The organism is Mycobacterium sp., from assembly GCF_049647605.1.
GTDB lineage: Bacteria > Actinomycetota > Actinomycetes > Mycobacteriales > Mycobacteriaceae > Mycobacterium.
The window spans coordinates 1-115343 of sequence record NZ_JBARXZ010000099.1 but is presented as its reverse complement, the minus strand read 5'-3'; the positions used below and the strand labels follow the sequence as shown (position 1 = coordinate 115343).

The 115343-nt window shown below is 65.6% G+C and carries 108 protein-coding genes and 1 riboswitch (1 of these 109 running past the window's edge); of the genes, 49 read left to right on the top strand and 59 right to left on the bottom strand.

The annotated features are described in order from the left end of the window. The 3 genes in view from cofD to WBB07_RS12800 are tightly spaced (each overlapping or abutting the next) and all read left to right on the top strand, a layout consistent with a single transcriptional unit that may run on beyond the window. Positions 1-352 carry the final stretch of a 2-phospho-L-lactate transferase gene (gene cofD, locus WBB07_RS12810; protein WP_526308208.1) on the top strand. 665 nt of this gene lie to the left of the window's left edge, so the window shows 352 of its 1017 coding nt (coding positions 666-1017); the start codon falls outside the window, past its left edge; the stop codon is at positions 350-352. Beyond that, on the top strand, positions 349-1692 hold the full coding sequence (locus tag WBB07_RS12805; protein WP_526308206.1) for a coenzyme F420-0:L-glutamate ligase: 1344 nt from the start codon (positions 349-351) through the stop codon (positions 1690-1692). Before cofD ends, WBB07_RS12805 begins: the two co-directional genes overlap by 4 nt. Further along, positions 1689-2231: an NUDIX hydrolase gene (locus tag WBB07_RS12800; protein WP_526308204.1), complete on the top strand. Its 543-nt coding sequence runs from the start codon at positions 1689-1691 to the stop codon at positions 2229-2231. Before WBB07_RS12805 ends, WBB07_RS12800 begins: the two co-directional genes overlap by 4 nt. A gap of 32 nt (positions 2232-2263) precedes the next feature. Here the strand turns inward: WBB07_RS12800 and manB are convergent, their stop codons facing one another. Genes manB through rfbD form a run of 3 tightly spaced genes read right to left on the bottom strand, consistent with a single transcriptional unit; the run spans position 2264 to position 5177 of the window. Beyond that, positions 2264-3361 carry a mannose-1-phosphate guanylyltransferase ManB gene (gene manB, locus WBB07_RS12795; RefSeq protein WP_526308202.1) on the bottom strand — a complete coding sequence of 366 codons (1098 nt, stop codon included), beginning with the start codon at positions 3359-3361 and terminating at the stop codon, positions 2264-2266. A 22-nt stretch (positions 3362-3383) separates the two neighbouring features. Next, on the bottom strand, positions 3384-4253 hold the full coding sequence (locus WBB07_RS12790; protein WP_526308200.1) for a glycosyltransferase family 2 protein: 870 nt from the start codon (positions 4251-4253) through the stop codon (positions 3384-3386). Positions 4254-4277: 24 nt separating this feature from the next. Further along, positions 4278-5177 carry a dTDP-4-dehydrorhamnose reductase gene (rfbD, locus tag WBB07_RS12785; protein ID WP_526308198.1) on the bottom strand — a complete coding sequence of 300 codons (900 nt, stop codon included), beginning with the start codon at positions 5175-5177 and terminating at the stop codon, positions 4278-4280. A 67-nt stretch (positions 5178-5244) separates the two neighbouring features. Between rfbD and WBB07_RS12780 the strand changes: the two genes are divergently transcribed. From WBB07_RS12780 to WBB07_RS12765, 4 genes are all read left to right on the top strand, one after another. Then, entirely contained in the window at positions 5245-6723 is a 1479-nt protein-coding gene (locus WBB07_RS12780) for an LCP family protein (RefSeq protein ID WP_526308196.1), read from the top strand. Position 6724: 1 nt separating this feature from the next. After that, positions 6725-7438, top strand: a complete 714-nt coding sequence (locus tag WBB07_RS12775) for a TIGR03089 family protein (RefSeq protein ID WP_526308194.1) — start codon at positions 6725-6727, stop codon at positions 7436-7438. 104 nt (positions 7439-7542) lie between these two features. Beyond that, positions 7543-7875, top strand: a complete 333-nt coding sequence (locus WBB07_RS12770; protein WP_526308192.1) for a hypothetical protein — start codon at positions 7543-7545, stop codon at positions 7873-7875. A gap of 21 nt (positions 7876-7896) precedes the next feature. Continuing rightward, a complete protein-coding gene (locus tag WBB07_RS12765) occupies positions 7897-8706 on the top strand; it encodes a biotin--[acetyl-CoA-carboxylase] ligase (protein WP_526308190.1) in 810 nt (269 codons plus the stop codon). Positions 8707-8718: 12 nt separating this feature from the next. Here WBB07_RS12765 and WBB07_RS12760 read toward each other — a convergent pair whose 3' ends face one another. The 3 genes from WBB07_RS12760 to WBB07_RS12750 are packed head-to-tail and all read right to left on the bottom strand — an operon-like array spanning position 8719 to position 11667. Beyond that, positions 8719-9885: an acyl-CoA dehydrogenase gene (locus tag WBB07_RS12760; RefSeq protein WP_526308188.1), complete on the bottom strand. Its 1167-nt coding sequence runs from the start codon at positions 9883-9885 to the stop codon at positions 8719-8721. Between the two features lie 29 nt (positions 9886-9914). Continuing rightward, positions 9915-10427, bottom strand: coding sequence for a 5-(carboxyamino)imidazole ribonucleotide mutase (gene purE / locus WBB07_RS12755; protein WP_526308186.1), 513 nt, complete (start codon positions 10425-10427; stop codon positions 9915-9917). Positions 10428-10458: 31 nt separating this feature from the next. Beyond that, positions 10459-11667 carry a 5-(carboxyamino)imidazole ribonucleotide synthase gene (locus WBB07_RS12750; RefSeq protein WP_526308184.1) on the bottom strand — a complete coding sequence of 403 codons (1209 nt, stop codon included), beginning with the start codon at positions 11665-11667 and terminating at the stop codon, positions 10459-10461. Between the two features lie 97 nt (positions 11668-11764). Between WBB07_RS12750 and WBB07_RS12745 the strand changes: the two genes are divergently transcribed. Next, positions 11765-12436: a GtrA family protein gene (locus WBB07_RS12745; RefSeq protein ID WP_526308182.1), complete on the top strand. Its 672-nt coding sequence runs from the start codon at positions 11765-11767 to the stop codon at positions 12434-12436. On the opposite strand, the gene WBB07_RS12740 is transcribed toward WBB07_RS12745, so the two are convergent. Next, entirely contained in the window at positions 12391-12909 is a 519-nt protein-coding gene (locus tag WBB07_RS12740) for a PH domain-containing protein (RefSeq protein WP_526308180.1), read from the bottom strand. The two genes, WBB07_RS12745 and WBB07_RS12740, sit on opposite strands and share 46 nt — an antisense overlap. 122 nt (positions 12910-13031) lie before the next feature. Here WBB07_RS12740 and WBB07_RS12735 point away from each other — a divergent pair, with 122 nt between their 5' ends. The 4 genes from WBB07_RS12735 (at position 13032) to WBB07_RS12720 (ending at position 17213) form a co-directional block, all read left to right on the top strand. Then, the gene (locus tag WBB07_RS12735; protein ID WP_526308178.1) at positions 13032-14681 is read left to right on the top strand and encodes an acyl-CoA carboxylase subunit beta; all 1650 of its coding nucleotides are present in this window, start codon (positions 13032-13034) and stop codon (positions 14679-14681) included. A 48-nt stretch (positions 14682-14729) separates the two neighbouring features. Further along, entirely contained in the window at positions 14730-15008 is a 279-nt protein-coding gene (locus WBB07_RS12730) for an acyl-CoA carboxylase epsilon subunit (RefSeq protein WP_526308176.1), read from the top strand. Beyond that, entirely contained in the window at positions 15005-15652 is a 648-nt protein-coding gene (locus tag WBB07_RS12725) for a Maf family protein (RefSeq protein ID WP_526308174.1), read from the top strand. The genes WBB07_RS12730 and WBB07_RS12725 overlap by 4 nt, the downstream gene beginning before the upstream one ends. Before the next feature lie 229 nt (positions 15653-15881). Further along, positions 15882-17213, top strand: coding sequence for an alpha/beta fold hydrolase (locus WBB07_RS12720; protein WP_526308172.1), 1332 nt, complete (start codon positions 15882-15884; stop codon positions 17211-17213). Here the strand turns inward: WBB07_RS12720 and WBB07_RS12715 are convergent. From WBB07_RS12715 to WBB07_RS12635, 17 genes are all read right to left on the bottom strand, one after another. After that, complete coding sequence (locus tag WBB07_RS12715; RefSeq protein WP_526308170.1) at positions 17198-17740, bottom strand: GNAT family N-acetyltransferase; 543 nt, start codon at positions 17738-17740, stop codon at positions 17198-17200. The two genes, WBB07_RS12720 and WBB07_RS12715, sit on opposite strands and share 16 nt — an antisense overlap. A 140-nt stretch (positions 17741-17880) precedes the next feature. Next, on the bottom strand, positions 17881-18156 hold the full coding sequence (locus WBB07_RS12710) for an acyl carrier protein (RefSeq protein ID WP_526308168.1): 276 nt from the start codon (positions 18154-18156) through the stop codon (positions 17881-17883). A gap of 30 nt (positions 18157-18186) precedes the next feature. Then, on the bottom strand, positions 18187-19413 hold the full coding sequence (locus tag WBB07_RS12705; RefSeq protein ID WP_526308166.1) for a pyridoxal-dependent decarboxylase, exosortase A system-associated: 1227 nt from the start codon (positions 19411-19413) through the stop codon (positions 18187-18189). Next, entirely contained in the window at positions 19410-20978 is a 1569-nt protein-coding gene (locus WBB07_RS12700) for an acyl-CoA ligase (AMP-forming), exosortase A system-associated (protein ID WP_526308164.1), read from the bottom strand. Before WBB07_RS12700 ends, WBB07_RS12705 begins: the two co-directional genes overlap by 4 nt. A gap of 31 nt (positions 20979-21009) precedes the next feature. Further along, the gene (locus WBB07_RS12695) at positions 21010-21840 is read right to left on the bottom strand and encodes a hypothetical protein (protein WP_526308162.1); all 831 of its coding nucleotides are present in this window, start codon (positions 21838-21840) and stop codon (positions 21010-21012) included. A 32-nt stretch (positions 21841-21872) separates the two neighbouring features. Continuing rightward, on the bottom strand, positions 21873-22952 hold the full coding sequence (locus tag WBB07_RS12690) for a glycoside hydrolase family 113 (RefSeq protein WP_526308160.1): 1080 nt from the start codon (positions 22950-22952) through the stop codon (positions 21873-21875). After that, positions 22936-24192, bottom strand: a complete 1257-nt coding sequence (locus WBB07_RS12685) for a nucleotide sugar dehydrogenase (protein ID WP_526308158.1) — start codon at positions 24190-24192, stop codon at positions 22936-22938. Before WBB07_RS12685 ends, WBB07_RS12690 begins: the two co-directional genes overlap by 17 nt. Next, positions 24192-24968 (bottom strand): polysaccharide deacetylase family protein, encoded by a 777-nt coding sequence (locus WBB07_RS12680; protein ID WP_526308156.1) that lies wholly within the window; start codon positions 24966-24968, stop codon positions 24192-24194. The genes WBB07_RS12685 and WBB07_RS12680 overlap by 1 nt, the downstream gene beginning before the upstream one ends. 2 nt (positions 24969-24970) lie before the next feature. Then, positions 24971-26293 carry a glycosyltransferase family 4 protein gene (locus WBB07_RS12675; protein ID WP_526308154.1) on the bottom strand — a complete coding sequence of 441 codons (1323 nt, stop codon included), beginning with the start codon at positions 26291-26293 and terminating at the stop codon, positions 24971-24973. Beyond that, entirely contained in the window at positions 26290-27597 is a 1308-nt protein-coding gene (locus WBB07_RS12670; protein WP_526308152.1) for an MATE family efflux transporter, read from the bottom strand. Before WBB07_RS12670 ends, WBB07_RS12675 begins: the two co-directional genes overlap by 4 nt. After that, complete coding sequence (locus WBB07_RS12665; RefSeq protein ID WP_526308150.1) at positions 27594-28880, bottom strand: hypothetical protein; 1287 nt, start codon at positions 28878-28880, stop codon at positions 27594-27596. Before WBB07_RS12665 ends, WBB07_RS12670 begins: the two co-directional genes overlap by 4 nt. Beyond that, on the bottom strand, positions 28868-30811 hold the full coding sequence (locus WBB07_RS12660) for a hypothetical protein (RefSeq protein ID WP_526308148.1): 1944 nt from the start codon (positions 30809-30811) through the stop codon (positions 28868-28870). Before WBB07_RS12660 ends, WBB07_RS12665 begins: the two co-directional genes overlap by 13 nt. 56 nt (positions 30812-30867) lie before the next feature. Continuing rightward, complete coding sequence (locus WBB07_RS12655; protein WP_526308146.1) at positions 30868-32007, bottom strand: glycosyltransferase family 4 protein; 1140 nt, start codon at positions 32005-32007, stop codon at positions 30868-30870. Continuing rightward, positions 32004-33269, bottom strand: coding sequence for a glycosyltransferase family 4 protein (locus WBB07_RS12650; protein WP_526308144.1), 1266 nt, complete (start codon positions 33267-33269; stop codon positions 32004-32006). Before WBB07_RS12650 ends, WBB07_RS12655 begins: the two co-directional genes overlap by 4 nt. Before the next feature lie 18 nt (positions 33270-33287). After that, positions 33288-34046, bottom strand: coding sequence for a glycosyltransferase family 2 protein (locus tag WBB07_RS12645; protein ID WP_526308226.1), 759 nt, complete (start codon positions 34044-34046; stop codon positions 33288-33290). A gap of 786 nt (positions 34047-34832) precedes the next feature. Further along, complete coding sequence (locus WBB07_RS12640) at positions 34833-35834, bottom strand: endonuclease/exonuclease/phosphatase family protein (protein ID WP_526308142.1); 1002 nt, start codon at positions 35832-35834, stop codon at positions 34833-34835. Positions 35835-35951: 117 nt separating this feature from the next. Beyond that, positions 35952-37766, bottom strand: coding sequence for a right-handed parallel beta-helix repeat-containing protein (locus tag WBB07_RS12635; protein ID WP_526308140.1), 1815 nt, complete (start codon positions 37764-37766; stop codon positions 35952-35954). 256 nt (positions 37767-38022) lie between these two features. Here WBB07_RS12635 and WBB07_RS12630 point away from each other — a divergent pair, with 256 nt between their 5' ends. The 6 genes from WBB07_RS12630 to WBB07_RS12605 all read left to right on the top strand — a co-directional run bounded on the left by WBB07_RS12630 (position 38023) and on the right by WBB07_RS12605 (position 44405). Further along, a complete protein-coding gene (locus WBB07_RS12630; protein WP_526308138.1) occupies positions 38023-38919 on the top strand; it encodes a sulfurtransferase in 897 nt (298 codons plus the stop codon). Between the two features lie 14 nt (positions 38920-38933). After that, the gene (locus WBB07_RS12625) at positions 38934-39350 is read left to right on the top strand and encodes a SufE family protein (protein ID WP_526308136.1); all 417 of its coding nucleotides are present in this window, start codon (positions 38934-38936) and stop codon (positions 39348-39350) included. Positions 39351-39580: 230 nt separating this feature from the next. After that, a complete protein-coding gene (locus WBB07_RS12620; RefSeq protein ID WP_526308134.1) occupies positions 39581-41380 on the top strand; it encodes an acetyl/propionyl/methylcrotonyl-CoA carboxylase subunit alpha in 1800 nt (599 codons plus the stop codon). A 194-nt stretch (positions 41381-41574) separates the two neighbouring features. After that, on the top strand, positions 41575-42987 hold the full coding sequence (locus WBB07_RS12615) for a PE-PPE domain-containing protein (protein ID WP_526308132.1): 1413 nt from the start codon (positions 41575-41577) through the stop codon (positions 42985-42987). Between the two features lie 5 nt (positions 42988-42992). Beyond that, complete coding sequence (locus WBB07_RS12610; RefSeq protein WP_526308130.1) at positions 42993-43319, top strand: hypothetical protein; 327 nt, start codon at positions 42993-42995, stop codon at positions 43317-43319. A gap of 96 nt (positions 43320-43415) precedes the next feature. Beyond that, positions 43416-44405, top strand: a complete 990-nt coding sequence (locus WBB07_RS12605) for a malate dehydrogenase (protein WP_526308128.1) — start codon at positions 43416-43418, stop codon at positions 44403-44405. 28 nt (positions 44406-44433) lie between these two features. Here WBB07_RS12605 and WBB07_RS12600 read toward each other — a convergent pair whose 3' ends face one another. Then, on the bottom strand, positions 44434-44973 hold the full coding sequence (locus tag WBB07_RS12600) for a nucleotidyltransferase family protein (RefSeq protein WP_526308126.1): 540 nt from the start codon (positions 44971-44973) through the stop codon (positions 44434-44436). 105 nt (positions 44974-45078) lie between these two features. On the opposite strand from WBB07_RS12600, the gene uraD reads away from it, so the two are divergent. From uraD to WBB07_RS12580, 4 genes are all read left to right on the top strand, one after another. After that, positions 45079-45603 (top strand): 2-oxo-4-hydroxy-4-carboxy-5-ureidoimidazoline decarboxylase, encoded by a 525-nt coding sequence (gene uraD, locus WBB07_RS12595; RefSeq protein WP_526308224.1) that lies wholly within the window; start codon positions 45079-45081, stop codon positions 45601-45603. Then, the gene (gene uraH, locus WBB07_RS12590) at positions 45600-45923 is read left to right on the top strand and encodes a hydroxyisourate hydrolase (protein ID WP_526308124.1); all 324 of its coding nucleotides are present in this window, start codon (positions 45600-45602) and stop codon (positions 45921-45923) included. Before uraD ends, uraH begins: the two co-directional genes overlap by 4 nt. A gap of 1 nt (position 45924) precedes the next feature. Then, positions 45925-47109 carry an FAD-dependent urate hydroxylase HpxO gene (gene hpxO, locus WBB07_RS12585; protein WP_526308122.1) on the top strand — a complete coding sequence of 395 codons (1185 nt, stop codon included), beginning with the start codon at positions 45925-45927 and terminating at the stop codon, positions 47107-47109. 197 nt (positions 47110-47306) lie between these two features. Then, positions 47307-47744, top strand: coding sequence for an STAS domain-containing protein (locus WBB07_RS12580; protein ID WP_526308120.1), 438 nt, complete (start codon positions 47307-47309; stop codon positions 47742-47744). Here the strand turns inward: WBB07_RS12580 and WBB07_RS12575 are convergent. Next, entirely contained in the window at positions 47715-48437 is a 723-nt protein-coding gene (locus WBB07_RS12575; protein ID WP_526308222.1) for an RNA polymerase sigma factor SigF, read from the bottom strand. The genes WBB07_RS12580 and WBB07_RS12575 overlap by 30 nt on opposite strands. A 77-nt stretch (positions 48438-48514) precedes the next feature. Beyond that, positions 48515-48952, bottom strand: a complete 438-nt coding sequence (locus tag WBB07_RS12570) for an ATP-binding protein (RefSeq protein ID WP_526308118.1) — start codon at positions 48950-48952, stop codon at positions 48515-48517. A 310-nt stretch (positions 48953-49262) separates the two neighbouring features. Here WBB07_RS12570 and WBB07_RS12565 point away from each other — a divergent pair, with 310 nt between their 5' ends. Both WBB07_RS12565 and mbp1 read left to right on the top strand, forming a co-directional pair. Further along, a complete protein-coding gene (locus WBB07_RS12565; RefSeq protein WP_526308117.1) occupies positions 49263-49520 on the top strand; it encodes a Rho termination factor N-terminal domain-containing protein in 258 nt (85 codons plus the stop codon). A gap of 12 nt (positions 49521-49532) precedes the next feature. Then, positions 49533-49772 (top strand): microaggregate-binding protein 1, encoded by a 240-nt coding sequence (gene mbp1, locus WBB07_RS12560; protein WP_526308115.1) that lies wholly within the window; start codon positions 49533-49535, stop codon positions 49770-49772. Positions 49773-49965: 193 nt separating this feature from the next. Here mbp1 and WBB07_RS12555 read toward each other — a convergent pair whose 3' ends face one another. Next, positions 49966-50220, bottom strand: a complete 255-nt coding sequence (locus WBB07_RS12555; protein ID WP_526308113.1) for a hypothetical protein — start codon at positions 50218-50220, stop codon at positions 49966-49968. 331 nt (positions 50221-50551) lie between these two features. Between WBB07_RS12555 and WBB07_RS12550 the strand changes: the two genes are divergently transcribed. Then, a complete protein-coding gene (locus WBB07_RS12550) occupies positions 50552-51385 on the top strand; it encodes an FAD binding domain-containing protein (protein WP_526308111.1) in 834 nt (277 codons plus the stop codon). Further along, positions 51382-54102 (top strand): molybdopterin-dependent oxidoreductase, encoded by a 2721-nt coding sequence (locus tag WBB07_RS12545; RefSeq protein ID WP_526308109.1) that lies wholly within the window; start codon positions 51382-51384, stop codon positions 54100-54102. The genes WBB07_RS12550 and WBB07_RS12545 overlap by 4 nt, the downstream gene beginning before the upstream one ends. A 32-nt stretch (positions 54103-54134) precedes the next feature. Here WBB07_RS12545 and WBB07_RS12540 read toward each other — a convergent pair whose 3' ends face one another. After that, complete coding sequence (locus WBB07_RS12540) at positions 54135-54758, bottom strand: TIGR03085 family metal-binding protein (protein ID WP_526308107.1); 624 nt, start codon at positions 54756-54758, stop codon at positions 54135-54137. A gap of 78 nt (positions 54759-54836) precedes the next feature. Here WBB07_RS12540 and WBB07_RS12535 point away from each other — a divergent pair, with 78 nt between their 5' ends. Next, on the top strand, positions 54837-55373 hold the full coding sequence (locus tag WBB07_RS12535; protein WP_526308220.1) for a restriction endonuclease: 537 nt from the start codon (positions 54837-54839) through the stop codon (positions 55371-55373). Here the strand turns inward: WBB07_RS12535 and lat are convergent. Together lat and WBB07_RS12525 are read right to left on the bottom strand one after the other, a co-directional pair. Then, positions 55366-56694: an L-lysine 6-transaminase gene (lat, locus tag WBB07_RS12530; RefSeq protein ID WP_526308105.1), complete on the bottom strand. Its 1329-nt coding sequence runs from the start codon at positions 56692-56694 to the stop codon at positions 55366-55368. The genes WBB07_RS12535 and lat overlap by 8 nt on opposite strands. A gap of 199 nt (positions 56695-56893) precedes the next feature. Beyond that, positions 56894-57352, bottom strand: coding sequence for an Lrp/AsnC family transcriptional regulator (locus WBB07_RS12525; protein ID WP_526308103.1), 459 nt, complete (start codon positions 57350-57352; stop codon positions 56894-56896). 95 nt (positions 57353-57447) lie between these two features. Between WBB07_RS12525 and amaB the strand changes: the two genes are divergently transcribed. Next, entirely contained in the window at positions 57448-59013 is a 1566-nt protein-coding gene (gene amaB / locus WBB07_RS12520; protein WP_526308101.1) for an L-piperidine-6-carboxylate dehydrogenase, read from the top strand. Positions 59014-59026: 13 nt separating this feature from the next. Here the strand turns inward: amaB and WBB07_RS12515 are convergent, their stop codons facing one another. The 3 genes from WBB07_RS12515 to WBB07_RS12505 form a co-directional block, all read right to left on the bottom strand. Continuing rightward, complete coding sequence (locus WBB07_RS12515; RefSeq protein ID WP_526308099.1) at positions 59027-60277, bottom strand: acyl-CoA dehydrogenase family protein; 1251 nt, start codon at positions 60275-60277, stop codon at positions 59027-59029. 85 nt (positions 60278-60362) lie between these two features. Further along, complete coding sequence (locus WBB07_RS12510; RefSeq protein WP_526308097.1) at positions 60363-61421, bottom strand: phosphotransferase family protein; 1059 nt, start codon at positions 61419-61421, stop codon at positions 60363-60365. Beyond that, a complete protein-coding gene (locus tag WBB07_RS12505; RefSeq protein WP_526308218.1) occupies positions 61418-61996 on the bottom strand; it encodes a TetR/AcrR family transcriptional regulator in 579 nt (192 codons plus the stop codon). The genes WBB07_RS12510 and WBB07_RS12505 overlap by 4 nt, the downstream gene beginning before the upstream one ends. A gap of 323 nt (positions 61997-62319) precedes the next feature. On the opposite strand from WBB07_RS12505, the gene WBB07_RS12500 reads away from it, so the two are divergent. Then, complete coding sequence (locus tag WBB07_RS12500) at positions 62320-63117, top strand: SDR family oxidoreductase (RefSeq protein WP_526308095.1); 798 nt, start codon at positions 62320-62322, stop codon at positions 63115-63117. 4 nt (positions 63118-63121) lie between these two features. Here WBB07_RS12500 and WBB07_RS12495 read toward each other — a convergent pair whose 3' ends face one another. The 5 genes from WBB07_RS12495 to WBB07_RS12475 form a co-directional block, all read right to left on the bottom strand. Beyond that, positions 63122-64375 (bottom strand): alpha-hydroxy acid oxidase, encoded by a 1254-nt coding sequence (locus WBB07_RS12495; protein ID WP_526308093.1) that lies wholly within the window; start codon positions 64373-64375, stop codon positions 63122-63124. 153 nt (positions 64376-64528) lie between these two features. Beyond that, complete coding sequence (locus tag WBB07_RS12490; RefSeq protein WP_526308091.1) at positions 64529-64852, bottom strand: AzlD domain-containing protein; 324 nt, start codon at positions 64850-64852, stop codon at positions 64529-64531. Next, the gene (locus WBB07_RS12485) at positions 64849-65577 is read right to left on the bottom strand and encodes an AzlC family ABC transporter permease (protein ID WP_526308089.1); all 729 of its coding nucleotides are present in this window, start codon (positions 65575-65577) and stop codon (positions 64849-64851) included. Before WBB07_RS12485 ends, WBB07_RS12490 begins: the two co-directional genes overlap by 4 nt. Positions 65578-65642: 65 nt before the next feature. Then, positions 65643-66359 (bottom strand): GntR family transcriptional regulator, encoded by a 717-nt coding sequence (locus WBB07_RS12480; protein ID WP_526308087.1) that lies wholly within the window; start codon positions 66357-66359, stop codon positions 65643-65645. 58 nt (positions 66360-66417) lie between these two features. Continuing rightward, positions 66418-68139 (bottom strand): 2-hydroxyacyl-CoA lyase, encoded by a 1722-nt coding sequence (locus WBB07_RS12475; protein ID WP_526308085.1) that lies wholly within the window; start codon positions 68137-68139, stop codon positions 66418-66420. Between the two features lie 132 nt (positions 68140-68271). On the opposite strand from WBB07_RS12475, the gene WBB07_RS12470 reads away from it, so the two are divergent. Next, positions 68272-70008 (top strand): AMP-binding protein, encoded by a 1737-nt coding sequence (locus tag WBB07_RS12470; protein ID WP_526308083.1) that lies wholly within the window; start codon positions 68272-68274, stop codon positions 70006-70008. A gap of 307 nt (positions 70009-70315) precedes the next feature. Here WBB07_RS12470 and WBB07_RS12465 read toward each other — a convergent pair whose 3' ends face one another. From WBB07_RS12465 to WBB07_RS12450, 4 genes are all read right to left on the bottom strand, one after another. Next, positions 70316-70657, bottom strand: coding sequence for a hypothetical protein (locus WBB07_RS12465; RefSeq protein ID WP_526308081.1), 342 nt, complete (start codon positions 70655-70657; stop codon positions 70316-70318). Between the two features lie 232 nt (positions 70658-70889). Continuing rightward, positions 70890-72554 carry a GMC family oxidoreductase gene (locus tag WBB07_RS12460; protein ID WP_526308079.1) on the bottom strand — a complete coding sequence of 555 codons (1665 nt, stop codon included), beginning with the start codon at positions 72552-72554 and terminating at the stop codon, positions 70890-70892. After that, positions 72551-73216, bottom strand: coding sequence for a gluconate 2-dehydrogenase subunit 3 family protein (locus WBB07_RS12455; RefSeq protein WP_526308077.1), 666 nt, complete (start codon positions 73214-73216; stop codon positions 72551-72553). Before WBB07_RS12455 ends, WBB07_RS12460 begins: the two co-directional genes overlap by 4 nt. 76 nt (positions 73217-73292) lie before the next feature. Then, positions 73293-74807, bottom strand: coding sequence for an aldehyde dehydrogenase family protein (locus WBB07_RS12450; RefSeq protein ID WP_526308075.1), 1515 nt, complete (start codon positions 74805-74807; stop codon positions 73293-73295). Positions 74808-75018: 211 nt separating this feature from the next. Here WBB07_RS12450 and WBB07_RS12445 point away from each other — a divergent pair, with 211 nt between their 5' ends. Further along, complete coding sequence (locus tag WBB07_RS12445; RefSeq protein ID WP_526308073.1) at positions 75019-76335, top strand: GAF domain-containing protein; 1317 nt, start codon at positions 75019-75021, stop codon at positions 76333-76335. A gap of 70 nt (positions 76336-76405) precedes the next feature. Here the strand turns inward: WBB07_RS12445 and WBB07_RS12440 are convergent, their stop codons facing one another. Next, positions 76406-77776, bottom strand: coding sequence for an MFS transporter (locus WBB07_RS12440; protein ID WP_526308071.1), 1371 nt, complete (start codon positions 77774-77776; stop codon positions 76406-76408). 321 nt (positions 77777-78097) lie between these two features. On the opposite strand from WBB07_RS12440, the gene WBB07_RS12435 reads away from it, so the two are divergent. The 7 genes from WBB07_RS12435 (at position 78098) to WBB07_RS12405 (ending at position 89532) form a co-directional block, all read left to right on the top strand. Continuing rightward, positions 78098-83545, top strand: a complete 5448-nt coding sequence (locus tag WBB07_RS12435) for an ATP-binding protein (protein WP_526308069.1) — start codon at positions 78098-78100, stop codon at positions 83543-83545. After that, the gene (locus WBB07_RS12430) at positions 83538-84773 is read left to right on the top strand and encodes a beta-ketoacyl-[acyl-carrier-protein] synthase family protein (protein ID WP_526308067.1); all 1236 of its coding nucleotides are present in this window, start codon (positions 83538-83540) and stop codon (positions 84771-84773) included. Before WBB07_RS12435 ends, WBB07_RS12430 begins: the two co-directional genes overlap by 8 nt. 43 nt (positions 84774-84816) lie before the next feature. Further along, the gene (locus WBB07_RS12425; protein WP_526308065.1) at positions 84817-85554 is read left to right on the top strand and encodes an SDR family NAD(P)-dependent oxidoreductase; all 738 of its coding nucleotides are present in this window, start codon (positions 84817-84819) and stop codon (positions 85552-85554) included. Further along, positions 85551-86012: a MaoC family dehydratase gene (locus WBB07_RS12420; RefSeq protein WP_526308063.1), complete on the top strand. Its 462-nt coding sequence runs from the start codon at positions 85551-85553 to the stop codon at positions 86010-86012. Before WBB07_RS12425 ends, WBB07_RS12420 begins: the two co-directional genes overlap by 4 nt. Next, a complete protein-coding gene (locus tag WBB07_RS12415) occupies positions 86009-86980 on the top strand; it encodes an NADPH:quinone oxidoreductase family protein (protein WP_526308061.1) in 972 nt (323 codons plus the stop codon). Before WBB07_RS12420 ends, WBB07_RS12415 begins: the two co-directional genes overlap by 4 nt. Beyond that, positions 86977-88020 carry a phosphotransferase family protein gene (locus WBB07_RS12410; protein ID WP_526308059.1) on the top strand — a complete coding sequence of 348 codons (1044 nt, stop codon included), beginning with the start codon at positions 86977-86979 and terminating at the stop codon, positions 88018-88020. The genes WBB07_RS12415 and WBB07_RS12410 overlap by 4 nt, the downstream gene beginning before the upstream one ends. 84 nt (positions 88021-88104) lie before the next feature. Further along, complete coding sequence (locus tag WBB07_RS12405; RefSeq protein ID WP_526308057.1) at positions 88105-89532, top strand: short-chain fatty acyl-CoA regulator family protein; 1428 nt, start codon at positions 88105-88107, stop codon at positions 89530-89532. Positions 89533-89548: 16 nt separating this feature from the next. On the opposite strand, the gene WBB07_RS12400 is transcribed toward WBB07_RS12405, so the two are convergent. Next, positions 89549-90322 (bottom strand): FadR/GntR family transcriptional regulator, encoded by a 774-nt coding sequence (locus tag WBB07_RS12400; RefSeq protein ID WP_526308055.1) that lies wholly within the window; start codon positions 90320-90322, stop codon positions 89549-89551. Between the two features lie 36 nt (positions 90323-90358). Here WBB07_RS12400 and WBB07_RS12395 point away from each other — a divergent pair, with 36 nt between their 5' ends. The 5 genes from WBB07_RS12395 to bluB are packed head-to-tail and all read left to right on the top strand — an operon-like array spanning position 90359 to position 94195. Beyond that, positions 90359-90556, top strand: a complete 198-nt coding sequence (locus WBB07_RS12395) for a hypothetical protein (RefSeq protein ID WP_526308053.1) — start codon at positions 90359-90361, stop codon at positions 90554-90556. A 9-nt stretch (positions 90557-90565) separates the two neighbouring features. Continuing rightward, positions 90566-91231 (top strand): precorrin-8X methylmutase, encoded by a 666-nt coding sequence (locus tag WBB07_RS12390; protein ID WP_526308051.1) that lies wholly within the window; start codon positions 90566-90568, stop codon positions 91229-91231. Continuing rightward, positions 91228-92757, top strand: coding sequence for a precorrin-2 C(20)-methyltransferase (locus WBB07_RS12385; protein ID WP_526308049.1), 1530 nt, complete (start codon positions 91228-91230; stop codon positions 92755-92757). The genes WBB07_RS12390 and WBB07_RS12385 overlap by 4 nt, the downstream gene beginning before the upstream one ends. Further along, the gene (gene cobM, locus WBB07_RS12380) at positions 92679-93548 is read left to right on the top strand and encodes a precorrin-4 C(11)-methyltransferase (protein ID WP_526308047.1); all 870 of its coding nucleotides are present in this window, start codon (positions 92679-92681) and stop codon (positions 93546-93548) included. The genes WBB07_RS12385 and cobM overlap by 79 nt, the downstream gene beginning before the upstream one ends. Continuing rightward, entirely contained in the window at positions 93545-94195 is a 651-nt protein-coding gene (gene bluB / locus WBB07_RS12375) for a 5,6-dimethylbenzimidazole synthase (RefSeq protein ID WP_526308045.1), read from the top strand. The genes cobM and bluB overlap by 4 nt, the downstream gene beginning before the upstream one ends. Positions 94196-94218: 23 nt before the next feature. Here the strand turns inward: bluB and WBB07_RS12370 are convergent, their stop codons facing one another. The 8 genes from WBB07_RS12370 to WBB07_RS12335 all read right to left on the bottom strand — a co-directional run bounded on the left by WBB07_RS12370 (position 94219) and on the right by WBB07_RS12335 (position 103197). Next, positions 94219-96090, bottom strand: a complete 1872-nt coding sequence (locus WBB07_RS12370; protein ID WP_526308043.1) for a propionyl-CoA synthetase — start codon at positions 96088-96090, stop codon at positions 94219-94221. A gap of 140 nt (positions 96091-96230) precedes the next feature. Continuing rightward, positions 96231-97529 carry a GAF domain-containing protein gene (locus WBB07_RS12365; RefSeq protein ID WP_526308041.1) on the bottom strand — a complete coding sequence of 433 codons (1299 nt, stop codon included), beginning with the start codon at positions 97527-97529 and terminating at the stop codon, positions 96231-96233. Positions 97530-97693: 164 nt separating this feature from the next. Continuing rightward, entirely contained in the window at positions 97694-98155 is a 462-nt protein-coding gene (locus WBB07_RS12360) for a hypothetical protein (RefSeq protein ID WP_526308039.1), read from the bottom strand. Continuing rightward, complete coding sequence (locus tag WBB07_RS12355) at positions 98152-98514, bottom strand: glycerol dehydratase reactivase beta/small subunit family protein (RefSeq protein WP_526308037.1); 363 nt, start codon at positions 98512-98514, stop codon at positions 98152-98154. Before WBB07_RS12355 ends, WBB07_RS12360 begins: the two co-directional genes overlap by 4 nt. Continuing rightward, positions 98507-100417 carry a diol dehydratase reactivase subunit alpha gene (locus tag WBB07_RS12350; protein ID WP_526308216.1) on the bottom strand — a complete coding sequence of 637 codons (1911 nt, stop codon included), beginning with the start codon at positions 100415-100417 and terminating at the stop codon, positions 98507-98509. Before WBB07_RS12350 ends, WBB07_RS12355 begins: the two co-directional genes overlap by 8 nt. 25 nt (positions 100418-100442) lie before the next feature. Further along, positions 100443-101033, bottom strand: coding sequence for a propanediol/glycerol family dehydratase medium subunit (locus WBB07_RS12345; RefSeq protein ID WP_526308035.1), 591 nt, complete (start codon positions 101031-101033; stop codon positions 100443-100445). 1 nt (position 101034) lies between these two features. Further along, complete coding sequence (locus WBB07_RS12340; RefSeq protein ID WP_526308033.1) at positions 101035-102759, bottom strand: propanediol/glycerol family dehydratase large subunit; 1725 nt, start codon at positions 102757-102759, stop codon at positions 101035-101037. A 9-nt stretch (positions 102760-102768) separates the two neighbouring features. Next, positions 102769-103197 carry a diol dehydratase small subunit gene (locus WBB07_RS12335; protein ID WP_526308032.1) on the bottom strand — a complete coding sequence of 143 codons (429 nt, stop codon included), beginning with the start codon at positions 103195-103197 and terminating at the stop codon, positions 102769-102771. Positions 103198-103539: 342 nt separating this feature from the next. Here WBB07_RS12335 and WBB07_RS12330 point away from each other — a divergent pair, with 342 nt between their 5' ends. The 4 genes from WBB07_RS12330 to WBB07_RS12315 all read left to right on the top strand — a co-directional run bounded on the left by WBB07_RS12330 (position 103540) and on the right by WBB07_RS12315 (position 107002). Further along, positions 103540-104283, top strand: coding sequence for a (2Fe-2S)-binding protein (locus tag WBB07_RS12330; protein WP_526308030.1), 744 nt, complete (start codon positions 103540-103542; stop codon positions 104281-104283). A gap of 239 nt (positions 104284-104522) precedes the next feature. Beyond that, the gene (locus WBB07_RS12325; RefSeq protein WP_526308028.1) at positions 104523-105167 is read left to right on the top strand and encodes a response regulator transcription factor; all 645 of its coding nucleotides are present in this window, start codon (positions 104523-104525) and stop codon (positions 105165-105167) included. Positions 105168-105284: 117 nt separating this feature from the next. Further along, positions 105285-106448: a uroporphyrinogen-III C-methyltransferase gene (gene cobA, locus WBB07_RS12320; RefSeq protein WP_526308026.1), complete on the top strand. Its 1164-nt coding sequence runs from the start codon at positions 105285-105287 to the stop codon at positions 106446-106448. Then, entirely contained in the window at positions 106445-107002 is a 558-nt protein-coding gene (locus tag WBB07_RS12315) for a histidine phosphatase family protein (protein WP_526308024.1), read from the top strand. The genes cobA and WBB07_RS12315 overlap by 4 nt, the downstream gene beginning before the upstream one ends. A 3-nt stretch (positions 107003-107005) precedes the next feature. On the opposite strand, the gene WBB07_RS12310 is transcribed toward WBB07_RS12315, so the two are convergent. The 3 genes from WBB07_RS12310 to WBB07_RS12300 form a co-directional block, all read right to left on the bottom strand. Further along, positions 107006-107440, bottom strand: coding sequence for an OsmC family peroxiredoxin (locus WBB07_RS12310; protein WP_526308022.1), 435 nt, complete (start codon positions 107438-107440; stop codon positions 107006-107008). An 11-nt stretch (positions 107441-107451) separates the two neighbouring features. Further along, entirely contained in the window at positions 107452-108036 is a 585-nt protein-coding gene (locus WBB07_RS12305) for a cob(I)yrinic acid a,c-diamide adenosyltransferase (RefSeq protein WP_526308020.1), read from the bottom strand. A gap of 86 nt (positions 108037-108122) precedes the next feature. Further along, positions 108123-108842: an MIP/aquaporin family protein gene (locus tag WBB07_RS12300; RefSeq protein ID WP_526308018.1), complete on the bottom strand. Its 720-nt coding sequence runs from the start codon at positions 108840-108842 to the stop codon at positions 108123-108125. 309 nt (positions 108843-109151) lie between these two features. Between WBB07_RS12300 and WBB07_RS12295 the strand changes: the two genes are divergently transcribed. Beyond that, positions 109152-109550, top strand: coding sequence for a heme-binding protein (locus tag WBB07_RS12295; protein WP_526308017.1), 399 nt, complete (start codon positions 109152-109154; stop codon positions 109548-109550). Between the two features lie 69 nt (positions 109551-109619). Here the strand turns inward: WBB07_RS12295 and WBB07_RS12290 are convergent, their stop codons facing one another. The 3 genes from WBB07_RS12290 to cbiE form a co-directional block, all read right to left on the bottom strand. Further along, on the bottom strand, positions 109620-110375 hold the full coding sequence (locus tag WBB07_RS12290; protein WP_526308015.1) for a 5'-methylthioadenosine/adenosylhomocysteine nucleosidase: 756 nt from the start codon (positions 110373-110375) through the stop codon (positions 109620-109622). Between the two features lie 35 nt (positions 110376-110410). Next, positions 110411-111928 (bottom strand): glycerol kinase GlpK, encoded by a 1518-nt coding sequence (gene glpK / locus WBB07_RS12285; RefSeq protein ID WP_526308013.1) that lies wholly within the window; start codon positions 111926-111928, stop codon positions 110411-110413. A 282-nt stretch (positions 111929-112210) separates the two neighbouring features. Further along, positions 112211-113419, bottom strand: a complete 1209-nt coding sequence (gene cbiE, locus WBB07_RS12280; RefSeq protein WP_526308011.1) for a precorrin-6y C5,15-methyltransferase (decarboxylating) subunit CbiE — start codon at positions 113417-113419, stop codon at positions 112211-112213. 37 nt (positions 113420-113456) lie between these two features. Beyond that, positions 113457-113613, top strand: a riboswitch (cobalamin riboswitch). Between the two features lie 27 nt (positions 113614-113640). Here cbiE and WBB07_RS12275 point away from each other — a divergent pair. Continuing rightward, positions 113641-115343: VWA domain-containing protein (locus WBB07_RS12275; RefSeq protein WP_526308009.1), on the top strand; the 1703-nt coding region annotated here is incomplete at its 3' end.

The following is a 115343-nucleotide window of genomic DNA, read 5'->3' as shown; positions in this document are numbered from 1 at the left end:
ATCCATCCTCGCCATCCCCGGGATCCGGGGAGCGCTGCGCTCGAGCGCCGCCCCGGTGATCGGCTACTCACCGATCATCGGCGGGAAGCCGTTACGCGGCATGGCCGATGACTGCCTGTCGGTGATCGGCGTCGAGTCCAGCTCCGAAGCGGTGGGCCACTACCTCGGCGCCCGGTCCGCCACCGGAATCCTGGACGGCTGGCTGATCTCAGAGCAGGACCGCGCCGAAATACCCGGCGTCACCGTCCGGTCCATTCCGCTGTTGATGTCCGAACCGACGGTGACGGCCGAGATGGTTCGCGCGGGAATGGATCTCGGCGGGATCTCGACCTCGGAATTGGGTGCCCGATGAGCAACCCCGAGCACGGCAGCGCTGCGGCCATCGAGATCCTGCCGGTGACGGGACTTCCGGAGTTCCGGCCCGGTGATGATCTGGTGGCCGCGCTCGCGGCGGCAGCCCCGTGGTTGCGCACCGGAGACGTGCTGGTGGTCACCAGCAAGGTGCTGTCCAAGTGCGAGGGTCGCATCGTCGCAGCACCGTCTGATCCCGAGGAACGAGACACCCTGCGTCGCAAACTGATCGATGCCGAGGCGGTGCGGGTGCTGGCACGTAAGGGACGCACCCTCATCACCGAGAACAAGCTCGGCCTCATCCAGGCGGCCGCCGGCGTGGACGGCTCCAACATCGGCACCACCGAGTTGGCCTTGCTTCCCGAGGATCCCGACGGCAGCGCCGCAAACCTGCGGGCCGGACTGGCCGAGCGACTCGGCGTCGACGTTGCCGTCGTGATCACCGACACCATGGGTCGGGCGTGGCGCACCGGCCAGATCGACGCGGCCATCGGCGCGGCCGGCCTCCCCGTTCTCCACGGGTACGCCGGTGCGGTGGACCGCCACGGAAACGAGCTGCTGGTCACCGAAGTGGCCGTCGCCGACGAAATCGCCGCCGCGGCAGATCTGGTGAAGGGCAAGCTGACCGGGATCCCGGTGGCCGTGGTGCGCGGCCTGCAATTCGACGACGACGGATCGACCGGCCGGGATCTGCTACGGCCGGGTGAGGACGATCTGTTCTGGCTGGGGACGGCCGAATCGATCGAAATGGGCCGCAGACAGGCACAGTTGCTGCGCCGCTCGGTGCGCGAATTCGCCGCCGAGCCCGTACCCGCTCACCTCATCGAGGAGGCGGCAGCCGAGGCGCTCACCGCGCCGGCGCCCCACCACACGAGGCCGGTCCGGTTCGTGTGGCTGACCGCACAGCGGCGAATCCCGCTGCTGGATGCCATGAAAGAACGCTGGCGTGCCGACCTCGACGCAGACGGCCTGCCCGCCGACGCGATCGATCGCCGGGTACAGCGCGGGCAGATCCTCTACGACGCCCCCGAGGTGCTGATTCCGGTCATGGTGCCCGACGGTGCGCACACCTATCCAGATTCCACGCGCACCTCCGCGGAGCGCACCATGTTCACCGTCGCTGCCGGCGCCGCGGTCCAAGGGTTGCTGGTGGCGTTGGCCGTGCGCGGGGTGGGCAGTTGCTGGATCGGGTCGACGATCTTTGCCGGCGATCTGGTGCGCGATCAGCTCGAGCTGCCCGCCGACTGGTTCCCGATGGGTGCCGTCGCCATCGGGTACCCGCTGCACGAGTCCGGGCCACGCGACCCTGCCGACACCACCGGACTGTTGGTCCGACGGTGACGCTGCATGCCTCGGTGACCACCCTGCTGGCCGACTGGAGCGCACCGGATTCCGCCCAGGATGCGTTGCGGCATGCGGTGTCGGCGTTTGTCCTCGGCCGTGAGGACGCCTGCCGACGATCCTGCGAACCCGGGCACATCACCGCCTCGGTGGCGGTACTGGATCAGACGGGCCGTCAGGTGTTGCTGACGTTGCACCCCCGGCTGGGGCGCTGGGTGCAGCTGGGCGGGCACTGCGAAGACCACGACGCCGATATCGACGCCGCGGCCCTGCGCGAAGCGACCGAAGAGTCCGGTATCACCGGATTGCAGCTGGGTCCACTGGCCGCCATCCACGTCCATCCGCTGACATGTTCGCTCGGGGTACCCACCCGGCACCTCGACCTGCAGTTCGTCGCGACCGCGCCGGCTGATGCCACCATCGCCATCAGTGATGAATCCCTGGACCTGCGGTGGTGGCCCGTCGATGCGTTGCCGCCGGATTCCGACGACAGCGTCACCTCGCTGGTGGCTGCCGCCTTGGCACTGTCGCGCGGCTGACGCCGTAGGCGGTCAGTCCGTGGCCAGTGCCACTAGAGGTCGCTGGAGTAGCGAATCCCAAAGTCCGGCAACGTGACTCCCGGCCAGACCCGGGCCCCACGCAGCAGCTCACAGCGGGCACCGATGTCGGCACCGTCGCCGATCACCCCGTCACGCACCAACGATCGTGGGCCGATCCGCGTCCCGGACCCGATGATCGACCGTTCGATGACGGTGCCGGCCTCCACCTTGACACCGTCGAAGATGACCGCCCCGTCGAGCCGGCAGCCGGGGCCGATCTCGGCTCCGCGGCCGACCACCGTGCCTCCGATCAGCACTGCGCCCGGCGCCACCGACGCACCGTCGTGCACCAGCGATTCCCCACGGCGTCCCCCCAGCGCAGGCGATGGCGCCAGGCCACGCACCAGGTCGGCGGAACCACGAACAAAATCCTCCGGCGTGCCCATGTCCCGCCAATAGGTGGCGTCGACGTACCCACAGACCTTCACGCCCTCCGACAGCAGCTGAGGGAACACCTCGCGCTCGACGGACACCTCACGACCGGTCGGGATGCGGTCGATGATCTCGCGATTGAACACATAGCAACCGGCGTTGATCTGATCGGTGGGCGGATCCTGGGTCTTCTCCAGGAACGCCTCCACCCGATGGTTGTCGTCGGTGGGGACGCAGCCGAATGCCCGCGGGTCACCCACCCGCACCAGGTGCAGCGTCACGTCAGCGCAGTGTTGTTTGTGGTGGTTGAGCAGTGCTCCCAGGTCCGAACCGGAGAGCACATCGCCGTTGAACACCATCGCGGTGTCATGGCGCAACTTCGACGCCACGTTGGCGATACCGCCGCCGGTGCCCAGCGGCTCTTCCTCGAACACATAGTCGATCTGCAGTCCGAGTTTGGATCCGTCGCCGAACTCGGCTTCGAACACTGCCGCTTTGTAGGACGTGCCGAGAATCACGTGCTCGATCCCGGCAGCGGCGATCCGCGACAGCAGATGCGTCAGGAACGGCAGGCCGGCCGTGGGCAGCATCGGCTTGGGCGCCGACAGCGTCAGCGGCCGCAATCGGGTTCCTTTGCCGCCCACCAGGACAACAGCGTCGACGTTTGCGGGATCGATAACTTCGGATGTACCGCTCATGTTCAATCCTCTTCCCCGGCCGTCAGCCACGTCGCTGTCCCGCACCACGCACTACCAGCTGAGATCGTACGGCCAAAGCGGCTCGCATGGCCCACCTCAGTGGGGCCCGCCGCCAGCCGGAGTGCCGGTCCGCGAGATATGTATAGGTGCTGCGGTGGTGGGCTGCAAGGTTGCGGGCGGGATCACGTCCGGTGGAATGGCCTTTTGCATGCAAAATCTCCGCGTCGGGTACGTAGACGTTGAGCCAGCCGGCGCGTCCCAGCCTGTCACCGAGGTCGACGTCCTCCATGTACATGAAGTAGCGCTCGTCGAAGCCGCCGATCGTCTCGAAGGCGGCGCGACGGACCAGAAGGCACGACCCGGACAGCCACCCGACGACGCGCTCGGTGGGTTCCTGCCGATCCTGCCGGTAGGCCGCGGTCCACGGGTTGTTCTTCCACACCGGGCCGACGACGGCGTGCATCCCACCACGAATGATGCTGGGCAGATGTCGCGCGGACGGATACACCGATCCGTCCGGGTCCCGGATGAGCGGGCCGACGGCACCGGCGGTGGGCCAGCGCTTCATCGCCTCGAGCAGCGCGTCGATGCTGCCGGGACCCCACACCACGTCCGGGTTGGCGATCACCAGGAACTCCGACTGCGACACCTCGGAGAGCGCGTCGACGCCACGGTTGACCGCCGAGCCGTAACCCAGGTTCGCGCCGGTGTTGAGCAATCGGGTGTTCGGATACCGCTCGACCGCGGCTTCCGGGGTGCCGTCGGTGGACCCGTTGTCGGCCAGCACCACGGTCACCGGCCGGTCCGTGGCCAGACTCAACGAGGACAGGAATCGTTCCAGATGTGACCCCGGTGAGTAGGTCACTGTCACCACCGGCAGTTCGTCACTCACGGCGTAGAGGGTAGCGGTCTCGAGTCACTGTGCCCGACTCAGCGCCTCGGACAACGCGTCCTGCCACGGCCGCAGCGGGGTGAGACCGGCCCGGACGGACAGCTGCGCCCCCAAAGCCGAGTAGGGCGGGCGCGGCGCCGGTCGCGGGTGCAAATCGGTTCCGACCGGCCGGACCCGCTCCGGATCGGCGCCGACGGCCGCGAACACGGCCCTGGCCTGATCGAACCGGCTGGCGGGACCATGGTTGGCGACGTGCAGAACCGGTTCGCGGATCTGACCGCCGGCCAGCTCGAGCAGCGCCGCGCACAGGTCCCCGACATAGGTCGGTGAGCCGATCTGGTCGGCGACAACTTCGACAATCTCGTCGCCGGCGGCTTTGGCCCGCATCCCGGCGATGAAGTCCGAGCCGCTGCCGGTGAAGACCCACGCGGTGCGAACCACGGTGGCCTCGGGCAAGGCAGCCAGCACCGCCAGTTCACCGGCGAGTTTGGTCCGGCCGTACACCGACAGCGGGCCGGTGGGGTCACCCGGCTCGTATGGGCGGGGCGCGGCGCCGGGAAAGCTGTCCGGCGCCCCACTGAACACATAATCGGTCGAGATGTGGATCAGTCGGGCGCCCATCCGGGCGCAGGCCTGGGCGACGTTCTCGGCGCCCGTCACGTTGACCGCATGCGCGCGGCTGTGGTCCTTTTCGGCGGCGTCGACGGCGGTCACCGCGGCACAGTTGACCACGACCACATCACCGTCTCCGGACATCGCCAGTGCTTGCTCACCAGCCTGCGGGTCAGTGATGTCCCACTGCTGCGAAGTGACCGCAAAAACGCGGTGACCTCGCTGTTCGGCGTATCTCGACAGGAAGCGGCCGACCTGTCCGCCGGCGCCGGTGATCACGATGTTCGGCTTTGTCGAAGAGGTGCCCGCCACAGGTGAGAGTCTGGCACGCCGGTGCCGGCTCCCCGGTTCCCGGCGGGTTCACCAGTAGCCTGTCCTGGTGCCAGCCCGAGTGATACGTCTCGTTTCGACCCTGATCGCCATTGCGATCGTGGCCGGCACCGGCGTGGCCTGGACCACCATCCGCGCTTTCGAAGGCGGCATCAACCACATCAGCGCCGAGGCGCTGGGCGGCGGCGGCGAGGACGGCGCCATCGACATCCTGCTGGTGGGTGTGGACAGCCGGACCGACGCACACGGCAATCCACTCTCCCCCGAGGAGTTGGCCATGCTGCGCGCCGGCGATGACGTGGCCACCAATACCGACACCATCATCCTGGTGCGCATCCCGAACAACGGAAAGTCCGCGACGGCCATCTCCATTCCGCGTGACTCCTACGTCGAAGCGCCGGGACTGGGCAAGATGAAGATCAACGGTGTGTTCGGTCAGGTCAAGCTCGAGACCATGAAGGAACTCATCGAAGTCCAGGGCATGGACCCGGTCGAAGGTGAGAAGCGCGGTATCGAAGCCGGCCGCGAACGCCTCATCGAGACGGTGGCCGACCTGACCGGCGTGACCGTCGACCACTACGCCGAAGTCGGGCTGCTCGGTTTCTCGCTGATCACCGACGCTATCGGCGGTGTCGACGTCTGCCTGAAAGGCCCTGTCTACGAACCACTTTCCGGTGCCGATTTCCCGGCCGGCTGGCAGCGACTCAACGGCCCCCAAGCGCTGAGCTTTGTCCGGCAACGTCATGAGCTGCCCCGCGGCGACCTCGACCGCGTGGTGCGCCAGCAGGTGGTCATGGCATCTCTTGCCCACCAGGTGATCTCGGGCAAGACCCTGTCCAGCCCGACAACGCTGAATCAGTTGCAGCAGGCCATCCAGCGCTCGGTGGTGCTCTCCGACGGCTGGGACCTCATGAGTTTCATCACGCAGCTGCAGGAACTGGCTGCCGGCAGTGTCGCGTTCGCCACCATCCCGGTGCTCGATGAGGCCGGTTGGAGTGACGACGGCATGCAGAGTGTGGTGCGGGTGGATGCCAATCAGGTCAAGGACTGGGTCACCGGACTTCTCGAGGATCAGGACGAAGGCAGAACCGAGGAATTGGCCTACTCCCCCGCCAAGACCACCGTCGAGGTCATCAACGACACCGAGATCAACGGATTGGCCGCCGCGGTGTCGAGTGTGTTGACCAACAAGGGGTTCACGAAGGGTGACGTGGGCAACAACGACGGCACCCGGCCGGAAGCCACCCAGGTACTGGCCGCCGACCCCCAGGACTTCGGCGCCCAGGCGGTTGCCAAAGACCTCGGCGGGCTGCCCGTCGTCGCCGATGAATCCCTGCCTCCGGGCACGGTGCGGGTGGTGCTCGCCGATGATTACACCGGGCCCGGCTCGGGTCTGGAATCGGATCCGGCCCTCTCCGGCGACGTCATCAGCCAGGCCGCCGGCAGCATCGACGGTCAGGCCACCCCACCGCCGCCTCCGTCACCGATCCTGACCGCCGGTTCCGACAATCCCGAGTGCATCAACTGACATGGCCACTCTCACCGTCTCAGGTGCGCTGCTGGATCCGATGCTGCGCAACGATCCCGTCGGGCCGCGCATCACCTATTACGACGACTCCACCGGCGAACGGATCGAACTCTCGGCGGTGACGTTGGCCAACTGGGCCGCCAAAACCGCCAATCTGCTGCGCGACGAGCTGGGTGCCGGACCGCAGAGCCGGGTAGCGGTGCTGTTGCCGGCCCACTGGCAGACGGCGGCCGCCCTGTTCGGGGTGTGGTGGATCGGAGCCGAGGTGGTGCTCGACGGTGACGCCGACATCTGCCTGTGCACGGCATCACGACTCGACGAGGCCGACGCCGCGGTCGGAATGGGTGAGATCGCGGTGTTGTCACTCGATCCTTTTGGCAAGCCGGTGCCCGATTTGCCGGTCGGTCTCACCGACTACGCCACGGCAGTGCGGGTGCACGGTGATCAGATCGTGCCCGAGCGCAGTCCCGGCACTGCCCTGGCGGGCCGGTCGGTCGACGAGGTGCTGGCCGCCGCCCGCGACCGCACCTCCCAGATCGGCCTGACAGCCGCCGACCGGGTGTGGTCGGACGGCAGCTGGGACACCGCGGACCGGCTGATCGACAATCTGTTGACGGTGTTCGCCGCCGGCGGCTCGCTGGTGCAGGTGGCCAACCCCGATCCCGGACTGCAGGACCGGCGGCGGACGGTGGAGAAGGTCACCCGAACCCTCTGACGGTTGCCGCCGCTGGAGTCATAGAGAAATCTCATTGTCCCGCGTCCTTCGCGTGATGTTCGCCCGATAATCTCCTGGCAAACCCGTGGAGCTGAGGTGAGCTGATGGTCTCGATCGTCGTGGTGATCACGCTGCTCGTGGCAGTGACGGGATGGCATCTGCGCACCCGCCGGCATTCGGCGTGGCGTGCCAGCGCCGATGCCCGGTTCTACATCGTGCTCGGCTATCCACTGCTTGCCGTGGCGACCTATTGGCTGGCCGACTCCGAGTCCCGGGTGGGCTGGGTCCTCGGCGCCGCCTGGGCGTTGGGGGCGGCGGTGTCGTTTGTGGTCGGTTTCTCCGCGCTGGATGACGTCAGACGCCGCCAGATTGCTACCTCCCGCTCGATGGAATCGCTGCCCCCACAGACAACCGAGGCGGGGACCGGCGCGGTCTAGTGCCGACTAGGCTCGACTGCTGTGAGTGACGAGCTTCGACCCGCCCTTGATGTTGCCGCGTTGACTGCACACGTCGGTGCGCTGTGGCACCGCATCGACGTGGTCGACGAAACCGGATCGACAAATGCCGACCTCCTGGCCAGGGCCGCTGCCGGCGAGAACATCGGCGGCAGCGTTCTGGTGTCGGAGTTCCAGAGCTCCGGGCGTGGCCGGCACGGTCGCAGCTGGTCGGCGCCGCCGCGCTCACAGATCTCCATGTCCGTCGCCATCGGCACCGAGGGCGTTCCCCCGGAGGCTTGGGGATGGCTGCCACTGCTGACCGGGGTCGCGGTGGTCGACGCACTCGCCGGTGTGTGCCCGGTTGCGGCGGGTCTCAAATGGCCCAATGACGTCATGGTCGGACCGGGGAAGCTGGCCGGCATCCTCGCCGAGGTCGCTGCGCCGTCGCCGACAATCGTGGTCGGCTTGGGGCTCAACGTCTCGCTGTCGGCCGAGGAGGCTCCCGATCCACGTGCCACCTCACTGACCCAGCTCGGCGCCCCCGATGTCGACCGCACCGCACTGGCTTTGGGAATCCTCGACGCGCTGGCCGACCGGACCCGTCGGTGGCGGACCGCCGGCGGAGCCGACGAGACCCTGGTGGCCGACTATCGCCGGCACAGCCTGACCCTGGGGACCGAGGTGCGGGCCACGCTGCCGGGTGATCGCGCGGCGGTGGGCATCGCCAGGGATATCGACAGCTTCGGCCGGCTGATCATCGACGACGGCACCAGCCTGGTCACTGTTGCCGCGGGCGACATCACCCATCTGCGGCCGGCCGGCGACTCATGACCTGACCGCGGGTCAGCGCAGCAGGGCGCGGCTCATCACGACGCGTTGGATCTGGTTGGTGCCCTCGTAGATCTGGGTGATCTTGGCATCCCGCATGAAACGTTCCACCGGGAAATCAGTGGTGTAGCCCGCGCCCCCGAACAACTGCACCGCATCGGTGGTCACCTCCATCGCCACATCGGAGGCGAAACACTTCGACGCCGCGGAGATGAACCCGAGGTTGCCCTCGCCGCGCTCGGCACGGGCAGCGGCGGTGTACACCATCAGGCGGGCCGCTTCTACTTTCATCGCCATATCGGCGAGCATGAACTGCACACCCTGGAAATCGCTGATCGACGACCCGAATTGCTTGCGGCCCTTGGTGTATTCGATCGCCGCATCGACGGCTCCCTGGGCGATCCCCACCGCCTGGGCACCGATCGTCGGACGGGTGTGGTCCAACGTCGCCAGTGCCGTCTTGAAGCCGGTCCCCGGCTCACCGATGATCCGGTCACCCGGGATCCGGCAGTTCTCGAAGTACAGCTCCGTGGTCGGCGAGCCCTTGATCCCGAGCTTGCGTTCCTTGGGGCCGACGGTGAAACCGTCGTCGTCGATGTGCACCACAAAAGCCGAGATCCCGTTGGCACCCTTGTCCGGATCGGTCACCGCCATCACGGTGTACCACGACGACTTGCCCCCATTGGTGATCCACGCTTTGGCGCCGTTGAGGATCCAGTCGTCACCATCGGCCTTGGCGCGGGTTTTCATCCCCGCCGCATCACTGCCGGCTTCGCGTTCGGAAAGCGCGTACGACGCCATCGCCCCGTCGACCAGATCTGGCAGCACCTGCTGCTTCAGCTCATCGGAACCACGCAGGATCAACCCCATGGTGCCCAGCTTGTTGACCGCCGGGATCAGCGACGCCGAGGCATCGACCCGGGCCACCTCTTCGATGACGATGCACGCCGCCACCGAATCGGCGCCCTGCCCGCCATAGGATTCGGGCACGTGCACCGCGTTGAAGCCCGACGCGTTCAACGCGTCCAGAGCCTCTTGTGGGAACCGGGAGTTCTCGTCGACGTCGGCGGCATGCGGAGCGATCTCCTTCTCCGCCAGACCTCGGATCGCCGCCCGCAGCTCATTGTGCTCATCGGGGAGCTTGAACAGATCGAACGAAGGACTACCGGCCCAACCAGCCATCAGCGCCTCCTAGCTACTCACGAGTAACTTTACTCGGTCGGCGTGGCTCCGAGAAGGCGATCGCGCAGTGCAGCGTCCTTTTTCAGCACCATGGCCTCGAGGTCCGCCTGGAACGCCACCATGCGCCGACGAAGTTCGGGATCGGCAGTCCCGAGGATGCGGGCCGCCAGCAGACCGGCGTTACGCGCACCGCCGATCGACACCGTGGCCACCGGCACGCCCGCCGGCATCTGCACGATGGACAGCAGTGAATCCAAGCCGTCGAGTCGGGCCAGCGGAACCGGCACCCCGATCACCGGCAGCGGGGTCGCCGCGGCCACCATGCCCGGCAGGTGCGCGGCACCCCCGGCGCCGGCGATGATCACCTCGATCCCGCGGTCGGCAGCACGCTGGGCGTAGTCGAGCATCCGGCCGGGGGTGCGGTGTGCCGACACCACTCCCACTTCGAACGGAATCTCGAACTCGGCCAATGCTTCCGCAGCCTCCGACATCACGGTCCAGTCGCTGTCGCTGCCCATGATCAGGCCAACAAGAGTCTTCATCGGTGATCCGCCCTCACTACCGGCTCAGTCATCAGTGCCCATCCCATCCGTCGGTCCATTCCGCGTGCGACAACCAGTGCGCCGCCCTGTTGGCACGCTCTCTGATCGTCGCGAGGTCCTCACCCCGCGACGCAACGATGTTGACATGGCCCAGCTTTCGGCCGGCGCGCTCCCCCTTGCCGTAGAGGTGCACCTTGGCCTCCGGAATCCGGCCGAACAGGTGATGCATCCGCTCATCCAGGCTCATCGCCGGAATCTGTTGAGCACCAAGAATATTGGCCATGACCGTCAGCGGCGCACCGGCGGCGGTATCTCCCAGAGGGTAGTCGAGCACCGCCCGCAGATGCTGCTCGAACTGGCTGGTGACGGCACCGTCCATGGTCCAGTGCCCGGAGTTGTGCGGCCGCATGGCCAACTCGTTGACCAACAGCGCGCCGTCGAGCGTCTCGAACAATTCGACCGCCATCACACCGACAACACCCAGTTCGTCGGCCAGCCGCAGCCCCAGCTCTTGGGCCTGCACGCCGACGCCGGCGGGCAGGTCGGGCGCCGGCGCGATGACCTCGACGCAAACCCCGTTGCGCTGCACCGTCTCGACCACCGGCCAGGCGGCTCCTTGGCCGAACGGCGACCGCGCCACCAGCGCCGACAGTTCGCGGCGCATCGCCACTTTCTCTTCGATCATCACCGGCACCCCGTCGGCGAGATAGCGCGCCGCGATCTCCCGGGCCGACTCAACATCGTCGGCCATCAGCACGCCGCGGCCGTCGTACCCGCCCCGGATGGTCTTGAGCACCGCGGCGCCGCCCACCTGCTCGGTGAACTCGGCTGCGTCGTCGGCCACCTCGATGGCGCGAAACCGCGGCACCGGCGCACCCAGCTCGCGCAACCGGCGGCGCATCAGGAGCTTGTCCTGTGCATGGACCAGCGCCTGGGGCGGCGGCGCCACGTTGACGCCCTCGGCGACCAGCTTTTCGAGCAGTTCGGTGGGCACGTGTTCGTGATCGAAGGTCAGCACGGTGGCTCCGGTGGCCGCCCGGCGCAGCGCGTCGAAGTCGGTGTGGGACCCGATCACCACGTCGGGGCTGACCTGAGCTGCGGGGTCGCCCGCGTCGGCGGCAAGTACCCGCAGCGTCTGGCCGAGCGCAATCGCGGCCTGATGGGTCATGCGGGCCAACTGGCCCCCACCGACCATCGCGACCACCGGGGCATTCTTGGAAGATCTAGGCACGGACAACATGGTGTCATGGCCTGCGCAAGGCGAGTTACCAGCGGTGAGCAGCAGCGATGATCGACGATTACGTGGCTCGCAGGCCCGATCCGTACACTGCCTATCTATGTCCTTTGCCGATGCCACGATCGCGCGGTTACCCCGTTCGATCCAACCGTTCGCAGAGCGGCATCACGAGCTGATCAAGTTTGCCATCGTCGGGGCGACAACGTTCATCATCGACTCTGCCATCTTCTTCACCTTGAAGTTGACGATCCTCGACACCAAGCCGGTGACGGCGAAGATCATTGCCGGAATCGTTGCTGTGATCGCCTCCTACATCCTGAACAGGGAGTGGAGTTTCCGTAATCGGGGCGGCCGGGAACGTCACCACGAGGCGCTGTTGTTCTTCGGGGTGAGCGGTGTCGGCGTGGTTTTGTCGATGGTTCCGCTGTGGATCTCCAGCTATGTGTTGATGCTGCGGATGCCGATGGTGTCACTGGCGATGGAGAACGTCGCCGATTTCATCTCCGCGTACATCATCGGGAATCTCCTGCAGATGGCGTTCCGCTTCTGGGCGTTCCGGCGGTTTGTGTTCCCGGACGAATTCGCCCGCAACCCCGACAAAGCGCTGGAATCCGCTCTCACCGGCGGTGGTATCGCCGAAGCGCTCGAGGACGAGTACGAAATGCGCCACGTCACACCGGCCGACACCGTCACCCCGCTGCGGCGCAGGCGCCGCGGCAAGCCGGGTCAGCTGGGCGACTCTTCAGACCCCAGGGTGTCGAAGACCTCGTGATACAGCAGTGAGTGGACCCGCTCCACTCGCGGAATGTCGTAGAACTCCAGCGGGTCCTGCGACGCGGATTCGATGATCAACGTGCCGGTGCGCAGGATGCGATCCAGCAGTCCGTGCCGGAACTCCACGCTGTTGACCCGGGCCAACGGGATGTCGATACCACTGCGGGCGATCAGGCCGTGCCGGAACATCACCCGCCGGTCGGTGATCACGAAGTGTGTCGACCACCAGTTCAGAAACGGCCACACCGTCAGCCAGCCGACCAGGATCAGCCAGACCGCGCCGATGACCAGCGACACCACCGTCGTGGCCGTCTGATCCCAGTCGGTGTTGGTCACCACGGCGGCGCCGAAAGCGGCCAGCGCGGTGGTGATGAGCAAGATCAGGATCGGCCCGACAAGACGCTTCCAATGCGGGTGCCGATGCAGCACCACCTGCTCGCCATTGGCCAGGACGTTATCCGGGTAGCCCACGGTGGAACTGTAGCGATCCCGGTCCGTTTCCGGAGTCCGGCCGCCGATTGCGAAGCGACACCGGAAACCAGATGGCCATCCCTAATGGAACTCTAAGAACGCAGCCGATAGCATCGGATTCCATGACGAGTGTTACCGAGCCTGACACCGGGGTCCCCGCCGAGAACAAGGTCGATATCCACACCACCGCGGGCAAGCTGTCCGACCTTCGCAGACGCACCCAGGAAGCTCAGCACCCGGTGGGTGAGGCAGCAGTCGAAAAGGTGCACGCCAAGGGCAAGCTGACCGCCCGCGAACGGATCTTCGCGCTGCTGGACGAGGGGTCCTTCGTCGAGCTCGACGCACTGGCCCGGCATCGCAGCACCAACTTCGGCCTGGACAAGAACCGCCCGGTCGGCGACGGCGTGGTGACCGGCTACGGCACCATCGACGGCCGGGAAGTCTGCATCTTCAGCCAGGACGCCACCGTGTTCGGCGGCAGCCTCGGTGAGGTCTACGGCGAGAAGATCGTCAAGGTCCAGGAGCTGGCCGTCAAGACCGGGCGCCCGCTGATCGGTATCAACGACGGCGCCGGCGCCCGGATCCAGGAGGGTGTCGTCTCCCTCGGGCTCTACAGCAAGATCTTCCGCAACAACATCCTGGCTTCCGGCGTCATCCCGCAGATCTCGCTGATCATGGGCGCCGCCGCCGGCGGGCACGTGTACTCGCCGGCGCTGACCGACTTCGTCATCATGGTCGACCAGACCAGCCAGATGTTCATCACCGGACCCGACGTCATCAAGACCGTCACCGGCGAGGACGTCACCATGGAGGAGCTCGGTGGCGCCCACACGCACATGGCGAAGTCGGGTACCGCCCACTACGTCGCCTCCGGTGAACAGGACGCGTTCGACTACGTGCGCGATCTGTTGTCGTTCCTTCCCCCGAACAACTACGCCGAGCCGCCGCGCTACCCGGCGCCGCCGCATCTGGGCGCGGTCGAGGACAACCTCACCGATGAGGATGTCGAACTCGACACGCTGATCCCGGATTCGCCGAACCAGCCCTATGACATGCACGAGGTCATCACCCGGATCCTCGACGACGAAGAGTTCCTCGAGGTGCAGGCCGGTTACGCCGGCAACATCCTGGTGGGCTTCGGCCGGATCGACGGGCGCCCGGTCGGCATCGTGGCCAACCAGCCCACCCAGTTCGCCGGCTGCCTGGACATCAACGCTTCGGAGAAGGCCGCCCGCTTCATCCGGACCTGCGACTGCTTCAACATCCCGATCGTGCTGTTGGTCGACGTTCCCGGTTTCCTGCCAGGCACCGACCAGGAGTTCAACGGCATCATCCGGCGTGGCGCCAAGCTGCTGTACGCCTACGGTGAGGCCACCGTGGCCAAGGTGACCGTCATCACCCGCAAGTCCTACGGTGGCGCGTACTGCGTCATGGGTTCCAAAGACATGGGAGCCGACGTGGTGGTCGCCTGGCCGACCGCCCAGATCGCCGTGATGGGTGCTTCCGGCGCCGTCGGGTTCGTCTACCGTCAGCAGCTCAAGCAGGCGGCCGCTGACGGTCAGTCGACGCAAGAGGTGGACGCGCTGCGACTGGAGCTGCAGCAGGACTACGAGGACACCCTGGTGAACCCGTACGTCGCGGCCGAACGCGGTTACGTCGACGCGGTGATCCCACCGTCACACACCCGCGGTTACATCGGCACCGCGCTGCGGCTGCTCGAGCGCAAGATCTCGCAGGTGCCGCCGAAGAAGCACGGCAACATCCCTCTCTAGGTCCAACTGGTCCCCCAGCCCCCGAGCCGACGAGAACGGAAGCCTGTTATGTCTCAGCACGTCGACATCACCGAGGTCAGCGACCCACGGGATATGACGATCGACGCACCTGCGGCCCCGCCCACCGAGATCCGGATCCTCAAGGGCGAACCCACCGACGAGGAGATCGCCGCGCTGGTTGCGGTGTTGTCGGCCGCCGGCGGTGGGTCCGGTGAACCGGGCCCGCAGGAACTCAACCCGTGGGGCCATCCGGTCGACAAACTGCGCTACGGCCACACCAGCTGGCAGCGCGTGACCCTCCTGGAACGCACTCACTTGCGGCGATGACGCGCCTGGTGCTGGCATCGGCCTCGTCGGGGCGGTTGAACGTTCTCCGACAGGCCGGTGTCGAACCGCTTGTGAAGGTCTCCGGTGTCGACGAGGACGCCGTCATCGCCGGATTGCCCGGGGCACCGCCGGCTGAGGTGGTCGCCGCGTTGGCCACGGCGAAGGCCGTCGAGGTCGCCGGCACTCTGCCCGGCGAGATTGCCGACGACTGTGTGGTTCTCGGCTGCGATTCGATGCTGCTGCTCGACGGGCAGTTGCGCGGCAAGCCGGGCACGGCCGCCGCCGCCCACGCCCAGTGGCAGTCGCAGGCCGGGCGGTCCGGCGAGCTGCTCACCGGGCACTGCGCGATCCGGTTGTCTGCCGGAGAAATCAGGGGCCGTTGCGTGGAGACCGGCTCCACCACAATTCATTTCGGCGAACCCACGCCGGCAGATCTGTCCGCCTACATCGCCAGCGGGGAACCGCTGGGAGTCGCGGGCGGCTTCACGCTGGACGGGCTGGGCGGCTGGTTCGTCGAGCGCATCGACGGCGATCCATCGAATGTGATCGGGCTGAGCCTGCCGCTGATCCGGCGCCTTCTGACCCGGACAGGCTTGTCGGTCGCCGACATCTGGCTCGGGCACCCGGCGCCGTCACCCAACTGACAGTCCAGACACCACACCCTTCCTCGGCCCTGTTCTCCTGAACGATTGCTGAAATGCATTCAAGCAACTCTGCAGTTGCGAGATCGTCCAGCACAGCCCCTATTTGGCCGCCTCCAGCACCTCAAGTCTTCTTCGCCAGGATATGATCGCCCGAGCTGCCGAGTTCACCACCCGCGCCTGGTCTTCGGCTCCACGAATCCGAAAGAAGTTGCGATGAGGCTGCGCCCCCTTGACGGCCGACAGTTCCGGCGTCCACTCGTCATGGTCGGGGCCTGACGTGCGCATTCGGCTGGCGCAGCTGAGTCGCCGACTCACTTTCGCGGCAGTGGCGATGATCATCTTGTCGGGTGTGGCCGGTTGCGCACCGACGGTGCGACCGGGCGCGATCTCCGATCCGATCGTGGTGCCGCTGCCTCAGATCACGGCAGACGTCTGGGCAGGCCGAGGTCAGGTGATCCGCCAAGAGCCCTATGCGGATCCACCTTTCGATGACCCGGAATCGAATGTCGGTGAGGCCTGGCGCGCGTCGTACGGATCGGTATCCGGCATGGACGGCCGGGCGACGGAGGTCTCGGGAGTGTTCTTCCTGCCCCGAGGCAACCCCCCGGCCGGTGGCTGGCCGGTGGTCTCGCTGGCCCATGGCACCACCGGTATCGGACACGACTGCGGCCCCTCTCTGCAGCCGAACCTCATGGGTTACGCGTCGTCAATCGAGTCCTTGCTGGCGGCAGGGTACGCGGTGGCGGCCACCGACTACGAGGGTCTCGGCGAGACCGGAAGCCACCCGTATCTCGAAGCCCGGACCGCGGCATTCAACACCATCGACGCGGTACGAGCGATACGAAACCTGTCGCCGGCGACAGCAGCGCGGTGGGTGGGAGTCGGCTATTCGCAAGGCGGCCAGGCGGTGTGGGCCGCCAACGAGTTGAATGCCTTCTACGGGATCGACCTGCAGTTCAAGGGAAGTGTCGCCTTGGCACCCGCCGCCAACGTCACGGCCGTGGCCGACCTGGCACGGTCCGGGGCGATGACCGATGAGCAGCGCGCCCTCTACCCCCTGCTCATTCTCGGGGTGACCCGCTACAACCACGATCTGGACGCTCGTTCTTTTCTCCATGGGTCGCTCGAGGCCAGCGAACGACGGCTCAGTCGATGCGAACCCGCCGCGACCGAAACAGCCGAGACCTCCACGGTGCCGGCTCCGTGGAGCGAAGCCGTGGACCGTATCCGCGAGTCGAACGCGTTGAAGCCCGACACCGCTCGAGACGTCACCGCACTGGCGGACGCGCTGCGAGAAACGGCTCTGCCCCAGCGGAGGCTCAACAAGCCGATGCTCGTGATCGCCGGGGGACGCGATGCGCTGGTGCTGCCCCAATGGGTGCAATACGCGGTGACGCAGAGCTGTTCACTCGGGGGCCACATCGAATACCTGGAGATGCCGGACGTCACGCATCGCGAGATGATGTGGAAGGCCGCCCCCGCTGTGGAAAGCTGGATCGCGGATCGATTCTCCGGTGCTGTTGCGCCGTCGAACTGCCCAGTCGATCATTCGGTGCCGTGAGCATCGACGACTGGAGAGAACCGCACTCGCCGGCGAAACAGTACCCAGCCCTCTTCACGCGTGAGGAACGGGATCCATCCGGCCTTCTCGCCTGCTCTCAGAGATGGCGAATTGCCTGAGCCGATGAAGCCGAGACCGTACCGCGCACCAGTTGCGAGCGCGCCCTCGGCGATGCGCGTAGCGGCGTCCGCCATGATGCCAAGTCCTCGATGGCTTTCGGCGGTGTAGATCCCTTCGATCAACACCTCATCCGGTTTGATCTTTGGAAGCCAGTCCCCCCACAGTTCTCGGATCAGCGCATTGTCCTGCGATGTGAGCATCCAGGTCATGAAGCAGATCTTTCCGGCCGGGTCGACGGCGACCCAGCAGGTCGGCAGATTGGAGCTCAGGAGCCAGCGTTGATCGGCCCGCAGTTGGGCATCCTTGGCCGACAGCTCCGGCTCGTCGTCGAGGAACGAGAGGTCATCCTCAGCTTCGAGCCGTCGGATGTGCAAAGCGATCTTTGCCGGCGGCGGTGTGAACGGCACGGCCAGATCTCTTCGGAGACAGACCGACTCGCGACGCGAGTACAGACGCTGGCGCGCAGTGCGCCGCAACCATCGACGCCCCCGGGGGGTGCGAATCTGGTCAAGGCTTTCCAGGAGTTGCATGGTGTCATCCCATCTTCTCAATGTGCGGCTGATTGCACCTTGCTCTGCTCGACGAATTCGGCAAGACTGCCGACTGTTTCGAAAGTGTCTCCGGTGAAATCCTCGTCGTCGATCTCGAAACCGAACTCTCTTTCCAGGTTGACAGCCAGGGCGACCACCGCCAACGAGTCCAGCTCGGGCAAGCTTCCGAACAACTCGGTCGAAGCATCCAGGGTGTGAACACGATCTTGGATACCAAGTGTTTTTGCGATCACGGCGGCCACTCGCTGGATCGTGTCCTGGCTTGAGTTCATCGAACTGTCCTCTTTCTCGGGTGGTATCACTCAGACGATCACTTCAACGGGCGGTTGATGCCCCAGGAAGGCGGTCGGACTGGCGGTCAATCCGTAGGCACCGGCGTGAAACACCACGATCAGATCTCCGATTCCGGCATCCGCAAGTCGAACCTCGTCGCCCAGCAGATCCAGCGGGGTGCACAGACAGCCGACGACGGTGGCCGTCAGTTCACCAGGCTCGGTGATCCGGTTGCCGACCGCGATCGGGTAGTTGCGCCGGATCACTTGACCGAAGTTCCCGGATGCCGCCAGCTGGTGGTGCATCCCGCCGTCCACCACCAGGTACGTCCGCCCCCTCGACACCTTTCGATCGACCACCCGGGTGACGTATATGCCGCACTCGCCCACGATGTAGCGGCCGAGCTCGATCACGACACGCGCTTCGGGCAGGTTCGTCATCACCTTGCCCTCGATCAGATCTGCCAGGTTCGCTCCGATCACATCGAGGTCGAGCGGAGCATCCTTGTCGAAATACGGGATACCGAAACCACCACCGAGATTGACGTAACGCACGGGCGCGGGCGCTTTTTCAGCAAGCGCCAGGATCAGCTCGACGGTCTTGCGCTGCGCCTCGCAGAGAATCTCTGCGTTCAGGTTCTGCGAACCCGCGAAGACGTGGAAGCCGACAAACTCCAAACCGGTTGCCGCGATCATGGTCAGGAAGTCGGGTACCTCCTCGGCATCCACACCGAACTGCTGAGGTCCACCGCCCATCCGCATGCCCGACCCCTTCACCTGGAAGTCGGGATTGACCCTGACCGCCACACGCGGGCGGACACCGAGCCTCTCGCCGGCATCGATCACCCGGCGCGCTTCGGTGACCGACTCCATTTCGATCGTGACCCCTGCCCCGACGGCCTGCCGGATCTCGGCTGCGGTTTTGCCCGGTCCGGCGAAGCTGATCTTCTCGGCGGGCATCGGTGTGTCCAGGGCGGTCCGCATCTCCAGCGTGGAGGCAACATCGAGCGCATCGACAAGGCCGGCCAGGTGTTGCACCACGGCCGGCATGGGGTTGGCCTTCACCGCGTAGCCGAGTTGCACCGCCGGTGGCAACGCCGCCCTGAGCACGTCGACGCGAGCCGTCAGCAAGCTCCGATCGTAGGCAAAGTACGGCGTCGAACCGACGCGTGCAGTGAGACGGTCCAGCGGCATTCCGCCCACCGCCAGCTGACCGTCCATGGTGCCGAATGCCGCGATCACCGGACGTGGGCTCATGACGCCAGCTCCTCACGCAGCCGGGCCCGATCGAACTTCCCGTTGGGCGACCGGGGAATCTCATCACGAACCACGATCGAGTGAGGAACCATGTACAACGGCAGCCGGTTACGCATGCCGGTGAGCAGCACGGAGAGGTCGAAGTCGGCCGTTGCCGGGGCCACCACCAGAAGCACCCGTTGCCCCAGCCTGGCATCCTCGATTCCCAACGCCACCGCGTCACGCACCAGGGTGGTGGAATAGGCCGCCTCTTCGATCTCCGTGGGGCTGACCCGATAGCCCGACGTCTTGATCATGTCGTCCTCACGACCGACGAAGTAGAGGAAGCCGTCACTGTCGGCCACCACTGTGTCACCTGACCACACCGCCACTTCGCCGGTACGCCAAGGCTGCTCGCGGCCAGGAACCGGGCGGAAGCGCTCAGCAGTGCGTTCGGGGTCATTCCAGTAGCCCAGCGCGACGTGAGGACCGCGGTGGACGAGTTGGCCCTCTTCGCCCGGATCGCAGATCGAGCCGTCGGGTCGGACGACGAGGATCTCCGCGCCCGGAATCGCCTTGCCGATCGAACCGGGGCGACGATCGATTTCGCCGGGGTCGAGGTAGGTCGACCGGAATGCCTCGGTGAGTCCGTACATGAGAACCGGTTTCGCGGACGGAAACACCTCGCGCAAGGTGTCCAAGGTGGGCTTGGGCATCCGGCCACCGGTGTTCGCGAAGTATCGCAGTGAAGTTCTGGCAGCCTCCGGCCAATTCTGGTCGGCGATCTGGATCCACAACGGTGGCACGCAGGTGATTCCGGTGACCCGGTGTCGCGCACACAGTTTCGGGATGTCTTGAGGTAGCAGATAGTTGGTCAGAATGACATGCGCACCGACGGCGAAGGCGGTTGTCAGCTGACTGAAGCCGGCGTCGAAACTCAGCGGCAGCGCGGCGAGCAGCACGTCATCAGCAGTGTTGCCGAGATAGGCGGTGACGCTCTCAGCGCCTGCCAACAGATTGCGGTGACTGAGCACCACACCCTTGGGCCGGCCCGTACTTCCTGAGGTGTACAGAATGGCGGCGATGTCGAGGTCGATGACGCCGGAAGCAGGAGCATTCCGAACTGGTCCGGACAACGTGTCCCACAGATGGATCCGGTGATGTCCGCGGTGTTGCGACTCGACCTCTGGGGTACCGACGAGTATCACGTCGGTGATGTCAGGGCATGATGCGAGTTCGTCACGCAACAGCGCCAGGCGCTCCGCTGACGTGATGAGGACCCGAACTCCGCAGTCGCGCAGAATGTGTCCGACTTGCGCGGGCCGCAGAAGAGGATTCAGGGGAACAAACACGGCACCGGCGGCAGAGGCTCCGAATACCGCCACCACCGTCTCGGGTCGTTTGTCCAGGTACACCGCCACCCGCTGTTCACGCATGACGCCGAGACCATCAAGGCCGGTGGCAGCAGCGAGGATCCGGTTCCAGAGCTCGCCATAGCCGAGCGTCTCTCGCTTGAAGGTCAGGGCCGGCGTCTCGGGATGTGACCGAGCGCGGTCCTCGATGAGGTGATGAAGGTTTGTCCTCATGGTTCTGGATCAATTCCGTCCGTGCGTCGAGTTACCATGCGCGACAGGTGAGTTCACTGTAGAGGTAGTCCACCTGGCCTGGAGCGAGGTCTTCACTGAGATACATCTTGGGGCAGCCCGCCGTCATGACCGACCTTGCGGGGCGATATCCGAGAACTCGGAGCTCGACCAGCGTGGCCGCCATTCCGTGTCGTAGCAACAGATATCGGTAGAGATGCGGTGCGCATTCCCGAAACAGCTCAGGATCACTGACGTACAGGATCGAGGCGAACACGCGAAGATGCCGCCGCGTTTCCCGACGGAACACGAGGTAGCAGTGCCGGTCGCCCTTGACGAGCACCACATGGTTGACCACCGTTTCCCGGTGGTCGCGATAGATCTGTTGTTCCTGCCCGCAGAGGAGCTCGTCCATCTCCTTCGGACCGTCGATCACCCGCACGCCCTGGGATCGCCATGGCCACGGCAGGTTGGGGATCACCGCCGTCTGCGTGTCGAGCATCGCGAAGCCGAGCCTGGTGTTCAGCGCCGGAACGTTGCCGCTCGGCGACAGATCGGTGAAGGTATAGCCGGGTTGTCGGAGCAGAGCTCGCAGCATTCGCAAGCCGGCAGCGCGGTGTTTGTCCTCGACGCACCACGCACCCAGATTGCAGATCTGGTGCCGTCGACCGTCGATCACACGTTCCGAGTAGAAGGCGTGATAGGCGCCCACCACACGAGTGTTGTCGCGCAACAGATAGCCATGGTTGGGTTGTTCGACAGCCCACGGAACGTCCATCACCCGGCACCAGGCCTCCGGTGCGGCGCCCGAGCTGAGCTCGCGGTGGAAAAGCTGTGCCACCGCCGGTATGTCGGCCCGCGTCATCGGGGCGAGTGTGACCGCACGAACGTCGTGGATCATGGCACCCACCATCGACGCACCACCCCCTCGGCGAGCTTGCCGCGGGGCGAATAGTCGAGCGGTTCAGCCTCGGTGCCCGGTGGGGTGATCCACACCCACCAATGGACACCCTCCCACCACGGTTCGTCACTGAAGGTCGCCAACAGCGCTTGGTAGGCGGCGGCTTGTTCGGCCTGATCCGGTGTTGCGCTGATCCTCCAATTGGAGGGGTCGGTGATGGTTCCCCGCTGGCTGGTGTAGCCGGCCTCGGTGAACAGGATCTTGCGGCCGTATCTCGCGGACAGGGCCGCCATCTGATCCACTGCCGGTTGCCATGCCGCGCGCAGCACCTCGACGTCGGCGGTGGGTGCGACACCGAGTGCCAAGAAGGCGTCGAGGCCGATGAGATCCACCGCATCCCAGAACGAAACCGTGGCCCAGTCTCGTCCTCCCGCATAGGTGAGCACTCCGCCGTACTGCGCACGCACCGCATCGATCACCCGTAACCAGGCCTCTCGGTCATCACTGATCGACGACAGTTCAGTGCCCATCGCGAACTGTTCCACGCCCAGTCGTTGCGCCATCGCGGCGTAGTGGGTGATGAAGGCGGTGTACCCGGCGAACCAGGCGCCACGGTCGTCGGGCAGGATGTTGTTGCGGCTGTCCTGACCAGGAACCGGTAAGTCGATGTGCGGCTTGAGGAATACCTTCAGTCCCCGCTGATGGGCCAGTGCGATCGCCCGCTCCAGGCCGGTATCGCTGACTGTGGCCGGCGTCCGGACCATGGCATTCGAATGCCGGGTCGTCTGATACCACGTGGGATTGAACTGAACCCACGTCGCACCCAACGCCTGTATCTCGCCGAGCGACTGTTCTACATCGGCACCGTCGTATCCGCGCTCCTGCCAGGACGGTAGGGCAAATCCACGCTGCTGCGTTCCGGGCTCCGCAATTCCCACCGGGGTTCGGACGTCGAGGCCGTATCCAGCCATGCCGGCGAGCACCACGGCGAATGCGACGACGATGATCCACTTCCGGCGGGATCGGCGCGCTCCCGCGTTCTCCTGACCGTCCCCGGAATCACAGGTATCGGACATTGGACCCCCGGACCCGGTGTCGGCAATCGAGGACCAGCTTTGCGTGAGTGGTGATCTCGTCGAAATCGAACCCGTCGTGGTCGGTCAGCAAGACGACGGCATCAGCCGACGCCAGTTCCTCGGGCGTCGGATCGACACGACGCAGCAGTCCGTCGAGGTGCCCGGCCTCCACGATGTGGGGATCGGCGCCCAGCACCTGGGCCCCCATCGCGGCGAGGAGCTGGGCCACACGCACCGACGGGGACTCTCGCGCGTCACCGGTGTTCTTCTTGTACGACAACCCGAGAAGGAGGATGCGGGAACCATTGACTGCCTGTCGTGCGGAGTTGAGCTCCATCGTGATTCGCCGCACCACATGATCGGGCATGTGCTCGTTGACGTCGTTGGCGAGCTCGACGAATCGGAAGTTGTGGCCAAGGGTGCGCTCCACACACCACGACAGATAGGACGGGTCGATCGGCAGGCAGTGCCCACCGACACCCGGTCCGGGCGTGAAACGCATGAATCCGAACGGCTTTGTCGAGGCGGCATCGATCGCGTCCCATACGTCGATGCCGAGTTCATGTGCAAATATCGCGATCTCGTTCACCAGGGCGATGTTGACGTGCCGGAAGGTGTTCTCCACCAGCTTGGCCAGTTCGGCTTCGCGCGGCGACACCACGGGAATCGTCGTCTCGACGATGGTGTCGTAGAACGCCCGCACGGACGCCAACGACGCGTCGTCGACGCCGGACACGATTTTTGGTGTATTCACCAGAGTCCAGGTGGCGTTGCCCGGATCGATGCGTTCGGGGCTGTACCCGAGGTGGAAATCGAGGCCGGCAACCAGGCCTGAGCCTTCCTCGAGGATCGGTGCGACCAGTTCCTGGGTGGTACCCGGGTAGGTGGTGGACTCGACGATGACGGTCGCACCCGGCCGTAGGTAGCGCGCGAGAGTGTGCGCCGACTCCTCGATGTAGCGCAGGTCCGGCACGCCTTCACGCAGCGGGGTCGGGACCGCGATGATGGCGACGTCGAAGGCCGCGCAGGCGCGCGCTTCCGACGAGGGGTGAAACGTGTCCGCCTCCAGGATCGCGATCAGGTCCTCGTCGGAGACGTCTTCGATATAGGACTCACCGGCATGCAGCCGTTTCATCCGAGATTCGTCGATGTCGTACGCCACGACGTGATGTCCCACCTGTGCGGCGCGGACCGACAACGGCAGGCCTACATATCCTTGTCCGACTACGGCGACGCGCATCATTGATCTCCCCGGTAGCGCCGAACACCGAGGCGATTGCCCACGGTGAGTGTTGAGACGATCCGCTTGGCATCCAGCCGCCACGACGTGTCGCCCTCGTGCACCAACGTCCGCGGAATGGCGTGGCGTCCGATAGAACTCGACGGTGTGACCGCACACGCGTAGTCGTATCCGGCCGCCTTCGATGCCTCCACCACGCGGGCATCCAGATAGCCGTACGGATAGCAGAAGCCTGCTATCTCCTTGTCGAGCAGCTGCTGCAGGATCAGCCGACTGCGTGCCGCTTCGGCGGTCAGCGCTGCGTCGTCGGCCTTCACCAAGGAGATGTGCTCGAGTCCGTGTGAGCCGATCTCCATTCCGGCCCCGTCGATCTCGCGCAGCTGGCTTGCCGTCAGGAGCGCCTTGTCCGGCCCGGGCCTACTCCATTCGTTACGCCCACCGAGCCGGCCGGCAAGCACAAACAGTGTTGCTGTGTAGCCGTATCGCTGGAGCACCGGCAGCGCGTTGGTGATGAAGTCCTGATAGCCGTCATCGAAGGTGAGACCCACCATCCGACGAGCCCGCCCTTGCGCCTTCTCCCGGAGCAGTTCGGCCATCGAGACGCCCTGCAGTCCCCGGCGTTGCAACCAACGCATCTGGCTCTCGAAGCGCTGCGGGGTCATCGTCACCTCGAAGGGATCCTCATCGTAGGGCGCGATCGAGTGGTACATCCATACCAACGGGATGGTGGACAACCCCGGGCTCACATCGGAATCTGTTGTGCTGGAGAATGTCACGATCACACCACCTCTGCTCGAGCGGATTGGTCCAAGACCTCCAGATACAACTCGTCGACCAGCGGCGTCACGTGGGACAACGTGAAACCGGCCGCCTTGGCGGGTCCGGCCGCCGCCAGCCGAGATCGCAAGGTCTTGTCGTCGAGCAGACGCCGTATCGCATCCGAGAGCTCCACTGCGTCCCCCGGTGCCACGTGCAGCCCATCCACACCGTCGGTGACGATGTCGAGCAAACCGCCGAGCGCCGAGACCACACACGGGGTGCCGGCCGCCAGGCACTCCACAGCGACGCGGCCGAACCCCTCGGGCACCACACTCGGCACCACACCGACGATGGCGTGCCGCCATCCCGCGACCACCGCAGGCGCAGGGACGTTGGTGGCGACGATGACACCGGGTCTGCTGTCGATCGGGAAATCGTCACGGGGCAGGCCGGCCAGGACCAAGGGCACGTCGCACCCTTGTGTTCGGAGCCGGGTATGGGCCTCGAGAAGCACGTCGACGCCCTTGTGCGCGCCGAGGGCACCCGCATAGAACAGATAGGGCCCCGTGGCCGGGACGAAGTCAGGGCGACGCTCGGTCCGTTTGTCGGAAGCCAAGGCCAGCAGGTCGTCGTCGATGAACGTCGGGATCACCGTCATCGCATCACTGTCAGCGGGCCGAGGAGCCGAACCGCGGGCCGCGAGCGCCGACGACGTCGCCGTCCACAGTGCGACGTCCCGATGCCGACGCGACCCCAGCTGGTGCAGCCCGGCCGCCAGCGGAATCCCCTTGAGCCCGTATTGCGAATGCGCGCAGCTGATGCACTTGCCCAAGCCGGGTTCCGAACAGACACTGCGACCGTGGTGGAGCATGATCTTGGTGGCGCACACCTGGCTGTGATCGTGTGCGCTCGCGATGACCGGTACGCCGGCGCGACGGGCCGGCCCGAGCACGCTGTAGAGAATCCACCCCCGTACGTGGATGACATCTGGGCGGAATCTCTTGATCAGGGCGGCGAATGCGCGGGCGAAGAGCGGATCGGGAACCGGCGGGAAAAACAGGTGGGTGCGCGACGCGTAGGCACCAGGCACATGAGCCATCGCCATGGGCAGCCGGTGCACTTCGACACCATCGAGGTCCTCGCGGTCGGCAGCGTCGGGATGTTGTGCGGTGGCGACCGCCACGACGCGGCCCAGCCGCACTTGCGCCCTGGCCAGTGACCCGATCGAGAGCTCGAGGCCGCCGACATTCGGCAGAAAACTGTCGATGGCGTGCAGGACCCGCAGTCCGCGCAGTCGCGAGCCGCTGTCCAGAGATTGGTCGACGTGTCCAGAAGAGGTCATGGCCGCCCGATCCGCAGCGCCCCGGCAATGCGCTGGCCGGCCATGGCCGGCGGTTCCTGTGATGACGCGCTTCGCCGAAAGCCGAACACCATCAAGGTGATCGCGACGATCACCTGTGAGGTCAGGATCGACCATCCGGCCCCGATGATCCCCAGGCTCGGCATCAGAAGCCAGGACCCACCGATGGTGATGGCCGCACCCACCACGGTGACAGCGGCCACCAGCACCAATCTGCGCCGTACCCGCAGAACGGTGATACCGACGTTGATCAACGCGTCCGGAAAGGTGGACAACAACAGCAGGATGAGCAGGCTGCTGTATGCGGCATAGTCCGGGCCGAACAGACTGAGCACCTTCGATGCCAGCACACAGGTGACCGCCACCGGCACCACGAGGAGCGCGGCGATCAGCTGCATGGCTCTGCGGGCTTGTGCCCGAAGTCGTTGTGGCTCATCGGCGCAGTCGGCCAGCAATGCACCTGACACCGCCGCGGCGACCGCGAAGAAGGCGCCGCTGATCATCGCCGTCATCGCCATGTATCCCACTTGGGCGGCGGGGAACATCGCAGCGGCCAGAATCGGTATCACAAATGTGGGCGACCGGACGGCGAGGGTCGCGATGTGATCCCATGCCACCGGTGCACCGTGGCGCGACAACCAAGTCCTGCTGGGCCGGAATCGAAACCCCGGCGCAGCGCGGATGAGTAAACGCATCGACAGGCCCAAAGACACCAACAGCGATGCCACCCAGAGCATCAGTATCGCGTGGGCGGCGCTCACGTCGGCGCCCACCGCGACCACGCCCACCGCGATCAACACGAACACCGTGACGAGCCGCAACACGCTTCCCGTGACGGTGCCGAACAACGTGAGTTCAGCACGCCGGATTCCCAGCAATGCCGCGTTGACCACCAACAGCAGCGCGGTTCCCACCGCACCGACTCCCACCAGGCCCATCAACCAGCCGGCACCGACCTCGTCGAGCAGATGATCCGGCAGTAGGAGCGCCCCGATGACTCCGGCAACCCCGGAAACGGTGGTGGTGACGACAAAAGCGGTGCTGCAGATCCCACTGAGTTCGTCCGGGCTGGCGCCCGGCAATGTCCGGGTGAGTGATGGGACAAAACCAGCGACGGTCAACATGGCGACCAATGTCATCGCCGCGATCACCGTGTTGGCCTGACCGATGGTGCTGGCGGGAAAACTGCGCGCACATACCATCCAGAACACATAGCCGAGCAGCGCAGTGAGATTTGTCGTCGCGAGCAGGGCAAAACTGTTGCCCCAGAGACCACGGGCAGTCATTCGGAGCACCACTCGCGGTAGACGACGCCCTGCACCCGCATACCCGATGTCAGGTCACGCAGGGTGAGCTTCACCGGCGGTCGCATCAGCGGATTGAGGATGGCCCGCCCGGGTTCGAGGAGGCTGCCGACCCCGTGGGGTTCGCACAGCACCTGTTGGCTGCTTCGTTCGAGTGTGACGAGCAGGGTTGCCCGGTCCGTCGTGTCGTCGGCCGGCACCAACCGGGCTTCGATCGAAACCTGGCGACCGATGGTGTCGTACGCCGCGAATCGAGCCTGCTCGATGCGCGCAGGTCCATCGGGGCCGATGCCGGTCAAGGCGAAGGCCATGTCGGATCCAGGTGGGGCGGTGGTTTGCTCGGCACTGAACGCGGACGGCATCTGTTGGCTCGGTGACCATCTGGGTTCGGTTGTCTCCAGAACTCCGAGAGTGGTCGCGACGACGGCAAGAGTCACCACCGTCGCGCACAACACCTGCGGTGACCACATCGACGGCAGCTTCGGACGGCTCAGTGTTCCGACTGTGGCAAGCAGTGCGCACACCGATACGATCAGCCAGTCCAGCCGCCGGATCTCCGAATAGTTCATGTCGTAGGTCCACGTCCGCATGGACAACCAGATGACACCCTGGGCAACCGCACCGCCCAGAACTGCGGCAATGACACCACGAAGCCAAACCCGCCCGGGCCATCGGGAAAAGCCCAGCGTCACACCGAAACACACGGCAGCGGTGGCCGCTGATGTGGCCACCAGAAGACCGACCGTGGTGATCAGAGCCCCACGGCCGAAGTCGTGGATGACCGGGCCGAGCAGCACGTACCACGCCAGAGCAACCCCCACTCGGGTCCCCAGCCACGCCGCCAGACCGGCGCCGGTTCTCATCACCAGAGCGGACAACCACAACCCAGGTACCAGCCAGATCCCGATGAACCCGCACACCACCGCAATCCAGCCGAGTAGATCGGTGGGCCCGCTGAAGAGCCCGGTCCCTTCCGGTCTCATTCGATGGGCCATGAGCAGGCATCCGATGCCCACTGCAGACCACCACAGCAGCCGCCCCCGGGCAATCCGGTCCAACGGAAGCTGGCGTGCGGCTCGGAATGGTGACAGAGAGCGCCGGTGCCGTCCGGCAGCGGCGTCGGGGATGCCCAGGACGACGGGCATCCCCGCGGCAGCGAAGCGGCCAGGCGCCGGTTCAGGGCGGCGGCCGGGGTCTGCCTCGGGCGATCTGGTACGCCCGCCCCGGGGGATGCTCTCGAGATCGTTGACCACTACGTCACCCACCCTTGGCAACTTCCGGCCATGGTCCGTTGCAGGACAACTCGGTTGACTTGATAGACAGTCAGTGGGCCGGCGCCATAGACACCTTGTAACCACGGCAGGCAGTCGAATCGATCGATGGCCGACTGCGGGAACACGAGGTTCCCGTCGGCACCCGGTTCATCTTTGGTGAACCAGTAACCCAAACGCGGTCGCGTGGTGGCCATGCGTGCGTCGACGACAAAATAGCGGATCTTGGCCCCCAGGATCTGTTTCAGCACTTCTGGAGTCACCGGTTCGGCGCGCATGTAGAGATCCCAGATGGGAAACGTCGCACTGGGACGCAACGAAGCCATCCGGCCCACGGAACCGACTTGATGCGACACATAGCGATCCGCCAGAACCGGCGTGTCGATGGGCGTGTTCGCCGCCAGCCAGGCGGCTACGGCGCCGCCCTCCTTGGATACCGATCGGGTGTCGTCACCCACGTTCGCGCTGCCCGGGAAGCGGCCGGACACCGGGGTTCCCAGGACCACTCCGCCGATGGCCAGGAAGGTGAACACCAAAGCCGCGGCACCGACTCTCACGCGGCGGTGATCGAAGGCGTTCGCCAGCCAACGCGGTCGGGTCCCCCGCGCTGCGATGACGTCACGCAGTCCCGGGCTGAAGGACCAAGCCACACCGCACAGCACCGCGATACCGATGAAGCTGAACGCCCATGAGCGATGTGCCCCTTCGGCGCCGCCCTTGGTCAGCACCATCGGCATGCTCAGGAAGTACAACGACGCCAGCACCGCAAACGCCCAGATCGCCGGGCCGATCTGGCGTCGACGGTGCCACAGGACCGCAAGTGACAGCAGGAACAGCACCAACGTGATCACCGGGTAGAGATAGCCGGAGACGATTTCGTAGGCTGGATTCGGTGCTCCGCTGAACAGACCCCTGCGGCCCCCCGAAGACAGGACCGCGCCATCGAGAATCGCTTTGATCTGCGCGAAGCCCCGGGTCCATGCGGGGCTCAGATAGGACATCAGCCAACCGAAATTGCCCGACCACCAATACATCACCGACATCGCGAGGCAGTACGCCACGAGCAGCATCGGCCATATCCGCCCACGCTGTTCGCCGGTTCGGCCGGCGATGAGCAGCCACAACCTCTGCGTCACCAAAGCGGTGATGAGCAATATCAGGATCAACGCCAAGAACAGCGTGGTCAGGTGATGGATGACCGGAAGTGCCACGACACACAGCACCGCCGCAGCCAGCGACCGCACGGCGGGCTTGTCGGTGGCGCGGCACGCTGCGATGGTTGCCGCCAAGCACCACAGAAGGATGGGAAGAGCCAGGCTTTCGTAGGAGAACGTGGCATTGAACAGAAGCCAGGACGGATTGAGCGTGTAGATCACGGCCCCGGCACCCGCGCCTCGAGCCGGGACACCGACCGCGCGGATGAGCTGATAGACCGCAAGAACCGACAGGACATGTGCCGCGATCACCACTGCCAGGCCCGAGTGCCACAGGGACAGGCCCGTCAGCCGGGCGATCGCGCTGGCCACCTGATGCAGGCCGGGGAATTCCTTGGTGATCGGCAACAGATACGAGACGTGTCCGACTTCGCCGGCGAAGAACGCTTCTATGGACTGCCGCAGATGCGTGAACTCATCGGACCCGGCGGGGCTGGTACGCAGAAGGCGCGGGATCGTCCCGAAGAGACCGATGCCGACCAGCGCCGCAGCGCGCGTCGCACCGTTGATACCACCCGTGCATGCCAGCGCCGCAAGCGGCAGCATCCCCAGCAGGAAACCTGCCCAGAACAACGCAAACTGCGCGGATCCCGGCTCGGCGAGCCCCGCAGCCACGTGGTAGGCCAGCAAGATCAGAACCGCGCCGATGGGCGGCAGTACCACAGCCGACGCGATCAACCCATGATGAATTCGAGATGATCTGTCTTTCAACAGGCCTCCCGCCCCAGCGCCCGGCCCGGCGGGCGAAGCGGAGGTCACTGCGGCGGTCACAACGCCGCCATGTTCAGTGTCTGCAGGAGTTGGTCGTCCAGCTCCTGCGCGGTGGGGAAACCACAACAAGCGGCACGTTGCTTGCGCGAGTCGGCCGCTGAGAGAAATCCGGCCATCGCAGCTGCGTACCGCGAAACCGTGTCGTCCTCGGGGCCGTCGTCGTCACACAACTGCGCGAGTGCTTCGGATCCCGCGTTGCCGATCACCTCACGATGGGCGGGGATTTCGCTGGCCACAACCGGAAGTCCCGCCGTCAGCGCCTGCGCGAGCCCGATGCCGAACGCTTCCTTCTCACTCGCGGTCACGTAGAGCGAGGCCGAGGCCCACCAGCGTCGCAACTCTTCGTCATCGACCGCGCCGGTGAAGGTCACCGCATCGTCGACAACACCCAACCGCGCGGCGAGCTCTCGGTAGGCGACCAGGCCGGAGCCGTGCCCGACAACAACAAGCCGACCCGCCACGCCGCGGCGGTGCAGCTGCGCGATTGCGCGGATCAAGATGTCGGTGCGCTTGTACGGTTCCTGACGCGCCACGGTCAGCACCACGGGTGACAAGGTGGGGTACGGCGGTCGTCCACCGATCGGATCGACCACCGCAGGCGGAATCACACTGATGGACTCCCGATGGATGTGACGGGGAAAGTCGCGCAGCACCAGCTCGGCCTCGGCGGCGGTGTCCACCACGATGCGACGACTCGCCGCCATCAGCCTCCGCCCGGCCGGCCGGTAGACCCGATGCAGAACCCGCCGCAATGCGGTGTGGCCGTCGCCGTGGTAGTGCGGAGTGAACACCACCGGCACGTGCGCCCGTTCGGCGGCCAGCCAGGCCAGCGGAGTGTGATAGCCGTGTACCCACAAGACTTCGAACCGGCCGCGCCTCGAAGCCGCACGCACCGCCGAAGGCGACGGCAGGTCGAAGACGTCGTCGACCGGCAGGCGGTAGCGCTCGACGGTGTAGCCGTCGCATTCTGCGGCGCGCGGCAACCGCGCATCGCGCGCGACCTGCGTGATGACAGTCACTGCAACACCTTTGGCCGCCAATGCGCCGGCGGCGTTGGCTGTGTACGTCTCCACGCCCCCGCGGTACGGGGCGAAGCGCGGGACGACGAGCCCGACCCGCATCGGGGCTGCCGTCACGCCACTCCCCCAGGTATGGCAAGTTCCACCGATTCCGCAGCACGAGCAGAGCCCGCACCGATGTGCTCCAAGAGCGCGGCATACCGCTGCGCCGTTCGAGTCCAGGAATGTGGATCCGCATGAGTTCTACCCAGCAGCGGCAATGCTTCTCGGATCCCTTCGGCCAAGCTCACGGGATCCTCGGGTCTGACCAGAACGGCACCTGTGTAGTCGGCGGCGGCTTCGGCCAGCCCACCCACCGCAGTTGTGACGACCGGCAGTCCGCAACTCATCGCTATGTGCAACGGTCCTGATGCCGACGAACGACGGTAGGGCAAGACGACCATGTCGGCTGCGGCGAAGAAAGCCGGTACATCAGCATCGTCGACGTAACGGTCGACGACGGTCAACCGGTCAGCCGGAAGGATTTTCGCGAGCTCATCCAGCGGCCGTCGATAACCCTGCCACACCTCACCGACCACGCTGACATGGAGATCGAGTCCGGACCTCGTGAGCGACCGCACCGCCTCGGCCAACTCGGCATGCCCCTTGTACGGACGCACAACTCCGAAGGTCAGCAGCCGCACCGGACCCTCGGATCGTGGCGAGGAACGCGGGGCACCGCTGACTTTTGCTCCTCGGCCGCAGCTGTCCGTAAACCCAGCGTGGTTTCGGTACGGGCCGTGGGGAATGACCTCGATGGGCACACCTGCGACGTAAGGATAGATGCCACAGATCTCGCGCCGGTCGTATTCCGAATGCACGACAACAGCATCGGCGCGGTGCAGGACGTAACCCATTCCGGCACGGGTCAACCGACGTACCAACGACCACCGGGCCTCCCCGACATCCTGCACTTCGTGGAACTCGATCACCAGTCGGGCGTCGGACCATTTTGCCAGCACGGCCAGGGCCAGGTAGCTGTGCAGCACCGTCCCCGTCCACCACTGCAAGATCAACACCTTCGGTCCGGTGCGTCGCCAGAACCGGTAGGCAGCCAAAGCCGATGGACCCCAGTACCAATCGAGTCCGTTGAAGGTCGGAACCTGCAGCAACGGCAACATGCCATCGGTGCATCCCACCCGGGCCCGGCCCGGGTAGATGAAGCGCGGGCACAGCTTACGTAGTTGCAGTAGCGCGACGGGGCGTTGTTGCGCAAGGGCCGTCGTCAGCAGCGCCGTGTAATAGCTGATCCCGGATAAGAATCGATCTCCAGGACCGACAATCAGCGCAATTGACTCCGATGATGTGCACTCGTCCCCCGTCGTGTGCACGTCACTCACCTGCCGCCCCCTGGTCGCTCATGCGATCAGCTCGACACGTTCACCGGCATGTACGTACTTGCGCACCGACTGCACAACCCGCCCGCTGACACCAGTGCGGTGATCCCGCAGAACCGCACGCAACACTCGGACACCGTCGCTGACCGAATGCAGATTTGACTTGCCTGCACGTCGCGGCAACTCCAGACTCGGCACTTCCACGATTCTGAGCCCGGCCCGCGTTGCGCGGCAGACCATTTCGGCTTCAATCTCGAACCCGGTTGCCGAAAGCGCCAAGAGTTCCAGATACCGACGGTGAAACGCGCAGAAGCCGTAGCAGAGGTCGGTGACATCGGAGCCGTACAACCGATTGAAAACACGCAGCAGGAACCGGTTTCCGAGACGCCTGAACGGGGTGATGTCCAGCGATCCGCCGCCGGGTATGAACCGCGAGCCCTTTGCGAAGTCGTAACCATGGGTGAGAAAGTGCAGATAGTGCGCGATCTCTCCTGGCACCATGCTGCCGTCGGCATCCATCATCACGATGATGTCGCCGGTGGCAGAAAGGAATCCGGTCCTCAGCGCGCTACCTTTGCCAACTCCGTCCTGTCTTACCACCTTGATGTCGGGCCGGCAGCTGCGCGCGGTGATCACGGTGGCATCTGTCGAATTCCCATCGACGAGTATCAGCTCGTGGACCTCGTCCTTGACCTGCTCGAGAACCCACGCGATGTTGCGGGCCTCGTTCTTGACCGGAATCACCAGGCTCACGGTCGGGGTGAGCGAGGCCGGGCTCATCGGAGCCCGCGAATCCTGTGGGCCGTCGACATGCCGTTTTGCATCCACGACTTGAACGGAGCCGTTCCGCCGCCGAGCAGCCGAAACCCCATTTTCGAATTCATTTACAGACAGTTCATCTGCCATTAGCTATTCCCCACTCAGTTAACACTTAATAGTTAGCTGGAAGCCCCCCAGGCCTACAACTTCGGCTGATTGTCGGCGACGTTAGCACCCTCACGTGAGCCACGCAACAGAACTGTGCATTCATCCGGTCCGACATTGGGCCATATCACCGTCGGTGACTCCAAATGTGCTGGTAAATGCCCACATGCCGAATACCGCGAGCCGGCCTGAAATACCGTCATGCCACCCCACCAGGACGTCATCCAGCCGTTCGACAACACCAAATGGCCGCCCAACGGGGCCACGAGTCCGCCGCGTTCAACCTCACTGCGGGAAATCATTGATGATGGCCAGAGCAGGTATCAGCATGCATTCAGATGATTGCTAACGAAAACACCAGGTGCGGCAAAGCGAACTATTTCGGAGTTCAAGTAGAAATCTTTCACCACGCAAACAACAACCGGTGGTGGGCAACGTCCGATGGCACGATCTCGATCCTCACCAGCGCTTCGCGACGGTGATCAGGTCAGGGCGCCACCTATCGCCGGTTGGGAGACCGACCGTCAAGGGAATCGGGCGTGCCGACAACCAATCCGCCGCGGGGACACCCCGACCGCGCGGAAAGTTCTGTACGGCAACAACATTGTCGACCAAACCGGCCGGCCGAGAGCTTTTCGCAGGTCAGCGATCTGTAGGCATGCGCACGGTGGTCAGCAATGCCATGTGGTCGGATCCGGGTATCAACCGCGTCTGCGCGGAGGTCGCGGTTGCGTTCCGCACCAACACATGGTCAACGCCGAGCAGGGGCGGAATGATGCTGTTGGCCGGATAGGTGCGGAGCAGCCCAGCGCCCGCCTGAGCCGCCGCATCCTGGTAGCCGTCACCGAGCAACCGGCGGAAGTCATACATCTGGTAGGTGCTGTTGAAGTCGCCGGCAATCACGACCACACCATCATCGGCACGAGCGAGGTCGGCCATCGCGCCCGGCAATACTTCCATGTCCTCCCGCCAATCCTTGACGGGTTGGGGCCAGGGTGCCGACAGATGCACCACTGCCAGCACCGGATCCGGAACGACCGAAGGGATTTCAACCCGGGCACGCACGAAGTACATCTCGAAGCCGGGAACTCTGGCACCATCACGAAGCGGGAACCGACTCCACAGTCCGGCACCTCCTGCTCCCGCGTGTGGAACAAGGACACGATGGGGGAATTTGTCGTCCATGCCGGCGTCGGACAACCGTTGCACGGCCTCCTGCGTGAGTTCCTGGACGGCGACGACATCGGCCCGGGCACTCGCCACCGCGGTCAGCGTTTCGGCGTCCGCGGCACCGAGTCGAAGGTTGAGGCTCAAAAACCGAACTTCCACCGAAGATCCGAGCGCACTGGTGTCAGAGGCGCGATACAACGGCACAACAGCAACGAGGAGAATCAGCGTGAGCACCAACGCCACCGAAGCGGCCACCGGCTTCCGTGCGGCGACGAACAAGGCGGCCGATACCGGCAGCCCGAGACACAGTATTGGAGCCAACAGGATCAGCGCCAGTGTCACATGACCGTGGACCGACACATACATGCCGGCCACGCCGAGGACACCGACAACCGACGCACCGAGGCCCCCGGCGAGAACCGTTCTTCGCTTCCCCGATGCACCGCGTCGTCCGGACGTCAGGAATCTGCTCAACCGCTCCCCCCGAAGCCACCCCTGTCTGACATGACTGCCGACAATGGATCGGAGTGCGTCACCTTGCCTGACAGCACCATTCGGCGATGGTAATCGAATCGTCCACCGTCGACGACCTCAGTTGAAGGTACCGCCAGGACTTCCGAGGGCCACATTTCTCTTGTTGTCGGCAATCGTGTTCCCCGTGATCACATAGCCCGTGGTTCCCGGGTCGGTGTACAAGCCGTAGTCACCGTTGCGAATCACGGTGTTTCCCTGGACAGCCACCTGCGTGACCTTGAACAGCGCAATACCGTTTCCATTGTTGTAGATGTTGTTGCGCAAGATGTACAGGTGATGTAGCGGCGCGAGGTCGGCGAGAACTCCGGCGGTCGAGTTGCTGTGGAACGTATTGTCCTCGACGTAGGTGTAGTTGGTGTTGTTGACAATGCGCAGCCCGTACGTGCAGTTGGACACCTCGTTGTGGTGAATCCAGTTGTGCGGACCGGAATTATCGTGCATCGTCGTCGTTCCGGCGACACCGCTGAACTCACCTACTTCGATTCCGCCGCCATTCGGGCTCACCGTCGTTCCGTTTCGGACGCAGTCGGTGACCTTGTTGTACCTGATTTCGTTGCTGTACTCGTCTTCGCCGTGTAGGTCGAGGGCGCCGGACACGGCACCCGTCACCGTATTGTGCTCGATCAAATTGTGATGTGCGCTGTACTGCAACAGAATTCCATGGCGGATGACCGGTCCGATCAGATTGTTCCGGACCCAGTTGTTCTCGGACGCCCCCTGATCGATCACAACTCCGTATCCTGAGCCGTTGCCATCCAGCGCGGACGCGTTTCGCACGATGTTGTTCTCGACGAGCACATGGCGTGCATTCTGCAACTGGATGCCGAAGCGCTCATGCTTCTCTACCATGACGTCCCTGACCACGATGCGGGTCACCTGAGTACCGCTGGTATTGCCCAGCCGAATGCCGGCCGAGTAGGCAGATCCCGACGCACGAGTGATCTTGAAGCCGGACACGGTGAGATTCGTGACCCCGGGCGCAGCACTGACCACAGCGTCTGGACCAGTCCGGTACGTGCCGGCAAGAACGGTGGCGTCTCGCGATTGACCGATGAGCGAGACACCACTTTTGAGGTTGATGGTCGACGAGAGGTGATAAGTGCCGTTGGGCAGGTATACCTTGTCACCTGGCACGGCAGCTGTTATCGCCGCTTGGATGGCTGTTGCGTCATTGTTCGACGAACTGTTGGGCGTTGCGCCGTAGCTGAGCACATTCAAGGTCCTGCCGGAAGCCTGATCGGGATATGCAAACGGCACAGTGAGTCCGGAATCGTATGAACTGGGAAGTGATGCGGGTGTCGCAGCCGCCGGTGTTGTGGCCTCACCGGGCGCCAAACTCAATTTGTCCAGTATCAAACTCTGAGAACAACCCCGCAGCGTTTGTCTGTTGTCGATGGCGAATACGAGTTCGACGCTGTGGACACCCTGAGCGATCGTCATGGAAGTGGTGTAATCGGTCCATTCAGACGCGGTTACAGCGGTCGCCGAAACGGCCCTGCCATCGAACTTGACCGTCATCATCGGCGCGACCCCACACGCTTGCCCTTTGGCTCGGACGACGATTCCGGCAGCGGAGGACATTGAGAGTTTCACCGACGCCGCAGAATTCGCCGAGAGCACCAGAACCGTTTGACCTGAGGCACTCGGATCCGGGTACTGACGCCCGGCCGACCTGGGCGAGACCCCCATCGACTCCGCTTCGAGCGCGCTGGCGGCCGCCATGGCCGGCGTTGCAGGGGACGCCATCACAAAAGCCGTCAGACAGGCGATGGTCAACCGCACGGATTTCATGAAAGCCACCCCATCGTTGCACCACGTAGCCGGCTGCGCCCTCAATGTTTCCGTCAATAGCATCAAAATGAAGCCATTCACGAATATCAGTTTGGCAACGGATTCACATGATCACTGGTTGTATTTATTCACTATGGATACATTTAACCGGGTGGTAACGACACAATTATTGCGAACGCGATTACCTGCGATTCCATATTCGTGCACCAGGCAGCTGAACTGAATCCCCGAACCACTCCGCGACGTCTACCGCGCAACGGCGTGAGCCCACGCCCAACCGACTCGGGCTCATAACTGATTCATCCGTGTACCCCCATCCACCGGTAGGCTCTTCGTCGTGCCGCTACCAGCAGATCCCAGTGCCAAATTGCAGGACTACGCCCACCCCGAACGCCTCGTGACCGCCGACTGGTTGTCGGCACACCTGGGCAGCAAGGGGCTGGCCATCGTCGAGTCCGATGAGGACGTTCTGCTCTACGACATCGGCCACATCCCGGGCGCTGTGAAGATCGATTGGCACACCGACCTCAACGATCCCCATGTCCGCGACTACATCACCGGTGAGCAGTTCGCGGAACTCATGGACCGCAAAGGTATTTCACGCGATGACACAGTGGTCATCTACGGCGACAAGAGCAACTGGTGGGCCGCCTACGCACTGTGGGTGTTCACCTTGTTCGGCCATGAGGATGTCCGGCTGCTCAATGGTGGCCGCGATCTGTGGATCTCCGACGGCCGCGACACCACCTTGGATGTACCGGCAAAGGCCACCGCCGGCTACCCCGTCGTGGAGCGTAATGACGCCCCCATCCGCGCCTTCAAGGACGACGTGCTGGAGACGCTGGGCACCGAGACGCTGATCGACGTGCGCTCCCCGCAGGAGTACACCGGCGAGCGCACCCACATGCCGGATTACCCGGAAGAGGGCGCCCTGCGTGGTGGCCACATCCCGACGGCGGTGTCGGTGCCGTGGGCCAAGGCCGCCGATGATCACTCCCGGTTCCGCAGTCGCGCCGAGCTCGACGAGATCTACAGCTTCGTCGGCGAGGCGGGTAAGTCGGTGATCGCCTACTGCCGCATCGGCGAGCGGTCCAGCCATACCTGGTTTGTGCTGACGCACCTGCTCGGTGTCGATAACGTCCGCAACTACGACGGCTCTTGGACCGAGTGGGGTAACACCGTGCGGGTGCCGATCGTGGCCGGCGAGGCGCCGGGAGACGCGCCGGCCCCGTGAACAACATGCCTGGTATGGCCCTGCCTGCTGCCCTGGCCGAGGTGGTCTCCGATTTCACCGAGGTCCAGGGGCAGGACAAGCTACAACTGCTCCTCGAGTTCGCCCAGGAGCTGCCGGAGCTGCCCGCTGATCTCGAAGAGGCAGCCATGGAGCCGGTACCCGAGTGCCAGTCTCCGCTGTTCCTGCACGTCGACGCTGCCGACCCGGCGCGGGTGCGGCTGTTCTTCAGCGCGCCCCGGGAGGCTCCCACCACACGGGGGTTCGCGTCGATCCTGGCCACCGGCCTCGACGGGCAATCCAAGGCAGACATCCTCGCGGTGCCCGACGACTTCTACGGCGAGCTGGGACTGGCGGCATTGATCAGCCCGCTGCGGCTGCGCGGCATGTCGGCGATGCTGGCGCGGATCAAACGGCGGCTGCGCGAGTCCTGAATCGTCTGCCTTCTGGGACCGGGCTTTTGAGCCCGACCTACTGCTGGAAGCTCTGTTCAGCGCCCAGATCTCCGGGGTCGTCCGCCGGGCCGGCCGAACTTACTTTTAAGTAACCGGCACCGCCTCACCGCGGATTCAGGCAGGGCGCTTAAACTGCCCGATAGATTCTTAAAGACGATTCTTAGACATGGCTGAATACCGGCCCACAGACTTGATACGTAGGAGGCGTAGTGCCTAGTCACGCCAGTTCCAGCATCTCGAAAGTCCTTGTCGCCAACCGTGGCGAGATCGCGGTTCGGGTCATCCGCGCGGCCAAGGATGCCGGCCTGGCGAGCGTGGCCGTGTACGCCGAGCCCGATGCCGACGCGCCGCACGTGCGGCTCGCCGACGAGGCTTTTGCCCTCGGTGGACAGACCTCGGCCGAGTCGTACCTGGTGTTCGAGAAGATCCTGGACGCAGCGGCCAAGTCCGGCGCCAACGCCATCCACCCGGGTTACGGCTTCCTCTCCGAGAACGCCGACTTCGCCCAGGCCGTGCTGGATGCCGGACTGATCTGGATCGGACCCAGCCCGCAGTCGATCCGCGATCTCGGCGACAAGGTGACCGCGCGCCACATCGCCGCGCGCGCTCAGGCGCCGCTGGTGCCGGGCACCCCGGACCCGGTGAAGGATGCCGACGAGGTGGTCGCGTTTGCCAAGGAGTACGGCGTTCCCGTCGCCATCAAGGCCGCCTTCGGTGGCGGTGGTCGTGGCATGAAAGTGGCCCGCACCCTCGAAGAGATCCCCGAGTTGTTCGAGTCGGCCACCCGTGAGGCCGTCGCCGCCTTCGGCCGCGGAGAATGCTTCGTCGAGCGCTACCTGGACAAGCCGCGCCACGTCGAGGCCCAGGTCATCGCCGACACCCACGGCAACGTCGTGGTGGCCGGTACCCGGGACTGCTCGCTGCAGCGCCGGTTCCAGAAGCTCGTCGAGGAAGCCCCGGCCCCGTTCCTCACCGACGCGCAGCGCAAAGAGATCCACGAATCCGCCAAGCGCATCTGCAAAGAGGCCGGATACTACGGCGCGGGCACCGTTGAGTACCTCGTCGGCCAGGACGGGTTGATCTCGTTCCTCGAGGTGAACACCCGCCTGCAGGTGGAACATCCGGTCACCGAGGAGACCGCCGGCATCGACCTGGTGCGCCAGCAGTTCCGTATCGCCAACGGCGAGGCCCTCGACATCACCGAGGACCCCGCCCCGCGTGGCCACTCCATCGAGTTCCGGATCAACGGCGAGGATGCTGGTCGCGGCTTCCTGCCGGCACCCGGACCCGTGAACACATTCACCCCGCCGACGGGCCCTGGCGTCCGCCTGGACTCCGGCGTCGAGTCCGGTTCGGTGATCGGCGGCCAGTTCGACTCGATGCTGGCCAAGTTGATCGTCACCGGCGCCACCCGTGGCGAAGCCCTGGAACGGTCCCGCCGCGCGCTGGCCGAATTCAACATCGAGGGCCTGGCCACGGTCATCCCGTTTCACCGTGCCGTCGTCTCCGATCCGGCGTTCATCGGTGACGAAAACGGATTCAGCGTTCACACCCGCTGGATCGAGACCGAGTGGGACAACACCGTCGAGCCGTTCACCGGTGGCGGTGCGGTCGACGAGGAAGAAGCCACTCCGCGTCAGACGGTCATCGTCGAGGTCGGCGGTCGTCGTGTCGAGGTGTCGCTGCCCGGTGACATCGCCCTCGGTGGCGGCGCGGGTGCAGCCGTCCCCGGAGCCATTCGCAAGAAGCCCAAGCCGCGTAAGCGTGGCGCGCACGGCGGTACCGCCGCCTCCGGTGACGCAGTGACCGCCCCGATGCAGGGCACTGTGGTGAAGGTGGCCGTCGAAGAGGGCCAGCAGGTATCGACCGGTGATCTGATCGCCGTCCTCGAAGCCATGAAGATGGAGAACCCGGTGACCGCCCACAAGGACGGCACCGTGACCGGCCTTTCGGTCGAGGCCGGTGCGGCCGTGACTCAGGGCACCGTCTTGGCCGAACTCAAGGACTGATCCACGGCTGGCGCCCAGCTCTGACGTTGGGCGCCACCTGGTCGTTCTTGCCTTCCCCGGGATTCGAACCGGGGTTTCGAGCGCGCGCGGTCTGCCACTCGCTCGCCGGAAAAATCGCCGGTAACGCCACATTTGGCAAACTCCGCTGTTAACGTACCCCGAACTCGGCCACGTCGAATTCGGGGGAACCAACTGTGGCTATTTCTGCAACGGTACGTTCGGTCCTGACCTCGGTGTTGGTAGCCGCGGTCACGGTAGGCGCAACACTTCTACCCCTGCCCGAAACAGCCGTCCGGTTCTCGGCGAAGACCGTTCTGGTGGTTCCTGGCAACGACAACCCGACCGGTGCCGCGATGGAGGCCAAGCTCAACGACTACTTGAATCCGGGTAGCCCGAATTACGGGTTCCCCGGATACGAGTTGTGGAAGGTCCCCTGGGTGGCGGACTCCTTCGATGGCGATCCCGGATACACGGTGTCCCAGAACGACGGGCTCCACCACCTCCGCGCGGCGATCTCGCAGTTCCGAGACGTCGACGACGAGGACGATGTCGATCGGATCGCTGTTGTCGGATACTCGTCGGGGGCACTGGTTGTCATCCGTGAGATGAAGGCACTCGACGGCTTGTCGGAAGACGTCCTGGCCTCCGATCAAATCCAGTTCTTGGTCTTCGGTAGCCCGCAGCGTCCGAATGGCGGGATCTACACCAGGTTTCCGGGCTTCACGTTCGGCGATATCGTCTTCGAGGAGCCGAATCCGGACACCCGGTTCGAATTGACCGACATCTCTTACGAATACGATCCGATCTCCGATTTCCCGGCATTCCCTCTACTGCCGTTGACGCTGGTGAACGCCGCCCTGGGCTTCCACTATCTGCACGTCACCTATGTGGGGCCGGACTCGGATCTCGGCAATGTCGTCGACAACCCCACCATGACCTACTACGACCAGGCGCGGGGTATCAGGTACCTCACCATCAGGTCGCCTCATCTGCCGTTGTTGATGCCGCTGTACCAGCTGATCGACGCCGCGCCGGTACTTCGCCCTCTCATCGAGCCGATGCTGAAACTGGTCGAGCCCACGCTCAAAGTGCTGGTCGACCTCGGATACAACCGCGACGTTCCCGTGGGTGAGCATCTGCCCGCCCGGCTGTTGCCTACTCACGATCCCGCGAAGGTGCTTGCCAATCTGGCGAATTCGGCGGTCGAGGGCGTCAACGGCGCCTGGGCGAGCATCACCGGCATCCCCGCGCCGAACACCTCGGGCACCTCCGACACCTCCTCGACCCAGGATCGAGCGGCTCCCCCAGCCGACCATGTCACCAGAGAACACCACACCATCGCCGCGCCCCCGGACGATACCGCTGACGCGCAGCCGGAGAAGGCCACACCGGACACCGATCCCGTGGACTCCGTTGCCGAGCGCCCCCAGCGTTCGCTCAAGAACACCACCGATCCCGACCGGCCGAGCAGGAGATCGCAGACCGCCGCAGCGGATTCTCACCTCCGGGACAAACCCCACAAGGTCCGAGACGGCAGCGGTGCAAAGATGGACGCCGTGAAAGCTCCGCGAGAATCGAAGCGGCCCAAGACCGCTGACGCCGCGTGATCCCGATGGAACCCATCGAGATCAACGCCGGCAATTGGTATCTGCGCGCACTGCGCGCCGACGAGAGAGTGGATGACCGGCCGGCGCTGGCCGAACTCGGTGAACACGACGACGGGTACGTCGGTCGCCGCGCCGATGACTGGAACAACAACACCTGTTACACCTGGGCGGTCTGCGAGCCGACCACGGGGGAACTGCTGGCCGAGACCCTCCTGGATCCCCGGGACGGCTCGATCAGTTCCCGGTCTCGAACCGGCCACTCTGCTGCAGCCCAGACCGCCGAAGAGGCGGTGCGGCGTTTCGCCCGGGGTGCGTTGGGCCTGCAGTCCTGACTGCCGCGATCCCTTGACCTGAGTCTCGGCATCGACCACAACCGGTGGCGGCCTGGCACACTGGCGCCACCGGTACGGACAACGGCGGGAGAGACAGTGTCGACTCGACCTCAGGTGGTGGCCGTCTCCGGCGCCGCCGGCAGCATCGGCTATGCCGCCCTGTTCCGTATCGCTGCGGGCGCCATGCTCGGCCGCGATACGCCGGTGGTGCTGCGCCTGGTGGAGGTGCCCCAGGCGGTGCGCGCCGCAGCGGGTGTGGTGATGGAACTCGACGACGGGGCGTTCCCGTTGCTCGCCGGCGCCGAGATCTACGACGATCCGGTGCGCGCTTTCGACGGTGTCGACGTCGCGCTGTTGATCGGCGCCCGGCCCCGCACCGCAGGGATGGAACGTGCCGATCTGCTGTCGGCCAACGCCGCGATCTTCGCCACCGCCGGCCGGGCCCTCAACGCCGGCGCCGGAGCTGACGTGCGCGTCCTGGTGGTCGGGAACCCGGCGAACACCAACGCCATGGTGGCCGCAGCCCACGCCCCCGACATCCCCGCCCAGCGGTTCACCGCGCTGACCCGACTCGACCACAACCGGGCCATCGCCGCATTGGCCCGGCATTCCGCGGTGCCGGTCACCGAGATCACCCAGATGACCATCTGGGGCAATCACTCCCCCACGCAGTACCCGGACATCTTCCACGCCAAGGTCGGCGGTCGTTCCGGTGCCGATTATGCCGCCGACACCCATTGGCTCACAGATGAGTTCATCCCTACCGTGGCGCGGCGCGGGACCGCGATCATCGAAGCGCGGGGTGCCAGTTCAGCGGCATCAGCGGCCAACGGCGCCATCGATCACATCGACGACTGGGTGCACGGCACTCCCGCAGCCGACTGGACCTCGGTTGCGCTGCCCTCCCCGGGCGCCTACGGCGTGGATGAGGGCCTGGTGTGCTCGTTTCCGTGCCGCGCGGTCGACGGGCAGTGGCAGGTCGTCGAGGGCCTCGACGTCAACGCCTTCTCCCGGGCCCGTATCGATGCCTCGGTTGCCGAACTGCGCCACGAACGGGATGCGGTCCGCGCCCTCGGCCTGATGTGACCGGATGTCCGAGTGCGGCCGGGAGTCATCACCGGGTGTCGATATCTGCCCCGGTCGCGAGGTCGCCACACTCGACGGCTTCGACGTCGTGGCGGCCGGACAAATAGGCCCGCGCGCCTCGATCACCGGTGAGCTCTGCCCGCAGCGCCGCTGCGTGCGCGGCACTCACCACCACCGGATGTCCCGGGCGGCCGTCGAAGTATGCCCGGGCCAACCCCGTTCCGGTTGCAGCCGTCAGTACCCGGCTCACCACCTCCGCACCGATATCCGGGGTGTCCACCAGGTGGATCGCCACGTAGGCGGCCCCCGCCACCGCGTCCAGCCCGGCACGCAGCGAGGCGCTCATACCGTCGGCCCAGTCCGAGGCGATCACGGTGCGCGCCGGCGGCGGCGCCGCCACCACTGCGGCGCCCAGTACCACCACCACGTCGTCACAGCCGCCTCCGGCCAGGGCAGCCACTGCCGTTCGCAGCCATTGCCCCTGTTCGGCAAGCACTTTCGGCATCCCGTAACGACTGCCTGCGCCCGCCGCGAGCAGCACACCGGCAACCTGCCCAGATCTCGACATGCACACATTGTCGACCTGCCCCATCCTGGGAGCATGCCCGGTCCGGCGAAACCCACCCCAGCTACCGGTGGGGCCGTCCACAACCATCGGATCGAGGGGTGCGCAATGCCGAGCCTGGACGCCCTCAACGCCATGCCCGAGGGACCGCAGCTGCACCTGCTGCTCGGAGTCTGCCCGTCGACCGTCTGGGCGCGGCGGGTGCTCGAGGCCGCGCCGTTCCGCGACCACGACGCCCTGATTCGCCGTGCCGATGTGGTGCTGGCCGAATTGTCCGACAGCGAAATCGATGTGGCACTGACCGGCCATCCACGCATCGGTGCTCGCCCCGACAACAGCTCGTCGGCCCGTGAGCAGGCTGAGGTGGCCGCGGCGGCCGACACTGTGAAAGCCGAGTTGGCCAGGAAGAACCAGGAGTACGAGGACAACTTCGGCCACGTGTACCTGGTCTGCGCCAGCGGCCGCTCGGCCGAGGAACTGCTCGGGGTATTGGCGCAGCGACTCGACAACGATCCGGAGACCGAACGCCGGGTGATGCGCGGCGAGCTCGCCGCAATCAATCGACTGCGGTTACAGCGCCTGCTCGAGGAGCCGGGCCCCGATCCTGGATCTACGGCAGGATCGAACCCATGACTCAGGTGAGCACACACGTCCTCAACGCTGTCACCGGCCGCCCGGCCGCCGGTGTGGCGGTCACCCTGACCGACTCCGCGGGCGCCCTGGTGGCGCAGGCGAACACCGACGACGACGGGCGCGTCGACAGTTTCACCGACATCCGGCTGACGGGCACCTACCGCCTGGTCTTCGACACCGCATCCTATTTTGCCGCCCAGGCCGTCGCCGGGTTCTACCCGGAGGTGCTCATCTCCTTCGAGATCTCCGATGCTGCAAGCAGTTACCATGTTCCGCTACTGCTGTCGCCGTACGCTTACTCTACCTATCGGGGAAGCTGAAATGCGATGTCAGGCGGCGACCAAAGCACTCGTCATCGGCGCCGGCATAGGTGGGATGAGCGCCGCTCTTGCGTTGCGCCAGATCGGCATCAGCACGGTGGTCTACGAACGTGTCACCGAGAACAAGCCGGTCGGCGCAGCGATCTCGGTCTGGTCCAACGGCGTCAAATGCCTCAACTATCTGGGCTTGACGGCGCAAACCGCCGCACTCGGCGGGATCCTCGAATCGATGAGCTACCTCGACGGCCACACCGGTGACACGATGTGCCGTTTCTCGCTGCAGCCACTCATCGAGGAGGTCGGGCAGCGGCCGTATCCCATTGCCCGAGCGGAACTGCAGTTGATGCTGATGCAGGCGTACGGCATCGACGACATCAACTTCGGTATGGAGGTGATCGGGGTCGAGGATGGCCGCGACGCCGCGACGGCCACTTTCGCTGACGGCTCCACAGATTCGGCCGACATCATCATCGGCGCCGACGGCGCAGCTTCCCTGACCCGCGAGTACGTGCTGGGCGGCCCCGTGACACGCCGTTACGCGGACTATGTCAACTACAACGGTCTGGTGGGCGTCGACGAGGACATCGGACCGGCCACCGAATGGACCACGTATGTCGGTGACGGAAAACGTGTTTCGGTGATGCCAGTGGCCGGTGACCGCTTCTACTTCTTCTTCGACGTCGTCGAGCCCCAAGGTGTGGCGTACCAGTCGGGCAGCGCGCGAGCGGTTCTGCGCACCCATTTCGCCGACTGGGCACCGGGAGTGCAACGGCTCATCGACACCCTCGACCCGATGTCCACCAGCCGGGTGGAAATCCTGGATCTGGACCCTTTTCACACCTGGGTCAACGGCCGGGTGGCGGTTCTCGGCGACGCCGCGCACAACACCACGCCCGATATCGGACAGGGCGGCTGCTCGGCGCTGGAGGATGCGGTCGCGTTGCAGTGGGCGTTGCGGGACCACCCCGGCGATGTGCGCGTTGCGCTGACCGCCTATCAGGATGCCCGCACCGAGCGGGCTGGTGACCTGGTACTGCGGGCCCGGAAGCGCTGCGATGTCACCCACGGCAAGGACCCCGAGCAGACCGCCCGCTGGTACCGGGAGCTCCGGGGAGAGGACGGCTCCAACGTCATCCGCGGCATCGTGGGCAACATCATGGGCGGGCCCCTGACACCGATCGTCTGATCGATCGGCCTGACCAGCGGGCTTGGCGACAACCCTGGTTTTGTGCGGGTGCAGGCGTATGGTCGAGTGAGGTTGAGTTCACAGCCGACACCGGAAACGTCAAACCGCCGCGGTGGACCTGGACCACCCCTGAGGGCTTCTGGAACTCGAGCGTTTGACGCGACCCACATGCTGATCAGCGACTGATGGGGTCACCAATGTCTACCTCTACTGCATCTCACGATCACCCGTTCTCCGTCACACCGCGCCGCGGTGCCGAGATCGTCAGCCGACGACGGGACGGCCGGATGGTCGTCAGTGTCACCGGAGAGCTCGATGCCGCCAATGTCGACGCGTTTGCTGAACATGCGCTGAGCCAGATCAACGGTTCGGTTCCACTGATCGTCGACCTGACAGAGCTCAAATACTTTGGCACTGACGGTTTTTGGACGCTCCACCTGATCGACGAAAAGTGCGCGTCCGTCGACATCCGGTGGGCGGTGGTGGCCGGCGGCGCGGTTGCGCGCGTCCTCCGGATCTGCGATCCCGGTGGCGAACTGCCCGTGGTGGACACTCCTGCGGCTGCGGGGCGGTTACTCGAAACGCCCGCCGTCCCCAGCGTGGCGCTACTCCAGCTGATCCCGGAGCCGCGTTAACGCCCTGGCCAGCAGGCGGGACACATGCATCTGTGACACCCCGATGCGCTCGGCGATCTGGGTCTGGGTCAGAGACTCGAAGAATCTGAGCACCACCACGGTGCGCTCCCGCTCTGGCAATGACTCCAGTAGCGGACGTAGGGACTCGCGGTTCTCGATCTGGTCGAGTGAGAGATCGACATCGCCCAAGGTGTCGGCGATCGCGGGGGCGTCTTCACTGCCGCTACCACCGCTGTCGATCGACAACGTGTTGTAGGAGCTGCCCGCAACCAGACCCTCGACCACTTCGTCGCGGTCCATGTCCAGTTCTGCGGCCAGCTCGGTGGGTGTCGGTGCACGGCCGAGCCGCTGTGACAGCTCGGCCGTGGCGCTGCCCAGCCGCAGGTGCAGCTCTTTGAGGCGGCGGGGCACCTTCACCGACCAGCTGTTGTCGCGGAAGTGGCGGCGGACCTCACCCATGATGGTCGGCACCGCGAAGGAGACGAAGTCGGAGCCGGCGTTCACATCGAAACGGATGACGGCGTTCACCAACCCGACCCGGGCAACCTGGACGAGGTCGTCGCGCGGTTCACCGCGACCGTCGAACCGGCGGGCGATGTGATCGGCCAGCGGTAGGCACCGTGCCACTATCCGGTCTCGTTGGCGTTGGAACTCCGCGGAGCCCTCGGCCAGGTCGGCCAACTGCCGGAACATGTCCGGGACGTCGGCGTACTCAGATGTGGATCGCGACGACCCGGTGCGCGAGGCCGACCTCTGCGGACCTGAGGGCGTCACCGTGCCGGGCTCACTCGTCTCGTCGTCAGCGAGATTCCGAACACGGGGCCCTGCCCATCAAGATCTGCCCCGTCCCTGAAGGTGCTGACGTCGTCAGTCAATGACGTGAGTACGTGCCAGCTGAAGCTGCCCGGGGTGAGGATGTCCTCGGCCGCCGAACTGGTCGATACCTCGATGACCAGTTCACTGGCCCGAGGATCGATCACCAAAGCGAGCGTGGCGTCCTTGGCTGCGGACTTGATCAGCCGGGTGCACGCTTCGTCAACCGCCAGTCGAAGATCGGCAACCGCGTCGAGGTCCAGATCCTCGAAGGTTCCGATCGCCCCGATGACGGTGCGCACCACAGCAAGATTTTCCAACTGCGCGCTGATGCGCAGCTCAACAGCCTTGGGGCTGCGCGCATTCGCGTGATCGGAACTGTCGGCATCGAACATGTACTGGCCTCCCGGCAATATCGCACCGAGACTACCCCAGCGAGCGCCCCAACTAACCACTGCGCTGCCCTCCCCACGTCGGCGTCGGCTGTCGAAGCCGATGGCCCGGGCTGCCCGCCGGAGTCTGGTAGATCTCGATGAAGTCATGATGAGCTCTCCTTACCCACATCGGCGTGAGGATCAAACGCCGATGCAGCTTCTGAGAGATCAGACATCGAGACGCGGGCACTGGTTTCCGGTCGGTGCCGCCGGGTAACCACCGCCTTGTGGGGGAACCACCAACCGACTTGTCCCCCGCACGGAGGTAGAGATGCCGACCTCATCGATCAAGGACGAGAACCTCTACGAGGAACTGCGACAGCAGGGCAATTCCAAGGAGAAGGCGGCCCGGATCTCGAATGCCGCTGCGGCCAGAGGCCGTTCGCAAGTCGGTCGAAGGGGCGGCAAGTCCGGCTCGTACGAGGGCTGGACGGTCTCCGAACTCAGGAAGCGAGCCAAAGAGCTTGGCATTTCCGGCTATTCAGCCAAGAAGAAAGACCAGCTCATCGCTGTACTACGCGACCACTAGAAAGGGTGGCCCATGGCTGAGAACAACAGTGGACCCAAAGAAGGTGTCAGGGGCGTCGCCGAAGGCGTCAAGGGCAAGGCGAAGGAAGTCATCGGTGCCGTCACCGGCCAGGATGACCTGGTAGACGAAGGTCAGGCCCAACAGGACAAGGCGGATGCCCAGCGTGACGCGGCACGTAAGGAGGCCGAGGCCGACGCTGCGCGTGGCGCCGCGAAAGCGGCCGAGAAGCGTCAGGAATCCGCCCAGCGGTAGCCACAGCCGCAAGGCGAGAACCCCAGTGGAGAGCTCCGCTGGGGTTCTCGCCCTCTCTGGCCAACCCAAAAAGGATGGGGCAGCGAAAAAATGCGGCCGCGGCGGCGGCGTCGGCGCCACCGCCGCGGGCGGGGTGTCAGGCGCGCCCGGAGATCCGCCCGGTGCATGTTGGTGACATCACTGCTCGCGGACCTCAGATCCCGAGCGCGGGGCCGGCAACCGCCGGAAACCCCATTGCAAACATCATCAACATCACCGTGAGCAGGAACATACCGGCGCCGAGCCAACCCCAGAACTCCTCATGTGCACGCCAGGCACGGTGAGCAGACACCAGCGCCCATAGGGCACCGACAAGCAGGATCAACGGGGCCCCAAGGCCCAACATCGTCCGTTGCGGGACCCCACAGGCTGCAGTATCGAGATCCATGGATTCGGTGCAGGTACTCACCCACAACACAGCCAAGATCAAGAACCCGGTTCCAGCGGCCGCAGTAACGGTGGAAAACCGTGTCGCAGGGTTGACGCCCGCGTGACGACCGTGGCCCAGTCGCAGTTGTGGCTGCGACCTGTGCATGACTGCCATTGTGTTCCTCTCCGGTGACCCTCTGTACCCGTACCGCCGGAACTCAAAACGTGCCGTCATGAATTTATCGAATTGATGCACTGTTGTGGGCCGGAATGTGACGTACTTCCTCCCAAATGGGAAGTTCCTGCAGGACAAAGACGAACATTCATTTCTCTGCGCTGCGGCCGTTCACTGGTGTGACTAGCGTTCACGCATGGACCTCTGTTCTGTCGAGGCCGTCGACACCCCCAGCAATCGCGACGACATCTGGCCGCTCGGCCCCCACGACGCCGTGGTGGCCGGGGGAACCTGGCTGTTCTCCGAACCGCAGCCGGCACTGCACCGGCTGGTAGACATCACCCGGCTGGGCTGGCCGCCGGTGGTGGTCACCGACGGCGGGGTGGAACTCGCCGCAACGTGCACCATCGCCCGGTTGGCCCGGCTTTCCGACGAGCTGACCGCATCCCATCCGCAGTGGATGGCGGCGCCGCTGCTGCGCCAGAGCTGCACGGCGCTGCTTGCGTCGTTCAAGATCTGGCATACCGCGACCGTCGGCGGGAATGTGTGCCTGTCATTCCCCGCCGGGTCGATGATCTCGCTGCTGTCCGCGCTCGACGGCACGGTGAGCGTGTGGCGTCCCGACGGCTCGGACTATCGCATCCCCGTCACAGAGTTTGTCACCGGCAATGCCTCCAACGTGTTGGGCCCCGGCGAGGTGGTGCGCGCCGTGCACATTCCCGCATCGGCGCTGCGGGCCACCACCGCATTCCGCAAACTGGCGCCATCGCCCCTGGGTCGCTCAGCAGTGGTGGCGATCGGGCGTCGCGACACCAGAACCGACGGCGGCCGATTCACGCTGTCGATCACCGCGGCGACGGTGCGTCCGGTCGTCTTCACGTTCGACGCCGTGCCCACGGCCGGCGCCCTCCGGGCGGCGTACGCCACCGTTGCCGACCACCTGTGGACCAGCGATGCCCACGGAGATCCACAGTGGCGTCGCGGTGTCTCGCTGACACTGGCCGAGCAGGTTCGGGGACAGCTGCAGTGAGTGTGCGTATCAACGGCAGTCTCGCCGTCGGCGCCCCCTGGCCCGGCCAGTGCCTGCGCAGTTTCCTGCGCGACGCCGGGCATTTCGAGGTCAAGCTGGGCTGCGACACCGGCGACTGCGGCGCCTGTTCGGTGCTCGTCGACGGTGAGGCGGTCCATTCCTGCGTGTACCCGGCATACCGGGCCGACGGATGTGACGTCACCACGGTGGCCGGGCTCGGCACACCCGGAGATCTTCATCCGATGCAGCGGAGGTTCTTCGAGGCCGCCGGCTTCCAGTGTGGCTTCTGCACCGCGGGCATGATCACCACCGCGGTCACGCTGACCGACGACCAACTCGAGGATCTGCCCGGCAGCCTCAAGGGAAACCTGTGTCGCTGCACCGGATATCGGTCGATCACCGACGCCATCGAGGGCCGCTCGAACATCGAGAAGACGGCCCAGGGCGCCGAGGTGGGCCGGTCGGTGGGCGCGCTGGCGGGCGTCCGGGTGGTGACCGGCACCGAGCAGTACACGATGGACTTCGCCATGCCAGGGCTATTGCACCTCGTGGTGCTCTCCAGCAATCAGGCGCATGCCCGGATCCGCTCCATCGACACCTCGGCGGCGGAGGCGATCGACGGAGTTGTGCTGGTGCTGACGCACCATGACAGCCCGTCGGTGGCATTCTCCACCGCCCGCCACCAGAGCCGCTTCGACGATCCCGACGACACCTACATCCTCGACGACACCGTGCGGTTCGTCGGCCAACGGGTGGCTGCCGTTGTCGCCGACAACCCGCGCACGGCGGAGCTGGCCTGCCGTGCGATTGTCGTCGAGTACGAACCGTTGCCCGCGGTGTTCGATCCTGACCGGGCGCGGCAGCCCGGAGCACCGCTGCTACACCCGGACAAGGGGCCGGCCAGCCGGATCGCGGACATTGCACGCAATACGGTGTCCGAGATACATGCCGGGGTCGGCGATCTCGACGCCGGGCTGGCCGCCGCGCGGGCCTCCGGCGGCGCGGTGATCACCGGCCGCTGGCAGACCCAGCGGGTGCAGCACACTCATCTGGAGACCCACGGCTGCACCGGCTGGCGCGACGACGATGGCCGCCTGGTGATCCGCAGCAGCACCCAGGTGCCGTTCCTGGTCCGCGACGAGCTGTGCCATCTGTTCGACCTTGCACCCGATCAGGTCCGGGTGTTCACCAAACGGGTCGGCGGCGGGTTCGGCGCCAAACAGGAGATGCTCACCGAAGACCTGGTGGCGCTGGCCGTGCTGCGGCTGGGTCGGCCGGTCCGTTACGAGTTCACCCGCCAGGATCAGTTCACCGTCGCACCATGTCGGCATCCGTACCGGATCGACGTCACCGTGGCCGCGGGCGGTGACGGACGGTTGACCGCACTCGGTGTCGACGTGCTGGTGGACGCGGGCGCCTACGGCAATCACACACCGGGTGTGATGTTCCACAGCTGCGGCGAATCCATTGCGCTGTACCGCTGCCCGAACAAACGGGTCGACGCGCAGGCGGTGTACACCAACAACCTGCCGTCCGGGGCGTTCCGCGGCTACGGGTTGTCGCAGATGGTCTTTGCCGTCGAGTCGGCGGTCGACGAGTTGGCCGCCGCCCTCGGCATCGACCCGTTCGAGATGCGACGCCGCAATGTCGTGGTACCCGGCGACGGGTTCGTCGATTCCCATGTCGCCGAGGATGATCTGAGCTTCGGCAGCTACGGCCTCGATCAGTGCCTGGAGCTGGTCCACAGCGCCCTGTCCGAGGCGTCCGGCCCACCCGCGCCCCACGGCCCGCAGTGGCGGATCGGCACCGGGATGGCCGTGTCGATGATCGCGACCGTGCCGCCGCGCGGGCATTTTGCCGACGCCCGCATCGAGTTGACCGGCGCGGACGGGTACACCCTGTCGGTGGGTACCGTCGAGTTCGGCAACGGTACCTCGACAGTGCACGCTCAGCTCGCGGCCACCGAGCTCGGCACCACCGTCGACCGAATCACATTGCGCCAGTCCGATACCGACGTGATCGGGTTCGACACCGGGGCGTTCGGTTCGGCGGGGACGGTGGTGGCGGGGAAAGCGGTGCAATTGGCGTGCGCCCAGCTGCGCAGCCGGCTCATCGAGGCCGCCGCCGGGCTCATCGGTGTGGCTGCCGACGCGTGCGAGCTGGGGCCTCTCGGCGTGCAGTGCGGGGCCCGCTTCGTCTCCCTTGCCGAGCTGACGGCGGCGGGGCCGGTGATCGGTGTGGGTCGCCATGACGGCACTCCCCGCTCGGTAGCGTTCAATGTCCACGGATTCCGGGTGGCCGTGGACACCGACACCGGCATGGTGCGCATCCTGCAGTCGGTACAGGCCGCCGATGCCGGGGTGGTGGTCAACCCCCAACAGTGCCGTGGCCAGGTGGAAGGTGGTGTGGCACAGGCGATCGGCGGGGCGTTGTACGAGGAGATGCTGCTGAGCCCCGCCGGGGTGGTGACCAATTCGGCCCTGCGTGGCTATCACATCCCGCAGTTGGCCGACATACCGGTGACCGAGGTGTATTTTGCCGACACCTACGACCAGACGGGCCCGCTGGGCGCCAAGTCGATGAGCGAGTCGCCCTACAACCCGGTGGCGCCTGCCCTGGCCAACGCGATCTGTGACGCCACTGGGGTGCGGTTGCGCCAATTGCCGATGACACCGGCCCGGGTGTGGCGGGCGGTGGGGACGCTCAGGCAGTCATGATGTTCGTTTGGCGTCGTAGTATTCGTTTGGCGTCATAGCCCGCGTTTTGCGGATTTGACCGCTGCCACTGCGGCGTCGTCGCCGGTGAACTCCACGCGGATGGCGTCGCGGCCGAAAGCGTAGAGCAGCAGCTCTTCCGGTTCACCGGTCATCACCACCTCGGGGCCGCTGCCGACCGTCGCCAGAGTGCGACCCTCGGGGGTCCGCAGGATCAGCCGGGCCGGCACCTTGGCCAGCGTGACCCGGCTCAGCACGGGGAACGTCCGCAGCAGCGCCGCAACGGTAGCGCTGTCCAATTGTCTTGGCTCCCATGCCGGCTGCGCGCGCCGCACATCCTCGTGATGGATGAACATCTCGGTGACGTTGACCAGGGGGTCCAGCAGTTTGAACGGGGAGTAGATCGGCGGCCCCCCGGCGATCTTGTCGACCAGCTCCTCCCAGGGGGTTGAGGCCGCGATCTGGTCCTGCACCTTGGCCGTGTATCCCGCCAGGGGGCTGATCGCGATGCCGGGCGTGGCATCGAGGCGGCGTTCCCGCAGCACCAGATGGGCGGCGAGGTCGCGAGCCGTCCAGCCCTCGCACAGAGTGGGCGCCTCAGGTCCGGTGGCGCGCAGGGTGTCGACAAGTGCGGCGCGTTCCCGCTGGGCAACAGTCATGATCTTCACAGTAATCCCGGCCGGACTCGACGGCCTGTCGGTGCGCACCTTTACGATCTGGCCGTGCGACGGACGACGATGTACGCAGTGGTCGCGGCGACCGCCGCGCTGGCGGCGTACGCGGCCGGCGTGGACGGCTGGTGGTGTGGGGTCGTCGCGGTGCTGGCACCGGCAGCTCTGCTGGCGCTGCCGCGGTTTCTCTCGGGTGCGCTGCGCGGCGCGATCACCCCGGCAGCGTCGGAAAGGCCGACGGAGGCCATGTCCGGCACCGACTTCGAGGACTATGTTGCCCGGATCGCCCGCAGTTGCGGGATTCCGGTGATCATGACGCCGTTGACCGGCGACTGGGGTGTCGACCTGATCCTCGGTCGCCGTCCGGACCGTATCGCCGTGCAATGCAAACGGTTGGGCCGCCCGGTCGGCCCCGGCGCGGTGCAGGAGGTGGTCGCGGGTGCCCCGATGCAGGACTGCACCCAGACGATGGTGGTGTCCAACCAGGAATTCACCCCGGCCGCGCGCCGACTGGCCGAACAGCACGGTTGTGTGCTGGTCGGCGGGTCGGAGCTGCCCAGGCTGCGTGCCGTGATCCGGAGACTGACCAGCCCGGTCAGCTGAGCGCCGCGCGCACGGCTTCGACGGCGATGTCGATCTCGGCACGTGAGACCGTCAGCGCCGGACGGAACCGGACGCTGCTCGGCCCGCTGGCCAGCATCACCACTCCGCGCTGCCACAACCGGTTGATCAGCTCGTCGCGTTGTTCCGGTGTCGGCAGGCTGAAAGCGCACATGAGCCCACGTCCCCGGACGTCGCACACGACATCGGGCAGCTGGGCCGCCAAGCCGTCGAGCCGCTCCAGGAGGTAGCTGCCGTGAGCCGCGGCCCGGGAGAACAGCCCGTCGGACTCGATGGTTTCCAGGATGCGCCGCGACCGCACCATGTCGACGAGGTTTCCCCCCCAGGTCGAGTTGATCCGGGAGCTGACGTGGAACACGTTGTCGGCCACCTCGTCGACCCGGCGACCCGCCATCACGCCACACACCTGGGTCTTCTTGCCGAATGCCACCACGTCGGGCGTGACTCCCAGCTGCTGGTAAGCCCATGCGGTGCCGGTGATCCCGCAGCCGGTTTGCACCTCGTCGAAGATCAGCAGGGCGTTGTACTCGTCGCACAGCTCGCGCATCGCGGCGAAGAACTGCGGGCGGAAATGCCGGTCGCCGCCCTCGCCCTGGATGGGTTCGGCGAGGAAGCAGGCGATGTTGTGGGGGTTGGCTTCGAAGGCGGCACGGGCCTGGCGCAGCGACTCCGCTTCCAACGCTGCCATGTCGGCACCGGGACGCAGGAAGGGAGCGTCGATACGTGGCCAGTCGAACTTCGGGAAACGCGCGACTTTGTTGGGGTCGGTGTTGGTCAGCGACAGGGTGTAGCCGCTACGACCGTGGAACGCTCCTCGAAGATGCAGCACCTTGGTGCCGAGTTCGGCTGAGATTCCCCGTGATTCGTTGAATCGACTCTTCCAGTCGAATGCGACTTTCAGGGCGTTCTCGACAGCCAGCGCCCCGCCGTCGACGAAGAACAGGTGAGGCAGCGCCGGATCGCCGAGCACGCGGGTGAAAGTGTCCACAAAACGTGCCATCGGCACCGTGTAGATGTCGGAGTTGCTGGGTTTGTTGATCGCGGCGGCTGCCAGTTCTGCGCGGAAGTCGGCGTCGTCGGCCAGCGCCGGGTGGTTCATCCCGAGCGCCGACGACGCGAAGAAGGTGAACATGTCGAGGTAACGCCGGCCGTTGCGGGCGTCGACCAGATAGCTGCCGCGAGAGGCCTCGAGGTCCAGAACCAGGTCCATGCCGTCGGCCAGAATGCTGCGGGCCAGCACCTGGTGAACCTCACCGGCGCTGATCACACACGATTCCTCAGCAGATGCCAAAAGTTCCGTCATGGGCGCCATATTAGCGGAATATTTACCACTCCTGCCAGTTCTGCCCGCTATTTTTCCGGTCAAGGACCTCGGATGTCGCCCGCTCCTCCCGTCCGCACCCCGCCCCGCCTATCGCCGCGAGCAGACACAAAGTCGGCCGATACGCAGGGATTTCACGCGACTTTGTGTCTGCTCGCCGTGGGCAAGGTGACCGGAAAATTTACGGCAACGATTGCCGTCCATCGTAAAAAGTTTGTAGGATGATCGTGCTTCGCGTGCGGACGTTCGCGGCCGTGCGGATCTGCTGCAACAGGTCCTCCAGAGCCCGGGCCGATCCGACACGCACCAGCAGGACGTAGCTGTCCTCCCCCGCCACCGAGTGACATGACTCGATGGCACTGATGTGCTCCAACCGGGTGGGCGCATCGTCGGGTTGAGACGGATCGAGAGGACTGATGGCGACAAACGCCGACAACATGTGGCCCACCGCTTCAGGGTTGATCCGCGCCGTGTATCCCGTCACCACACCACGGGATTCGAGCCGCCGCACCCGCGCCTGCACCGCCGAGACGGACAGACCGGCGGTACCGGCCAGATGAGCCAGTGTGGCCCGGCCGTCCGCGACAAGCTCACGCACCAGCGTTCTGTCGATGTCATCGAGATGCTCGCCGTCGGCCATTGCCGGAGACTATCGCAGGATCGGGCCGCCATGAACCGTCATCCGCCGTTGCGCCAGACGGCCTTTCCCGATCTCCCCCACCAGAAAGCGGCATCATGACAGTCATGGGAATTCAACAGGACGCACTACCGAGGGCCGACGTGCTGCGAGGCCGCGCCCGGGAGGCACTCGCGGCGATCATGGATCGTCCCGTCGAGGACACCGAACTCGCCGCCCCGGGACGGCCCGGGGTCCCGTCGAGCACACCGGTGACCGGCGATGTGTTGTTCTCCATCGTCGACACCCTCGAGGAGGATGTCGACGGCGCGATCACAGCGGCTGCAGAGGCGTTCTCGAAGTGGCGCACCACTCCGGCACCGGTGCGCGGTGCGCTGGTCGCCCGTCTCGGCGATCTGCTCACCACCCACAAAGCTGATCTGGCGTGCCTGGTCACCATCGAGGCCGGCAAGATCACCTCCGAGGCCCTCGGCGAGGTGCAGGAGATGATCGATATCTGCCAGTTCGCGGTCGGCCTGTCCCGCCAGCTCTACGGCCGCACCATCGCCTCCGAGCGTCCCGGTCACCGCCTGATGGAGACCTGGCACCCGCTCGGGGTCGTCGGTGTCATCACCGCCTTCAACTTCCCGGTTGCGGTGTGGGCCTGGAATTCCGCGATTGCGCTGGTGTGTGGCGACACGGTGGTGTGGAAGCCCTCCGAGCTGACCCCGTTGACCGCCATCGCCTGTCAGGCACTACTGGAACGCGCGGCCCACGATGTCGGCGCCCCGACAGCGGTCAGCCAGCTGGTCATCGGCGGCCGCGAGGTGGGTGAGCGCCTGGTCGACGATCCCCGGGTGGCGCTGCTCAGTGCCACCGGTTCGGTCCGGATGGGTCGCCAGGTGGGCCCGCGGGTGGCGCAGCGGTTCGGCAAGGTCCTGCTCGAGCTGGGAGGTAACAACGCCGCGATCGTCACACCGTCGGCCGACCTGGATCTGGCGGTGCGCGGCATCGTCTTCGCCGCGGCGGGGACCGCCGGCCAGCGGTGCACCAGCCTGCGTCGGGTGATCGCCCACACGTCGGTGGTCGACTCACTGGTGGAGCGCGTCGTCACGGCCTATCACAGCCTGCCCGTCGGCAGCCCGTTCGATGACGGCACCCTGGTGGGGCCGCTGATCCACGAGACCGCCTTCCGCGACATGGTGGGCGCGCTGGAGCAGGCGCGCGCCGACGGCGGTGAGGTCATAGGCGGCGATCGGGTCGACGTCGGCGGTGAGGACGGAGCCTTCTACGTCCGCCCCGCCGTGGTGCGCATGCCGGAGCAGACGGCGATCGTGCACGACGAGACCTTCGCCCCGATTCTCTACGTGTTGACCTATGACACACTCGACCAGGCAATCGCTCTGAACAATGCTGTTCCACAAGGTCTTTCATCGGCGATCTTCACCACCGACATCCGCGAGGCGGAGCGGTTCATGGCCGCCGACGGCTCGGACTGCGGTATCGCCAACGTCAACATCGGGACCTCCGGCGCCGAGATCGGCGGCGCGTTCGGCGGGGAGAAACAGACCGGCGGCGGCCGCGAGTCCGGCTCGGATTCCTGGAAGGCCTACATGCGCCGGGCCACCAACACCGTCAACTACTCCTCGGAGCTGCCCCTGGCCCAAGGCGTCCAGTTCGGCTGAGGTGTTCGGTGCCTCAGCGCCGATCGTGCTTGCGGAGCTCGGCTTTGGCGATCGAGCGCAGGTGCACCTCGTCGGGTCCGTCGAAGATGCGCATCGACCGGTGCCATCCGTACATGGCGGCCAGGGGAACGTCGTCGCTGACCCCGGCACCGCCGTGCACCTGGATGGCCCGATCGATGACATCGAGTGCAACTCTGGGCACCGATACCTTCGCGGCCGAGATGATTTGTGCAGCAGCTTTGTTCCCGCGCTCATCGATGGTCTTGGCCGCGAACTGGCAGAGTAGGCGAGCCTGGTCGATCGCGATCCGGGACTCCGCAATCTGCTGCTGCACGGTGCCCTGGTCGGCCAACGGTTTGCCGAACGCCACCCGCGAGCTCGCGCGGGCGGTCATCAATGCCAGCGCCCGCTCGGCTGCGCCGAGTGCCCGCATGCAGTGGTGGATGCGGCCGGGCCCCAAACGTGCCTGGGCGACGGCAAATCCGGCGCCCTCCTCACCGAGGACATTGCTGACGGGAACCCGGACGTCGTCGTAGTTCACTTCGCAGTGTCCATGCTGGTCGTACCTTCCGAAGACGGGTACGTCGCGGACCACAGTCACCCCGGGGGTGTCCATCGGCACCAGGACCATGGACTGTTGCCGGTGCGATGCGGCGGTGGGGTCGGTTTTGCCCATCACGATCAGCAACTTGCAGCGTGGATCGGCCGCGCCGCTGGTCCACCATTTGCGTCCGTTGATGACGTAATGGTCGCCGTCGCGTTCGATGCGCGTCTCGATGTTGGTGGCATCCGAGCTGGCCACCGCGATCTCGGTCATCGAGAAGGCCGAACGGATCTCACCCTGGAGCAACGGCTGTAGCCATCGTGCCTTCTGCTCATCGGTGCCGAACAGGTGCAGCAGCTCCATGTTGCCGGTGTCCGGCGCCTGGCCGTTGGTGGCCTCCGGTGCCAGATGCAGACTCCACCCGGTGATCTCCGCCAGGCCCGCGTAGTCGAGTTGGCCGATTCCGGACTCCGCCGGCAGGAACAGATTCCACAGACCCCGGGCACGTGCTTCTTTCTTGAGGTCCTCGATCACCGGCGGGACGACGTGGTCCTGCGGTCCGGCTTCGTGGCGGTACGCCTCGTAGGCGTGTTCGGCCGGGAAGACCTGGGTGTGCATGAAATCCACCAGCTGCGACCGCAATTCCCGCGCGCGCGCAGAGGGACGCAGGTCCAGCGTGGCGGGGTCGGTTTCGGCGGGTAGTACCGGTGTGGCGGTCATGAGATTCCCTTCGTGGGTAGCGGCCAGCGCCGCAGGTTCCGGTCGGCAAGAACACCCGGCCGGTCGGTTCGGTGGCGCCGGCAGGTCAGCCGGTCAGGCCGGGCACTCCCGAGCGGCCGGCGCGTTCGAGGGCCCGGTTCAGCAGCGGGCCGACCATGGCGCCCACGTCGTCGAAATCCGCACCCGTGGTGTGTCCTTGGAGGTGGCGGGCGTGGATCCCTTCGAGGATCACCGCCACTTTGAAGTCCGCGAATACGAGGTACCAGTCGATATCGGAGACCTCGATGTTGCGGGCCGTCAGGTAGGTCTGCACCAGTTCGTCACGGGTGGGGAAACCGGGCAGTGCGGTGGCACCGGCGGTGATCGGGTTGTGGAACTCGCCCTCGTGGTCCCAGAACGAGCAGAGGATTCCGAGGTCGGTGAGAGTGTCCCCGAGGGTCGACATCTCCCAGTCCAGGACACCCAGGATTCGTGTCGGGTCGTCCGCCGCCACCATGAGGTTGTCGATTTTGAAGTCTCCGTGGACGATTCCCGGATACGGCGAAGCGGGTAGGGCGGCGGCGAGTCGGGAGTGCAGCTCGGCGACTTCCGCCCGGGGTGCGGTGGCCGAGGATTCCCACTGTTTGAGCCAACGCCGGAGCTGCCGTTCCAGGTAACCGGCGGGCCGGCCCCAGTCGCCGAGGCCGACCGAGCCCGGCTCGATGTCGTGGAGGTCGGCCAGCATCCGGATCATGTTGTCCGCGAGCGTCGCCCGTTGCGCCGGAGTGAGCGTCCGGGTGTCATCGGCAGTGCGCAGGGTGATGCCGTCGAGTCGGTCCATCACGTAGAACGGCGCGCCCAGCACCGCGGTGTCCTCGCAAAGGCCGACGGTGCGGGGTACGGGCACGACGCTGCCGAACAGGGCTGTCATGACCCGGTATTCGCGTGCCATGTCGTGTGCCGTCGGCAGAACATGGCCGACGGGTGGGCGCCGCAGGATCCAGTGGCGCTGCCCGTCGCTGAGTTCGTAGGTCGGGTTGGATCGGCCGCCGGCAATCAGTCGGACCGCGAGTTCGTCGCCGACGGGTGCGTTGTCGTGCTCGGCGAGCCAGTCACGCACGCGGGTGCGCGCCGGCTGTTCCAAGGTGTGTCCCGGCGCGCTCATCGTTGCGCCCCAACGGTTCCCAAGGCCAGGCTGGCGTAGCGTTCGGCCATTTCATCGGGTGACAGGCTTCCATCCGGTCGATACCAGCTGGCGATCGAGTAGCCCATGTTGATGATGGCCCGGGCCGCCTCCCGCGGGAATGGTGTGGTGAAGCTCCCCTCGGCGACACCACGGTCGATGATCTCGCGGAATGTCTGCTCTTGCTGGTCCCGGAGCGCCACGACGATTCGGTGGCCCACGTCGTCGAGGCTGCGGAGCTCGGAGGCGCCGATCAGCGCCTCGGCGCGTCGCTGCGTGTGGAACAGCGCCCAGGCCCGCATCAACGCGTCGAGCTGTACGGTCGGGGTGTTACCGGCCCGGATGACGGCGGCATTCGTCTGCGAGATGACCTCTTTCATCGCCGCCTCCATGATGTGTTGAAGGATGTGCTGTTTCGAGGGGAAGTGGTGATAGATCGAGGCCGGCGTCATCCCGGCGTCGCGCGCGATATCGCGGATCGAGGTGCCGTGGTAGCCGCGAGCCTGGAAGTTCTCCACGGCGGCGGCGATGATGATCTGGCTGCCGCTGCCGCTCACCGGCCTCGCTACCCGGGACGCTCCGGCACCCACGGCGGCACCTGAGGTCCCCACTCGAGCTGCCTGCACGGGCCCCTCCTGGTTGTGTTGCTCCGCCACACGTCTCTGCGAGAAGTTGGACTTCAACGAGACTGCCAACCGAACGATCGTTTGTCAATAGTTCACAGCTCCACTCATCCGTGCACTTCAACGTGATTTCTGTTCAGTTCATGCACGGCGATCCGCTAAACGTTCGATCGGCATCGGCGATGCGCTCCGGCCGGCACCATGCCGAACCCGGCATACCTGGCGGGTGCGCCTGCCGCAGACGGTAAGCATGTCTCATGGACATCGACGGCAAGGTCGCCATCGTCACCGGTGGCGGCTCGGGTATCGGCAAGGCACTTTCAGAAGGCTTGACCAATGCGGGCGCCCGCGTTGTCGTCGGCGATCTCGACGAGGCGAGCGCTGTCGACACCGCAGGCCTGATCGGCACCGGCGCGGTGGCGCTACGAGCAGACGCCGGCACCGCCGACGGCATCGCTTCGTTGATCAGCCTGGCCGAGAACACGTTCGGGCCCGTCGACATCTACGTCGCGAATGCCGGCATCATCGGCGCGTCCGGGCTCGGCGATGACGCCGACTGGGACCGGGTGCTCGAGGTCAATCTGCGCTCCCATGTGCGCGCTGCCGAACAGCTGGTGCCGGGGTGGCAGTCTCGCGGGAGCGGCTACTTCGTCTCGGTGGCCTCCGCGGCAGGATTGCTGTCACAACTGGGCGCGGCCGGCTACGCGGTCACCAAACATGCGGCGGTGGGTTTTGCCGAGTGGCTGGCGATCACCTACGGCGACGACGGGATCGGCGTCAGCTGTGTCTGTCCGCTCGGGGTGGACACTCCCCTGCTGGACGCGGTCCGCGCCTCCACGGATCTTTCCGGCCGGGTAGGCGCGGAGTCGATTGTGCAGTCCGGCAACGTGATCAGCGCCGCCGATGTCGCGGCGACGACGCTGGACGCCATCCGAGAGAACCGCTTCCTGGCGCTACCGCACCCGGCGGTTCTCGACATGTACCGCGGCAAGGGCAACGACTACGACCGGTGGATCTCAGGTATGCGGCGATACCAGCGCACGCTGCGAGGCTGAGCCGTCACTGTAGCTGCGAGACCGCCGAACCTCGGGGCACCATGCGGACCAGCTGGGTGACGTGTTCGGGGCGCAGTTCTTCCAGCGAGGTGACGCCGAGCAGACGCATGGTCCTGGCGATCTGGCCACTGACGATCTCGATCATCTTGTCCACACCGGCTTCTCCGCCTGCCATCAGGCCGTACAGGTAGGCACGTCCCAGCAGCGTGAAGTCGGCTCCGAGAGCAACGGCCGCGACCACGTCCGCACCGGACATGATCCCGGTGTCGAGCAGGATCTCGTATTCGCTGCCCACTTCTCTGGCCACCTCGGGCAGCAGGTGGAACGGGATCGGGGCCCGATCCAATTGGCGGCCACCGTGATTGGACAGCACGATGCCGTCGACGCCGATCCCGGCGACCTTTTTGGCGTCCTCCAGATTCTGGATTCCCTTGACCACCACTTTCCCCGGCCACTGATCGCGGATCCAGGCCAGGTCGTTGAAGTCGACGGTGGGGTCGAACATCGTGTCGAGCAGCTCGCCGACAGTGCCCGACCAGCGGTCCAGCGACGCAAACGACAACGGTTCGGTGGTCAGGAAGTCGAACCACCACCAAGGCCGCGGAATTGCGTTGACCACGGTGGACAGGGTCAGCTGCGGTGGCAGCGAGAAACCGTTGCGCTTGTCCCGCAGCCGGGCACCGGCGACGGGCACGTCGACGGTGACCAGCAGGGTGTCGAAGCCGGCCTTCGCAGCGCGCTCGACCAAAGCCATGGACCGGTCGCGGTCTTTCCACATGTAGAGCTGAAACCAGTTGCGGCCATGCGGGTTTGCCGCCTGAACATCCTCGATCGAGGTGGTACCCATGGTGGACAGCGAGAAGGGGATGCCGGCCCGGGCCGCGGCGCGGGCGCCGGCGATCTCACCTTCGGTGTGCATCATCCGGGTGAAGCCGGTGGGTGCGATACCGAACGGTTGCGCGACCGGTGCCCCCAGAACCTCTCGCGCAGTGGAGACCGCGGCGACGTTGCGCAGGATCGACGGCGTGAACTCGATGTCCTCGAACGCCTGGCGCGCCCGGGCCAGTGAGATCTCGGCCTCGGCGGCACCTTCGGTGTAGTCGAACGCGGCGCGGGGGGTTCGCCGCTTGGCGATCTTGCGCAGGTCGTAGACGGTCTGCGCCTTGTCCAGCCGGTTCTGCTTGAAATCCAGACTCGGCTTCTTGAACTGCAGCAACGGAGCCAGATCATGGATCTTGGGAACTTGACGGCGGATCATCGGCGCATCCTTACATCACTGGCGGAGCCCTACGAGCCGGAAGGCCGGAGGATCGGGCGTGGTCCTACCACACAGTGGGCCACGCTACCCCGCCGTGTCAAGAGCCTCGACCCAAGGTGCGATGACCGCGCAGGATTTTCAGCGCCGCGACAGCTACAGCACGATGTCGATCAACGCGTAGGCGGCCAGGCCGCACACGATGCTCAGCGCCAGACTCTTCCAGCGCCACGACACCAGCAGCACAATGGCTCCGGCGATCGTCGCCGGTGAGATGAGCTCGAGAGTGCCCCCGTCACCGACAAACAGCGCAGGGGCCACCAACGCCGCAAAAGCCGCGGCGGGCACCATGTCCAACACCAGACGCAGGCGCGGCGGGAGATCTCGGGGCAGCACCGGAACGAGGATGAAAGCGGCCCTCAACACAAATCCACTCAAGGCCGTCGCACCGATGATCAACCAGATTGTTGCCGTGCTCATGCCTGCGACTCCGATCCAGCGGCCCGCCACCCGAACGCCACTCCGGCAGCGATTCCGGCAGCGGTGCCGAGCATCATCCCGAGATTCGCCGGCAGATCGGCGCACACCACCGCGACCACAGCTGCGACCACCGCCGCCAAAACCTTTGGCCGCTCGACGAGTTGCGGCGCCAGCAGTGCCAGAAAGGAAATCGGAACGGCGAAGGCGATCACCCCGGCATCGGGTAACGAGCCGGCAAATGAGCCGGCAAGCGCACACAGCTGCCAGGTGACCCAGAAGACCAGGCACGCCCCCGTGTAGAAGGCGACCGCGTTCCGGGGCGGCATTGATTTGGTGCGACTCGCGGTGAGCCCCACCGCATGGTCGACCAGCAGATACGAACCGAGCGCGCGCTCTTTGAAGCCGGATGCGGAGAAGATCGGCGCCAGGGTCGCCGAGTAGACGATGAACCGAAGATTGATGACAAACGCGGTGACGATCACCAGAGTCACCGACGCACCCTGACCGACAAGATCCAGAGCGGCGATCTGGGCGGCGCCCGTGTAGGCCAACATCGTGAAAGCGACCGTCTCGAGGACGCTGAACCCGTTCTGGGTGCCGGCCAGACCGACCACCGCGGCAAAGGGCGCGATCCCGACGAGGACGGGAAGCATCGCGATGACTCCGGAACGCATCGCGAGCCGGCGCGAACCCACTTCCCCATCGGACTCATCGGACTCCGACATCGCGGTCTCCTGCCAATGGTCTGAGGCCAACTCCGCAGCATCGAACCGCGACGGGAGGCTGCGGCCTAGTCGTCCTGAACGGACTTGATGAACTCCGACGCGGCGTTTCGGAGATGTTCTCTGGCCAACCGCTCGGCCAGATCCGCGTCACCCGCGGACAGAGCCTCGGCGATCCGGCGGTGCTCTTTCCAGGCCGTGTCGAACAGATCCGGGAGGGTGCGGAGCATCGCCACCATGCCGCGCTCCACCACCGACCACATCGGCACCATCGCCCGGCTGAAATAGGGGTTGCCGGTCGCGTCGAGGATGGTGCCGTGGAAGGCCCGATCCAGCTCCAGCAGTTCTGCGGTGTTGTTGACCCCACCCAGCGCCTGATGGCGTTCGAGGATCGCAAAGAGCTCGGCAAGTCCGTCTTGGGGCCGAGACAAGGCGACTTCGCGGACGGCTTGGGCCTCGAGTGCCTCGCGCACTTTGTATGCCGCTTCGACATCGTGTTTGGACAGCACCCTGACCGCGACTCCGCCGGTGGGTAGTGGCTCCAACAAGCCTTCGACGATGAGGTCCGAGGTGGCGACACGCACGGGCATCCGGCTGACGCCGAGCTGCTCGGCCACCTGGACCTGATTCAGCCGGACACCGGCGGGGATCTCCTCCAGCACGATCGCCAGCCTGAGCCGGTCGCGGACCGATCGGGCCAGCGCGCTGCTGTCCCGGGGCGGCAGCGCACCCAGCGCGGAGAAACTGTGCGAAGTCCGGCCACCGAGCTGAGGACCAAGGCTCATGACATCTCTCCTCGCAGGCGGGTGGACAGGCAGGGTCGTGCTGCGGATCCTCGATCGATTATGTACGGGTAGGGGCGTAACGCTGACACTCGGCGGTATTCCAGGGTCCGACGGCCTGCCGCGGCGGTACCGCGGCGAGTCCTCCGAGATAGTCGGCCGACTGCGGTTCACGCGAGACCAGGACGTCCACCACGGCAGGTGCATTCTCGATCGCCCGGGCAAGAGCGGCCGGCAGGTCGGCCGCATCCTCGACTCGTTCCCCGTGGGCACCGAGACCCTGGGCGAGCAAGTCGTAACGGCAGCCCGGGAGCTCCACACCCACCAGATTGTTGTCGAAGCGGTCGACCTGATCATGGCGCTCGATGTTCCACGCCTCGTTGTTGACGATCACAAAAACCACTCGGGCACCGTGACGGACGGCGGTGTCCACTTCCATGGCGGTGAAGCCGAAACTGCCGTCGCCGATCACTGCGATGACCGGCTCCTGCGGCCGGTGCAGGGCCGCGGCGATGGCAAACGGGACGCCGACACCCAGACAACCCAGCGCGCCGCAGTCGAGATAGTCGACGGCCTTCAGACCCACCCGGGCGAAGGACAGGATGTCGCCACCGTCGGCGATCGCGATCGATCGGTCGGTGAGAACATCGTTGACCGCACCCACCACAAAATTCGGCGACATCCGCCCGGCTGCGTCCAGGTCCGGTGCGGACAGCTTGGTGGCCAGTTTCCCCACCCGCGCCGCGTTGGCCCGCACCATGTCGGCCACCCAATCCAGATCCGGGGCCTCAGGCGCGGCGCCGGCCTCGGTCAGGGCGGCGAGCACGGCGCCGGTGGCACCATGCACTTCGACATCACCGCGGCGATTCTCACCGAGTTCCTCGAACGAGGTGCCGATCCGCAGGAACCGCGCGTCCGGCGAGAACACCGCCGGTGAACCGTAGCCCAGTTGGAAGTCGAGCCGGCGCCCGAGCGTGATCACCAGGTCGGCCTCGCTCATCGCGCGCCCGCGAACGGCGGGTACAAAGCCCGCTACATCGTCACGGATCACCCCGCGGCTCTCCCCGGAGTCGAGGTACAGCGCGTGGGTAGCTGCCAGGAATCGCCGCACCTCGGGGGCCGCCGTGCGGACCGACCGGCCGCCGATGACAACGATCCGCGACGATGCTGCGACCAGCTCCGCCGCCTGGGCGAGCGCCGCCGGATCGGCCGTCGGCGACGCCGGGTACCGGCGCTGCATCGCCAGCGCCGGAATGTCGGCGTCGTGCACCGTCTCGTCCAGGAGGTCGGTCGGGAAGTCGATGTAGGCGGGCCCGGTGGCTCCAGTTGCGCCGCCCAGCGCTGCCGCAATCGCCTTGTCGAGCCTCGGGATGACGTGGTGGCGCTCCGAAACCTGTTCGACCAGACGGCAGATGGGCCGGACGATCTCGCTCTGTGCGATGTCCTGCATGGCGCCCATCCCGGTCTGCAGGCGTGGCGGACGACCGGAGATAACAAGCACCGGGCTGCGCCCCACGTAGGCGTTTGCGATGGCGGTGACCGCATTGGTGAGCCCGGGGCCGGCGGTGACCATGGCCACGCTCAGCTCCCCCGACAGGTCTGCGGTCGCGTGCGCCATGTACACGGCAGCGGCTTCGTGGCGGACATCGACGATCTCGATGCCGGCCCGCGATGCCGCATCCCACAACGGCTGGATGTGGCCACCACACAGGCCGAAGATCCGTTGAACGCCTTGCGCCCGGAGCCGGTCCACGATGAGTTGGGCGACGGTTGGTTCAGTCATGTGAGCACCAATCTGCGGTCTGCGCCGAAATCTAGCCTTGCGAATCCTGGATCCAGAGTCCATAGTAGCCTACGTCACAGTTGGTAGACCGACCGGACGCTCGACACACAATTGAACGCTCAGGAGATCGAGATGACCTTGTCCGAAGCGCGGCCGGGCGACAGCGGGCCCGTCGCGGCCCACCAAAAAGCCCCAGCACCAGCCACTTTCACCCCGGCTGACCGATTCACCTTCACCCTGCCGCGATTCCTGCGGGACGCGGCGGCCGCATATCCGAACAAACCCTTCATCAGCACGATCTCGGGTGAATCGCTGACCTATGCAGAAGCATTGGCGCTCACCGAGCGCCGGGCCGCCGGACTGAGCGCCCTGGGCGTGACCAAGGGCGACCGAGTACTGCTGATCATGGACAACTCCATCGACCTGCTGATCAGCTGGTTCGCCATCAATCTCATTGGTGGTGTGGAGGTCCCGTCCAATACCGCCAACCGCGGAGCGAGCCTGGCACACGCCGCCAACAACTCGGGCGCCACTGTCGCGATCATCGACAACCGGTACGCGCCGGCACTCAATGATGTTGCAGACGAGCTGAAAACATTGAAGACGGTGGTGGTGCGCGGTGCCATCCCGGAACTGACATTGCCGACGGTGGCAATCGAAGAACTCGACACCACCTCCGCCGCGGTGCCCGACGTCACGGTGTCCTACCGCGATCCGGCAGCGATCATCTACACCTCGGGGACCACCGGACCCGCCAAGGGGGTAGTTGTCCCCCACGCACACATGCACACTTTTGCCGCGCACGTCGTCGAGCAGCTCGAGATCGTCGACAACGACGTCTATTACATCTGCCTGCCGCTGTTCCACGCCAATGCGCAGTTCATGCAGGTACTTCCGTGCATGATGACCGGAGCCTCGATGGTGCTCGCCGACGCCTTCAGCGCCAGCCGCTGGCTCGACGACCTGCGCGCCTGCGGGGCAACCGTCACCAGCCTGCTCGGTGTGATGGCGCAGTACATCTTCGACCGACCCACCCGGCCACAGGACACCGAGCACCGGGTGCGACGCATGGTCACCATTCCGCTGCCCTCGGTGATCGCCGAGGACTTCGAGCGGCGGTTCGACACCGTCTGCATCGAGGCCTACGGCATGACCGAGGTCTGCCTGCCCACCTACCGTCCCGCCGGCGAGCCGATCCGGCCCGGCAGCTGCGGCAAAGCGCTCGACACCTGGTTCGAGGTGGCCATCGTCGACCCTGACACCGACGAGCCGGTGCCCGACGACGAGGCCGGCGAGATCGTGGTCCGGCCCCGATACCCCTTCACCACCTTCCTCGGTTACCACGCGATGCCCGAGCGGACCGTCGAAGCCTGGCGAAACCTGTGGTTCCACACCGGGGATGGTGCGCGGCGGGACAGCGACGGGTACTACTACTTCCTCGACCGGCTCAACGACCGCATTCGCCGCAAGGGCGAGAATGTCACGACCTACGACATCGAGGTGGCGCTCACCGAGATCCCGGACATCGCCGACGCGGCGGTGATCGCCAAACCGGCAAAGGAAGGCGAGGATGACATCAAGGCCTTCATCGTGACGGCCGACGGCGCCGAGTCTCCGGACCCGGTCGCGATTCTGGCGCACTGCGTCAAACGTCTCCCCTACTTCTCCGTGCCCCGCTATCTCGAATTCATCGGCGATCTGCCAAAAACCCCGACCGGCAAGGTGCTCAAACGAAATCTGCGAGCCATGGAATCCTCGGATTCCGAGTGGGACCGCGAGCAGCAGGGCTGGACGGTCAAGCGCGGGACCGACCACCTCGTGCGGATCAACCCGGGCGCTTCAACTACAGAACCCACTGCGCCACAATGATTCACGCAATCTAGGAAGCCCGAAGCCCGAGGCCTGATCCCGGTATCGCACCGGGATCAGGCCTTTGAGGTTCCTCAAGGTTCGGTCGCCCGGCAACACTGAACGCCTGATCTAGTGGTATGAATGTCGCGGGCAGTGTCGACTGGGTGACGGGTTCAAACTGCCCGTACAGCCTTACGATTCATGCCATGGCGGACTCCCCCGCAGAACTGAGCCATGACGAGGCAGGCCTCACCGCGGCCGCGTGCGCACAGTGGCCAGCCGCACCGAGGAGCTTGCACCGCTTCGAACGCACCATTGCCCTAGATCACCGCAGTACTGTGTAGACATTCGCGGGAGCCGAAGTGTGGGTGTCGTCGGCGCGGTAGCCAAGACCTTCCAGCAGGTTCATCGCGTCGACCGAACCAGCGAGAACCTTGACGATCTCGCCGCGTCGCAAGTCACGTTCCTGCATAACCGAATTGCGGGCCTGGTTGAAGGCGACGACGGTCGCACTCGACGTGGCTTGCATGTACTCGAACACGCGGATCGAACCCGCCTCCAGCTCTCCCGCGCGCGACGCGTACGGAAGCGAAGACCCCCGCAGGAAACGCGTGTAGCCGCGCCAAATGCTGGCGTGCCCTATCTCATAGGACCGAAGAATTCCCAACAGCTAAGCGTCGGCCGGCGCCCGGCCGAGTTCCGTGCCCGAGCGATTGTGACCTGATACGTATTCGTTCAGACCCGTGTGATGTCAGTGGCTCTCTGGTGGCAGTCGGCCCTGCAACGCAAAGCGCAAAAAGTGCTCCCCGGAAGTGAGAACTGAATCTCTGTGTCCAACTTCCGGGGAGCACTTCACTTCATGGTGCAAGTGATCTTTGCAGGCGAGCGGCGGGAACCGCTCAGATGGCCGGAGCCTCCGCGTTACTCGGCGTCGTGCGCTGGTCGACGATATCCGAGAAGCGCTTCGAGATGTAGTCGCCGGCCCGAACCGCCAACGCCCCGATCGTGGACGTCGGATTGACCGCGCCACCGGTGGTCAGCGAACTGCCGTCGACGACAAACAGATTCGGGACATCCCAGGTTTGGTTCCACTTGTTCGTCACCGAGTCCTGGGGATTGTTGCCCATCCTGCAGGTACCCATCAGGTGCCAGCCCGGGGGTGGATTCAGGACGCCGGTGTCGTTGGTCTCGACAGCTCCGAGCGCTCGTGCGGCATCGAAAATCCGGTCGATACCGAAGTTGGCGAGTGCGATGTCGTTGGCATGCGGAACCCAGTTCACATGTGCGGCAGGAAGTCCACTGGCATCCTTGACATCGGGGTCAAGTGTGACGCAGTTGCTTTCGACAGGCAGGTCTTCGCCGAACATGAATACCATCAGATGGTTACCGAAGTGCTCGTTGAAGAACTTTCGGTGGTCCGATCCCCACGGCGCGGTGTAGCCGGTGTGGCTGCCCATCGCGGAATACGCTGCGCCGAAGCTTCGGGCGACCTGCATGCCGAAGCCGTTGACAAATCCGCGGTCGGTATCGGTGTTGTAGAACTCGTGCGAGTACAACGGCGCGCCGAAGGCACCCTTGTAGCCCTCCATCGGCTTGTCGAACCAGGCATCGCAGAACGCAAAGATGTGGTGCATCAAGTACTTGCCCACCAACCCATTGCTGTTGGCAAGCCCATCCGGATGGCCCTTCTGGGCGCTCATCAGCAACAGTCGCGGTGTGCCGATGCCACTGGCGGCGACAACCACGATGTCGGCAGTCACTTCGTGCCGGTTTCCGGTACGGGTGTCGATATACGTCGCCCCCGTGGCTTTGCCGTTCTTGGTGGTGATCTGCTCCACCCGGGCATGGGTCCGCAGGTCGGCACCGAGTGCGATGGCAAACGGCCAGTGGGTGTGTGTCGGCGTGCTCAGCGATCCGGTGGGGCTACCCGAGAGCTCGTTACCTGCGGCGACATCGGCGTCGCGGTTCTCCCGAGGGCGGGTGATGATGGCGTTGTCCGACGGCCACCAGTGCCATCCGAGCCCGCCCAGCGCGTTGGCGAAGTTCCGGCCGAGCTTACCCGGCAGGACGGGCGGATCCCGGTCGACCCCGGAGCGATCCGGGTAAGACGGGTCACCTACCATTCCCGAAATGCCATATATAGCGTCGTTTTCGTCGTAATAGGGCGCCAGATCCTCGTAGCTGATCGGCCAGTCGATCGTGCCTTCGAGGCCATGTTCGGTGCCCTTGCGGAAGTCCACCGGCTTGTAGCGCGGCCAATGGCCCGCGTAATGCATCGTGCTACCGCCGACGTTGTTCATCAGATACGGCGTGGTGAACCCGGTGACCGGATAGTCCTCGGGCAGACCACGAACGTTCGGATCGTAGGCCCACCCACGTTGCTTCTCGATCTCCCACTCGCGGTGGTAATGCGGGTGATCGGTCGAGGAGACCCAGGGTCCCTGCTCCAGACAGGTGACCTTGTACCCCTGCTGCACCAGCTTCAGGGTCACCCCTGCGCCGCCGGGCCCGGCGCCTATGACCAGGACGTCGGTGTGATCGGATCCGGACGTTTTGATGTTCATCGTTTGCTCTCCTCGTCCTGAGACGTTTGCAGAAAACTCAGTTTGCTGAGATCTACCCGAACCACGTTGTCGGTGGCGACGTAACCGGCTCCCTGCCCCGCTGTGGCGAGCGTTTCGTCATCCCAGTCCTCAATGCAGTGCAGATAGCCGTAGGGCAGTGGCGCACCGTGATAGTCGCGCCCGGCCGGGATTTCACGCTGGATCGCCGCGGTTACCGCGTCGGCAGCGTAGTAGCCGTAGTACACCAGACTGCGGATCTGACCAAAGAGTGTTTCCTGCTCCTTCTCCATCCGCCGGATCTCCTGCTCGCGGTCCTCGACACCGGCGGAGACAAATCCCTCGCCGAGCGCGGCCAGTGCCCGCTTGAGGTCGTCTTCCTCCAGGTACGGAAAGTGCTTGGCCCGGTATCCGGTTGGCGTGAGGTAACGACCGAAGAAGTTGGCGATACCGATGTCGCTGGGCGCTGGGAACCCGCCGCCGGGCGGAATCAAGGTATCGGCGATCGCCTCGATGACCTTGGTCTCCGCTGCAGTGAAGGTCACTGGGCGGGCAAGGCCGCCCATGCGGGGCCGTCCCGTTTCGAAGTGCGGTTGATCCGGGCGATCCGTACCCAGTGCCGGCGCTCCATAGGGAGCATTCGCAAGTGTGTCCTCTTGGCTCATCTTCTCTCCTTTGTGGCCGTGGCGGGAACCAGTCCCCGACCGCGAATCCGCTTTGTTCGCATTCCGAAACTGGTTGTCACAGTGGCGCGCCGGCCCAATCGGTGGTCTTCGCCAACGATCGGTCGAGGTTGATCCCGATGTGTTTGGTCTGGGTGTAGCCGTGCACGGCCTCGAGCCCTTCTTCACGTCCCGTGCCACTTTGCTTGTGGCCGCCGTGCGGTGTCATCGGCAGTTCACCGAACCAGTCGTTGATCATGACCGATCCCACCTGGAGACGCTTTGCGGTGTCGAGCGCAGCGGTGATGTCCTGGCACCACAGGACGGCAAAGAGGCCGTATTCCGAATCATTCACGGTCTCGATGAGGTCGTCGGTGGACGACCAGCGGATGACTGCGGTCACCGGGCCGAAGATCTCTTCCCGGGCGATGCGCGCGTCCTTGGCGACGTCGACAAAAACCGTGGGTGAGACGAAGTAACCGCCGCCGTCGGCTGCCGGGGCCGCCTCGCCGCCAAAGAGCAGTGTCGCCTCCTGCTTTCCGATCTCGATGTACTCGCGGACCCGGTCGTACTGCTTCTTCGACGCCAGCGGGCCGACCTGTGTGCCGGCGTCGAACGGATCGCCGATTGTGACCGTGGCGAGCCTGGCCACCAGCATCTCGAGGAACTCGTCGGCGATGTCCTCGTGCAGAAACAGCCGGCTTCCCGCGACGCACACCTGTCCGGCCCGCGAGCAGAAGCCCTGGACCGCAACTTCAACCGCATCCTCCAGCGGCGCGTCGGGAAACACCACCAGCGGGCTCTTTCCACCGAGTTCCAGGTTGACCTGGGCGATGTGTTGGCCACCGAGCCTTGCTATCTCGCGTCCGGTCTCGGTGGAGCCGGTGAAGGTGATTCCCCGGACCTCGGTGTGCGCAGCCAGCGCTGCACCCGCTTCGGCGCCATAACCCGTCACAATGTTGAACACACCATCCGGGAATCCAGCAGCATGCACCAGTTCGGCAAATTTCAACGCAGACAAGGAGGTATCCTCGGCCGGCTTCACGACACAGGTGTTGCCCAGGGCCAACGCCGGGGCGATCGACCGGGCAAGAATCAGCAGCGGGTAGTTCCACGGGATGATGTGCGCGGTGACCCCGAGCGGCTCCAGCAAGGTGAAGCTGAGCTTGTTGCCAGGAACTGCGATGGTTCGGCCGCCGACCTTGTCCGCGGCACCGGCCCAGTACTCGAGCCACAGCGGGATGGCCCCCACCAGCTCCTGAGCCTTGGACAGATAGTGCCCGGAATCCAGGGACTCGATCCTGGCGAGTTCGTCGGCGTTCTCGGCCACCAGTTCGGCAAGCCTGCGCAGCAGCGCGGCCCTGGCGATCGCATCGGTGAACTGCCACTCGACGGCCACATCGGCCGCGGCCCGGACCGCCGCGTCGACATCTGCGCCGTCCCCGCGGGGAACCTCGGTGATCACGCGGCCGGTGCTGGGGTCCAGCGTTTCGAAGGTGGCGCCGCTGCGGGCCGGGACCCATTGGCCGTTGATGTACATCAACGGCCGCTCGACTGTTCGTGACTCGGCGGTGGTTGCCATCATCTGAGTCATCCGTCCACCCCGCTCCGTAGCAGGGACGGCACGGGAGCTATCGGGGGCAAGGATCTCGGCGTCGTAGGAATCATGTGACCCAGCACACAGGTCCGAGGTCGTGTGCCGCAAGGGTTACATGAGGTTACTTGGGTGCGGACATACCCTCCCGCACGCCAGTATGGGTACCCTGGTGATCATTGTTACACTATGACGGAGAGCACAGTCAGCCATGAAATCCGGTTTCGCTCACCCAGAACCGTCGATAGCGGCGGGTCAGGATCCACGAACGTACGCACGCCTCATGTCGGCTGTCTACGACGCGACCATGGCCGGCGACCGGGCACCCGCACGACCACGCCCGGTCATCTGGGAATCTTGGCGGCGGCTGATGAGCAAGGGTCTGCGTCCCGACCGCCGCAATCCCCCGGTTGCGGCGTCCACGCGCGTGGAGGCGCTGCGGCAGTCCTCCGGACTGGCACCGGTCATCGATGAGGTGACCAGGGGCCTGAACTCACTTCTCGCCAACGGCGACACCATCTTTGCGATGGCCGACGCCGATGGCACCGTCCTGTACCGGGCAGGCTCCCCCAAGGTGCTCCGCAACGCCGACCGCCTCGGATTCATCGAAGGTGCGCAGTGGTCGGAGACCTCGGTCGGCACCAACGCATTGGGAACCGCTCTGGTGTCACAGACCGCGGTGCAGACGTTCTACGCCGAGCACTACAACCGCAATCAGCATCCATGGACCTGCGCGGGTGCGCCCATTCGAGACCCCAGGACCGGCAAGGTAATTGGCGTCATCGATGTCACCGGTCCGGCCTCGACGGTACATCCCACCACCATCGCGCTCGTGGATGCCGTTGCCCGACTGGCAGAGTCGAATCTACGTGAACAACACGATCTGGCGTTGAACCGTCTTCGGATGGTTGCCGCACCGATCCTGTCCAGGATCAGCGCACCGGCGCTTGCGGTGGACGCGAACGGCTGGGTGGCCGCGGTGGACTCGCTGCCTGTGCAGAATCGCATCCTGCTGCCACCGCTGATCGAACCGGGCCAGGTCTGGGTGCCGGCGCTGGGACTCTGCGACGTGGAGACGCTGCCCGGGGGTTGGCTGATCCGGCAGATCGAACACGACGGTGAGCAAGCGGTGATGCAGGTGCTGCTGGATCTGGGCGACAGCGCGACGCCGCGGCTCGGCCTGACCGGGCAGTTCGGCAACTGGCAACACGACATTTCACCACGGCTGGCTGAGATCCTGTTGATCCTGGCGGTCCATACAACTGGCCGGTCCGCACTCGAGCTCGCCGACGACCTCTATGACGATCCGTCTCGAGTCGGCGCTGTGCGCGTCGAGATGTCCCGGTTGCGTAAGCGATTCGCCGGCCTGGTGGCGGCTCGGCCCTATCGATTTGCCGATTCCACCAAGGTCGAGGTGCGCTATCCACAGAACAGCGCGGACTTGCTGCCCCCGTCGGTGGCCCCCGCGATCCAAGCCATCCGTGACCGCCGCTGTGCCGAAACCTGGGTGTCGTCCGACCCGCAGTGACCGGCCGGAAACACACGACACCGCCGGGCGGGGAGGTCCCCACCCGGCGGTGCCGTGAGCCGGCGGTAGCTCAGCTCCTGACCGAATCGTCCTCGAGATCGTTGTTCTTCGTCTCCGGCAGCGCCAGCACACACAGCAGGCTGACTGCGGACAGACCGGCCAGCAGCACACCCACCCACATGCTGGACGAGGTGGCCACGATCTGAGCCGCCAGGATCGGCGGGATCGCCCCACCGATGATGCCGCCGAGGTTGTAGCTGAGTCCCGCTCCGGTGTAACGGAACCGCGACTTGAACATTTCGGGCAACAAGGCTCCGGCCGGGCCGTTTGCAACACCGTAGATCGACAGGGTGACCGTGACGCCGATCAGGAAGGCGATGGGTGAACCGGTGTCGAGTAGCGGGAACAGACACAGCGACCAGATGATCGCTGCGCCGTAAGCGCTGGCGATGACCTTCTTTCGACCCACCTTGTCCGAGAGGATGCACGCCGTCGCTGTCACCACACCCAATACCACTGCGGCGATCATGCCGAAGCCCAGAATCATCGTTCGGGTGAACTCCAGTTGCCCGATTCCGTAACTGGTCAGGAAGGTGCTGCCGGTGTAGAACATCGAGAACACCGTGGACATGGCCAGGCCGGCGATCAAGATCTGCTTCCACTGCATGCGGATGGCATCGGCGAACGGCAGCTTCACCGGTGCCGCCTGGGTCGCCTTGTTGCGCAGGTGCGCCTGGAAGACGGGTGTCTCGTCGATGGACAACCGAATCCACAGCCCGACCATCACCAGCAACATCGACGCGATGAACGGCAGTCGCCAGCCGTAGCTGAGGAACGCCTCGCTGGTGGCGCCGACGGTGACCGAGGCCAGGAAGAAGGTGCCACTGGCCAAGAAGAACGCACATGCCGGCCCGAGCTGTGGGTACACCGCCATTCGACCGCGTTGCCCCTTGGGCGCGTACTCGGCCGTCAAAAGTGTTGCGCCGGCCCATTCACCGCCCATGGCCAGGCCCTGCAGGAAGCGCATGGCAACCAGCAGGATCGGTGCCCAGATCCCGATCCCGTTCTCGAAGATGCCGAACACCCCGGTCTCGTAACCAGGGAAGAGCCCGATCGCCACCGTGGACAACCCCATGATCAGCAAGGTCCACACCAGAGTCCGTTTGCGGCCGATCTTGTCTCCGTAGTGACCGAAGACGATCGAGCCGACAGGCCGCGCGAAGAACGCCACGCCGAAGGTGGCAAATGAGGCGATCGTGCCCATCGCTGGGCTGGCGCTGGGAAAGAAGACGGCCGGGAACACCAGTGCGGCGGCGGTCCCGTAGACGAAGAAGTCGTAGTACTCGATTGTTGTGCCAATGAGACTGGCAGCTCCGACTTTTCGAAGGCTTCGACGGTCGGTGGACTTTTCGGAAGTCAGAGCGGGGCTCTGCTGAGTCATGAGCGTCTCCAATTAGAGGGCGGTTCCCACCTTGGTCCTACCATAGGTGTGGTCCACGCCACAAGAGTTCCGCACGAGTTGCCCCCGACACAGCCACGATTCAACGGGGCCGGCCCTCAGGGAAAGAAGCCGGTTACCGCTGATCAGAGGAAGTCATTGAGCGTCAAGGTGTTTCACAACCAGACAAGAGAATTAGCCAAGTTAGCAATTCACAACTTCAACGCTCTCAATACTTCGCAAGCTCGCCTCCTTGCTTGGCCCCGACAGACTTGGGAGTGTCGAGTGCATGACCGAACGGCGGCTAGTTCCATGGTGACCAGAGTGGCGATCGCAAACCGCGGCGAAGCGGCCATGCGCTTTCTCAACGCGGCCGACGAGTACCGAACCGAACACGGCCGTGCTCTCGAAACGGTCGCGCTCTACACCGACGCCGACGCCACCTCGTGGTTCGTCCGCGAAGCCGACCACGCCGTGCATCTCGGGCCGACCATGACCACCGATCCGCTCACCGGGGCGCGCCGGCACACCTACCTCGACTTGCAGATCCTGGAAGCGGCACTGGTCGCCAGCGGCGCCGACGCAGTGTGGCCCGGCTGGGGTTTTGTCGCCGAGAATCCCGATTTTGTGCGCATGTGCGAGCGTATCGGCGTCCAATTCATCGGGCCGACCGCCGCCGCTATGGACCTGCTCGGAGACAAAATCGCGGCGAAGCGGGTAGCGGAATCGGCGAATGTGCCCGTCGTGCCGTGGAGCCAGGGTCCGGTGGAGACCGCCGAGGACGCCCTCGAGCACGCCCGCCGTATCGGATTCCCGGTGGTACTCAAAGCTGCTGCCGGTGGTGGCGGCCGCGGAATCCGGGTGGTGACAGACGAATCGGAGGTCTCCTCCGCGTTCCACAGTGCCCGCGCCGAGGCAGAATCGGCCTTTGGTGACACAACAATCTTTGTCGAGGCACAAGTTGTGGGCGGCCGCCATCTCGAGGTGCAGGTGGCAGCCGATACCGCAGGCACCGTGTGGACCCTGGGTCTGCGCGACTGCAGTGTGCAACGCCGACGCCAGAAGGTGCTGGAGGAGTCCGCCCCCGTCGACATGGCCGAAGATCTGCAGGAAGCGATCCTCGATGCAGCTCGACGCCTTTGCGTGGCAGTCGGATACACCAATGTCGGCACCGTCGAGTTCTTGGTTCGCCCGGATACCGGCGACTTCTACTTCCTGGAGGTGAACACCCGGCTACAGGTTGAGCACACCGTCACCGAAGCCGTCACCGGAGTGGATCTGGTGAAGTTGCAACTCGACATCGTGTCCGGAATGCAACTGACCGGAGTTGCGCCTACGCCGCGGGGCCATGCCGTGGAGGTGCGGCTCAACGCAGAGGATCCCAAGCGGGGTTTCATGCCTTCCCCCGGACGTGTGGTCGAACTGCGGATACCGCAGGGTCCGTCCATCCGAACCGATGCCGGCGTGGTGGTCGGCGACACCATCGCCGCCGAGTTCGATTCGATGATCGCCAAAATCATTGCCTGGGGCCGTGATCGGGACGAGGCGCTGGCCCGGCTACGGAGGTCCCTGGCCCGCTCGGCGGCAGTGATCGAAGGCGGGACCACCAACAGAAGATTCCTGTTGGCGCTGCTCGACAATGCCGAGATCCGCGGCGGCCATGTTGATACGACGTGGCTGGACCGGGCCCTGGCAGCGGGAACTCTGCTGGACTCCCCCGATGCGCCCTTGGCCATGATCGGCGCCGCCGTCGAAGCCCAGCGGCGAGACCACGCCGGGGCCCTCGAACAGTTCGGCGGGATGGCAGCCCACGGTCGCCTCGATCACATCGAGGACACCACTGAGGTCATCGAGCTGGAGTACGAGGGCGACCGACGCTCCTTCCGGGTGCTGTGTCGAGGTGGCGACGACGTCGAGATCGATGCCGACGGAACCATTGTCAACGCCCGGGTCGAGCAACTCAGTGAGTTCGAACGTCGGATCACCATCGGTGCTCTCGAGGTTCCGCTGACGGTCGTGATCAGTGGTCCACTCATCACCGTTGAACTCGGACACAGTGTCTATCGCATCGTCCGCGGCTACGGCGGGCTGGTCCGCGCCGAGTCGCAGTGTGTTGTCGCGAAGGTCGCCGTGACCGTCGGCGACGAAGTCGAGCCCGGTGATCTGCTGCTGATCGCCGAAGCGATGAAGATGGAGTCTCCGATACTCGCTCCCTTCGCGGGGCGTGTCAGCGAAATCATGGCCGGCGCCGGAACGCTGGTAGGCGCCGGTGACCCGATTCTTCGGATCGACGCTCTCGACGACACCGGCCCCAACGAATCCGGGCAGCTGTCGTTCGCAGATCTCGAAGGGACGCAAGAGGAGTCGGAGGAGGCCGACCGTGACGTGCTGACCCGTCTGGTCCTCGGCCAGGACCTGCGCCACGCGCCGATCCGCGACATCACGGCCCGGGTCGGGAACCTGTCCTTCGACGCCGGATTGCCGCTGCTGCGCATTGCTGCCGATCGAATGGCGCTGTTCACCGGCGTCGACGGCGGCACCCCGCGGCCGGATCTCCTGCTGTTCGCCCTGCGCTCCCCCGATCGGATCGACGAGGTGGCGCCCGCCGAGTTCGTGGCACGCCTGCGCCGGATGCTGGGTCACTACGGTCTGACCGAGATCAGCCAGAGCACCGAACTCGTCGACTCGCTGTACAACATCTGGCGTGCCGAGTCCCGGCTCGACCGGATCGCGCACGTGAGCGCCGTGCTGTTGCAGACGTGGCTGGGGTCAGAGCACGACCCCACCACCTCACCCGAACTCGTTGCAGTACTGGACGGACTGGTCGCAGCTGCTGAGGAGACCTACCCCACCGTCGCGGATCTGGGACGTGCGGTGCGCCATCGTCTTGTCGAATACCCGGCCATCGACGCGCTGCGCACCGCAGACCGGGGACTGGCCGAGCAGCTGCTGTCCTCGACGGCCGGAACGGACGAGACGATCGCCGGGTTGCTCCGGTTGCCCGCAACAGTGGATCGATACCTGGCCAGCCGCAGCGGCAATACATCCGATCGGTCGACGGTCGCGCTGGAGGCACTGGTCCGTCGCACACACCGGCACCGGCACCTGGATCCCTTCACCACATCGCCCGGCAGCGCGGATATCCCCGGAGTGCGGTCAGTGCGCACCGAAAACGGCAATGCCATTGTGCTGGTGGCTGTTTCCGGAGAGTCGTCCCGGCTTGCGGAGCTGTTGTCGGTGGCCGCGCGGTTCGCCGAATCGACGGGACCGGTGGAGATCGAGGTCTTTCTCACCGATACCGAGCCCAGCGCCTCGGAGCTGGAAACCTCAGTGCTCGAAGCCGCAGTGCTCGGTGAGCTCGCCGAGCTGGCTGCCGCGAGTGAGCGCCTGACTGTCGTGGTGACCTGGTGGCAGGGCAACCTCGATATCGAGGAGGGGACAAAACGCCATTGCGCCTTCATCGGCGATGAAGGCGGGCTGCGCGTCGCGGGCCTGCCGGCCGGACTTCACCCCGCCACCGCCGACCGCCTGGAATTGTGGCGCCTCGATGGTTTCGAGATCAGTGCCCTGTCTGCTCCTGACGGAATTCATCTGATCAAAGCCGTGGCGAAGGAGAACAGCCACGACGAACGCCTGTTTGCGCTCCTGGAAGTGTTCGATCTGGATGTCGATTCCAGCCCGAAGTACGCACATCTGAGGACACAGATATCCCAGGCGGCCATTGCGATTCGGCGCGCCAGAGCGGCTTTGCCCGATCCGTCGATCTCCTTGAGCAATCGAATCGTGTTGTCTGTCGAGCCGGTGTGGACGCTGCCCGATGCCGACGTGCAGGCCGTGATCACCGAACTGCTCCCCCTGACCCGCGGGCTGGGGCTCGAGAAGGTGATCGGAACCATCCGGACGCGGGACACCGACACCGGCGAACTCACCGAGGAGATCATCCACATCACGACACCACCCACGGTGGGCGTCATGATCGGGCGAACCAAACCGTCACCGAACCAGATTCGGCCGATGTCGGAATACCGCAGGCGAGTTGTGGCCATGCAGCGCCGCGGGCTGGTGTACCCCTACGAGATCATCGAACTCCTGGTCGGCACCGGGGCCACCCACACCGAACTTCCGGTCGGTGACTTCACCGAGTACGACTTCGTGGACAGCAGTTTCGAAACGGTGGACCGCCCCCGGGGCGAGAACACCGCCCGGGTGGTCACCGGCGTGATCAGCAGCCGAATCGCGGACTGCGCCGACCCGATCGACCGGGTGCTCATCTTGAACGAGCCGAGTCGTGATCTGGCGTCCTTGGCCGAACCTGAATGCCGGCGCATCCTTGCGGCATTGGATCTGGCAACGGAGCTCGGTGTTCCCGTCGAGTGGTATGCGGTGTCCTCCGGCGCCCGCATCGCCATGGACAGCGGCACCGAGAATCTGGACTGGACCGCAGCGGTACTGCGCCGGATCATCGAATTCACCCAGGGCGGCGGCGAGATCAACGTTGTGGTCGTCGGGGTCAACGTCGGTGCGCAGTCGTACTTCGATGCCGAAGCGACCATGCTGATGCACACCTCGGGAGTGTTGATCATGGTGGGACGAAGTGCCATGGTGCTCACCGGGAAACAGGCGCTGGAGTTCTCCGGCGGGGTGGCGGCCGAGGACAATGCCGGAATCGGTGGATACGACCGGATCGCCGGCCCCAACGGGCAGGCCCAGTTCTGGGTCCCCGACGTCGAGTCAGCCTGCGCGCTGCTGTTTCGGCACTACCGCTCCTCGCTCCGGCACGGAGCACACGTGCAGACCTCGGATCCGTGCCATCGCGACATCAGCACCTACCCACACCAGAATGACGGCACTGGCACCTCCTTTGCTCAGGTCGGCGATATCTTCTCCACCGAGCACAATCCGGATCGGAAGCGCCCGTTCGACATCCGCTCGTTGATGGCAGCTGTCAGGGATCAGGACGCGCCCCCGCTGGAACGCTGGACCGCCTGGCAAGACGCCGAGAACATCGTGGCTTGGGATACCCGGCTCGGCGGACTCGCCGTGTCGCTGGTCGGGATCGAATCACGGAATCTGCGTCGGCGGCTGCCCCGACCGGTCGACGGTCCCGACTCATGGACCGCCGGAACGCTTTTCCCGCAGTCATCGAAGAAGCTGGCGCGAGTCATCAACGGCGCGAGCGGACGGCGACCGCTGGTGATCCTGGCGAACCTGTCAGGGTTCGACGGCTCACCGGAGTCGATGCGCAAGCTGCAACTGGAGTACGGTGCGGAGATCGGCCGTGCGATCGTCAACTTCAGCGGCCCGATCGTCTTCAGTGTCGTCTCCCGCTACCACGGCGGCGCCTATGTCGTGTTCTCGAAATCGCTCAACCCGAACATGGAGATCTCGGCGATCGAGGGTTCGCGCGCATCGGTGATCGGTGGCGCCCCGGCCGCGGCCGTGGTGTTCACCCGTGACGTTCGCATGCGGGTCCGGAAGCACCCGGCCGTGGTGGAACTCGAGAGCCGACTCGCCGAGGCCCACGTGGACGAACAACCGATGATCCAACACCAGTTGCATGAGCTGACGGCAACCATCACCACCGAGGTCCAGACAGCCGTCGCCCGGGAATTCGACGATATCCACACCGTGGAGCGCGCCCTTCGGGTCGGTTCGATCGACCACATCGTCTCCCCCGCGCAGTTGCGCCCCTACCTGATCGGTGCCGTGCAGCGCGGCCTCGACAAGACCCAGATCCTCACCACACCAACAGAAAGAGCGAGCCATGCGTAGAGTCGTCATCACCGGCCGAGGCATCATCGCCCCCATGGGGAACACCGTCGGAGACTTCCTCGACGGACTGCGCAACAATGTCTCGGGCGTGGGCCGGATTTCCTGGCCCGGCGAATCCGAAACGTTCTGGTTTGCTCCGGTCCGCGACTTCGACCCCACAGCGTGGATGGACGACAAGGTCGCCGACGGAACCGATCTGTTTGCACAGTGGGCGCTCGCGGCCAGCGAACAGGCCCGGCTGGACGCCGGATTGGACACCTTCGATTCGGAACGTACCGGTGTGGTGCATGGCACCAGCATGGGCGGTACCCGATCACTGAGCGAAGCGCAACGTGCCTACGAACGCGAGGGCGCCAAAGGTGTTGACCGCAAGACGATGATCCGAATCCTGCCGAACATGGCCGGATCTCAACTCTGCATGCGGTATGGGTTGCACGGCCCGTTGCTGACCGTCACCACCGCGTGCGCCTCCTCGAACGACGCCATCGGCAATGCCGCCCGGCTGATCCGCTCCGGTGAAGCCGACGTCGTCATCACCGGCGGGACGGAGGCGGTGACACTCGGCGACGGCGACTTCGCACCCGCCTGGTACTTCGCCCAGGCTCAGTACGGCATGCTCTCCAACAGCACCGACGAGCGCCGCACTCTGACGCCCTTCGACAAGGACCGCACCGGGATCGTGATCGGCGACGGCAGCGCGATGTTTGTCATCGAAAGTGAAGAACACGCTCGCGCCCGAGGCGCCCGTATCCTGGCCGAGATCGCCGGCTACGCCTCGTTGGCCGATGGCCCCCACCCGTCGGCTCCGGAACCGAATGGAAAATGGGAAGCCCTGGTGATGCGCAAGGCGCTGGCCAATGCCTCCGTCGAACCTTCTCAGGTGGACGCCCTGTACGCCCACGCCACTGGCACCGCTAAAGGCGACACCGCCGAGATTCGCGCTCTCAACGCGGTACACGGCGGCCGGGGGCTACCGGTCACCGGGATCAAGGGCCACACCGGTCACACCGGTGCTGCATCCGGGGCCATGAGCGTGGTGGCCGCGCTCGAGACCTTTGAATCCGGCATGCTCCCCAACGCCGCGGGTACCGACGTGGTGGACCCGGAAGCCGACTTCCAGGTGATCACCCACAAGCCTGCACACGTGGAAGCTGAAGTCATCCAGGTCAACTCGTTCGGTTTCGGCGGGCAGAACGCTTCGCTGGTCTTGCGCCGGCCATCTTCCTGATCACTGCTCTTGTTCCGAGCTCATCTCACGAAAGGTTTCATCCATGGGTAATCTGACCTACGACTTCACCGGAAGGTCCGTCATCATCACCGGCGCAGCGCGCGGGATCGGGTTCGAACTGGGGTCGTTCTTCGCCAATGCCGGCGCCCAGACCTACATGGTCGATGTCGACGCCGACGAACTCCAGGACGCTGCCAAGCGAGCGGGTGGTGTCGCGCTGGTGGCCGACGTCCGCAGCACTGCCGACGTGCAGGCTGCCGTGGCAACCGTGGTTGCTGACACCGGCAAGGTCGACGTTGTGGTCAACAACGCCGGTGTGTTGCGCGACAAGGTGGTCTGGAAGATCACCGATGAGGATTGGCAGGAGGTGCTCGAAGTCCACGCCGGCGGCACCTTCCGGTTCACCCGCGAGTGTGTGCCCCATTTCCGGGAGCGCTCCTTCGGCCGCATCATCAACATCACCTCCTACACCGGGCTGCGCGGAAACCCCGGGCAGTCGAACTACGGTATGGCCAAGGCCGGCATCATCGGATTCACCAAGACCACCGCAAAGGAACTGGCGCGGTTCGGAGTCACCGTCAACGCGATCGCCCCGAACGCCGAAACTCGGATGATCGCGTCCATTCCGCCGGACAAGAAGGCCGAACTGGCAGCCGGGATTCCCATGGGGCGCTTCGCTCACCCGAGCGAGATGTGCCCGGCGATCGGTTTCCTGGCCTCCGAGGAAGCCGGCTTCATCACCGGAACCGTGCTCGGCGTCGACGGCGGGATGTCGATGTGAGCGGACTGACCATCGCTTCCCTGGTGGAGCAGACCGATCTCGACCTGGGAACCAGCCACTGGATGGAACTCGACCAAGCCCGGATCAACGCTTTTGCCGACATCACCGAGGATCCGCAGTGGATTCACGTCGATCCCGAACGCGCTGCCGCCGGGCCGTTCAGCACCACCATCGCGCACGGCTACCTCACGATGTCGCTGGTGGCGCCGGTTCTCAACGAGTTGTTTGTCGTCGACGACGCGGTGGCGTCGATCAACTACGGCGCCAACAAGATCCGGTTCCCCTCCGCTGTTCCCGTCGGTTCGCGGATTCGCGGCCGTCTGACACTGCTGAGCGCGGAACCGGTTCCCGGCGGGGTACAGGCATCATTGCGGGTCACGATGGAGATCGACGGCGGCGAGAAGCCCGCATGTGTGGCCGATATCCTGATCCGACTCAGTGGCGGAGACAACCGATGAAAGCCTTCCGGCTCCATTCTTACGACGGTCCAACGGCTTTGACGCTCGATGACGTCCCGGATCTGCCCCGCGAGGGCGAGGTCGCGATCGTGGACGTCAAGGCCATCGGAGTCAACTTCCCCGATCTGTTGCTCACCAAGGGGCAGTATCAACGTAAACCGGAGACACCGTTCACGCCCGGCTGTGAGGTCGCCGGCGTCATCAGCTGGGCTCCGGCCGATTCCATCTGGGATGTCGGCGACCGGGTGATGGCCTTCGTCTGGGACGGCTCCTACGCCGAGTCGGTGGCGGTACCGCTGCACGCGCTGGTCGCGATCCCCGATGACATGGGGTTCGACGTGGCTGCGGGATTGGTGGTCAACCACCACACCGTGCACTTTGCGCTGGCCCGGCGCGGCCACCTGCAAGCCGGCGAGTCCGTGCTGGTGATGGGTGCTGCCGGAGGCATCGGCAGCGCTGCCGTTCAGGTCGCCAAGGGCCTGCAGGCGCGCGTCATCGCCGGGGTGGCCGGCGAGCACGAGGTGGGCGTGGCCGAGGCGGCCGGAGCCGACGAGGTGATCGTCCTCGAGAAGGGATTCTCGGCAAGGGTCCGCGAGCTCACCGGCGGCGACGGGGTGGACGTCATCCTCGATCCTCTCGGCGACTGGCTCTTCGACGAGGGGGTCCGGGCTCTGGCCTCCGAGGGCCGCATCCTGGTGATCGGCTTCGCGGCGGGTGACATTCCGTCACTGCGCACGAATCGACTCCTGCTGCGCAATGTCTCAGCCGTCGGCGTCGCCTGGGGAGCCACCCTCGACAAGGACCCCGCGCTGTTGTCCTGGGGCGCTGAGGCGCTGCACCGGATGTACGCCGAAGGTTCGGTGAATCCGCAGATCGGGCATCGTTTCTCCTTCGAGGAGATCCCGTCCGCACTACAACGCCTCGAAGCTCACGAGATTCGGGGTAAAGCGATCATCGAGATGCCATGACGGACCCACTCGGCGCTCCCACGGCGACACAGCTCGACAGCATCGGCCGACTGCTGCGGAAGATCGACTCCGCATTGGTTCCCGGGGAGTTGACTGCGTCGCTGGTGTCGGGTGGCCGGTCCAACCTGACGTATCGCCTGGAGACCGGGGGTGCGCCGCTGATCCTGCGGCGGCCCCCGCTCGGGCACGTACTCGAGACGGCGCACGACATGGGCCGGGAGTACCAGGTGATGGCGGCCTTGCATCCGACCGGCTACCCCGTGCCGAGAATGGTCTGCCATGTCGAGGACACCGACGTGCTGGGCGCGCCGTTCTATGTCATGGAACTGGTCGACGGGGTGGTGTATCGACAGGATTCGGATCTGGCGCGGCTGTCCCCGGCGGATGCGGAGGCGATGTCGTTCGCCTTTGTCGACGCCCTGGCCGACCTGCATCTGATCGACTATCAGCAGATCGGTCTCGGGTCGTTCGGCCGGCCCGAGAACTACCTGGAGCGGCAGGTGCGCAGGTGGGTCCGCCAGCTCGCGTCGTCCACCTCGCGGGAGGTCGACGGATTCTCCGAACTGGCGGACCGACTGTCGGCGAGCCTGCCCACCACCACGCAGTCGGCGATCGTGCACGGTGACTTCCGGTTGGACAACGCGATCATCAGCAGCGCCACTCCGGGTGAGGTGCTCGCGGTGCTCGACTGGGAGATGTCCACGCTCGGGGATCCGCTCAGCGACCTCGGATTGTTCTACCTGTACTGGCAGGGCTGGAGTGGGTTGGACAACCCGATCGCCGGGACGCCGGCCGATGTCCCCGGTTATCCGTCCTGGGAGACTCTGGCCAGTCGGTACGCCCACCGCACCGGAATCCACCTGCACGACTTCTCGTGGTACCGCGCCTTCGCCATCTTCAAGTTCACCGTGATCTGTGAGGGAATCCACTATCGATATTCGCAAGGCATGACGGTGGGTACCGGCTTCGAGCAGATCGGTCGGTTGGTGCCGCCACTGGTGCAGCGCGGCCTGGCGATTCTCGACGAATCGACGACGTGAGACGGCCCGGTACGCCGCCCGCGACCGGCGGATCTGCAAAATCTGTGAATCTGGTGTCTTGCAAATCCGTACTACCCTGACGGGGTGGACAAGCTGTTTGCCGGCGTCCGACTCCGGAGGCTTCGCGAGGAGCGCGGGCTCAGCCAGGTCGAGCTGGCCCGGGTCCTGGCCATCTCCTCGAGTTATCTGAACCAGATCGAGCACGACGCCCGACCCATCACCGTCACCGTGCTGGTGAGGCTGACCGAGGTGTTCGGCATCGACCCGGCTTTCTTCGCCCCCCGCGACACCGCACGCCAGCTCGCGGAGTTGCGTGAGGCCCTCCCCGAGGTGGCCCCGGGCGTCCCGGCCCCCGCCTCGGATCTGCGACAGCTGGCCACCTCGATGCCGGAGGTCGCCGACGCCGTCATCGCGCTGTACCGGCGCTACCGCGACGCCATGGTCCATCTGGAGGCGGTCACCGATTCCCGCTCGGAGGGGCCGGCGTTGATGCCCCACGAGCATGTGCGGGACTTCTTCTACCGCCACCAGAACTACGTCGATGTGTTGGACCGGGAAGCCGAGGATCTGGCGGCCGAGATCGGCGAACACGGCGGCGACCTACGGCAGAATCTGCGGACGCACCTCAAGGAGCATCACGAAGTCCGGGTTGTCACCGCGCGCCGGGACAGCGACGGGGACATGTACACCTTCGACAGTGCCCGTGGTGTGTTGACTCTCGGCGCCGACCTCGGCGCCGGCCAGCAAGCCTTTCGGATGGCCACCCAAATCGCCTTGCTGGGGTCCTCGACGACCATCGACAGAGTGCTGGATGCCGAGTCGTGGCCGGATGCGACAACTCGGGCACTGGCCCGTCTCGGTCTGGCACATCACTTCGCCAGCGCGCTGATACTTCCGTACACCTCGTTCTACAAAGCCGCGGAGCGGGCCCGTTACGACGTGGAGGTGCTCGCCGAGCGTTTCGACGTCGGGTACGAGACCATCGCCCACCGCCTGAGCACCCTGCAACGGCCTGGGCTGCGAGGGGTGCCGTTCATCCTGGTCCGGGTCGACAAGGCCGGCAACATCTCGAAACGTCAGTCGGCGACCGGTTTCCACTTCTCGCACACCGGCGGCACCTGTCCGTTGTGGAATGTGTACGACGCCTTTGCCGCACCGGGGAAAGTCAACGTGCAGGTGGCCGAGATGCCGGACGGTCAACGTTATCTGTGGGTGGCGCGCACCGTGATTCGCCGTCGAGGCGGCTACGGCGCCGCGGCCAAGACATTTGTCGTGGGGCTGGGATGTGAGCTGCGTCAGGCGGGGCGCCTCACCTACAGCAAGGGGCTGGACCTGGTGAACCCCGACGTCATGCCGATCGGCCCGGGGTGCCGTACCTGCGAACGCCAGCAGTGCCCACAGCGGGCCATACCGCCGGTCGGTCGACAGCTGTTGGTGGACTCCAACCGCGGGGGCTCCGTCCCCTACCCGTTGAAATCGGCTGCCCGGCCGAGTGATTCGGCCACCACCTGATGTGGGAGGGAACTCCTCACAGCGGTGCCCAGTCGAGATCGCTGAGCCCAAGCGCACGGTAGAAGCTCACGATGTGTTTGGTCACGAGGTCGGCGGCCGCGTCACCGTCACCGGCGGCGATCGCGTCGACGATCACCTCATGCTCGTCGGTCAGAGCAGCCATCGTGGCGCCGAGATCGTCGAGCCCTTCGAAGGCCGTGACCATGGCCTGCCGCAACGCTTCCCGCATCGCGGCCATCAATGCGGCGGCAAGGCCGTTGCCCGACACCTGCGCAATGCCGACGTGGAAAGCCGCATCGAGATCGTTGTAGGCAGCCATCGAATGGGCACCGCGCATCGCACTGATCAACGAGCGCAGCGCATCGACGTCGTCCTTGGTGGCACATGCTGCCGCTTTACGACATGAGAGCCGCTCCAGCATCAGCCGGGTCTCGACCAGATCGTCCTGGGTGAAGGACGCCAGTTGTAGGTGCATGCGCAGCACCATGCCCATACCCCCGGTGCTGTCCTTGACGATCCGCGATCCGGACATCGGACCGGATCCCGTTCCGGCCTCCACCACTCCGATGGCCTCGAGGATCCGAAGGGCTTCGCGAACGGCCCCCCGACTCACCCCGAGCGCCTCTGCCAACTGTCGCTCCGGTGGCAGCCGATCCCCCGCCTTCAGTGAGCCATTGTTGAGGCGGTTCTCGATCTCGGCCACTACCTGCTCATGCGTGCGAATGCGTGGGAGCGGCTTCCACTCGGATGGCGCGGTCTCCGACACGTAGGCCCCTTCTTGCAGCTGCACCCATCCAGTCTGTGGTTCTACCATAGGCTCGGTCGAGTGACCCTGGCAACATTCACGTCCCGTTGTGGCGCGCACCTCAGGGTCACCTCGACCGTCGCGCTCGCGAACCCTAGCTATTCGGCGAGCTCCGCCGGAATCTCCAAGCGCGTTAGGGTCGACATCAACGCGCGCTACCGGCAGCGGTACGCGCGTGGCGATGCCACAGCCGGCACGCTGTCGTTTCTGCGGATCTGAAGGAACTCGATGACCAGCCCCGTCCGGCCCACCAAGCGCTATGACTACATCGACAACGGCCCGGCGATCTACGTCGATTCCTTCGCGACCATCCGTCGCGAGGCCGACCTGTCGGCGATCCCACCCGAAGCCGAGAAGCTGGCGGTGCGGATGATCCACGGCACCGGCCAGCCGATGCTGATCAAGGATCTGGTGGTTCACCCGGATCTGGTCCGCGCCGGCCGCGCCGCCCTCGATGCCGGAGCCCCCATTCTCTGCGACGCCCAGATGGTGGCCACCGGGATCACCGCCAGCCGGCTACCTGCCGGCAACACCGTGCACTGCTTCCTGCACGACGAGCGTGTCCCCCCGATGGCCCGAGACTGGAGCACCACCCGCACCGCAGCTGCGGTCTCGTTCTGGGAACCGGTCATGGAAGGTGCCGTCGTTGCGATCGGTAATGCTCCGACCGCACTTTTCCACCTGCTGGAAATGATTCTCGACGGAGCTCCGCGCCCCGCCGCGATCATCGGCTGCCCGGTCGGCTTCATCGGCGCCGCCGAGTCCAAAGACGCTCTCATCGCCTTCGCCGACGACCACGGCATCGACATCCCGTTTGTCACGATCCGGGGCCGGCTCGGCGGTTCCGCCATGACCTCGTCGGCACTGAATGCGCTCGCCTCGGAGACCGAATGACAGCCGGCGGCACTGTCGGGAAGTTCTACGGCGTCGGTCTGGGTCCCGGTGATCCCGAGCTGATCACACTCAAGGCCGCCCGGCTCATCGGAGAGGCCGACGTGCTGGCCTACCACGCCGGAGTCAACAAGCAGTCGTATGCGCGCAGCATCGCCGCCGACCTCATCCGCGACGGTGTGATCGAGGAGGAACTGCGCTACCCCGTCACCACCGGAACCACCGATCACCCCGGCGGATATGCGGGCGCCCTCGCCGATTTCTACGAGGAGTCAGCGGCCCGGCTGTCGGTCCACCTCGACGCCGGCCGGACTGTGGTGCTGCTCGCCGAAGGCGACCCGCTGTTCTACGGCTCCTACATGTACATGCACGACCGCCTCAGTCCCGACTACCCGACCGAGGTGGTCCCCGGAATCCCGGCATTCGTGGCCGCGACGGCCGCCACCGCCTCTCCCCTGGTCCGCCAGACCGATGTCCTGACCGTGCTGCCCGGCACCCTCCCGGAGGCGGAGCTGGCCCGGCGGCTGGCCGATACCGACGGCGCCATCATCATGAAGCTCGGCCGCACGTTCCCGGCCGTGCGACGGGCCCTGGCATCAGCGGGCCGGCTCACCCATGCGTTGTACATCGAGCGCGCCAGTCACCCCGAACAACGGTGGATGCCCGTCACCGATGTCGACGAGACCTCGGTGCCCTACCTGTCGCTGATTGTCGTCAACGGCGATTCGGTCAACGGGCAGCGAACCCGTCGACCCGGTGAACTCGCCGCCACCCTCGAGACGCCCAGCGTCGAGGAAGCCGCCGAGCTGCTGGTGATCGGCCTGGGTCCGGGGCCGCAGGATTGGCTCACCCCCGAGGCCGTCGGCGCGCTGGCGGAGGTCGATCACGTGGTCGGTTACGGCCCGTATGTCGCACGGGTGCCGCAGCGAGAAGGGTTGCAGCGACACGCCTCCGGAAACACCGTCGAGGTCGACCGGGCGCGCTTTGCCCTGGACCTGGCCCGAAGGGGCGAGAAGGTGGCGGTGGTCTCCGGCGGCGACGCCGGCATATTCGGCATGGCTGCAGCGGTTTTCGAAGCCGCCGAGGACCCGGTGTACGCCGGGGTCCCGGTGCGGGTACTGCCCGCCGTGTCCGCGGTTCAGGCCGTCGCCGCCCGCGCCGGAGCACCCATCGGCGCCGACTTTGCGGTACTGAGCCTCTCCGACCGGCTCAAGCCGTGGTCCGTCGTCGAAGCTCGGCTGCGGGCCATCGCCGACGCCGACCTGGTCCTGGCCATCTACAACCCCGCCTCGCGGGCCCGCCCCGATCAGATCGCCGTGGCCCGCAAGGTGCTGCTCGAACACCGCAGCCCCGATACCGTCGTGATGATCGGCCGGGATGTCGGCCGGGCCGAGGAGTCCCTGACGGTGACCACCCTGGGCGACCTCGACACCGACACCATCGACATGAAATGTCTGCTGCTGGTGGGAGCATCGGCAACCCGGGTGACGGCTTCCGGACGGGTGTGGACGCCGCGGTGGGTCCGTTGAGCACCTCCGAGCGCCATCAGGTGCAGTTCGTGGGCGCCGGCCCCGGTGCAGCCGACCTGCTCACCCTGCGGGCGGCGCGCCTGCTCGCCGAAGCCGATACGGTGCTCTACCCCGGCACCTACCTCGACCCCGAGATTCTCGAGAACTGCTCGCCGACAGCAACTCTGGTCGACACCCAAGATCTCGACCTCGACGCGATCATCAGCTGCATCGTCGCTGCCCAGCAGAGCGGGCAGCGGGTGGTCCGCCTGGTCTCCGGCGACCCCACGATCTACAGCGCGGTGTTCGAACAGACCCGTCGGCTCGACGCCGCCGCCGTGCCCTGGTCGGTGACCCCCGGGGTGCCGGCATACGCCGCCGCGGCCGCCCGGGTGGGACGGGAACTGACCGTTCCACTGGTCGCCCAGTCGGTGGTCCTGACCCGGACCCAGCAGCGGTCCACGGCCATGCCCGACACGGAATCGCTGGCCGCCTTTGCCGCCACCCAGGCAACCCTGGTGCTGCACCTGGCGATCACCCGGACCCGTGAGCTCATGGCCGAGCTCGCCCCGTCCTATGGGAGCAACTGCCCCGTCGTGGTGGTCTACCGCGCCTCTCAACCACAGGAACTGGTGCTGCGGGGCACCGTCGCTGATATCGCCGACCAGGTCGAGGCCGCCGGCCTGCGCCAGGCCGCCGTCATTCTGGTCGGGCGGGCACTCGCCGAGCGACCGGACACCTGCGCCGGTGACAGCCATCTCTACGACCCGCTGCGCGATCGCACCACCAAACAGGTCGGGGGCCGTACATGAGTGCTCCGGCGCAACATCTCACCGGCAGTCTGTACGACGTCATCAACCGCAGACGGGACACTCGCCGGGAGTTCACCGGCGAACCGGTCGCCGATGAGGTGCTCGATCGCATCCTGTCCGCGGCCCACGCCGCACCGTCGGTAGGCATGTCGCAACCGTGGGATTTTGTCCTGGTCCGGTCCCCCGAGACGCTCGCCGCGTTCGGCGAGCACGTCGCCTTCGAACGGCAGATCTTTGCGTCGTCGCTGTCCGGGGAGCGCGCGGAGACGTTCGCGAACATCAAGGTCGAGGGCATCTGCGAGTCCAAGCTGGGCATCGTCGTCGGATACGACCCCACCCGCGGTGGACCGCAGGTTCTCGGGCGACACGCCATCGCCGACGCGGGACTCTATTCGGTGGTCTGTGCGATCCAGAATCTGTGGCTCGCCTCGACAGCCGAAGGCCTCGGTGTCGGCTGGGTCTCGTTCTACCGCGAGCAGTTCCTGCGTTCGCTGGTCGATATGCCCGAGCACGTGCGACCCGTCGCTTGGCTGTGTGTCGGTCACGTCACCGAGCTTCCCGGCACCCCGGATCTCGAACGGTACGGATGGCGCGACCGCGATCCGCTGGCCACCGTGGTACACCAGGAGCGTTACTCCCGCCGCTGAAGGCAGCGGCGGGAGCGACTACCTCACTTCTCCAGAACCGGCCGCAGCGCGTGCAGCACGGCCGGATCCTCGATGGTCGACGGCACCGCCTCGTCCACCCCGTGGGCGATGTTGCGCATCGCCTTGCGCAGGATCTTGCCTGAGCGGGTCTTCGGCAGCGCCGGAACGACATCGACCAGTTTGAAGGACGCCACCGGTCCGATCTCGTCGCGAATCAACGCGATCAGTTCGGCGGGCACGCCGTCTTCTGAGGCTTTCGCCTTGAGCACCACAAAGCCGCGAGGTACCTGACCCTTGATCTCGTCGTCGACACCGATCACCGCGCATTCGGCGACCGAAGGATGTGAGGCCAGGACCGCCTCGATGGCACCGGTCGAAAAACGGTGCCCGGCAACGTTGATGACGTCGTCGGTACGTCCCATCACAAACAGGTAGCCGTCCTCGTCGACAAATCCCCCGTCGCCGCTGAGGTAGTACCCGGGATAGGCGCGCAGGTAGGACTCCTGGTACCGCGCGTCATCACCCCACAGGGTGGCCAGCGTGCCCGGCGGCAGCGGCATCTTCAGACAGACCGCCCCCTCCTCGCCCGGGCCACACTCGGATCCATCGACATCCAGGATCGCCAGGTCGTATCCCGGCATGGGCACCGTCGGAGAACCAGGTTTGATGGGTAGCTCCTGGACCCCGACCGGATTCGCCGCGATCGGCCATCCCGTCTCGGTCTGCCACCAGTGGTCGATCACCGGGATTCCCAGCTTCTCGGTCGCCCAGTGGTAGGTGTCGGGATCCAGCCGCTCACCGGCCAGGAAGAGATAGCGCAGGCCGCTGACATCGTGCTCCTCGAGGTACCCCGCGGCGGGATCTTCCTTGCGGATGGCGCGGATCGCCGTCGGCGCGGTGAAGAGCACCTTGACCCCGTGCTCGGAGATCACCCGCCAGAACGCCCCGGGATCGGGGGTGCCGACCGGCTTGCCCTCGTACAAGACCGTCGTGGCACCTGCCAGCAGCGGCGCGTAGACGATGTAGGAATGGCCGACAACCCAGCCCACGTCGGAGGCGGCCCAGAACACCTCGCCGGGTTCGATCCCGTAGATGTTTTGCATGGTCCACAGCAGCGCCACCGCGTGACCACCGTTGTCGCGCACGATGCCCTTGGGCTTACCCGTGGTGCCTGAGGTGTAGAGGACGTACAACGGGTCGGTGGCCGCGACCGGGACCGCGTCCCGGGGCACGGCGGTGGCCATCACCTCATCCCAGTCCAGATCGCGACCGGCGGTGAGTTCACTCCGCAACCGGTCCCGCTGCACGACGACGCAGTGCCGCGGCGGATGCGTGGAAGCAGCCAGAGCGGCCTCGACCATCGGCTGATAGGGCACCACGCGGGACGGCTCGATTCCGCAGGAGGCCGACACCAGTACCGCCGGCTGGGCATCGTCGATGCGGGCGGCGAGCTCGTGGGCGGCGAATCCGCCGAACACCACCGAGTGCACCGCGCCTATCCGCGCGCACGCCAGCATGGCGATGACTGCCTCGGGAATCATCGGCATGTAGATCACCACCCGGTCGCCCTTGGTGACTCCCAGGCCGTGCAGCACACCCGCGAACTTCGCGGTCTCCTCCAGGAGCTCCCGGTAGCTGTACGTGCGTGCGGTCCCGGCCACCGGTGAGTCGTAGATCAGCGCCGCCTGTTCGCCCCGCCCACCGGCGACATGGCGGTCCAACGCGTTGACGGAGGTGTTCAGCTCGCCGCCGGCAAACCATCGGGACAGCGGCGCCGCACTGTCGTCGAGCACCCGCTCCGGTTCACGACTCCAGGTCACCGCCTCGGCGGCCTGCGACCAGAACGCGACCGGATCCTCGATGCTGGCGCGGTAGTGCTCTTGATAGCTCGTCATGCGGGCTCTGCTCCTTCACGTGCTCGTCTCACCCCGTCGAAGATCAGCCCGGCGAGTTCGGATCGAGGCGTAGTAAACAGCAAAGACCCGCTGCTGGGAATCCCTGATGCCGTTTCCCCGACTTTCGGATAGCCCCGGTCTCAGCCCAGGTCGAGGTCCAGCGCCACCAGGTGGCCACGGGCCTGCGCCCGGCCCATCGATCCGACCTCGGAGCTGTTGTGCAGCAGCCACCAGCCGTCACGGTCATCGCGCCCCTCGGGCAACTCCAGCCAGCGGCGCAACAAGGCGGTGTCGCCGGAGGCCACCACGGCCCCGCGCAGGGTTGCGCTCAACTCCGAGCGCAGTCGCGCAATGGCGGGCGACATCGACCGCGGCAGCAGGGCACCCGTGTAGTGGTCGAGAGCCGTCACCACCTCACCGGCCTTCAGCGCGTCGAGCACCGAGGAAAGGTCGCCCTTGATGGGTCCGAGAAGCCGATACGGGCGCGACCCCACCAGCCCTGGCAGGGCCCGGCGCATGCGCGACACCTCGGCCCGGACGGTCCCGACGTCGAGGTCCTTGTCATCGAGGAGCAACGCGAGCTGGTCTGCGCCCAGCCCCTCTGGGTGGTGCATCAGCAGCACCAGGATGTCGGCATGGCGGGGCGAGAGCGGGACGGTGCGAGTTTGGCCCCGCTCGCCGGTCAGCTGCCAGGTCGGACGGTCGACGCCCATCACCTTGAACCGGGCGTTGCCGACAGTCGGGTCGACCGCACCGGGGGCGACCAGCCTGGCCAGCGCCAGGTGCTTCTCCACCGCCAGGGCGGTGGCCCGCACCAGGGCCAACGTTCCCGGAGATGCCACATCCGTGCCGCCGGTGAGATCGATGGCCCCCAGGATCGCCCCGGTGGCCGGGTCGTGTACGGGTACCGCGGTGCAACTCCATGGTTGGGCGGCTCGGGAGAAATGCTCCGAACTGCGGATCTGCATCTCACTGTCGAGGGCCACCGCGGTGCCCGGCGCGTTTGTCCCGGCTCCCCGCTCACTCCAATCCGCGCCGGCCACGAAGTTCATCTCCCCGGCTTTACGGCACGCCGACGAGTCACCTTCCACCCACAGCAACGTGCCGTCGGCCGCCATCACGGCCACCACCACGCCGGAGTCCTCGGCATCCTCGACCAGCAAGCGCCGGATCAGCGGTAACGCGGGCGCCAAGGGATGCGCCTCGCGAATCCTGGTGAGGTTGGAGGACATCACCAGGTCGGGTGCCGCCCCGAAGTCAGGATCGACCCCGGTGGCCAGGCTGCGCCGCCAACTCGCTGCCACCACCGGGCGAATCTCGGCAGAGTCGAGAGACCACGGATCGAGCTCTCCGGCGATGAAACGTTCGTGAAGTGCCTGCAGCTCAGCTATCCGCGCCCGATCAGATATCCGGCCGCCCAACGATTTCCACATCTCCATCAGCGATCACGCTCCTCGCAACTTCTGTGCGATGGTTCCGAAATCCCCGAGCCTCCCGCTTTGTCCCGCTGCCGCCACGATACCCAATCGCCGCAAGCCCGGACAGAAATCCACCGTAGGTCAGCACCGCCCGGAATGGGGAACCACCGACTGCGTCAGAACGATCAGCCCGCACTCCGTTCGGCGCCGGATGGGATCAAGACATTTCCCAACCCCACGCGCTTCGGGCCCAAATTGGCCTCGGCAAGTTCAAGCATGCTGCGCCACATATCATTTCGTTCAACACGAGCACGTTCCACCACCACGGCACGCCATTGCGCGATATACGGTGAGAATCGGCGGTTCTCGTCGATCAACTCGACGGTCTCCTCCGCGAGTGCGCGTGATGCCCGCTCGTCGGGATGCAGGGTCCGCCACATTCGGGCCGCAACTCGCACTCGGCGTCGATGGTCGATCAGAGCGGACAACAGCCAGCGGATCGCGGCGCGCTCGTCCTCACTGATCCATGTCGCATCTGAGCAACTGTTCAGGAATGCCTGCTGCATCTTGATCAGATCATTGAGCTCGTGGAGGACCCGCGCTTCCTCGGAGCGCAGCTCAGCCACCGGTGCCCGGTAGGCGCTCATGAATACTCGCTGGTGCGAAGTGGCACACCCACCACGATTCGCGCGGCGTTGTGACCGAGAATGCGAACCTCGGCAGGTTCCGCGCCCGGCGCCGAGGTCAGTTCGGTAAGCGGTTGAGGCAGCTTGTCGTGTTGTACACAGACCCCGCCGGCAGAGTCGATGCCCACCCCGACGCTCAAGGACGAACGTCCCGCGGCCGCGACCGCCAGGGAGAGCGCGTCACCTCCGCCGGCTGGTCGTTCGACCACCGACGGGACACCCTCTTCCTCGATCCCCGCCAACAACTCACTCTCGAGCTGCCCGCTTCCCTGACTGAACACCAGGATGGCCGGCTTTTCCGGTTGACCGCCTTCAAGCACGCGCACCCACCTCCGAAGCCACCGCCTCGTGGCGGTCGGCCATGACCGGCACGTCCGTCATCTCGACGACCGATGACGCGTAGGACGCGACGAGTCCGGAGGCCACCGCGTTCCTGGGACCTTCGGTGCCACGAACGTTGCCGGTGCCGCAGACGATCCCGTACGAAGCAACGGCGTCGGCGATCAGCTCCGGAATCTCGAAGTCCAGTGCGCAACCGCCGAGCAGCACCACAAATCCGATCTGGCGCAGATCACCGCCGGGGGCGACACTGCGAAGTGCCCGCAGCGCGTTCACCACGAACACTCGTTCCTTCGCCGTCCGGCGAACGTCCCGGATGCGTTCCAGCGAGTGCCGGGTGGGTATCGGGTTCATCTCGCCTTCGTGCTCACCCAGGGTCACGACCCGCGCGAACGCGGTTGCCGGCAAGGGCTTTTCGAAGAACTGCACGGTCCCGTTCTCGAGACGAACATGAAAGAAGCTCTCCGCCTTGCCCAACGGGCAACGCTTGATCTCCTCGGCAAGTTCGAGGTTGTCCAGCCCCAGCTCGGCATCGATCAATTTGGTGACAAGATCACCGGCACCGGCCAGGTGTGTCGCATCTGTGCGGCCGTCACGGCCGATCGCCGCCGCGTCCGTCGAACCGCCACCCATATCAAGCACCACCAGCGGCTTGTCGGTCCCGGGTGTGGTGAGCGCCCCGAGAACCGCCATCTCCGCCTCGACGCCACCGACCACAACCTCCACCCGGTGGGCACCGGCATGGCGCAGATGCTCGGCCACCGCATCCGCGACGGCCTTCATCCCGCTCTCCTTGGTGCGGACCATCGCCGCCAGCGCGACAGCGTTCTCCAACGCGACCTCGCCGGCGACACCGCCCCGGACCTCTTGCGGCACCAATGTGTCGATCGCCAGGAGATCCTGGATACGCACATCCGCCAGTTCATGTTTGGACAGATCCGCCATGCTCTGACGGACGTTGGAGATCATCCCGCCGGTGTTGGTTCCGGCTTCGCCCACCACGTCGACCAGCGGGCTGACCCGCTCCACCTCCGACATGATGTCCGCTGCACCGAGCGAGACGTTCACGACAGCTTTCTTGGAGTTCCCGATCAACTCCAGCGAACCCGCCGGGATGGTGCGATCGGCGACATCACCGGAAGGAGTCCGGACCACCACCGCCGAACGGTTGCCGGTCAGTGCCCGGGCAACCGGAGAGACGACCTTGGTCTGATCGGGATCCAGGGAGAAGATCGTCGCCAGACCGTAGGCGTTCGACAGGGTTCGGATGGACTGCCCGGGTGCGGCCACCTCGACCGCGGCCATCATCCCCCGCGGTACCGCATCGATGCGCGACACCTCGTCGATGATCGGGATCTTGGTACGCAGTCGGTTGGCCACCAGAACGGCGTCGTCGTTGCACAGGATCGCGGCGGTCACCTCGACACCACGATCGCAGGCCTGATTGATCGTGGCGGCCGTGAGGTCGAAGTCGACCCCTCTGGGCACCACGGGGATCAGCTGCTCTCCCGGTTCCGCGTCGGCCAGGGACTCGAAGTCGACAATCGTGCCGACTCCGAGTCCGCGACCTCCGGGCGTACGGGGGTCGTGACCGATCATTGTCGACTCGGTGATGATGGTCTCGGTGATGGTCTCCATCGCCAACCCGCTGATCACCGGCGTTGCCTCGTTGAGAAGTATCAGCTCGAGATCAGCCAGCTGGACGCCGGCGCCTTCCAGCGCCCACATCACCGCCTTCGCAACACCGTCGACGTTGCTGACCGTCCCCTTGATACCCGTCGTGCGCGTCAGTGCCGCGCCGACATACTCGACCGACCCCGAGGTGTCGATCTCCGCGAGACTCGCCTCTGTCGTGGAGTTGCCGATATCGACCCCGACGACCATCCTGTTCACCAAGTCAACTCCCTGTCTATCCGGCCGCTGCTGTGGCGAACTCCGGGATCACTTCGACGGTCTTTGCCCCCTTTTTGACCAACTCGGTCTCCTTGAGGTGCAACAAAGCCGCCTTGGCCTGCCAGCGCGGACGAGCCATTTGATCGTTGAGGGTCGGAACCGGCTCCGGCGACTCACCTTTGGCGTACTGTGCAGCGTTTGAGCCGATGTTGCGGTAGGTCTCGAGCGTCAGCAGCGGACACTGCGGGAACAATTCGAGGCTGGACAGCCGCGGCAGGTCCCGCTGGTGAATCATCGAGGTGCCGCGGGCCAGGATCCCGATCCCGATTCCGGAACCCGACAGCTTCGCCGCCGTGTGGGCCATCAGCGCGAGGTCGGCGCTGTGCTGAACGCGGATACATCGCGCGCTCACCTCTTGCTCCTCGATACCGGCCAGGATCTGGCGGATCACCTCGGCGTGCGACAACCCGATGATGGTCTGGCTGAACAGGCTCGCAAAGGCCGGCGATATCGCGACCACCACTTCATCGGCGCGCTTGCCCCGCTCGGCCACGCCGCCCTCGCTGAACGAGATCTCCCGTTGGCCTTCGTTCACAATGCTCGACACGTCACTCCACCTCCAACTCTGGATTGGATGCGCTCGTCACGTGGCGCAGCCGTTTCATTTCTTCCCAACGGGCCCCGGAAGGCCGATAGCCGGTACCGGGACCTGCATAGTCATTCGAATCGTTGACAGCCGACAACGGCTGGAGGTCGCGGGTCAGGATGGCCGAGGTCTGCAGCAGGTCACCCGAAACACGTTGGCGCAGAACAGCTAGCAGGTTCGAGGCGACATCGGAGAAACCGGTCGATTCCAAGGCCTTCACCAGATCGAGGCCGGTGATGTTGCGGTCCATCACCTGCTGGGCACCCTTGAGGTCCTCGAGCACATCCCTGGGGATGAGCTCACGGCTGCCGTTGGCGTAGACGGCCGTGTCGACCTCGGCGTCGGTGATCGGCGGCAGATCCAGGTAGCGGAACACCGCCTGCAGCGCCTTGCCTGCGCGGGTACGCACGGCGAGGATGTCGGCCTCCTTGACGTGCCGCAGCCCTCCGTCGATCTGCAGATCACGCTGGATGGTGTTGAAGTCGTCGTAGTCGTCGCTCTCGAGGTTCGATCCGGCAAACATGTTGTCGTAGTTGGGCATCGAGGAGAAGCCCGAGCACACGAAGTCGGTTCCCGGCATCATCTGCGGCATCAACCGCGCAGTGCGCCGCATGGCCGAATGCGAGAACGACTGGTCGTTGCCCGACGCGCATTCCAGGTCCACCGCCGAGGCGATCAGGTTCTCCGCGGCGACCGCCCGAATACCGGCCGGTACCGCACCCGGAACACCGATGCAGGAGATCGAGCCGTTCTGCAGTCCCTGCACGCCGGCACCCTTGGCGATCAGGATGCAGCGAATCTCCAGGTACAGCATCGACTTTCCCTGAGCGTTGCCCATCTGCACCTCAGAACCGGTGCCCGAGGTGAAACGCATCTTGATACCGCGCGAGGCATACGCGGCTGCGAGGAACGCTTTCGACCACGGAGTGTCGTCACCGTCGACGAAGACCGGTTCGGTGCCGTACACCGAGATGGTCTCGGCGTATCCGGTGATGCCACGCATACCGAGATCCAGCTCGGTGGCCTCCTCCAGTGCGCACTGCGTCAGCGGCCCACCGGTGCCGACCTGGCTGCCGATCTGCTGGGCCATGGCGACCAACGGCGCGTACCGCACCACACCGAGGGTCGTCTCCACCTCGGAGAAACCGCGCAGCGAGGCTTCTGCGGCGTCACACACGACCTGGATCGGGTTGTCCCTGGCACTGGTGCAGTGGCCTTGGTTCGCCGGCGTGCGACGGGCCCGCATCTTCTGCATGCCCATCATGATCTCGACGATGTTGAGGTTCTTGGCGACCGCCAGCAACTTGGCGGGAGTCAGGCCTTTGGTGATGGCAATGACCTCGCTGCGGGTCACGCTCGGGTCGACCAGCATGCGGGCGATCTCGTTCGCCGGCAACGCCATAGAACTTTCAGAGGTCTCGACATCGAGTGCCTTGTCGGCGATGAACTGGTCGATGAAGTCGAAGTCGGCGCGTGCGACGCCGTCCATCTCCACGATGAGACCGTTTTCCACCCGCACACTGGGCTGCGGATCGAAGTCGCTGTCCATTGCGACCATTCCGACCTCGGGCCATTCCTCGACAAAGCCGTCGAGGTTGACCGGGCGGTCCTCCAGGATCAGAGTTCGAGCGGAATGCCGTACTCCATTACCTGCGGAGCCGGATTTCTGCATGGGTTCTGCCGTCATTGTTCTGTCCTATTCGCTCGTCGCCAGGATTTCGCGGCGCTCGTAAACGTCGGCCGCCTCACGCACCAGTTCAGAAAGCATGGTTGCGCCGTATTGGGTCTGCAGTTCTTCGGCAATGGCCTCGAGTTCCGCTTTGGTGGACGCATTGGGACGCAATGCGTTGTAGATCTCCAAAACGCGGTCGTCGGCGATGGCTACCATTTCTGCGGCCCGTCGAAGATTGGCGCCCAGCTGGGTTCTGCCGGATTTCTCCGAAATCTGGGCCTGGAGTCGGAGCGTGTCCGGCGTGATTCGGAGATCAGCGGCCTGAACCTCGCCCGAGACCACCGCTTCAATGGTGATGTCCTCGATGGATTTGCCGGTAGGGGTGAAAAGCAGGTCCCTTCGGTTTGCACTCAACGGATAGTCCACCGCGGGATCGAGGATTGGTTGCGTCATGCACTGCTCCAAGAGGTTGAGGGGTGACTTCGCGCCACCTGACGTCAGCGAGCGGGACACGTTCGTCCCACGCCGCGCAATTGTGTCTCGTGTCACGTTGCAGAAACGTTGCAGTGCGGGTCACTGCCCGAAAGGGCAGGCTACGGGCCTGCAAGTGCCGCCACTCGGAGAGGTTGCACAAGGCTGCACGCCCCGACCGAAGCCGGCACAACGCCGGCCGATCCGCCGGCTTCGAACCCGCCCAGCGCTGGCACTCCGACCAGAGCGGAGACCCCACCAACCGAAGAGGAACCACCTGGTTGGGTGCCGCTCGCCGAGCTGCCGGGTTAGCGTGAAGGGGCCATGGATACCGCTGACACCACGCCAGGACAACCGATCACGGCTGTCGATGGCACCGAGATTCTCACTCGTATCGCCCGCCTTGGCGACTACTTCACTCTAGATACCGATACCGGCGAAGAATGGCAGCCGGTGGCAAATCTGCTCGATCATGGATACCTGGCGGAATCTGTTGATCGCACCCGTGCGGCAATAGCCCAATGGGCGGGCTGTGAACCTCAGAAAATTCCGCTCAGAGTGGCATCCTCGTCGTTCCAGCTCGGAATTGCCTCGCGCCTTTTGTCACCCACCATCGGAGCCGCAAGCACTTTTGCTGCAGTCCCGTTACTCACCGCCGATTCCGTGAGGTGGACAACTACAGCGAGCCATTCCCCGCGGTTCGGCGTGGCGGTGTGCGGATGGTCGACTACACCCACTACCGTCAGTGCCGCCGCCGCAATCTCCGCATCATTGATCCACGAAATTCTTCAACCGTTGAATGAGGCGCTACGATCGGTGACGGCGCTGTCGCGCAAAGTCATGTGGGGAAACGTGATGTCCGCCGCGAACGGCGCGGTGACCGTCATGGCCCTGTCTCAGCCGCAGTACGAGAGCCGCGGCCGGGAGCTGGTCCGGGCACTCATGGAGACCGAAAACCTCTCGGGAACCGCAAGGTTCGAGCACAACAAGTTCGTCCGGCGCAGCTGCTGCCTGTTCTACCTTGCCCCCAACTCGGGTCTCTGCGGGGATTGCGTGCTCGCAGAGTAACCGGCGTCTCAATCACGGCGGTGGCGGCGACTTCACCACGTTGCAACGTTACTGCAACGCCCCCCGCAATAGCATTCGGCCCGCTGACCTGGAGGACGGAGTCAATCATGGGTTGGTCACAGACACGGTACGCGCCCGTCAACGCGGCGCCGAGGAGCCCCGAAACTGGCGCATCGCACCGAATCTCGGATAACAGAACAACTTTCACTGAAGTCAAACGTCTACGCACGGTCTTCGTAATGGACGACGACCTGTTGCGTCACGGCCTGATACACCTCGTCTCGCAGTCCGGTGGGATCATGTTGATCGGCGAGCTGAGACACGACGACGAACTCGTTGATCGGCTACGTGAGCTACAACCGGACCTGCTTGTTGTCGGAATGGATCGCGGTCTGTCACTGGCCCAGCTGCTCGGCGAGTTGGAGTTCGAGCCCAAGGTGATCGTCGTGATGGATGACGCGGACACCTCAGCTCAAGCGATCGATCTCATCAGATCCGGCGCCGACGCTCTGGTGCACCGCCGATCCCCGTCAACCGACCTGCTGCGCGCCGTTCACAGAGTGATCGAAGGTCAGGCCGCGCTCGACGCTTTCAGCGCCGACGCGCTGATCGCCGAACTGCGGGCACCCGCCGCCGACCCGGTATCGGATTGTTCGCTATCCCTCACCCGTCGAGAACGTGAAGTGCTTTCGCTGCTCACCGAAGGCCTGGACAACCGCACGATCGCAACCAGACTCTTCATTGCGGAGGCGACCGTGAAGTTCCACCTGCACAACATCATGGACAAGTTCGGGGTGCACAAACGTGCGGCGCTGGTGTCGGCGGCGCTGCGTGGTCACCGAGGCGGCCTCGGCGAGTACCGGCCGACAGCTCACAGTGTTTGACCCCCGACCGGTGGCAGAGTTCTCGGGCCCACCGGCGCAGTCACGATGGCACGCCCGACTCCTCCACGAACGACAGACCAGCTACAACGACTACCAGCACAGAGGCGGCGCACGCTCATGACCGCGAACTCGATTCCCACCGTTCGCCGGGTTGAACAGACAATCTCGGTTGACCTACCGGTGCTCGGACACCACGTGCTCGTCGCCGGTTCTGCCGGGCGGGCGATGGCGACCACGGGCGCGCTGATCCGCGCCGGCGCCGAGGTCACCGTGGTGTCCCCCGAGCCGACGGCGTATCTGTCGGACCTGGCCGATCGCGGACTTGTCGCGATCCGCGAACGGGACTTCCAACCTAGTGATCTCGATTCGGCAGCACTGGTTTTCGCGTGCACCGGCATCGAAGCACTCGACAGCCAAATCAATGACGAGGCCCGTAGGCGTGGAGTGCTCTGCATCTACGAAGACCCATCTGACATCGCGGACCCGAACTCGACCCCGCACGCTGACCGACCCCGGGTCGGCAGGGTGATCCTGGTCGGCGGCGGACCCGGAAACCCGGGTCTGCTCACCGTCGCGGGACGTGACGCCATCGCCGGCGCTGACGTCGTCGTCACAGATCGGCTCGCTCCGGTCGGAGTGCTCGCCGAGTATGCACCGCACGCCGAGATCGTCGACGCGTCGAAGATCCCCGGTGGTCGGAGGATGGAGCAGAGTCACATCAATTCACTGCTCATCAGTCACGCGCTGGAAGGCAAGACCGTGGTTCGCCTCAAGGGAGGTGACGGATTTGTCTTCGGCCGAGGAGGTGAGGAGATCGACGCCTGCGTGCACGCCGGTATCCACGTGGACGTGATTCCCGGTGTCAGCTCCTCGATCGCGGCCCCGGCCTCGGCGATGATTCCCGCCACCCATCGCGGCCTCACCCAGGGGTTCACCGTGATCTCCGGCCACGTGCCGCCGGACCATCCCGAATCGACGATCAACTATGCGGCTCTGGCACAAACCAATACGACCATCATCTTGATGATGGCGGTCGGGAATCTCGATGCCATCACTGCGGCGCTGGTCGACGGCGGCATGGACCCCGAAACACCGGCGGCGGTGATCGCCGACGGCAGCCTACCGAGCCAGCGCGAAGTCCGGGCCGGCCTCGTCACGATCGCCGCGGCGGCCCGAGACGCCGGAATCGGCGCGCCCGCCACAACGGTGATCGGCGCGGTCGCCGGTTTTGTTCCAGGTCAGGCCATACAACCAGTCCTGCCGAGACTGAATGTGGGATGATCCAGGCGGTCGGCGGCCGACGTAGCCGTCACTTGTGGCTGGTACGTCACGGTGAGTCGACGTGGAACGCCCAAGGCCGGATGCAGCGGCAGGTCTCGCACCCGCCGTTGACCGCGCGCGGGACCATGCAGGCCTACGCCGCCGGCTATTCCTTGCAGGACAAACAGATCGAACGAATTGTCAGCTCGGATGCGGTCCGGGCGATTCAGACGGCACAAGCGATGGCGACGATCCTCGGCGCCGAGACGGTGATCGACAAACGCCTTCGTGAACGGGGCTGGAGCGACGCCGGCAGATTGGTCTCGGCGTCCAGCCGCACTCCCGAGCATCTCGAGGACCCGACCGAGCGGATCCAGGCCGCGCTACTGCACATCGCGGCCTCGGACTGCCCGACTGTTGTCGTCACCCACGGTGACATCGTGTGCGCGGTTCTGGATCTACTCGGGGAGCGCGATGCCGCCACAGCCACCTGGGCGACGGGCACCGACGTCCCGAACGGCGTGGTGCTGCAGGTGCGGCTCCGCAGACTCATCCAGCGGCCGGACCGAACCTGAGGCTCAGGCGTTCAACGCGGCATCGACACTGATCTTCACGGCCGACAGTGCTCGGCCGATCGGGCACATCGACGATGCGGTGCGGGCGAGGTCCACGAACTGCTCGTCGGTTCGATCGACTCCGCGGCCGCGGACGATCAGGGCGATGTCGGCAATTCCGAAATCCACCTCCGGGCCGCCCTGAGTGACCACAACTTCGACGTGAAGATCCGGGGCCTCGTCTGGCCCCGGATCGATCAGCGCCGCCAATTGCATTGCGTAGCAAGAAGCGTAGGCCGCCGCGAGTAGTTCTTCAGGAGAAGTCGTAGACGCCTGGTCCGAGGCGCGGGTGGCCAGCGAGTAATCGAAGCTCGCCTGCCCCGACGACGTGAGTTCGATCGAACCCGACCCGCCGACCAGCGATCCACGCCACCGGACTGTCGATACCCGTGTACTCATGAGTGTCCTGTCTATCCGGATTGTTTGGTGGCTCGGTCGCCGCCGGGCCGCCACAGCACGTCACCGTCGGGGTTGGCGCAACGAGCCAAGATGAACAGCAGGTCCGACAACCGGTTGAGGTAGCGCAGCGCAAACTCGTTGACCGGTGCGGTCTCGGCGAGGCACCACGCACTGCGTTCGGCACGCCGGGACACGGTGCGGGCATGGTGCAGATGCGCGGCGGCAAGCGTGCCGCCCGGCAAGATGAAACTGGCAAGTTTCGGCAGGTCGGCGTTGAACTCGTCGCACCACCCCTCGAGCGCGGTCACCTGAGCTTCGGTGACACGCAACGGTTCGTACTCGTTGACCTCGGCCTCCGGCGTGCACAGGTCGGCGCCCACATCGAAGAGATCGTTCTGGATGATCCCCAACACCGCCGCGGTCCGGTCGTCGAGGCCGCCGGCGGCAATCGCCAACCCGATGACCGCATTCGTTTCATCGCAGTCGGCGTAGGCGCCGACCCGCACGTCAGACTTCGCGACCCGCGACATGTCACCGAGGGCGGTGGTGCCCTTGTCGCCGGTTCGGGTGTAGATCCGCGTCAGATGAACGGCCATGCCCCACCTTCCCTACGTCTAGTCCTGGATTTCCCGGCAGCCCTTGCTGCAGATGGCTCCAGCCTACGGATGGATGTCTGTCGCGGTCACACGACTGCCGGCAGGAGCATTGCCACTCCGGCGGCCAGTGCGGCACCGATCAGCGGACCCAGCACCGGGACCCAGGAGTAGCCCCAGTCCGGCTTGGCCTTGCCCTTGATGGGCAGGAACCAGTAGGCGATCCGGGGGCCGAGGTCGCGTGCCGGGTTGATCGCGTAACCGGTCGGCCCACCGAGACCGAAGCCAATGGTGATCACCACAAACGCCACGGCGGCATAACCCAGTGCCTGATTGGCCAACGGGTTGGTCAAGATCCAGATGATCAGCACGAAGGTGGCGATGATCTCGGTGACGATGTTCCACTGGACACGGCGCACGGCCGGCGCGGTGCAGAAGATGCCACGCGTGCCCGAGTTGTCGTCCATGTTGTCGAACTGCAGTTTGAACGCAGCCCAACACAGCGAGGCACCGACGATACCGCCGAGCATTTGCGCCGCCCAGTACACCAGGACCGACGACCACGGGATTCCTCCCGATATCGCCACGGCAAGTGTCACCGCCGGGTTGATGTGCGCCCCCGACGGGGCAGCGATACTGGCGCCGGCAAAGACGCCGAAACCCCACCCCAGCACGATGATCAGCCAGTCGCCGCCACCGCCATGGGAGTAGGAATTCTTCAAGACCACCGCGGCCACCGAGCCGTTACCGAGGAGGCAGAGTACCGCCGTGCCCAGGAACTCCCATACGAAGATGTCGATATTCGACACTGACACAACCCCTCTCGCGGGCTGACGCATCCCAATCCGGTCCGGATGGATTCACCGAACTCGCCTAGTCTGTTGCCAAGCCGCCGCTCCGCGACGTTTTTTCCGATGTCCCGATCACTTACTCTCCCGATGGGCGGCAAATACTGATCAAAAGGTGAGGTTTTGGCTAGGCTCCCACTAGCCGGAGTGCCAAACGCGGACAAACCACTGCCATCGGCAATGATGGGCACTATCATCGTCCCGGCCGCCTGCATCTCGCCGCGCAATAGCCAAATATGTTGCAGGAAAGCCTATTCGAAAGGTCAATTCATGTCTGCCATTACCCTGTCCGCTGCCACGGCCGCGATCGAGGCCTCCGTCGCCAAAGCACGTGAGATCGGTCAGCCGATGAACATCGCAGTGGTCGACGACGGCGGTCACCTGGTCGCATTCGTCCGGATGGACGGGGCGATCAAGGCCAGCATCGACATCTCCATCCGCAAGGCACGCACCTCGATCCTGATGAATGCACCCACCGCCGCCCTGATGCCGTTGGTGCAGCCGGGTGCCGAGCTCTACGGACTGGAGCAGACCTCCGGCGGCATGGTGATCTTCGGCGGCGGAATGCTGCTCACCGACAACGGGGTGGTCATCGGGGCCATCGGTGTCAGCGCCGGCAGTGTGGAGCAGGACGTGCAGGTCGCCGAAGCCGGCGCCGCAACGATCTGACGCAGACAATCGACTGACATCAAGAGTGGCCCGCCCGATATCTTCGGGCGGGCCACTTTGAGTTGGTGGTCAGCGAATGGCCGGAAGGATCCGGCAGAGCACGGTCGCGCTGATCGACGCCACCCGGTCGACGAAGAGCGGGAAGTCGATCGATGAATCCCGCCCGGCGAGATCGGACAGGGCACGGATCACCAGCCACGGGATGCCGAAGGTCTCACACACCTGCGCAACGGCGCCCCCCTCCATCTCGACGGCGCTCGCCCCGAACTTCTCATGGAGCTGTCCCCGGGTGGCCTCGCAATGGATGTACTGGTCACCGGTGAGGATCGTCCCCGCGGTGATCCGAGGCGGTCGGTCCCGGCCGCCGGCGGCCCGCGGGATCACCGGTAGCTCAACCCCGTCCAGGCAGGCGGTGACCCGGGCCAGCAGCTCAGCATCGGTCTGGTAACCGAGCTGCCCGGTGGGGTTGATGAACGAGACGTGCCCGGGTTGGTAGCTGAGCAGCGTCTCGTTCTCGATGCGGCCGCAATCATGTTGCACGATATGGTCGGCGATGACGACGTCGCCGATGTCCAATGTCGGGTCGAGACCTCCCGCGACCCCGGACAGCACCACCGCATCGCAGCGGAATCGTTCCGCCAGCACGGTTGTCACGATGGCCGCGTTGACTTTTCCCATTCCTGCGCCGGCCAGCACAACGCGCCGGCCGGCCAGGAGACCTTCGCGGAACTCGGCATGTCCGATGGTCGTGGGTGTGGCGTCGTCGAGCAAATCCTGCAGGTGCGCAAGCTCTTCCGGGATAGCGCAGATGAGTCCAATGGTCACAACGCCGGTCACCTCGTCCTTCGTGGAGTGCCGTTCTACCCTACATCGACCCAATCCAGGGTGCGCTGCACGGCTTTCTGCCAGCCGGCGTAGCCGGCAGTCCGCTGCTCCTCATCCCACGATGAGGACCAACGCTTGTCCTCCTGCCAGTTGGCCCGGAGGTCGTCGGGGTTGTCCCAGTAGCCGACAGCCAGACCCGCGGCGTAGGCGGCGCCCAGCGCCGTGGTCTCCGCCACCACCGGCTTGACCACGTCGACACCGAGTACGTCGGACTGGATCTGCATGCACAGATCATTGGCGGTGATACCGCCGTCGACCTTCAAGACCTCAAGGTGCACACCGGAATCGGCTTCCATCGCGTCGACGACATCGCGACTCTGATAGCAAATCGCCTCCAGTGCCGCACGTGCGACATGTGCGTTGGTGTTGAAGCGCGACAGGCCGACAATGGCGCCACGGGCATCCGAGCGCCAGTACGGCGCGAACAAACCGGAGAACGCCGGAACGAAGTAGACCCCACCGTTGTCCTCGACCTGCCGGGCCAGCGACTCGCTTTGCGCGGCACCACTGATGATGCCGAGTTGATCGCGCAGCCATTGGATCGCCGACCCCGTCACCGCGATGGAACCCTCCAGCGCATACACCGGCTTCGCGTCACCGAACTGGTAACACACCGTGGTCAGCAACCCGTTCTCGGAGCGCACGATCTTCTCGCCGGTGTTCAGCAGCAGGAAGTTGCCGGTCCCGTACGTGTTCTTGGCTTCCCCCGGCGCCAGGCAGACCTGGCCCACCATCGCCGCCTGCTGGTCACCGAGAATCCCGGTGACCGGCACCTCACCGCCGACCGGACCCGCGGCCAGCGTCACTCCGTACGGCTCAGGAGAGGACGACGGCACGATTCGGGGCAGCATCTGGCGCGGAATATCGAAGAACGACAACAGTTCATCGTCCCAATCCAGCGTCTCCAAATTCATCAGCATGGTCCGGCTGGCATTGGTCACGTCGGTGACGTGTACTCCGCCACGCGGGCCGCCGGTCAGGTTCCACGTCACCCAGCTGTCGCTGGTGCCGAAAATCGCGTCCCCGCGCTCGGCGGCCTCGCGGACACCGTCGACGTTCTCGAGGATCCACTGCACCTTGCCGCCGGAGAAATACGTCGCCGGGGGCAGGCCTGCTTTCCGTCTGATCACATCGCCGCGCCCGTCACGGTCCAGCGCCGCGGCGATGCGGTCGGTGCGGGTGTCCTGCCAGACGATCGCGTTGTAGTACGGCCTGCCGGTTTTCCGGTCCCAGACCATTGCTGTCTCACGCTGATTGGTGATGCCGAGCGCGGCCAGATCTGCCGCCTGCAGGTTCGTCTTGTTGAGCACCGAAGTCAGCACCGATGCCGTGCGCTCCCAGATCTCGACGGGATTGTGCTCGACCCAGCCCGCCTGCGGCAGGATCTGCTCGTGTTCGAGTTGGTGACGACCGATCTCGGCGCCGCTGTGGTCGAAGACCATGGCCCGGGTGCTCGTGGTGCCCTGGTCGACAGAGATGACAAACTCAGCCATGCTGCTCCTTCTATCCGATGTCGGGGAGCACCGGCACACTCACGCCGCTCCACGCTCTACTGGGTCAGGTCGTACCAGGCGTTCCCGCCCAACCGAGACTGGTTGTCTCACCGCATACCTGGCGAATTCAGCCGCGATGGGTGTTCCGGCAGACGACACCGGCGCCACGCACGCAGGGTACCCCTGAGTGTGATCGGTGTACGTGCTTTCGAACGGGCTCGCACCGCGGTCGCTGCCCGAGGGACCGCAATCAGGCGCCGACCGGCCCCCGGTTCCGCGCGATCAGCGCTGGAGGTACGCCCACTGAGTGACGGCGCGACCCGGTGTCCAGCCGGTGAAAGTCCCCACGGGAGCCGCCCGCTCGACGTGAATTCGGGTCAGCTCACCGCCGTGGCGGCGGTAGGCCTGCCCGAGCAGCACCTCGGTCTCCAGGGTGACCCCGTGCACCACCAATCGGCCGCCCGGGCGCAGCGAGTCCAGACAGGCGTCCAGCACTCCGGGGCGAGTGGCGCCGCCACCGATGAAGACCGCATCGGGTGCGGCCAGACCGTCGAAGGCATCAGGGGCGGTGTTGTTGACGATCTCGAGGGTCGGCACCCCGAGAGCGCGGGCATTGCGAGCGATTCGCTCGGCCCGCGCCGGATCCGCTTCGATCGCCACCGCCCGGCACGTCGGATGCGCGCGCATCCATTCGATACCGACCGAACCCGCGCCGGCACCGACGTCCCACAGCAGCTGTCCCGGGGCCGGCATCAGCCGGGCCGCTGCCGCCGCGCGCAGGTCGCGTTTGGTCAGCTGGCCGTCATTCTCGAACGCCTCGTCTGGAAGCCCTGTTGCCCAGCCGGTTTGGAGCTCTCCGATCAACTCCAGGGCAACGATGTTGAGACGCGGCACCACTGCATCGAACACCTCGGCCGTGGTTTCCAGTCGAGATTCGGTCGGGCTGCCCAGATTTCCCAGTACCACCATCCGGCTGGCCCCATAGCCCCGGCCACCGAGCAGGCCCGCCAATTCCGCAGGGGTGTTCTCGTCCGAGGACAGCACGATGATCCGCCGGCCCGGTGCCAGCTCGCGCAGCACTGCGTGTGCGTCGCGTCCGACGACGCTGACGACAACGGTCGACTCCGCCGGCCAGCCCAGTCGCGCCCGGGCCAGCGCCGGCGACGACACCGCCGGCAGCACCGTGACCCGATCGGCTCCGAGTACGTCCACCAAGGTCGAACCGATCCCGCTGACCATGGGGTCCCCCGAGGCGAGGGCGACGATGCGGCGCCCGCCGAGGGAGTCCAGAAATGTGGTCAGCGCCGGACGCAGCGGCGACGGCCAGGCCAGTCGTTGTTGGCCGGGCACCTCCGGCAGCAGCTCGAGCTGCCGCGGCGCCCCGACGACAATTTTGGCGTCACCGAGCACCGACCTGGCGGTATCGCCGAGTCCAGCCCAACCATCGGCGCCGATACCCACGACAACCAGACGCACGTCCGCGACCGCCACGGCGGCGATGCTAGCGTGACAGGTGCGAGGTGCCCCGAGTGCCCCGTGCCGGCGACGGTGCGTACGGTGCGAGGGGAGAATCTGGGAAGCCCGGTGAGAGTCCGGCACAGGCCCGCTGCGGTGATCCGACTTCGGCCCTGCCCTGCAGGACCGAACCGGTCAGTCCGGAGACCGGCCTCGCCAAGACCGTCATCGGTTCGCGATCATGGGCGGAGCTCCTCATGCTGCAGCTGTATCCTTTTTCCGCCGTGCTCGGCGCCGACCCCGACGGGCCCGACGGCCTCGACGACATGGCGCTGGCCCTGTTGTTGACCACGGTGTCCCCCGGCATCGGCGGCGTACTGGTCCGTGGCCAGAAGGGGACCGCCAAGTCCACCCTGGTCCGCGCACTCACCGAGGTGCTGCCGCCGATCGACGTGATCGCCGGCGACCGGTTCTCCTCGGATCCGGGCGACCCGCACGCGGTGTCCCCCGACGGCCCGTTCGACGCCGCAGCGGCGATCGAGACCCGGCCGGTGCGCCTCGTCGAACTGCCGGTGGGAGCCACCGAGGACCGGGTCGCCGGATCCATTCAACTCGAACGTGCGCTCAGCGACGGCGCCATCGACTTCGAACCCGGGCTGCTCGCCCATGCCCATCGCGGCATCCTCTACGTCGACGAGGTCAACCTGCTGCACGACCATTTGGTCGACCTCCTGCTCGACGCCGCCGCGATGGGCCGGCTCAGCGTGGAACGAGACGGCGTATCCGTTACTCATGCAGCCAGATTCGTACTGGTCGGCACCATGAACCCCGAGGAGGGTGAACTCCGGCCCCAGCTGCTGGACCGCTTCGGTCTCACCGTCGAGGTGGCCGCGCCGCGCGACCCGGCGCTGCGCGCCGAGGTGGTCCGCCGCCGGCTCGCCTTCGACGCGGACCCAGAGGGGTTCCGCAGCTCCTACGCCCAAGCACAGCAGCGGCTTCAGCAGCGCATCCGGACCGCTCAGGAACTGGTCGCCCGGGTGCACCTCAGCGACGAGATGTTAATGAAGGTCACCGAGGTGTGTGCCGCCTTCGAGGTCGACGGGCTGCGCGCCGACATCGTCACCGCCCGGACCGCGGCGGCCCACGCCGCCTGGCAGGGCCGCGATCACATCACCGTCGAGGATGTCCGGGTCGCCGCCCGACTGGCCCTGCCACACCGGCGCCGGCGCAATCCGTTCGACGCACCCGGTATGGACGAGCAGGCGCTCGACGATCTGCTGCCCCCCGACTCGCCGGAACCCGATCCTGATCCCGATGGCCCCGACGATGACGGCGGCGGCGGCGAAGACGCCCCCGACGGCATCGACCACACTCCCCCGGCAGGCGGCCAGGACGGCACCGAACCCGCGCAGGGCAGCCGCGCGCCTGCCGCGGTGGGAGCCGGAGAACCCTACCGCGCAAAGCTTTTCACCGTCGACGGGGTGGGTGAAGGACAATCCGGGCGGCGCAGCCGGGCTCGCACCTCAGCCGGTCGCCGGGTCGGCGCCACCAGCGTCGAGGGCGCCGGTCACGGTATCCATCTGGTGGAGACCGTCCGGTCGGCGGCACCGCACCAGATCGCCCGCGGCCGCACCTCCGGCCGACTGCAACTGCAGCGCCAGGACCTGCGCCGAGCAGTCCGGGAAGGTCGCGAATCCAACCTGGTGCTGTTTGTCGTCGACATGTCGGGCTCGATGGCCGCCCGCGAGCGGATGCGTCACGTCAAGACCGCCATCCTGTCGCTGCTCCTGGACGCCTACCGCCGCCGGGACCGAGTGGGCCTGGTGACGTTCCGCGACACCGGCGCCGAACTGGCACTGCCGGTCACCGGCTCGGTGGACATCGCCGCCCGGCGCCTGGACGACCTGCCGGCCGGCGGGCGCACGCCGCTGGCCGAAGGCCTGCTCGAAGCCGCCGAGGT

What these genes read in the sequence shown, in the direction of transcription:
- WBB07_RS12335 (WP_526308032.1), bottom strand. Translation starts at nt 103,197, where the DNA reads ATGACGCAACCAATCCTCGATCCCGCGGTGGACTATCCGTTGAGTGCA.
- WBB07_RS12760 (WP_526308188.1), bottom strand. Translation starts at nt 9,885, where the DNA reads ATGGCTGGTTGGGCCGGTAGTCCTTCGTTCGATCTGTTCAAGCTCCCC.
- WBB07_RS12365 (WP_526308041.1), bottom strand. Translation starts at nt 97,529, where the DNA reads ATGGAGATGTGGAAATCGTTGGGCGGCCGGATATCTGATCGGGCGCGG.
- WBB07_RS12350 (WP_526308216.1), bottom strand. Translation starts at nt 100,417, where the DNA reads ATGGTCGTCGGGGTCGATATCGGCAACTCCACGACAGAGGCGAGTCTC.
- WBB07_RS12385 (WP_526308049.1), top strand. Translation starts at nt 91,228, where the DNA reads ATGACAGCCGGCGGCACTGTCGGGAAGTTCTACGGCGTCGGTCTGGGT.
- WBB07_RS12575 (WP_526308222.1), bottom strand. Translation starts at nt 48,437, where the DNA reads ATGTTCCGGCAGTTGGCCGACCTGGCCGAGGGCTCCGCGGAGTTCCAA.
- WBB07_RS12675 (WP_526308154.1), bottom strand. Translation starts at nt 26,293, where the DNA reads ATGACCTCTTCTGGACACGTCGACCAATCTCTGGACAGCGGCTCGCGA.
- WBB07_RS12305 (WP_526308020.1), bottom strand. Translation starts at nt 108,036, where the DNA reads ATGGCCGTTCATCTGACGCGGATCTACACCCGAACCGGCGACAAGGGC.
- hpxO (WP_526308122.1), top strand. Translation starts at nt 45,925, where the DNA reads ATGCGATGTCAGGCGGCGACCAAAGCACTCGTCATCGGCGCCGGCATA.
- WBB07_RS12695 (WP_526308162.1), bottom strand. Translation starts at nt 21,840, where the DNA reads ATGACGCGGGCCGACATACCGGCGGTGGCACAGCTTTTCCACCGCGAG.
- uraH (WP_526308124.1), top strand. Translation starts at nt 45,600, where the DNA reads ATGACTCAGGTGAGCACACACGTCCTCAACGCTGTCACCGGCCGCCCG.
- WBB07_RS12485 (WP_526308089.1), bottom strand. Translation starts at nt 65,577, where the DNA reads ATGTCGGAGTCCGATGAGTCCGATGGGGAAGTGGGTTCGCGCCGGCTC.
- WBB07_RS12390 (WP_526308051.1), top strand. Translation starts at nt 90,566, where the DNA reads ATGACCAGCCCCGTCCGGCCCACCAAGCGCTATGACTACATCGACAAC.
- WBB07_RS12775 (WP_526308194.1), top strand. Translation starts at nt 6,725, where the DNA reads ATGGCCACTCTCACCGTCTCAGGTGCGCTGCTGGATCCGATGCTGCGC.
- WBB07_RS12490 (WP_526308091.1), bottom strand. Translation starts at nt 64,852, where the DNA reads ATGAGCACGGCAACAATCTGGTTGATCATCGGTGCGACGGCCTTGAGT.
- WBB07_RS12410 (WP_526308059.1), top strand. Translation starts at nt 86,977, where the DNA reads ATGACGGACCCACTCGGCGCTCCCACGGCGACACAGCTCGACAGCATC.
- WBB07_RS12685 (WP_526308158.1), bottom strand. Translation starts at nt 24,192, where the DNA reads ATGCGCGTCGCCGTAGTCGGACAAGGATATGTAGGCCTGCCGTTGTCG.
- bluB (WP_526308045.1), top strand. Translation starts at nt 93,545, where the DNA reads ATGAGTGCTCCGGCGCAACATCTCACCGGCAGTCTGTACGACGTCATC.
- WBB07_RS12730 (WP_526308176.1), top strand. Translation starts at nt 14,730, where the DNA reads ATGTCTCAGCACGTCGACATCACCGAGGTCAGCGACCCACGGGATATG.
- WBB07_RS12455 (WP_526308077.1), bottom strand. Translation starts at nt 73,216, where the DNA reads ATGAGCCAAGAGGACACACTTGCGAATGCTCCCTATGGAGCGCCGGCA.
- WBB07_RS12510 (WP_526308097.1), bottom strand. Translation starts at nt 61,421, where the DNA reads ATGAGCGCGCCGGGACACACCTTGGAACAGCCGGCGCGCACCCGCGTG.
- WBB07_RS12325 (WP_526308028.1), top strand. Translation starts at nt 104,523, where the DNA reads ATGGACGACGACCTGTTGCGTCACGGCCTGATACACCTCGTCTCGCAG.
- WBB07_RS12745 (WP_526308182.1), top strand. Translation starts at nt 11,765, where the DNA reads ATGTCCTTTGCCGATGCCACGATCGCGCGGTTACCCCGTTCGATCCAA.
- mbp1 (WP_526308115.1), top strand. Translation starts at nt 49,533, where the DNA reads ATGGCTGAGAACAACAGTGGACCCAAAGAAGGTGTCAGGGGCGTCGCC.
- WBB07_RS12425 (WP_526308065.1), top strand. Translation starts at nt 84,817, where the DNA reads ATGGGTAATCTGACCTACGACTTCACCGGAAGGTCCGTCATCATCACC.
- WBB07_RS12750 (WP_526308184.1), bottom strand. Translation starts at nt 11,667, where the DNA reads ATGTTGTCCGTGCCTAGATCTTCCAAGAATGCCCCGGTGGTCGCGATG.
- WBB07_RS12515 (WP_526308099.1), bottom strand. Translation starts at nt 60,277, where the DNA reads ATGACCGCCACACCGGTACTACCCGCCGAAACCGACCCCGCCACGCTG.
- WBB07_RS12705 (WP_526308166.1), bottom strand. Translation starts at nt 19,413, where the DNA reads ATGAGCCCACGTCCGGTGATCGCGGCATTCGGCACCATGGACGGTCAG.
- WBB07_RS12735 (WP_526308178.1), top strand. Translation starts at nt 13,032, where the DNA reads ATGACGAGTGTTACCGAGCCTGACACCGGGGTCCCCGCCGAGAACAAG.
- glpK (WP_526308013.1), bottom strand. Translation starts at nt 111,928, where the DNA reads ATGGCTGAGTTTGTCATCTCTGTCGACCAGGGCACCACGAGCACCCGG.
- WBB07_RS12580 (WP_526308120.1), top strand. Translation starts at nt 47,307, where the DNA reads ATGTCTACCTCTACTGCATCTCACGATCACCCGTTCTCCGTCACACCG.
- WBB07_RS12340 (WP_526308033.1), bottom strand. Translation starts at nt 102,759, where the DNA reads ATGACGGCAGAACCCATGCAGAAATCCGGCTCCGCAGGTAATGGAGTA.
- WBB07_RS12440 (WP_526308071.1), bottom strand. Translation starts at nt 77,776, where the DNA reads ATGACTCAGCAGAGCCCCGCTCTGACTTCCGAAAAGTCCACCGACCGT.
- WBB07_RS12805 (WP_526308206.1), top strand. Translation starts at nt 349, where the DNA reads ATGAGCAACCCCGAGCACGGCAGCGCTGCGGCCATCGAGATCCTGCCG.
- WBB07_RS12370 (WP_526308043.1), bottom strand. Translation starts at nt 96,090, where the DNA reads ATGACGAGCTATCAAGAGCACTACCGCGCCAGCATCGAGGATCCGGTC.
- WBB07_RS12770 (WP_526308192.1), top strand. Translation starts at nt 7,543, where the DNA reads ATGGTCTCGATCGTCGTGGTGATCACGCTGCTCGTGGCAGTGACGGGA.
- WBB07_RS12295 (WP_526308017.1), top strand. Translation starts at nt 109,152, where the DNA reads ATGTCTGCCATTACCCTGTCCGCTGCCACGGCCGCGATCGAGGCCTCC.
- WBB07_RS12610 (WP_526308130.1), top strand. Translation starts at nt 42,993, where the DNA reads ATGGAACCCATCGAGATCAACGCCGGCAATTGGTATCTGCGCGCACTG.
- WBB07_RS12525 (WP_526308103.1), bottom strand. Translation starts at nt 57,352, where the DNA reads ATGGCCGACGGCGAGCATCTCGATGACATCGACAGAACGCTGGTGCGT.
- WBB07_RS12725 (WP_526308174.1), top strand. Translation starts at nt 15,005, where the DNA reads ATGACGCGCCTGGTGCTGGCATCGGCCTCGTCGGGGCGGTTGAACGTT.
- WBB07_RS12360 (WP_526308039.1), bottom strand. Translation starts at nt 98,155, where the DNA reads ATGAGCGCCTACCGGGCACCGGTGGCTGAGCTGCGCTCCGAGGAAGCG.
- WBB07_RS12645 (WP_526308226.1), bottom strand. Translation starts at nt 34,046, where the DNA reads ATGAGCCCGGCCTCGCTCACCCCGACCGTGAGCCTGGTGATTCCGGTC.
- WBB07_RS12470 (WP_526308083.1), top strand. Translation starts at nt 68,272, where the DNA reads ATGACCTTGTCCGAAGCGCGGCCGGGCGACAGCGGGCCCGTCGCGGCC.
- amaB (WP_526308101.1), top strand. Translation starts at nt 57,448, where the DNA reads ATGACAGTCATGGGAATTCAACAGGACGCACTACCGAGGGCCGACGTG.
- WBB07_RS12670 (WP_526308152.1), bottom strand. Translation starts at nt 27,597, where the DNA reads ATGACTGCCCGTGGTCTCTGGGGCAACAGTTTTGCCCTGCTCGCGACG.
- WBB07_RS12445 (WP_526308073.1), top strand. Translation starts at nt 75,019, where the DNA reads ATGAAATCCGGTTTCGCTCACCCAGAACCGTCGATAGCGGCGGGTCAG.
- purE (WP_526308186.1), bottom strand. Translation starts at nt 10,427, where the DNA reads ATGAAGACTCTTGTTGGCCTGATCATGGGCAGCGACAGCGACTGGACC.
- WBB07_RS12690 (WP_526308160.1), bottom strand. Translation starts at nt 22,952, where the DNA reads ATGTCCGATACCTGTGATTCCGGGGACGGTCAGGAGAACGCGGGAGCG.
- WBB07_RS12535 (WP_526308220.1), top strand. Translation starts at nt 54,837, where the DNA reads ATGTACGCAGTGGTCGCGGCGACCGCCGCGCTGGCGGCGTACGCGGCC.
- WBB07_RS12310 (WP_526308022.1), bottom strand. Translation starts at nt 107,440, where the DNA reads ATGAGTACACGGGTATCGACAGTCCGGTGGCGTGGATCGCTGGTCGGC.
- WBB07_RS12480 (WP_526308087.1), bottom strand. Translation starts at nt 66,359, where the DNA reads ATGAGCCTTGGTCCTCAGCTCGGTGGCCGGACTTCGCACAGTTTCTCC.
- WBB07_RS12315 (WP_526308024.1), top strand. Translation starts at nt 106,445, where the DNA reads ATGATCCAGGCGGTCGGCGGCCGACGTAGCCGTCACTTGTGGCTGGTA.
- WBB07_RS12570 (WP_526308118.1), bottom strand. Translation starts at nt 48,952, where the DNA reads ATGTTCGATGCCGACAGTTCCGATCACGCGAATGCGCGCAGCCCCAAG.
- uraD (WP_526308224.1), top strand. Translation starts at nt 45,079, where the DNA reads ATGCCGAGCCTGGACGCCCTCAACGCCATGCCCGAGGGACCGCAGCTG.
- WBB07_RS12540 (WP_526308107.1), bottom strand. Translation starts at nt 54,758, where the DNA reads ATGACTGTTGCCCAGCGGGAACGCGCCGCACTTGTCGACACCCTGCGC.
- WBB07_RS12565 (WP_526308117.1), top strand. Translation starts at nt 49,263, where the DNA reads ATGCCGACCTCATCGATCAAGGACGAGAACCTCTACGAGGAACTGCGA.
- WBB07_RS12460 (WP_526308079.1), bottom strand. Translation starts at nt 72,554, where the DNA reads ATGAACATCAAAACGTCCGGATCCGATCACACCGACGTCCTGGTCATA.
- WBB07_RS12450 (WP_526308075.1), bottom strand. Translation starts at nt 74,807, where the DNA reads ATGACTCAGATGATGGCAACCACCGCCGAGTCACGAACAGTCGAGCGG.
- WBB07_RS12550 (WP_526308111.1), top strand. Translation starts at nt 50,552, where the DNA reads ATGGACCTCTGTTCTGTCGAGGCCGTCGACACCCCCAGCAATCGCGAC.
- WBB07_RS12475 (WP_526308085.1), bottom strand. Translation starts at nt 68,139, where the DNA reads ATGACTGAACCAACCGTCGCCCAACTCATCGTGGACCGGCTCCGGGCG.
- WBB07_RS12415 (WP_526308061.1), top strand. Translation starts at nt 86,009, where the DNA reads ATGAAAGCCTTCCGGCTCCATTCTTACGACGGTCCAACGGCTTTGACG.
- WBB07_RS12600 (WP_526308126.1), bottom strand. Translation starts at nt 44,973, where the DNA reads ATGTCGAGATCTGGGCAGGTTGCCGGTGTGCTGCTCGCGGCGGGCGCA.
- WBB07_RS12700 (WP_526308164.1), bottom strand. Translation starts at nt 20,978, where the DNA reads ATGAGGACAAACCTTCATCACCTCATCGAGGACCGCGCTCGGTCACAT.
- WBB07_RS12430 (WP_526308067.1), top strand. Translation starts at nt 83,538, where the DNA reads ATGCGTAGAGTCGTCATCACCGGCCGAGGCATCATCGCCCCCATGGGG.
- WBB07_RS12330 (WP_526308030.1), top strand. Translation starts at nt 103,540, where the DNA reads ATGGATACCGCTGACACCACGCCAGGACAACCGATCACGGCTGTCGAT.
- lat (WP_526308105.1), bottom strand. Translation starts at nt 56,694, where the DNA reads ATGACGGAACTTTTGGCATCTGCTGAGGAATCGTGTGTGATCAGCGCC.
- cobM (WP_526308047.1), top strand. Translation starts at nt 92,679, where the DNA reads ATGTCTGCTGCTGGTGGGAGCATCGGCAACCCGGGTGACGGCTTCCGG.
- WBB07_RS12495 (WP_526308093.1), bottom strand. Translation starts at nt 64,375, where the DNA reads ATGATCCGCCGTCAAGTTCCCAAGATCCATGATCTGGCTCCGTTGCTG.
- WBB07_RS12710 (WP_526308168.1), bottom strand. Translation starts at nt 18,156, where the DNA reads ATGAACTCAAGCCAGGACACGATCCAGCGAGTGGCCGCCGTGATCGCA.
- WBB07_RS12500 (WP_526308095.1), top strand. Translation starts at nt 62,320, where the DNA reads ATGGACATCGACGGCAAGGTCGCCATCGTCACCGGTGGCGGCTCGGGT.
- manB (WP_526308202.1), bottom strand. Translation starts at nt 3,361, where the DNA reads ATGAGCGGTACATCCGAAGTTATCGATCCCGCAAACGTCGACGCTGTT.
- cobA (WP_526308026.1), top strand. Translation starts at nt 105,285, where the DNA reads ATGACCGCGAACTCGATTCCCACCGTTCGCCGGGTTGAACAGACAATC.
- WBB07_RS12625 (WP_526308136.1), top strand. Translation starts at nt 38,934, where the DNA reads ATGGCCCTGCCTGCTGCCCTGGCCGAGGTGGTCTCCGATTTCACCGAG.